Genomic DNA, 113842 nt, shown 5'->3' with positions numbered 1-113842 from the left:
GACGATCCCACCCGGCTATGCCGCTGAAATGGCGCCATATCTTGCCATGGTCGGTGAATTCCGGGTGCATTATGCCGGGTTCTTCGACCCCGGCTTTGGTCACGGCGCGGCGGGCGGTCAAGGCTCCCGTGGCGTGCTGGAGGTGCGGTGTCACGAGGCGCCCTTCGCACTGGAACACGGCCAGATCGTCGGGCGGCTGATCTATGAGGCGATGGCGGAGGCGCCAGAGCAGCTCTACGGCTCCGGCATTGCGTCAAACTACCAGGGACAGGGCCTGAAGCTGTCAAAGCACTTCCGGAACCCGTAACGGCGGTCAGCGCATAAAGCGCCCGCCCAGACGCAGGGATCGCGCGGCCGTTTTTCCCAGCTTTTTCGTGGCCTTGCCGTGCGATCCGCCTTTGGTTTCAGACCCGCCCTTCGGCGCAGTTCTGCGCGAGATGTAGGCTGCCGCACGATTGATTCCCTGAAACACCACCCGCCGCAGCATCATGTTGATCAATCGGTTCGTGTTCATCTCTGGCCTCCCGATAGCTCTTCAGAGGTAGGGGCATGGTGCGCCATCGCAAGCCGTATCACGCCTCGTCCTCGAACATTTCCGACTGATCCTCGTCATCCTCACCCTCGGATGCCTCATCTTCGAGCGCTGTGCCCGGCGGCGGTCGATTTTCCAGCAGACCCGCGGCCCGAAGCTCCTTAAGCCCCGGCAGATCACGCGCACTTTCAAGGCCGAAATGATCCAGGAAGCTCTCGGTTACAACGAACGTCACGGGCCGCCCCGGGGTCATCCGGCGGCGGCCGAACCGGATCCACTCCAGCTCGATCAACTGGTCGATCGTGCCGCGGCTGACGCTGACACCCCGGATCTCTTCGATCTCGGCGCGGGTGACTGGCTGGTGGTAGGCAACGATGGCCAGCGTCTCAATCGCGGCGCGGGACAGCTTGCGGGTCTCAACCGTCTCCTTCTGCATGAGAAATCCAAGATCCGGCGCCGTGCGGAACGCCCAGGCATCGTCGATCTTGCTCAGCGCGACACCCCGCCCCTCATACCGCTTGCGCAGGTGCTCGAGGGCCTTCGCCGGTTCCGAGCCGTGCGGCATCCGGCCCGTCAGCTCGCGGATCGACACAGGTTCGGCGGACGCGAAAAGAATCGCCTCCACCATCCGTTCCTGCTCACCCATGGGCGGGGCTTCGAACAGGCTTTCTTCCGTATCCTGCTGATCTTCAGGCATCTTTTCTCCGGATCTGGATCGGGGCGAAGGTGTCGCCCTGGCGGATCTCGATCTTGCCTTCCTTGGCAAGTTCAAGAGATGCCGCAAATGTCGCCGCCGTGGCAGAGCGCCGCTTTGCCGGGTCGGTCTCCCACCCCTCGGGCATGTAGGACGAGATGTCGGTCCACTCGCCAGCAAAGCCGATCAGCGGCCGCATCCGGGCCAGCGCCTCCTCCATCGTCAGCACCGCGTCACGGTCCATCACGAAGGGGCGGAACTCGTCCTTGGTGCGGATCCGGGCATAGCCCTGCATCAGATCGAGAAGCGTCGCGGTGTAGGTCACCCGACGGACCCGGGCCACGTCCTCGGTGATGCCACGGGCGAAGAAGTCACGGCCCAGTTGGTCGCGCGCCATCAGCTTGGCCGCATGTTCCCGCATCGCTTGGAGCCGTTCCAGCTGGAAAGCGAGATGGGCGGCCAATTCCTCCCCCGTCGGGCCTTCCTCGGCGGGATCGGGGGGCAGCAGCAGGCGAGATTTCAGAAAGGCAAGCCAGGCGGCCATCACGAGGTAGTCGGCAGCCAGCTCGATCCGCAGGTCGCGGGCCTTTTCGATAAAGGCAAGGTACTGTTCGGCCAGCGCCAGGATACTGATCTGGCGCAAGTCGACCTTCTGCGTCCGCCCCAGCGACAAAAGCAGGTCGAGCGGCCCCTCGAAGCCGTCGACGTCCACGATCAGCGCCTCGGCGGCAAGCCGGTCGCTGACGGAAATCACGTTGCTTTCAGAGCGCTCCGGCTCGGACATGGGTCAGGCCCCTTTCAACAGGGCCTCATACTCTGCCAAAAGCGCAGGGATGTCATCCTCGATGGGCGTGAGCGTCGCGGTAACGGCACGATCCGCGCGGGCCTGTGACGCCTCAGTCATCGCGCCGCAGGTTTCGGCGACGATCTGGATCTCGTCAAACGCGCCGTTGCAATGCAGGACGAGGTCGCACCCTGCGGCAAGCGATGCCCTCGACCGCTCCGTGATGCTGCCCGAAAGCGCCTCCATCGAGATATCGTCTGTCATCAAAAGGCCATCGAACCCGATCTGTTCCCGGATCAGGCGGATGCCGTCCGGGGACTGGGTGACGGGCCGGTCGGGATCGACATCGGTGAAAAGGATATGGGCCGTCATCCCCATTGCCTCGTCCGCGAAGGGCCGGAACGGCTCGAAATCGGTCTCGGTCAGCTCGGCCAGTGGCGTGTCGACGCGCGGCAGTGCTTTGTGGCTGTCGAGGCTGGCGCGGCCATAGCCCGGCAAGTGCTTGATGACCGACCGCACGCCACCGTCGCGGCCGCCATCGATGATCGCTTGGGCGAGGGGAACGATCTCGTCGGTTTCGGCGCCGAGAAGACGGTTGGCGAGCATCGGATGGGTTTCATCGGTCAGCAGGTCGAGGCACGGCACGCAGTTCACATCGATGCCAATATCATGCAACTCCGCGGAAATCAGGCGCTGGCGCAGATACATCGCCCGCACCGATCCGGCGGTCGCACGGACCTGATCAAGCGCCGGGGGGTAGGCCCGCCAGATCGGCGGTTTCAGGCGTTGAACCCGCCCACCCTCCTGGTCGATCAGGACGGGGGCATCACGCCCGACACTTTCCCGCAGATCGGCGACCAACCGGCGTGTCTGGGCAGGAGTCTCGATATTTCGGGCAAAGAGGATGAATCCCCAAGGATCGGCCTCGCGAAAGAGCGCCTTTTCCGCCTTGGTGACAGCGCGGCCTGCGCAGCCGGTGATAAAGGCGCCCTGCCCCATCCTAGCGGGCGGTCACCGGAATGCACTCTGCCCGCTTGGCGGTCAGCGCAGCGCAGAACCGGCGCGCGTCGCTCAGATCTTCGAAGCCATGGGCCCGCAGACGATAGAACGTGCGGCCGTTGCGCTCCGTCTGTTGGACGATGCGCGCCTTCTCTACGAAATAATCATCGAAGCTGCCGGTCAGGCGCGTCCATTCGGAACGGGCGATCTCCGGGCTGTCGAACGCGCCGAGTTGGACGAGCTGCGTTCCTTCTGCGATCTCGTCCGCGGCCAGCGTCGCCTGAAACGAAGCCGCCGGGATCGGCGCCACGAGGCCAGAGCCTTCGGGGCGCAGGCGCGGACGTTCGGACCGGATCACGCCGGGAACGCTCGCCGGGATGACCTCGAACTGCGGAATATCCGCTCCAGCGACGACGGCTTCCAGAACCGCCTGAACGGCGTCGACTTCGGGCGCAGCCTCTCGGACGGGGGTTTGCGGACCGGGCGCCGCGGCCAGAACAAGTTCGGCCTCACCTTCTTGGGCTGGTGCGTCGATACGGGCCAGACCTTCCGCCGCCATGATGGCGCGTTCGTAGGCGGGCGGCTCTTCGAACAGTTCAGCCGGGATCAGGGGGGCATCATCGCCCTCGACCAGAGCCAGTTCTCCACCGGCGAGCACGGGTTCGTCTTCGTCGGTCAAATCGATCTCCTGTGGCGCCAGTACAAGCCGGTCTTCCGGCCCGCCGGCCGTTCCAACCGCGGCCACCTCGTTGACCGCAAGCCCCTGATGAACCGCCACCACGCCGCCTGGATCCTCAGGTGCGGCGCGCATGGGCCCCTCAAGCGCACGCACCACAGGGATGCCGCTCACGTCACGCACGACCAGCTTGTAGCCCCAGACGCCGATGCCCGCCATCAGCGCCAGCGACATCGCCGCCCCTGCCAGATTGACCAAACGCCCTGTGCCCGCCGCACTGGTATGCGCCGGGGAGCTGTCCTCGAACCCGTTGACTGCCATATCGCCTCGCTGCGGCAGGTATATCCCGCCGTCTCTTTTCAATACTGCCCACCCCTGCGGGCCGCGTGCGCTTTAGCGCATCTCTTCCGCAGGAGTGACGCCGAGGATACCCAGACCGGTCGCCAAAACAACCGCAACCGCCCGGGCAAGGGCGATTTTCGACCGACTTGTGGCCTCATCGCCCTCCTGCAGGAACCTGAGCGACGGATCGTCGTTGCCGCGATTCCAGAGAGAATGGAAAACACTTGCCAAATCATAGAGATAGAAGGCGATCCTGTGCGGTTCGTTCGTGCGCGCCGCGATCTCGACCAGGCGTGGCCATTCGGCAATCTTCCGCGCGACATCGAGTTGCGCATCGTGGTCCAGCACCGAAAGGTCCGCCTCGGCCAGCGCCTCGTCGCTCACATCGATCTCTGCCTTCCGCAACACTGATTTGACCCGCGCATGGGCGTACTGGACATAGAAAACCGGGTTGTCCTTCGACTGCTCGACCACCTTGTCGAAGTCGAAATCGAGCGGCGCGTCGTTCTTGCGGGTCAGCATCGTGAACCGCGTCACGTCCGGACCGACCTCGTCGACGACATCGCGCAAGGTAATGAACGTCCCTGCCCGCTTCGACATCTTGAATGGCTCGCCTTTCTTGAAGAGCCGGACAAGCTGGCAGAGCTTGATATCGACCGGGACCTTGCCGTCCGACAAGGCCGAGACCGCCGCCTTCATCCGCTTGACATAACCGCCATGGTCGGCGCCGAAGACATCGATCAACTGATCGAAGCCCCGCTCGATCTTGTCGTAGTGATAGGCGATGTCGGGGGCAAAGTAGGTCCAGGAGCCGTCGGATTTCTGGATCGGCCGGTCCACGTCGTCGCCATGGGCGGTCGAGCGGAAAAGCGTCTGCTCCCGCGGCTCCCAATCCTCGGGTACCTTGCCCTTGGGCGGCTCCAGCGTACCGCGATAGATCAGATCCTTGTCGCGCAGGCTGTCGATCGCCGCCTCGATCCGGCCCGTGCCGTAGAGCGATTTCTCGGAGAAGAAGACATCCATCTCGACGCCGATTGCCGCCAGATCCTCGCGGATCAGGTCCATCATCGCATCCGACGCAAAATCCCGCACCTCGGCCAGCCAGTACTGTTCGCCCTTGCCGACGAACTGGTCGCCAACCTTCTCCTTCAGCGCCTCGCCGACCGCGACGAGGTAGTCGCCCGGATACGTCCCGTCCGGGAACTCGACATCCTCCCCATGCGCTTCGAGGTAGCGAAGGTAGACCGACCGGGCGAGCGTATCGACCTGCGCGCCGCCATCATTGATGTAGTATTCCCGGGTGACGTCGTAGCCTGCGAAACCCAGCAAAGAGGCCAGCGCATCCCCGAACACCGCCCCCCGCGTATGACCCACATGGAGCGGCCCGGTCGGATTGGCCGAGACGTATTCGACATTGACCTTCTGCCCGGCGCCCACCGCCGACTGGCCGTAACCTGGATCAGCCAGCGCAGACCGCACCACGGCCTGCCAGACGGCGGGCGTCAGCCTCATGTTGAGGAACCCCGGCCCCGCCACCTGTGCTTCGGCGATCCGGTCATCGCCCGTCAGCCGCTCCGCTAGTACCTCAGCGATGTCGCGCGGCTTCATGCCCGCAGGCTTGGCCAGCACCATCGCTGCGTTCGTCGCCATGTCGCCGTGTCCTGCATCACGCGGCGGCTCGACGGTGACGTTGTCGTAACTCAGCCCTTCGGGCAGCTTTCCGTCGGCTGCCAGGCTTTCAAGCGTCTCGACGACAAGGGCGCGGATATCGGCAAAGATGTTCATGGGCGTGCGCTTAGCGCGGCGGCGCGGCGGATGCCAGCGCCTATCCGATCAGCCTCTGATGGGTCTCTAGCGCGAAACGGTCCGTCATCCCGGCGATGTAGTCGGCGACGATCCGAGCCAGCGCCTCCTCATCCTCCGCCTCCAGCACATCGGTGCGCCAGTCGGAGGGCAATTGAGTGGGGTCGGACATAAAAAGCGGGAAGAGGTCCTCGACCACGCGCGTGACATCTGCGCGCATCCGCTTGACGTCGGGCGCGCGGTACATGCGCTCGAACAGGAAGGCTCGGATCCCCTGGATCTCAGCCCACATACCGTCGGAGAAACGGATCACCTGCCGCCCGAGGGTGCGGATATCGTCCGCGGTTTGCGCACCAGAGGTCTCAAGCGCCGCCCGTGAGACTTTGATCACATCGCTGACCATCGCGCCGAAGACACGCCTCAGCGCTTCATGCCGCCGCCTGCGGGGCTCCAGCCCCGGATAGGTGCGGTCGACCTCCGCATAAGCCGGACCGACGATGGGCAAGCCGCAGATATCGTCGTCGGTAAAGAGGCCCGCCCGAAGGCCGTCATGCAGGTCGTGATTGTTGTAAGCGACATCATCCGACAAGGCCGCGACCTGCGCCTCCGCGCTGGCATGGGTCGCCAGTTCCAGATCGTGCCGCGTCGCATATTCCGCCAGCGCAGCGGGCAGCGGCGGTTTGACCGGACCATTGTGTTTTGCAATCCCTTCAAGGGTTTCCCAGGTGAGATTCAACCCGTCAAACTCCGCGTAGTGCCGCTCCAGCGCGGTCACGATCCGGATCGCCTGCGCGTTATGGTCGAACCCGCCATAGGGCGCCATCAAGGCGTGCAGCGCGTCCTCACCCGTGTGGCCAAACGGGGTGTGACCAAGATCATGGGCCAGAGCCACCGCCTCGGTCAGTTCCTCGTTCAATCCCAAGGCGCCGGAAATCGTTCGCGCCACCTGAGCCACCTCGATCGAATGGGTCAAGCGGGTGCGGAAGTAGTCCCCCTCATGCTCTACGAAGACCTGCGTCTTGTGCTTGAGCCGCCGGAAGGCGCTCGAATGGATGATCCGGTCGCGATCCCGTTGAAAGCACGACCGAAAGCTGCTTTCGGGTTCGGGATAGAGCCGCCCCCGGCTCACGCTCGGATCGCAGGCATAGGGGGCTGGCATGGCGCGCCTCGTCTTGTGGGCCACTTCGGCTCCTCCTATATTGCAGCTCAGAGGAAATCCCAAGGTCCGACCCATGCTGACCCTGCCCCCGAAAGTGACCGATCGCGCCTTCGAACGCCTGTCCGAAATCGGCGCGTCCGCCGAAGGCAAGGCCTTGCGCGTTGCCGTGGAAGGCGGTGGATGCTCGGGCTTTCAATATGAGATCACGCTCGACGCACCGAAGGAGGATGATCTGATCCTTGAAGGCGCGGGCGAGAAGGTCGTGATCGACAGCGTCTCGCTGCCATTCCTTCAGGATGCTCAGATCGACTTCGCCGACGAACTGATTGGTGCTCGTTTCGTCATCGAAAATCCCAACGCCACCTCAAGCTGCGGCTGCGGAACCAGCTTTTCAATGTAAGATCTGGCCAGCCCTGCCCTTCTGGCGGTATGCTGACATATGTTCGAACTGAGAGACGTCGAAGACAACATTCTGACAGTTGATATCTCGGGCCGGGTCGAGACCGAAGAGATGGCTGGAGCGCTCGATGCGTTTATCGCCAAGGCTGAGACGCTAGAGGATGCCGGCCTTCTCCTGAGATATATCGACGTCGAAATGCCAAGCATGGGGGCCCTTGCCGCGGAACTGAACCGGGTGGTGCCTCTGCTCGGAACCCTCGACAACTTTGCCCGCATCGCTGTCGTTGCAAATCAGGACTGGCTTCTTGCGGCGGCACGCATCGAAGAGGCGATCGTTCCTGGCATCGACATGCGGGTGTTCTCGGCCGAAGAAGAGGATGACGCCCGCGCCTATCTGCGCCGCGATCCGTTCGAGAACATGCCAGTATGATCGCTGCTTGCGCCAGGCTTTCTGCTCGGGCAGGTAAAGGTGATGAAGATCGCGACATTCAACATCAACGGTGTGAAGGCTCGCCTGCCCGCTGTCCTTGACTGGCTGGATGAGAGCGCGCCGGACGTCGCCCTGCTACAGGAAATCAAGTCGGTCGACGAAGCGTTCCCCCGTGAGCCGTTCGAAGATCGCGGCTACAACGTCGAAACCCACGGGCAGAAAGGGTTCAACGGCGTCGCGATCCTCTCCAAGCTCCCGCTCGAAGATGTCGCGCGCGGTCTGCCAGGTGACGACAGCGACGAGCAGGCGCGCTGGATCGAGGCCACGGTCGTCGGCGAGGCGGCGATCCGCCTCTGCGGCCTCTATCTGCCCAACGGTAATCCATCGCCGGGGCCGAAATACGATTACAAGCTCGCCTGGATGGAACGTCTCCTCACCCGCGCGCAGGATCTCCTGTCTGATGAGACCCCGGCGCTGATGGCGGGTGACTACAATATCATCCCGCAGGCAGAGGATGCCGCACGTCCCGATGCCTGGCGCGATGACGCGCTCTTCCGGCTCGAAAGCCGAAACGCTTATCGTCGCATTGTGAACCTCGGTTTCACCGAGGCGATCCGCGCCCGCCATCCGCAGCCGGGCCTTTATTCGTTCTGGGATTATCAAGCGAATGCGTTCGATCGGAACGACGGGATCCGCATCGACCATGTGCTGATGACACCCCAATGTGCCGATTTGATGCGGGACTGTGGGATCGAGGCCGAAGTGCGCGCGAAAGAGAAACCGTCGGACCATGTGCCCGTCTGGGTCGACCTGGCGGCCTGACTTGCGTTAGTATCGGGTCAAGGAACTTCTGGCGCCACCGCACCGTTACCCGGATGTTGTCAGAGGAAGGAGACCCGATCATGCGCCTTGCCGCCATCGCTTTTGCCGGTATCGCTTCACTGGGAGGGCCGGCTGCCGCCACGCTTTGCTCCACGAATGCGACGGGCGCCGGGTGTGAGGTTGCGCAAAGCGCTTTGATCGATACTTCTGCCTCGATCGCTGCCGTTCCTGAGATTGATTTCGGCACGGGCTGCGCAACCCGCGCTGCCGGGGCTGCGTGTATGATGGCCCCGCGGACCCTTCAGCCCGTCGCATCAGAGCGTTTCGTCATCGATGAAGAAGAGGAAATGGCCTGCCTCACCAGCAGAACGGGCGCTGGTTGCGTGACTGTACCGGTCTCTAGCCGAAAGCCGCCGCTTGAAAACGGTCTCGTTCTGGAACGCGGCAAACATAACCTGCTGATGAACGTCGATTACTACGGGCTAGAGCCTGTGCGCGACGGTTGGGTCTACATGGAAATCGATGAAGAGATATACCGCGTCGATTGGTCGACCCATGCCATTGTCGGCCACGTCGGACACCGCCGCTCTCTCTTCTAAGCGACGGCATCTCCAAATCGAAAAGGGCGCCCGGAGGCGCCCTTTTGTTTAATCGTCGCGATGAACCTTTTCGCGCCGCTCATGACGCTCCTGGGCTTCCAGGCTCAGCGTCGCGATTGGACGCGCATCCAGCCGCTTAAGTGAAATCGGCTCTCCGGTCATGTCGCAATAGCCGTATTCGCCTTCCTCGATCCGGCGCAGGGCCGCATCGATCTTGGCAACCAACTTGCGCTGGCGATCCCGGGTCCGCAACTCGAGCGCGCGGTCGGTTTCTTCACTCGCACGGTCGGCGACGTCGGGAATGTTGCGTGTGCTCTCCTGCAATCCGCTGATCGTATCCCGGCTGTCTGACAGAAGTTCCGCCTTCCAATTCAGCAGCTTTCGGCGGAAGTATTCGAGCTGTCGCTCGTTCATGAACGGCTCGCTCTCGGCCGGACGATAGTCGTCCGGCAGAAACACCTCAGCTTTCATTCTCGATCCCTTGGCTGATGCGACGTCCGATCTTCTTGCAGTGTCAGACATTCGCTCCCCTTCCGAAACTGGCGCCCGTTTAGTCCCATTTCCAGGGCGTGTCACGCCCCCAAATCCTTAACGCTCGCGGGGAGTTGAAGCAGTGCCGCGCTCTGCTAGGGTGCCGCGAAAAGCTGCCCACCCGGAGCCTTCGATGACCTTCCGCTCAACTGATAAATATATTGCTACCGAGGACCTCTCCGTTGCTGTCAACGCTGCGGTGATGCTCGAACGTCCACTTCTCGTCAAAGGCGAGCCCGGCACTGGCAAGACCGAGCTTGCCCGGCAGGTCGCCGAGTCCCTGGGCCTTCCGATGATCGAGTGGCACATCAAGTCGACAACCAAGGCACAACAGGGCCTTTACGAATACGATGCCGTCAGCCGCCTGCGCGACAGCCAGCTTGGCGACCCGCGCGTGGAAGACGTGGCGAACTACATCAAACGCGGCAAGCTCTGGCAGGCCTTCGAGGCGGACACCAAGACCGTCTTGCTGATCGACGAGATCGACAAGGCTGATATCGAGTTCCCGAATGACCTCCTGCAGGAGCTCGACCGGATGGAGTTCCATGTCTACGAGACCGGCGAGACTGTTGCCGCGAAACATCGCCCGATCGTCATCATCACCTCGAACAACGAGAAGGAGCTGCCCGACGCGTTCCTGCGCAGCTGCTTCTTTCATTACATTCGCTTCCCCGAGATCGAGACGCTGAAGCGTATCGTCGAGGTCCACCATCCGGGGATCAAGGAAGCGTTGCTGACGACCGCGCTTACCCAGTTCTACGAGGTCCGCGAGACACCGGGCCTCAAGAAAAAACCCTCGACCTCCGAGGTTTTGGATTGGCTGAAGCTGCTCTTAGCCGAGGATCTCACACCAGCGGACCTCAAGGGCGACGCGGCCTCTGCCCTGCCGAAGCTCCATGGCGCGCTTCTGAAGAACGAGCAGGACGTTCACCTCTTCGAACGGCTCGCCTTCCTTGCCCGTCGCGGTGGCTAGAGCCCCGCAGCCCCCCGAACAAGCCTTATCCATTCCAGGGTCCGGCGCAGCCGGTCCCGGAAGTCCGGCGGCTCGTAGGGCCGCACAGCATGGACAACGACAAGCGTCCGCTCAGCCTCCTCAGACAGGGCGAAGACGACATCGAGGAGGCCGATCCGACGCACCCGGAAAGATCCGTCCGTGATGTCCTTCCGCCCGTGTGGCGAGAAGCTAAGTGCGTTGTGAATATAGCTGCGCTCCGTCGGCGTCGCATGCAGGGCGAGATCGGCACCCGCCCGTGGCAGATACCGGATCACGACGTCCCGTCGTTCCCCTCCCGTTTCTTCGATCTTGTCCACCTTCACCATCGAGACGACTCCTCCGCAACCGGTGCGGCATGCCCTTGCCGACCGGCGACTTGCAGGATGTTCTCTGCGAAAAGCTCACCTCCCCCGGGCGAGCGACCCAACCTAAAGTAGATCTAATTGACCTCTCATCCCGTCACATTTCCGAAATATCGTTTCGGCGGCGTGAACTCTTTGGGCGGGCTTCTGCCCGCTGATTCGTTTGCGCAACGATTTCGGCCGAAGCCGGAGACATCGACGGTTTTTTGCTCGCCAATCGGGACCATTCATGCGCTGATAGCTGCGCTGCCGGAAGGATGACGATTGAGGATAACTGCCTGCCATGCCGGTAGACATTCGCCCGTTGGAGGCCCGCGACCGATCTGATTGGGATCGGCTCTGGGGCGCCTATCTCGCGTTTTATGAGACGAGCTTGCCGTCGGAGATCTACGACACGACCTTCGCGCGGCTGATCGGTGATGACCCGCAAGACTATTCCGCCCTACTCGCGACCGCCGACGGTCGGCCGGTCGGTCTGGCGCATTATGTCTTTCACCGCCATTGCTGGCAGATCGAGAATGTCTGCTATCTGCAGGATCTCTACGCTGACCCCGACTATCGTGGTCAGGGCATTGGACGTGCCTTGATCGAGGACGTCTATGCCAGGGCGGACGCAGCAGGCGCGCCATCTGTCTACTGGACGACCCAATATTTCAACGAAACGGCCCGGCGCCTTTATGATCGGGTGGCCGAGCTGACCCCCTTCATCAAGTACCAGCGGGGCGGAGTATGAAGCGATCTGCCCTTGCCATCGCACTTCTGCTGGCCTCCTGCGCGCCGGTCAGTGCGCCACCTGACCGCGCGGCCGGTGTCGGCACAACGGATCTCCCAGCGATGAAAAGCTTTGCGACCGCGCCGGCAAGCCGCCCGATCAGGTCAAATGCCGAGATCGCACAGGACTTCCTCGACCTGTCTTTCGAGATGGAAAGCGGCCGCAAGATCCCAATCTTCAACCGCTTTGAAGGGCCCGTGACCGTGCGCGTTATCGGAAATGCCCCGGCCAGTCTCGTCCCCGACCTCGACCGGCTCCTCCGACGCCTCAGGAGCGAAGCCGGGATCGACATCAGTCGCGTAAACTCCGGCGATGCCTCGATCACGATCGAGGCCGTCCCACGCGGCCGCCTCCAGCGCGCTGTGCCCAACGCCGCCTGTTTCGTCGTCCCCCGCGTGTCGAGTTGGGAGAATTTCCGCGCCGTCCGTCGCACGCCCGCCGTGGATTGGACGACCCTGACCGAGCGGACCCGCGCCGCCGTCTTCCTGCCGTCCGACACCGCCCCGCAGGATGTCCGCGACTGCCTGCATGAGGAACTCGCGCAAGCTCTCGGCCCGCTTAACGACCTCTACCGACTGCCCGACAGCGTTTTCAACGACGACAACATCCACGCTGTCCTGACCGGCTTTGATATGCTGATCCTGCGCGCGACCTACGCACCTGAACTGCGCAGCGGCATGTCGCGTGAGCAGGTTGCGGCGCGCCTGCCTGCGCTTTTGAACCGCCTCAACCCGCGCGGCGCAAACGGCGGTCGCAGCTATCAGACCGTGACAACTGACCGGTGGACCAATGCGATCGAAACGGCCCTCAAGAACGGCTCGTCCTTCGACGCCCGCCGCCGTTCCGCCGCCCGCGCTGTCGACATCGCCCGCAGCTATGGCTGGACCGGCCCACGCCGCGGCTTCTCGCTCTATGTTCTGGGGCGGCTTCAGCTCATCACTCAGCCCGGGCGCGCCATCCTGTCGTTCCGCGAATCCTTTGACGTCTACAACGGGTCGTCGCTGACCAAGCTGCACGCCGCCCATGTCGCCGTTCAACTGGCGGCCTACGCGCTCAGTTCAGGCGACGGCGCCGCCACGCTCGCCATCACGGGCGAGGCCATCCCTGCCGCCCGGGACGCCGAAAACGCCGCTCTTCTCGCTACGCTCCTGATGTTCCGCGCCGAGGCACTCGACCTGACCGGCCAGGCGGAGGAAGCCCGCGCCGTCCGTCTGGACAGCCTCGCCTGGGCGCGATACGGCTTCGGCGACGCGCGGGAGGTGCGCGCCCGCCTGCAAGAAGTGCGCGACCTGAACCCCGCGCGAGAGATCCGGACGGCCCTATGATCTTTCCCTTATCCGGCCTTTTTCTAGGCGCCCTGGCAGGCGCATTCGTTGCGCGAAAGCGTGGCGGCAAAAGGGCTGACATCGCGCAATATGCACTCGTCTATGCCATCATCTTTGGCCTCGCGGGCCTCTTCCTCTTGATCTTGGTGGACCGCGTCTTCTACGTCTGAGGCGCGATGTTTCTGCCCTTCTTCCAGACCTTGCGGGACACCGGCGTCCCTGTCTCGCTGCGCGAGCACCTGACGTTCCTCGAAGCGATGTCGAGGGGGCTGGCCACATACGACATCGACGCTTTCTACCATCTCGCCCGGACCTGCCTCGTTAAGGACGAGCGCAATATCGACAAGTTCGACCGCGCTTTTGCCACCGCTTTCGAGGGCCTTGAGCAGATTACTGTCGATCAGGTCCTGAACGCTGTCGACCTGCCGAGAGATTGGCTGGAGAAGATGGCCGAGAAACACCTCAGCGACGCCGAAAAGGCCGAGATCGAAGCCCTAGGCGGCTTCGAAAAGTTGATGGAAACCCTGCACGAGCGCCTCAAGGAACAACAGGGCCGCCACCAAGGCGGCAGCAAGTGGATCGGCACCGCCGGAACCTCGCCTTTCGGTGCCTATGGCTTCAATCCCGAAGGCGTCCGCATAGGCCAGAAGGAAAGCCGCCACCAGCGCGCTGTGAAAGTTTGGGACAAACGCGAGTTCCGCAATCTCGACGACACGGTCGAACTTGGCACCCGCAACATCAAGGTGGCGCTCAAACGCCTCCGCCGTTGGGCGCGCGACGGCGCGAATGAAGAACTCGACCTCAACGGCACGATCCGTGCCACGGCCGAACACGGCTATCTGGACGTGCAGACCCGACCGGAACGGCGCAACGCAGTGAAGGTCCTTCTCTTCCTCGATGTCGGCGGCTCCATGGATCCCCACGCCAAGGTCGCCTCAGAGCTTTTCTCCGCCGCCAAGGCTGAATTCAAACACTTCGACCACTTCTACTTTCACAACTGTCTCTACGAAGGCGTCTGGCGCGATAACCGCCGGCGCTGGAACGCCCAGACACCGACAACCGAGATCCTTCGCACCTACGGTTCCGACTATAAATGCATCTTTGTCGGCGACGCTTCCATGTCACCTTATGAGATCGCGATGCCCGGCGGTGCCAATGAATACTGGAATGAAGAGGCGGGCCGCGTCTGGCTCGAACGCGCAGTCCAGAAATGGCCCGGTTGCCTCTGGATCAATCCGCTAGAAGAGCGCCATTGGCGCTACACACCCTCCATCGGGATGATCCAGGAGATCATTGGTGCGGATCGCATGGTGCCCATGACGCTGGAGGGCCTCGATCGGGGGATGCGGCTGCTCGGCCGGTAGTAGCGCAGCAACCAGCCAACTGAAGCCCGCGCCGCACGAGTACGGATCAAGCCGCCTCAGATGTCCTCTTCCGGCAGGCTTCCCGTGCCGCAAGCCGGATCATCAACCGCTCGATCTCACGATTCTTGTCCTCCGCGGCCGGGTAGGCCTGACGGAGAACATCATCGATATCCGATAGATCTGCTGCTTCTTTCATGCCGCTTGCCTCATCATTGGCGTCGAGCCTCTGACGTCTCGATCAGCCTCTCAACCAGGGGGAAAACCCCTGGTTCCGAAGAAAATGGTTTCAATTTTAAGTGTTTCCAATCCATCACGCCTCACGCACCACATCCTCCAGAAGAACCGCATCGATCTCACCGTCCCCTCGATGAAGGACACTCACATCGCCGGTCGCTTCGAACACCACCGCCTGCACCTGGCTCAACTGGGTGACATTCGCCTCCCGCAGCTTGCCCAGAAGGTCCGCCCGGCTGATCTTGGCCGCCTGCATGTTGCCCTCTAGCATGGTCGGCCCGTCCATGATCAGCAGCGGGGCATTATCCAGCACCTCCTGGGTTCTGGAGGAGGCCACTCGAGCCCGTGCCACCACGGCCTGCACCAGAAAGAGCGCGGTCAACGCAGACAGGCCCGCCAGGATGCCTGTATCGGGCGACACGACGACGCTTGCCAGAACCGATCCCATGGCAACTGTGATCGCGAAGTCGAAGCCCGACATCTTGGAAAACGATCGCAATCCGGCCAGCCGCGTGAGGACCACAAGCGCCGCAATAATGACGACCGCATCGACGAGGGCGCTGACAGGAACGGGCATGCAGGATCCTTTCTTCCGCCAAGCCCCGGGGCGCGGCGAAAGTTCCTCTTTCCGCAGAGGCCCTGCGAACCCATATCATCCTCATGATCAAGGTTCTGCCCATTCTCCTGGCCATCGGCTACGCGGTCGTCCTCTATCATTTCTCGGCCTGGCGCACCCGGCGTGAGCTCGACGAGAAATCAACGGAGCTCGCCGATCCCGGCCTCAAGCGCCTGACCGATCGCATGGCGGCCTCTCTCGACCTGTCGCGTATCCGTGTCCACATCTACGAGATCGATCCGGTCAACGGTCTTGCCGCGCCAGACGGCCGGATCTTCATTACTCGCGGCTTTTACCGGAAGTACCGTGACGGAGAGGTCTCGGCCGAAGAGATGGCCTCAGTCATCGCCCACGAACTCGGCCACGTCGCCCTCGGCCACGCCCGGCGGCGGATGATCGATTTTTCGGGCCAGAACGCACTGCGCACCGCACTCGCGATGCTGCTCTCCCGATTTCTGCCTGGCCTTGGCGTCTGGATCGCCAACGCGCTGACCTCCCTTCTTGCAGCCCGTCTTTCCCGATCCGACGAATATGAGGCCGACGCCTACGCTACTGCCCTTCTCATGAAGTCGGGGATCGGGTCGGAGCCACAAAAGACCCTCTTCCGCAAGCTCGAGACACTGACGGGCCACCGCGGCGCCATGCCCGCCTGGCTTCTGAGCCATCCTAAGACCGCGGACCGAATCGCGGCAATCGAAGCGAACGAGGCACGGTGGCTTCCGGCCTAAAGCTGCCGTCTGACACTCGACAACCGGGCCACATCGGGGCAGCAATTGTACGACCCTTGTCCGCGAGCCCCCATGTTTCAGACCTTCACGCCAAGCACCTCCCCCGACCAGTCCCCGCCGCGCCTTGCCGCACTTCGGGACGAGCTAAAGAAGGAAGGCGTTGATGCCTTTCTCGTTCCTCGCGCCGACCGGTTTCAGGGCGAATATGTCGCCCCGTGCGACGACCGGCTTGCCTGGCTCACAGGTTTCACAGGTTCCGCGGGGTTTGCCGTCGTCTCCGGCAAGGTCACGGCCCTCTTCGTCGACAGCCGCTACACGCTCCAAGCCGACGCACAGACCCCCGGTGAGATCACGATCCTGCCTTGGCCCAAGACCCAGCTATCAGATTGGCTGAAGGATGAGATCGGCCGCGGAAAGATCGCCTATGATCCATGGCTTCACACCGAAAGTCAGATAAGGAAGCTCAACGAAGCTTTTGAAGATACTGGCCTTTCTCTCCTCGAAATCGACAATCTGATCGACCGCATATGGCCTGATCAACCCGACGCTCCCGACGCCCGCTTCTCTGCCTACCCGGCCAATCTCGCGGGGAAGAGCCATGACGACAAACGTGCCGAGATCACCGAAGCTCTTCGAGACGCCGGACAAAAGCAGGCTCTTATCACGCTCCCGGACTCCATCGCCTGGCTTCTTAATATCCGTGGCAGCGACATCCCCCGCAATCCCGTTCCCCACGCGATGGCCATCCTGCATGACAACGGTGCCGTTGATCTCTTCGCAACCCATTCAAAGACGACGGAAATCGCCAGCCATCTGGGTCCGGACGTTGCCGTCCATGACCCGGGCGCCCTGATCAACCACCTCAAAACGCTCGACGGCCCTCTCCGCATCGATCCAGACAGCGCTCCGAAGATCCTCTTCCAATCCGTTGAAAAAGCGGGGGTTTCTATCGAAGAGGCGCCAGATCCTGTCCTCCTCCCCAAAGCAAAGAAGAACCCCACAGAACTCCAGAACACCCGCGAGGCCCATCTGCGCGACGCCGCAGCTGTCACCGCCTTCCTCGCCTGGCTCGACGCGCAACCCATCGGCAGCATCGACGAGATCACCGCCGTCAAAGAGCTCGAACAGCGCCGCCGCGCCTCAGGTCAGCTCCTCGATATCTCTTTCGAGACGATAGCCGGCACCGGCCCCAACGGCGCTATCGTCCATTATCGCGTGACGGAAGAGACCAACCGCCAGACGGCCGACGGCGACCTCCTGCTCGTGGATTCAGGCGGCCAGTACATCGACGGCACGACCGACATCACACGCACGATCCCCATCGGCGCCCCCTCCGACGACAAGCGAAAGACCTACACAGCCGTGCTCCAAGGCGTCATCGCGATCTCTCTCGCCCGCTTCCCGCAAGGAACTGCAGGCCGCGACCTCGACCCCCTCGCCCGCGCCGCGCTTCGCCGCATGGGCAAGGATTACGGCCACGGCACCGGCCACGGCGTCGGCGTATACCTCTCGGTCCACGAAGGCCCCCAACGTATCGCCAGTACCTCGGGCATCGCGCTGGAGAAGGGCATGATCCTCTCGAACGAACCGGGCTACTACGAGGAAGGCGCCTACGGCATCCGCCTTGAAAACCTTGTCGCCGTCACGCCGGACAGCCAGGACGACTGGCTCGCTTTCGAAACGCTCACCTTCGTCCCCTTCGACCGCCGCCTCATCGACACCGCCATCCTCGCCCCGTTCGAGCGAGACTGGATCGACGCGTACCACGCTGAAACCAAAGGAAAAGTTATGCCCCGCCTCGCCTCAGACGAGGCTCGCGCCTGGCTCGAAAAGGCGACCCGCCCTTTGACAGACCCCGCCTGAGCCGCCATCGTCCCTCCATCAGAGGGAGGACACCATGGCAGACCACATCAAGATCCGAAAAGCCGAAGGAACGTGGGCCGTTCGCGCGGGTGGGGCCGTCCTTGGTGAAAGTGCCAACGCCCTTGAACTGACAGAAGGCGACTATCCCCCAGTCATCTACTTCCCTCGCGACGACATCGCGATGACCTTCCTCGAACCCTCTGACAGAACGTCTTATTGTCCTCATAAGGGGGATGCGGCTTACTTCTCGATCGTAGCCAAATCCGGCACGATCCCCGATGCGGTGTGGACCTACGAAAACCCCAAGGACGGCGTGGCCCAGATCAAGGACCACCTGGCTTTTTACACCGACCGTGTCGCGGTCGAACAACTTTAGAAATCAATAGTTTCAGGAGTGTTCTTCAGCCGCCGTCGCTGCCAGCGCGCGGTTGAACGCCTTCAGCGCGTCCACTTGGAACAGCGCCCCCCACAATTCCGGGGGGCCCTCCCCGGCGGATTTCACGACCGGTATGAAAGCATAGTTCCCGGCCTCGAACATCGGCATCGCCTCTTCCAGCGTCGCATCGGCCTGCAACATGACGCCCTGCGCGATCATATCGCGACACTGCTCTTCGCTCGCTGCCCGGGGGTGGTCCGGTGCACGCATTACGCTTGCCACCCGAAAGACGGCCAGAAGGTAAGCCTGCGGTCCCGCCGCCAAGTGCACTCCGCGCCGCTCAAGCTGGGTCAGGAAGAACGACCGGTCCACCAGCTTCGAAGACAATGCGGTCGAAAGCGATACGCTCGTCATGACGGCTATCCCGGTTTGCCAATCTCCCGTCAGTTCGAACACGATCAGCGTGGTGGAGATCGGGGCACCCAGAACCGCCGCCGACACGGCCCCCATCCCGGCCAACGCGTAAAGCGTCACCGATCCCGACGTCTCCGGAAAGATGCCCGTTGCCACGATCCCGAAGGCCAGCCCAGTCAGCGCGCCCACCATCAGCGATGGTGAAAACACCCCTCCCCCCATCCGGCCCCCCATCGTGATCGCCACCGCGACCACTTTCAGAACGACAAAAACCACCGCCTCGTGAAAGACGACCCCGCCCATCAGCGCCAGCGTCGTGGTCTCGTAACCGACCCCGATGATATGCGGAAACCAGATCGCGAGGATCCCCAGAAGCACCCCGGCCCCGGCGGGCCTCAGCCAGCGCGGCAGCCCGGTCCTCCTCTGAACTCCATTGGCAAAGTCGTCAGCCCAGAAGATCGCCTTCATCTGCAGGGTCGCGACAACCCCGCAAAGCAGCCCAAGCAAGAGGAAGGCCGGAAGCTCGACATAGAAGACCAACTCATTGGGCTCGGGCAAGACGAACTCCGTCAGCCCCCCGAATTCCAGTCGGTTGATGACCGTTCCCGCAACCGACGCGATCACGATCGGCGCAAAGGCGTGGACAGCGAAGTGCCGCAGGATCACCTCCAGCGCAAACAAAGCTCCGGCGATCGGTGCGTTGAACGAGGCTGAGACCGCTGCCGCGACGGCACAGCCAAGAAGGTCCCGCCCGGTGATCCCGTCCGCCCGGATCGCGTTCGACACATAGGTGGATATGACCGCGGCAAGGTGAACCACCGGCCCCTCCCGCCCGGTCGAGCCCCCGGTCGACAGCGTGATGAAAGAAGCCAGCGTCGACACAAGCCCACGCCGCCGCTGCACCCGGCCGTCTTTCAAAGCGGCTCCCTCGATCACTTCTGCAATGCCGCGCACCCGTCCGTCATCGGTGAAGAAATGCAGCAACAGCCCGACAGTCAGCCCCCCAGCGATTGGGATCAGCAAGACCCAGTACCACGCCAGGGTCGCCGCGAAGCTCGCCAGCAGGTTCACATCGTCCGTGCCGTAGATAAACGCCTGCAGGCTCTCGATCCCCTTCCGGAACAAAAGCGCAGCGAACCCGGCCGCAATCCCGATCATCAAAGCGATGAACCAGAACTGGATCTGCGACGGCCCCTTGTGCCGGATTACGCGAATCCCGTTTTTGCAAACCTGAACGACCTGCAAAGCGCCTTCGCGCAGAGCCTTGGGAAGCGGCGTCGGATCCGGCTGCGTCACTGGTTCGCTCTTCTCGGCGGGCGCAGATCGCGCCCTGTCCGTCACGGCCGGCCCACCCGAACCGCCTTCACCGATGCTAGAACAAGGGCTTACGGCCTCCAAGGCATCATGGGCCGAAACCGAAATGCCCTGCACATTCAGTGTCACACTTTGATGACACGGCCACACTTTTCGCATCCCCCGGGGTGGGGGGGTTGAGATGACCCCTCACCTTTGGGTAGGCTTTTGCTTGTAGGGATGCTCCACACGCCTAGGGGATGTGACGTCCATCGAACATTTCAGACCATGCGCTTTGCACGGGTTGAGTGGCCTTAGCAACGCGCTTCATTTTTCTCATTCGGCGGGAGAGGCATTAGCGCCTGTCCCGCCTCTTCCTTTATAAGCCTAGGATTTTATGTGTTTTTGGCCGCTATCCGGCATGGATCAGCGCCCGTGCCGCATCTCGTGCCGCATCCGTCACCCGATCTCCGGAAATCATCCGCGCAATCTCATCCACCCGATCCGCATCCGCCAACGGAACAACCGTAGAGAGAGTGGTGTCCGCCTCCTGCCGTTTTTCAACCCGCCAGTGATGCGCCGCTTGCGCTGCAACCTGAGGGGAGTGGGTGACCACCAGAACCTGTCCGTCTCGCGCCAAGGCTGCCAAGCGGCGCCCCACCGCATCCGCCGTCGCGCCTCCGACGCCACGATCGATCTCGTCAAAGATCAGCGTGAGGCCGGACGATGTTCCGGTCAGACACACCTTCAGCGCCAGTAGAAAGCGCGACAGCTCTCCGCCCGAGGCGATCTTGGCCAAAGGGCCAGCAGGTGCGCCTGGGTTGGTCGCGACAACGAATGCCACCTCGTCTGCCCCATCCGGCCCCGGATCTGCAGGTCCGATCTCAGTTGAGAATGCAGCCCGCTCCATCTTCAGCGGCGCCAACTCCTCGGCCATCGCCTGATCAAGCCGCCCGGCAGCCGCCATCCGGGCTGTGCGCAGCGCTTCAGCAGCCGCCCGATAAGCGTTCTCGGCCTCCGCGACCTTCGCACGCAACGCCTCCACATCCTCCGCCCCGCCGTCGAGCGCTGCAACCTTCCGCGCAACCTCTTCGCCAAAGGCTCCCAGATCATCCGGCGCCACACCATGCTTCCGCGCAAGCCCCCGGATCGCGAAGAGCCGCTCTTCGACCCGCTCCAACTCTCCAGCATCGAAATCCAGCGCCTCGAGCGCCCCTTCGACGCCTTGCTGCGCCTCCCCAAGCTCAACCAGCGCGCGTTCCAAGGCCGTCAAAGCGCCGTCCAGCTGGCCTTCCGCCTTGTCGGCCACGCCGTCAAGCCAGCGCAGCCCGTCCGTCATCTGGCCTTCCGCGCCTTGCAGACCAAGCGCCGCCGCCGCGCGCGCAATGTCCTCCCGAATGCGCTCGGCCGCTTGCATCAACCGACGCCGCGCATCCAGCTCCGCCTCTTCACCCGCCTCCGGCGCCAATGCCTCGAGTTCCGATAGCGCGTGCCTCAGGAACTCCTCTTCCGCCTGAACCTCAGCAAGTGCGGCCGCCGCCGCCTGCAAAGCCTGCTCTGCCTGCCGCCACGCCCGCCAGGCCGACCGCACGGCGTCGACCTCCCCAGACACACCAGCAAACTGATCAAGCAACGCGCGATGTCCGCGCGGGTTCAGAAGACCCCGATCGTCATGCTGCCCATGCAACTCGACCAATCGCTCCGAAAGCGCGCGCAGCACCTCACCAGACACGCGGCGGTCATTCACCCATGCCGTCTTGCGCCCATCGGCCGAGTTCACGCGCCGCAGGATTAGTTCTCCCTCGAACGCGATCCCGGCCTCCTCGAGAACCGACCAAGCGGGATGATCGGGTGTCAGATCGAACCAGGCCGTCACTTCACCCTGCGCGGCACCGCTCCGCACCAGTTCTGCGCGCCCGCGCCAACCCAGCACAAATCCCAACGCATCAAGGAGGATGGACTTCCCTGCCCCCGTCTCTCCGGTCAGCACGTTCAGCCCGGGCTGAAACTCTAGTTCCAGCCGGTCGATGATCAGCATGTCCCGGATATCGAGCCCGCGTAGCATGTCAGCCGTAGGGTGCGTGCCCGCACGCACCTCCCGTCACAACCACTCGCCCCGCACCACCTGCCGGTAAACCTGCGCAAGCCAGCTGTTCCCGACAGGCTCGGGCCGCAGGCCCCGCCCCGTCAGAAGCGCATAGCTGTCTTCGTACCAATCGGTCCCCTGGTAGTTGTAGCCAAGGATCGCGCCTGCGGTCTGCGCTTCGGCATCAAGCCCCAGCGAGAGGTAGGACTCCACCAACCGATGCAAGGCTTCCGGTGTGTGCGACGTGGTCTGGAAATCCTCGACAACCACTCGGAACCGGTTGATCGCCGCAGCGTAGTGCCGATCGCGCAGATAGTAGCGCCCGATTTCCATCTCCTTGCCAGCGAGGTGATCGAAGGCGAGGTCGAATTTCAGGATCGACGACCGGGCATATTCGCTCTCCGGATAGCGCTCAATGACCGTCCGAAGCGCCTGCAGGGCCTGAAATGTCAGCCCCTGATCCCGACCCACTTCGTCAATCTGATCATAGTAAGAAAGCGCCAGCAGATATTGCGCATAGGCCGCATCTTCATCCGCCGGGTAGAAGTCGATAAACCGCTGCGCCGTGGCCCGGCTGTTTGGGTAGTCCCGGTCCTGATGATAAGCAAACGCCTGCATAATGAGCGCCCGCTTCGCCAGTTCGCTGTAGGGATAAAGTCGTTCGACCTCACCAAAGTAAAAGGCCGCGTCGTCAGGCTGACCATCGGCAAGCTCGAACTCACCTCGTTCGTAGATCTGTTGGGCAGAAAACGACTCAAGCTGATCCTGCGTCGCGTCAGGAGCTCGGCCGCCGCCACAGGCTGAGACTCCTGCAACAAGCGCCAGCATGGCCAAACCTCGTCCCCACGCACGTCGCGCTGTCATGCTTTGCCTCGTCCCCTGATCTTCACTGCAGCCTTTGCCGCCAGAAGCCGATCTAACATGAAAAAATCCGGGGCAAAATGCCTTTGCGCCCGGATTTCGAACAGTTCGGTTCAGGCAACGAGCCTCAGATCCTCGGCCACCAGCCCCGATCCGGGCAGGCGCCGCAACTGACCCGGCCCGCACTCGACCAGACGCACAGCGCCCGGCGTTGCGAAAAGCGCCCTAAGAAGCGCATTCGTCAGCGCATGCCCGGCCCGCACCCCTTCGTAGTGCCCAAGGATCGGCGCACCGGCCGTTGCCAGATCGCCCAATGCGTCAAGCATCTTGTGCCGCACCGCCTCATCCGCGTGCCGCAGGCCGCCGGGGCTCAGTACCCGCGCGCCATCGACGACCACCGCATTGTCCAGCGATCCGCCAAGGGCCAGTCCCTGCGCATGCATCGCCTCCACATCCGCCTTCCGGCAGAAGGTCCGGCTGTCGCAAAGCTCGCGCACAAAGGCACCATTGCGCATGTCGAGGACATGCCGCTGATGTCCGATCGCCGGATCCGGAAAATCGATCGCAAAGTCAATGATCAGCCCGTCAGCAGGGTAAATCGCCGCCCGGGCAAGACCTGCCTTGACCTCGACCTTCCGAAGAACCTCAAGCGCATAGGCGGGCGCATCCAGATGCGTCAGACCGGCGTCAAGGAACCCGCGTACGAACTCGGCCGCGCTGCCATCGAGGATCGGCACTTCCGGCCCATCCAACTCGATATCGACATTGCCGATCCCGCAGCCTGCCAAAGCCGCCATGATGTGCTCGATGGTCGAAACGGTTACGCCGTCCGGCCCGTCGAGCCGCGTGCAAAGCGGCACCTGCGCCACCGCATCCCACAATGCCGGGATCCGCACGTCCAGATCGGTCCGCACGAACCAGATCCCGTGATCGGCCGGCGCAGGTCGGACGACCATGCGAACGGGCCGCCCGCCGTGGAGGCCGACGCCCGTAAATGAAACCGATCTTGTGAGAGTGGTCTGCACCTGCTCGAAACCTGTTCTGCTTTAGTCGTAAATCGTTAATCGTGAGCTAATGAAGCCCATCGCGCAGCTCAATTCACTCTTTGCAACGACATGAAACACGACCTCAGCGAGCCTCAGCGGGTTTTCGCCGGGCCCATATCAACTCTCTGACACTAAACGAAAAAAGCCGCCTCGGGGGCGGCTTTTCCGTTGGATTTCGTGACCGGTCTAGTTGGCTTGCCGCCGCAAAAAGGCGGGGATTTCGATGCGTTCCTGCTCCGGATCAGGCTCCGGCTCGACGCTCCGCTGCGGCTCAAACCGGGCCACTGGCGGCTGCGCACGGGCCGGTGCGGCGCCCTCGCCCTGCTGTCCGGTCATGCGGTTGATCAGCGAATTGATCCCGAACCGCCCCTTCTCTGGCGCCTCTTCGGGCGCGGGTGGAACAGGGTTCTGAAGCCGCTGCATCGGTTGCTGTGCCGCGGGCGCCTGCGGGCGCGGCGCGACGAAGGTTTCGGGCGCCACCGTCTCTTCCGGTGCCGGGCGCGGGCGGTAGGCAGGCAGCGGCATGTCGTCCTCGGCGACCTCCGCCACCGGCTCGGGCTCTACCTCGGCAACCGGCTCGGGCGCGAAGCCCGGAAACAGTTCCGGCTCGTCCTCTTCGACCTCCGGCGCAACCTGGGCCACCACCGGCTCCGGCTCGGCAACCGGCTCGGGTGCCTCAGCCTCAAGCGAAACCCTCTCGGTCAGCGGCGGCCCCGAAAGGCTGCGGCGCGGCAGCGGCGTCTCGGCATGGCTCTCTGCGGCGTCGATCCCCGTGGCAACCACGCTCACCCGCATCTGGCCTTCCATCTTATCGTCGAGGGTCGAGCCGACGATGATGTTCGCGTCCGGATCGACCTTCTCGCGGATCTTGTTCGCCGCCTCGTCCAGCTCGAACAAGGTCAGATCGTAGCCGCCTGTGATGTTGATCAGCACACCCTTGGCGCCGTTCAGCGAAATCTCGTCGAGCAACGGGTTGGCGATCGCCTTCTCGGCGGCCTCGATGGCCCGGTTCTCGCCTTCGGCCTCTCCCGTGCCCATCATCGCCTTGCCCATCTCGTCCATCACCGCGCGGACGTCCGCGAAGTCGAGGTTGATCAGGCCGGGCCGGACCATCAGATCGGTCACGCCCTTCACGCCCTGATAAAGGACGTCATCCGCCATCGCGAAGGCTTCGGTGAAGGTCGTCCGCTCATTCGCGAGCCGGAACAGGTTCTGGTTCGGAATGATGATCAGCGTATCAACGACCTTCTGAAGCGCCTCGACGCCCTCCTCGGCCTGCCGCATCCGCTTGCCGCCCTCGAACTGGAACGGCTTGGTCACAACGCCAACCGTCAGAACGCCCAGCTCCCGCGCCGCCTGCGCGATGATCGGCGCGGCCCCGGTCCCGGTGCCGCCGCCCATCCCGGCGGTGATGAAGCACATATGTGCACCTGCCAGGTGATCGACGATCTGCTCGATGCTCTCCTCGGCCGCCGCCGCGCCCACGCTTGGCCGTGCCCCGGCACCCAGCCCTTCGGTGACCTTCGTCCCCAGCTGCACCCGGGCCGAGCTCTTGGCACTTTGCAGCGCCTGGGCATCGGTGTTCGCCACCACGAACTCCGTTCCTTCAAGCTGCTTTTCGATCATGTTGTTGACGGCATTGCCGCCCGCCCCGCCGACACCGAACACGGTGATCCGTGGCCGCAGGTCATCCTGCCCGGGCATGCTGAGATTCAGGGTCATGTCTGCTCCGCCTGTTTATTGTTCCCGCGGGGTCTTTGCGCCCCATCGGATCTGCCTGTTTTGCCTGACAATAACGCCCCAACCCCGAGTCGTCACGCCCAAACCGCAGATTCGCCACAAAATATTGCGGAAGCCTTGACAGGTTCCGGCGGCATGTCGCGCAAATCACTACATCTGGGAAACTACACGACAAGCGCACCTAACGGGTGCCCAAACGCCACCCGACACACCTTGTCCAAGGCCCAATCAATTTCATTTGGGGGCACTGCTCGCGCCACCATCTCGGCGTTATCGTCGCCGTTATCCACTGCTTATCCACAATCCACCAAGCCAGCAAGACCTGTCTCGGTCACCCGCCAGTCTCACGCACCACGTTCAAATGCCCGGCGACGTCGGTCAGCGTGACCACGCCAATCAGCTGCCGCCCCTCCATCACGAGGTACTTCCGCCGTCCGGTTCGTCCGATCCGGTCAAGCAGCGCCTTCGCCGGCATTTCCTCTGCCACCGTCATCTCATCACTCAGCGGCACGAAGACATCCCCCACCCGCGTCACCGGCCACTCGGCACGCGGGACCGACCGCAAGGCCGCCGTGTCGATCGCCCCCAGCACCATCCCGTCAGCGACCACTGGCACAAAGCTCACCGTATGGTGCAGAAAGACATCCTCGACGAGATCGCTCAGCGTCATCCCGGGATCCGCCGTGTGAACATCCCGGCTCATCAACGCCCCGACCGTCCGGCCTCCCAGAGCGGCCCCCGTCGCCAGCTGCTGATAGGCCGCCTGGGAGGTCGCAAGAATAAAAAAGCCAATCAGGATCGGCCACAGCCCGCTTGCCGCGTTCGCAGTAAAGAGCACAAGCAACCCAAAGCCGATCAGCATATAGGCGATGACGCCCGACACCGCCGCCGCTTTCCGCGTCGCCTCGACCATGTCGCCTGACCGCCGCCAGAGCATCGCCCGGAACACCCGTCCTCCATCAAGCGGAAAGGCCGGCAGCAGGTTGAAGACCGCAAGCACCAGGTTAATCGTGGCGAGATATCCCAGCACGGCCACCAACGGATCGCCCAACTGCATTCCCGCCGCAAAGCCGGCCAGGACCCAGAATCCGAAAGCCAGGGCAAAGCTCATCGCCGGCCCCGCAACTGCGATCCAGAATTCCGAGGTCGCGCTCTTCGGCTCACTCTCCAGCTCCGCGACGCCGCCGAAGATGAACAGCGTTATCCCCGTGATGCCGACGCCGTAGCGCCGTGCGACCAGTGAATGGGACAACTCGTGCAGGATGAGCGACCCAAACAGGCCAAGCATCGAGATGACTGAGAGCACCAGAAGCAAACCCAGTTCAGCCTCTGGAAAGAGCATCGGAAAGTAGCCCGTGGACAGGCTCCAGACGATCAGCCCCGCGATGAGCAACCAGCTGGCGCTGACCTTGATATCAAAGCCCGCAAGCGTCGCGATCTTGACTGAATTCCCAAACATCTTCCCCCGCGCGTCCTTGCCGTGTCGGACCACTCAAACGGGCGGACTCAGGGTCATTCACGATTGAGACAACGTTCCGTGCTTCAAGGCCACCCGTCGATCCCAAATCTCACATGGGATCAGGCAGCGCCTTGCGCGATATCAAGAACGCGGCGGGATCAGGCTACCAATTCTCCTTCAACCACCGCACCGCACGCCGCAACGACCGGGACGAGTATCCCTCCACCGGAATCTCAAAATCCCACCATTCGTCCTGCGGATGCGCCGCGAAAAGGCATAGGCCGACAGCGGATGCAAAGGCCGATCCCGTCGCGGCCTGCGGCAGCCCCTGCACTCGAAGAGGCCTCCCGAGACGCACCTGCTGGCCCAGGATCTTAGAGGCAAGCCCGTCCAGCCCCGGGATCTGGCTCCCCCCACCCGTCAGCACGATCGACTGCGACGGCAGGTGTTCGAACCCCGCCGCATCCAGCCGCGCGCGCACCTCTTCCAGGATTTCCTCGACCCGCGGCCGCATGATCCCGATCAGCTCAGACCGGGACACAGCCCGCCGGTCATGTTCCCAATCGCCGGTATTCCCGCCGATCTCGATCATCTCGCGGTCGTCCATGCCGGTCGCCACGACGCCGCCATAGAACGTCTTGATCCGCTCCGCCGTCGCCATCGGGACCTGCAGGCCCATCGAGATATCCGACGTCACATGTTCTCCACCCATGCGCACCGCATCGGCGTAGATCATGTGCTTCTTCACGAAGATCGACAGCCCCGTCGACCCGCCGCCCAGATCGATGCAGGCCGCCCCAAGCTCCTGTTCGTCCTCGACGAGCGACGACACGCCCGCCACATAGGCTGAAGACGCGACGCCCGCGAGCTCCAAATCACACCGCTTGATGCAGTGCAGGATGTTCCGCACCGCCGTCTCTTCGACCGTCAGCAGATGCATGTCGGTCGCCAGCACATTGCCCATCTGCCCGCGCGGATCGTTCAACCCGGTCCGGTGATCCAAGGCGAAGTTCACCGGCTGCGCGTGCAGCACCTCGCGCCCCTCGCCCACATCCGGCACCTCGCAGGAGGCGAGCACGCGCCCGATATCGGCCTCGCGAACCTCTCCTTCCTCGAGCTCCACATGACCGGCGAGCCCGTAGGACCGCGGCCTTGCCCCGGCGAGGCAGGCGATCACATGATCGACCCGTACGCCCGCCATCTTCTGCGCCGCCTGCACGGCCGTCCGGATCGCCCGCTCCGTCTCAACCATCGCGTCGATCTCGCCAAACCGCACGCCCCGCGACCGCGTCGTCGCCGCCCCGATCACCCGGAACGACGATTGCCCCGCCATCGAGCCCACGCCATCGCCGCGGAAGTTATCCGGCCCGTCGAACCGCAGGATCAGGCACGCGATCTTCGACGTGCCGATATCGAGGATCGCCACCAAACCCCGCTGCATCGCCGCCCGACGCATATGCCGCATCGCCCGCTGCGCATGATACAGCCCGCCCCTGACCTCCATCATCGCTCTGCTATCCTTTCCACTGCCCGCGTCTCCCTCAGCGTCTCGGCTGCCGCCGGGGACATCCGGATCGTCAGACGCCTGGGGTTTCTCAAATCCACTGCGATTACGTCTCTTTCGAGGACATCCTGCGCCTCGTGCAGGGCAATCACGCGCTCCAATGCGGCAAGCGCGCCATCGCTCGGCAGCATCACCCGCTGCCCGCGGTCGAGAACGAGGTCCCACCGCCGCTCACCCATCCGCACGAGGCCACGTACGCGTCCCGCGATGGGCCGCGCCGCGGCAAACAGTGCAAGCGCCTCCGGCAGGTGGTCCGCCGCGCCCTGCCCTGCGAGCAGCGGCAGATCCGGCCGTTCCATCCGGCTCTCCAGCGGACCCACGAAAGCGCTCTCCCCGTCGAGCAGGGCAAGCCCGTCCCGCGATCGCCAGACCGCGACCGGCACCCGGCGCGCGATATCGACCTGCAGAATCCCGCCCGGCCGCACGCGCAGTGACGCCTCCTTCACGGGGTCGAGCGCCACGACCGTCCGCCGCATCTCTTCCAGATCCAGATCGAAGGACGACACAGGAAAATCGACCGGCAGCACCGCGCGGATCTGATCCGCCAGAGTCCCTTCGGCCCCGTCGATCGCCATCAGCTTCACCTGAAATTCCGGCCGCCCCTCGATCTCGGCCCGCATCTCTGCAACCGCCTCGGCGACCATCGCGCGGTTGTCCTCCTGCCCGACCCAGGCCCCGACCATCCCGGCAACAAAGGCGAGCGGCAGCCCGCGACGCACCAGCATCCGAAAGAATGGCGTCAGCCACAACCGGTCCATCCGGTAGCTCAGCCGCGACGGCGCCGGATCGCGCTTCAGCGGCGGCTCCTGCCGCGCGCCGCGCACCGCGCCTCCGCGCGCCAGCGGAGGGATCGTCACCTCCCGCATGACGCATCCTCCACCAGCCATTTGCACAGCTCGGGGAAAGAGATCCCGCAGGCCTCCGCCTGCTCCGGCGTCAGCGATGTCGGCGTCATGCCCGGCTGCGTATTGGTCTCGAGCAGCACCAGCCCATCGAGGCTCCGCGCCTCATCCCACCGGAAATCCGTCCGCGAGATACCCCGGCACCCCAGCGCCTCATGCGCCCGCAGCGCATAGTCCATGCAGGCATCGAAGATCTCCGCGGGCACCTCCGCCGGCACGACGTGCCGCGAGCCGCCCTCGACATACTTCGCGTCATAGTCGTACCAGCCGTCCGTCAGGATATCGGTGACCGTCAGCGACCGGTCGCCCAGCACCGTCGTCGTCAGTTCGCGACCCGGCGCGAACGCCTCGACCATCACCGTCTCGGGCATCTCCGCCGACAATTCCGGCGGCCGGTTCGCGCCTTCAGGCACGATATAGACCCCGACCGAAGAGCCTTCGTTGTTCGGCTTGATGACGTAAGGCGGCTCCAACACATGCCGCCCAGCCGCCTCCGCTTTCGGCACCAGAACGCTTTCCACGACCGGCAACCTGGCGGCGCGATAAACGTCCTTCGTCTTCTGCTTGTCCAAAGCCAGGGCCGAGGCCAGCACACCGGAATGCGTGTACGGAAGACCCATCCACTCCAGCAGGCCCTGGACGCAGCCATCCTCACCCCACCGCCCGTGAAGCGCGTTGAACACCACATCCGGAGAAATCTCGGCAAGCACGCGCGGCAAGTCGCGGCCGGCATCGACCTCGACAACGTCGCATCCCGCTTCCACCAAGGCCGCCGCGCATCCACGCCCCGTGCTGAGCGACACCTCCCGCTCCGCGGAAAGTCCACCCAGTATCACAGCTACCTTGGGGTCTGTCCTGCTCGACATACCCAATCTGCCTCTATACGGGCCTGTTATCCGGCCCTTATGCCCTCTGACGGGGCTTTAATCGCGCGCTGGTTCTCCGACCCGCATGATTTCCCACTCTAAAGTCAATCCGCTGGAATCGTAAACCTTTTTCCGCACCTCTTCGCCCAATCCTTCCAGGTCTGCGGCGGTCGCGCCGCCCGCATTGGTCAGAAAGTTCGGATGCTTTTCATTCATCACGGCACCACCCCGCCGGGCGCCGCGCATCCCGGCGTCGTCAATGACCTTCCAGGCTTTCAGGTCATGGCTGTCATCCGCCTGCCCGGTCGAGGAAAACCCCGCCGGATTGCGAAACGTGCTGCCCGCGGTCCGATCCTTCGTCGGCTGCGTCGCATCCCGCTTCGCCAGTTGATCCTCCATCCGGGCGGCCAGCGCCTCGGGCTCACCCTCTGGCCCTTCGAACAGAGCCTCGACGACCACCGCCCCCTCCGGCAACACGCTCGACCGGTAGGCCAGCTGCAACGCCTCTGCCGGGATCACGGTGACCGAGCCGTCCCGCAGAACCGCCGTCACCTCGACCAGCCTGTCCTTCACATACGCGCCATAACATCCCGCGTTCATCCGCACCGCCCCGCCGATGCTCCCCGGAATGGTCCGCAGGAACGTCAGATCGACCCCCGCCTCCGCCGCCTTCCGCGCCACAAGCGCATCCAGCGCCGCCGCCCCCGCGCGCACCCGCCGACCCTCAATTGAAATCCCGTTGAATCCCCGACCCAGCCGGATCACCACGCCGCGCACCCCCCCGTCCCGAACGATCAGGTTCGACCCGACGCCCATCGGAAAGACGGAAGTCTCCGGATCCAGCCCCGCCAGAAACGCGCGCAGATCCTCCTGATCCGCAGGCTGGAAAAACCACTCCGCCGGTCCACCCACCCGTAGCCAGGTCAGATCGGCCAAGGGCCGTTTCGCCGTCAGCGCCCCCCGTGTCTCGATCCCGGAGATATTCAAATGCCCGCCCTCTCGCCTTTTGCGGGGCAGAGACTGCGCCCACCCCGAAAACGCAAGTCAAAATGGCCTTAAACTTGTTCCCGCCGCAGCCCCGTCTTCCGCAGCACCCACCGCACCAGATACCGTACCGGCCAGCGCAGGATCGACATCGCGCCCGCCAGCACCAGCAGTCCGAGCCAAAGCCCGTTCTCCCAAACGAACCACCCCAGCAACGGCAACCCAAGCCCGATCAGCCAATAGGCCAGCGTCCAATGGGCATCCTTCGTGGGCAGCATCGCCCCCACGATGGCGGTGATGAACCACAGGAAGACGAACCAGATCGACCAGCTCATTTTGGCACCTCCGGCCGCTGCCCCAGCGCGCGCTTTCCGAAGTAGATCAGGGGGTTTCGGAACATAGACACGAAGGCGAACAAGGCCGCTCCGCCGTAGAGCCAGCCATGGGTCGCCCAAACCCAGGCAATCAGCACCGGCGCCGCGATCAGCAGTATCACGCCCGGCACATATTGCCGCCGCATCGGCAGCATCGCGACCGCGGTCGCCGCCAGAACCCAAGCCGCCCCGACACCCAATGCCCAACTCATGTAATCCGGCCCCGCGCCATTGTCTCTATCCGCCGGACAATACCGGGAATTCGCGGCAAAACAGCGGCAGAGCATTGGCAATCCGCTGGCAGGTTACCCGGCCAGCCGCTCCGGCAGCGCGTTCGCCCAGGCCGAGATCGTGCCGGCCCCAAGGCAGACAACCATGTCTCCCGCCCGCGCCTGCTCCTTCACCAGCCGGACAAGGTCATCTTCCCCCGTGACGGCCCGTGCATGGCGATGCCCGTGGCGGATCATTCCGGCAACCAGGTCGTCCCGGCCGGCCCCTTCGATCGGCTCTTCCCCAGCGGCGAACACCTCGGCGATCCCGGCGACATCCGCGTCGTTGAAGCAGTTGCAGAACTCTTCGAACAGGGACGACAGCCGCGAATATCGATGCGGCTGATGCACCGCGATCACCCGTCCTTCCGTCGCCTGCCGTGCCGCCTTCAGGACGGCCGCAATCTCCACCGGGTGGTGCCCGTAATCATCGATGATCGTCACCCCGTTCACTTCGCCGACCTTGGTGAACCGCCGGTTCACCCCGCCGAAATTCGCCAGCGCCTCCCGGATCTGCTCGGCCTTCATCCCAAGATGCCGGGCCACCGCAATCGCCGACAGCGCGTTCGAGACATTGTGGTCCCCCGGCATCGGCAACCGGCACTCCTCGATCACGACACCGTCGCGCAGCTCCACGTCGAAACAGGCCACGCCCTTCTCGTAGGTCAGGTTGACCGCCCGCACATCCGCTTGCCGGTTGAAGCCGAACGTCACCACCCGCCGGTCCGTGATCTTGCCGACCAGGGCCTGCACTTCCGGATGATCCGTGCAGCAGACGGCCAGCCCGTAGAACGGGATATTCGACACGAAGTCATAGAACCCCTGCCGCAACGTGTCGAAATCGCCCCAGTGATCCATATGCTCGGGGTCGATATTCGTCACGATCGCGATCGTCGCCGGCAACCGGTTGAACGTCCCGTCGCTTTCGTCCGCCTCGACAACCATCCATTCCCCGCGCCCCACCCGCGCGTTCGAGCCATAGGCGTGGATGATGCCGCCATTGATGACCGTCGGGTCCAACCCGCCTGCGTCAAGCAAAGCCGACACCATCGTCGTCGTCGTCGTTTTCCCGTGCGTGCCCGCCACGGCGATATTCGACCGCAGCCGCATCAGTTCCGCCAGCATCTCCGCCCGACGTACGACGGGCAGCCCGCGCCTACGCGCCTCGTCCAGTTCCGCATTCCCCGGCTTGATCGCGGTCGACACCACGATCACTTCGGCGCCCTCGAGGTTTTCGGCCACCTGCCCCTCAAAGATGGTCGCCCCCAGCGAAGCCAGCCGCTCGGTGATCTTGGTCGATTTCAGGTCCGACCCCTGCACGGTATAGCCATGCTCCAGCAGCACCTCGGCAATCCCCGACATCCCGATGCCGCCGATCCCGACGAAGTGTATCGGCCCCACGTCGAGGGGAAGTTTCGTTGCGGCTGCCATCAGGGTTCCGTCCATCATCCGTTTCGCACTCCATAGGCTCCTGCGAGCTGTTCCACCAGATCCACCAGCCGCACCGTCGCGTCGGGCCGCCCGGCGGCCATCGCCGCATGGGCCATCTTCATAGCCCCGTCCGGGTTCGACAGCACCAACGCCATCTGATCCGATAACGTTTCCTCGCTCAGCTTCGATTCCGGGATCAGGATCGCCGCGCCGCCATCGACCAGCTGGCGCGCATTGGCCGTCTGCTCATCGCGGATCGCCGACGCGAGCGGTACCAGAACCGACGGCCGCCCGATCACGCCCAGATCGGCAATGGTCGAGGCCCCCGCCCGGCTCACCACCAGCTGAGCCTCCGCCATCCGCATCGGCACGTCGTCGAAGAAGGCCTTCACCTCCGCCTCGATCCCGGCCTCAGAGTAAAACGCCTCGACCCGCTCGATATCTTCGGGCCGCGCCTGATGGCTCACCCGCAGATGCCGCTTGATCCCGCCGGGCAACCGCGCAACCGCGCCCGGTACCACGTCCGACAGGATCCGCGCGCCCTGCGAGCCGCCAAGCACCAGAAACTGCATCGGATAATCGCCGGGCGGGATATACGGCGCGCCTTCCCGCGCCATGATCGCCGCGCGCACAGGGTTGCCCACATGGACGCCCTCGACGCCTTCGGGCAATTCCGTCGGCCACGTTCCACAGGCCACGACATCGACGCGCTTGGCGAACAGCTGGTTCACCCGTCCCAGCACACCGTTCTGTTCGTGGATCATCCGCGGCCGCTTCAGCATCACGGCCGCCGCCAGCGCGGGGATCGACGGATATCCCCCGAACCCCACGACGACAGCGGGCGGCTCCGCCTTCATCTCGCGCCAGGCCGCCAGAGAGCCGGAGGCGATCCGCCACGGTGCAATAGCCTTCTCGACTAGCCCACCCCGGGCAAAGGTCGCGCTCTTCACGACACCGATCTCAACCTCTTTCGGAAAGCCGCCCACATACCGCGCCCCGCGCGGATCGGTCGACAGCTTCACCCGCCAGCCCTTCGCCAGCAGCGCTTCGGCCAAGGCTTGCGCTGGGAACATATGCCCCCCGGTTCCGCCCGCCGCGATGACGGCCAGCGGTCTCACCGGCCCCGGCCCAATACGTCGGCGATCTCCCCCTGCGGCCGCGACCGCGTGAAGGCCAACAGCATCCCCATCGCGATCCCGCCCGCGATGATCGACGACCCGCCATAGCTCACGAACGGCAGCGTCATCCCCTTGGCAGGCAAGAGCCGCACAGCGACGCCCATATTGATCATCGCCTGCACGCCGAACGCACAAGCCAGCCCCGCGCCCGCCAGCCGGATGAACGGATCCCGCTCCTTCATCAGTCGCACCAGCGACCGCCCGACGATTGCCGCGTAAAGGACGATGATGACCAGCACGCAGACCAACCCGTATTCCTCGGCCGCCACAGCGATGATGAAATCCGTATGCGCATCGGGCAGCGACCATTTCACCTGCCCCTCGCCGACACCAACGCCAAAGTACCCGCCCTCGCGGATCGCGTTCGTCGCGTAGCCCAGCTGCGTCGTCGGATCGACATCCGGCGCCAAGAACCCATCGATCCGGCGCGCGAAATGCTCCGACCCGCCATAGGCGAACATGCCCGCCAGCACGACCAGGATTCCCACGCCCACAAGCAAAGCGATCGGCGCCCCCGCCACGAAATACATCACGCCCCAGGCAAACAGCACGAGGCACGCCTGTCCGAAATCCGGCTGCAGGGCGAGCAGGGTGCAAATGATAAGAGCCAACCCAAACGAATAGCTCTTGCCGGGCGGCCCGCCGATCTCGCTCGACGCCGCCATCAGCCAGCCCGTCACGACGATGAACCCGGGCTTCAGGAATTCCGAGGGCTGCACGCTGGCAAAGCCCAGCGAATACCACCGCGTCGCGCCCTTGCCGAAATCCGTCCCGAAGACGGGCAAGAAAGCCAGCGCCACGAAGGACACCAGGAAGCCCAGCACCGCCAGACGCCGCACCAGCACCGGCGACATCATCGACATCACCGCCATGACGACCAGCGCCATCATCCCGAATGCCGCCTGCCGGGTCACATAGTGAAATGGCCCCAGCCCGTTGCGCTCCGCGAGCGGCGGCGAGGCTGCGAACCCCAGCAGCAACCCGATCGCAAACAACGCCAGAACGAACCCGATCGACCACCGGTCGACAGTCCGCCACCATCTTGGGAGTACCGGATCACCGCTCGTATGCGGGACCGCCCCATAGACCATTTCCGTCATGGAGTACCGCTCATGCCTCGTTCCGCCCCTTTGCGGGGTCTATTCGTGTTGCATAGCCCATGAACCGCGCTCAGGCCAACGCTTATTTGCCCCCGCGCAAAGCTTCGCCGGTTCTACTGTGACCCCGGGCCGAAGGCCCTCACTCTTCTTGGCAGGTGACACAGTTCCCCCTACGCTTGCCTCAGCCCTGCAGGATCGACGCCATGCCTCTCACCCGCCGCACCCTCCTCCTCACAGCCGGAGCCACCCTTTTGCCCACCCCCAGCCTGACGCAGACCCTTGCCCCCGATGTCGCCGAGCGCCTGACGCTCGGCCATCAAGCCGGGCTCCTCGACGGCCTCCATTCCGTCCTTGTCCTCCAGAACGGCGAAACGGCGCTCGAAGCCTACTTCCCGGGTACCGACGAAAACTGGGGCCGCCCCCTCGGCACCGTCGATCATGGCCCGGAAACGCTCCACGACCTCCGCTCCGTCAGCAAGAGCATCACCAGCCTGCTCTACGGCATCGCCCTTGCAAACGGGGACGTCCCGCCACCCGAGGCCCCCCTCCTCGACGCCTTTCCGCAATACCCAGATCTCACTGAGGACCCCGCCCGGGCCAGCTGGACCATCGCCCACGCGCTCAACATGACCCTAGGGACCGAGTGGAACGAAGACCTGCCCTACACAGACCCCGCCAACAGCGAGATCGCGATGGAGCAGGCCCCCGACCGCTACCGCTTCATCCTCGACCGTCCCATTGTCACCGAGCCCGGCACCGCCTGGACCTACAACGGCGGCTGCACCGCCCTCCTCGGCTACCTGATCGAACAAGGCACCGGCCAAAGGCTGGACGCCTTCGCCCAGCAAGCCCTCTTCACTCCGCTCGGCATCGACACCTTCGACTGGAACGCCGGCCCGGACGGCACCATCTCCGCCGCCTCCGGCCTCCGCCTGACCGCTCCCGGCCTCGCCCGGATCGGGGAAGCTGTCCGCACCGGCAACGACATCCTCCCGCAAAGCTGGCTTGACCGCTGCATGACTCCGCAAACCCAAACCAGCTTCGGCCTCGGTTACAGCCACCAATGGTATCTCGGCCGCCAGCCGGTCCCGGCAACGGGCGACTGGAAACAAACGCTCTTCGCCCAGGGCAACGGAGGCCAACGCCTCTACGTCATCCCCGACCTGAACCTCACCGCCGTCACCTTCTCCGGCAACTACAACACCGACGACCAATGGCTGAACCCGACCCTCGTCCTGCGCAAGATCGTCCTCGCAGGGATAGAGGCCTAACGCCGTTCCCCAAAGAATTCCCGCAGCAACGCCGCCGCTTCCTCTTCCCCGACCCCATCAATCACCTCCGGCGCATGATGCGCCTGTGGATGCGAGAACACCCGCGCCCCGTGGGCCACACCGCCCGATTTCGGGTCCGCCGCGCCGTAGACCAGCCGCCCGATCCGGGCCGCCGCGATTGCGGCCGCGCACATCGCGCAGGGCTCCAGCGTCACCGTCAGGGTATACCCCGTCAGCCGCTCGCGCCCCGCCAAGGCACAGGCCTCCCGGATCACCAGCATCTCCGCATGGGCTGTCGGATCGTTCAACTCCCGCGTCCGGTTTCCCGCCCGCGCCACGACCCGCCCCGAAGCATCCGCGATCACCGCGCCCACGGGCACCTCACCCCGCGCCGCAGCCGCTCGCGCCTCCTCCAGCGCCAGATCCATATCGCTTCGAAACACCATGGCCCGCTTGGTGACCCCTCCGGCAAAGGCTGACAACCCCATTGCACCCGGCCGCGCCGCCCACTACCCCCGCCCCATGGCCGACCAGACCCCTCCCGGCGACCGCATCGCCAAGGTCCTCTCCCGCGCAGGCATCGCGTCCCGCCGCGAGGCCGAGCGCATGGTCGCGGGCGGCCGCGTCGCCGTGAACGGCAAGGTCATCGACAGCCCGGCGCTCAACGTGACCGACAAGGACAGGATCACCGTCGACGGCAAACCGATCGCAGCCCCCGAGCCACCCCGCCTCTGGCTCTTCCACAAGCCGCAAGGCCTGGTCACCACGGCGAAAGACGAACAGGGTCGCAAGACGATCTTCGACGCCCTCCCGGACGACATGCCCCGCGTCATGACGGTGGGCCGCCTCGACCTGAACTCCGAGGGTCTGCTGCTCCTCACCAACGACGGCGGCATCAAACGCCGCCTCGAACTGCCGTCCACCGGCTGGCTCCGCAAGTACCGCGTCCGCATCCACGGCGCCCTCAGCGAAGCCAAGCTCGATGAACTCCGCAAGGGCATCACCGTCGACGGCACCGCCTACCAGCCGATGCAGGCCGCTTTCGACCGCCAGCAAGGGGCCAATGCCTGGCTCACCATCGGCCTGCGCGAGGGGAAAAACCGCGAAATCCGCCGCGCGATGGAGGCGCTCGGCACCACCGTCAACCGCCTGATCCGCGTCAGCTATGGTCCGTTCCAACTCGGCACCCTGAAGCCGGGCGAAGTGATCGAGGTCCGCCCCAGTGTCCTCCGCGACCAGCTGGGCCTTGAAAAGCCCAAACCGGCGCCCGGCCAGCGCACCCCGCACCGCGCCCGCAAGCCACGCCGCTGACGCCGCATCGCAGAACCACTCGCAAACTGCGCCCGGGCGCCCTAAGTTGGGCGCAAAGGGGGGCCTTATGGCACGGCTAATCCTGCTTATCCTGGCGATCTGTCTTGTCGCCGTGACCGTTTTGATTATTTCCTCGGCCCTGCGCCCCGTCGCCCAGGCCGCACCAAAGGACGCGCCGATGTCGAGCCAGTTCCGCAAGATCGCCTATGTCGCTCTCCTCCTACTGATGCTTGGCGTCACGACCGGCCTGCTCGGGGGGCTCTAGATGGCCAAGCGCTTCGGCGGCAAATACTCGCCCGGCGCCGGCGGCGATCAAACGTCCTCTCCGCAATTCTCCCGCGGGGTCGATCCGGCAGGCGCGCGCGCCAACCTGATGTTCCTGCCGCCGGTGGCCGTTGTCTTCACCTCGCTCACCAGCGGCCCTGTCACCCTCGTCACGGGCCTTGCCGCGGGCGGCCTTCTCGCCCTCGGCGCGTATCTCATCCGGGACGGGCTCAGGGCCGAGGCCGAGTATAACGCACGCGCCGTCGCCCGCCGCCCTGCGATCCCGCGCAAGCTCTTCGCCTCGGCGCTCACCGCCGCAGGCATCGGCCTCGCCGCCTTCAGCAAGGATGCGGGCCTCATCGGCGCGATCCTCTACGGCCTCGCGGCCGGCGGCCTCCACATCGCGGCCTTCGGCATCGACCCGCTCCGCGACAAGCGCGTCGAAGGCGTCGACACCTTCCAGCAGGACCGCGTCGCCAAGGTCGTGGACGAGGCCGAGGCGCATCTCGCCCAGATGCAGGCCACGATCGACGCGCTCCGCGACCGCCGCCTGACCGAACGCGTCGCTGATTTCCAGGCCACCGCCCGCCGCATGATCCGCACGGTCGAGGAAGACCCCCGCGACCTGACCGGCGCGCGCAAGTTCCTGGGCGTCTACCTTCTGGGCGCCCGCGACGCGACGGCCAAGTTCGCCCAGCTCTACAGCCGCAAGAAAGACGAAGAGGCGCGCGCGGATTACGAAGCGCTCCTCGACGATCTTCAGGGCAACTTTGCCCAGAAAACCGAAACGCTGCTCTTGGACGATCGCAGCGACATGGATATCGAAATCAAAGTGCTGCGCGACCGGTTGCAGCGCGAAGGGGCGCTGGCCCAGAATCAGGAGAGTTCAGATGTCTGATACCGTCCGCCAACAGGCCGAAGCCGATACCGCCGAAGTGGTCAAGGTTGCCGCCGTGACGCTGCCCGAACCCGCTCAGGAGATTGTGCCCTTGGAACAGGCCGGCCCCGCCGAAAGCGCCGAGATCCGCAAACGGATGGACGAGATCAACATCACCGAGACGAACTCGATCGTCTCCTTCGGCTCCGCCGCCCAGGCCGAACTGCAGCAGATCAGCCAGGCCATGCTCGCCGACGTCAAGAACAAGGAGGTCGGCCCGGCGGGCAACTCCCTGCGCGATATCGTCACCACCATCCGCGGCTTCTCGGTCGAAGAGCTTGACCCCAACCGCAAACGCTCCTGGTGGGAACGCCTGATCGGCAAGGCCCGCCCCGTCGCCGAGTTCATGGCCAAATACGAAGACGTCCAGGGCCAGATCGACCGGATCACCGACGACCTGCTCAAGCACGAGCATGTGCTGCTCAAGGACATCGAAAGCCTCGACCAGCTCTACGAAAAAACCCTCGCCTTCTATGACGAACTCGCCCTCTACATCGCCGCGGGCGAAGCCAAGATCGGCAACCTCGACAGCGACACGATCCCCGCGAAAGAGAAAGAGGTGGAAGCCGCCCCCGAAGAGCAGGCCGTGATGGAAGCACAGGAACTGCGCGACCTCCGCTCCGCCCGCGACGACCTCGAACGGCGCGTCCACGACCTCAAGCTCACCCGCCAGGTCACGATGCAGTCGCTCCCCTCGATCCGGCTGGTGCAGGAGAACGACAAGTCGCTCGTTACCAAGATCAACTCGACCCTCGTCAACACCGTGCCGCTCTGGGAAACCCAGCTGGCCCAGGCCGTCACCATCCAGCGCTCGACCGAGGCCGCCAAGGCCGTCCGCGAGGCAACCGACCTCACCAATGAACTCCTGACCGCCAACGCTGAAAACCTGCGCGAAAGCAACCGCATGGTCCGCGAAGAGATGGAGCGCGGTGTCTTCGACATCGAGGCCGTCAAGGAAGCCAACCAGAACCTCATCGCCACCATCAACGAAAGCCTCGAGATCGCCGATCAAGGCAAGGCCCGACGCGCCGCCGCCGAGGAGGAACTGGTCAAGATGGAGACCGAACTGAAGAACACGCTCGCCTCCGCCAAGGCCCGCGCCTCAGACGGCACGACGGGGGCCACCTGATCCTTGGCCAAGCGCAGGACCCTTCTGGCGGCGGGCGGCCTTCTGGCGCTCGCCGCCTGTGAGTTTCCGGGGGAGCCGCTGCCGCCGCCCGACCCCGCCCCCATAACGCCTGCCCCGCCGCCGCCTCCGCCACCGCAGGCCAAGCTCGACCCGGCGACGCAAACCTATTACGCCCGCCTCCAGCAGGGCCTTCTGACGCAAGGCCTCCTCCGTCAGGATGGCGGCGGCCCCGACACGCCGTTCAATTCCCGCCAGCTGGCCCGCAACTTCATCCAGATCGCGCTCTTCGATGAATACAAGACCGAAGCCGACGCACTCATCCCTGAAGCCACCGAAAGCCGCCTGCGCCGCTGGGAGGAACCGGTGCGCTTCTCCGTCGATTTCGGCGCGGGCGTCCCCGCCGACCAGCGCGAAGCCGACCGCGCCTTCGTCTCGCGCTATGCGGCAAAACTCGAACGGCTGACGGGCCACCCCGTCTCGGTCGCGCCGGCGGCCGCCAATTTCAACATCCTCATACTCGACGAGGAAAGCCGCCAGAACGCGGCCCCCCGCCTCCGCCGCCTCGCGCCTGGCATCAGCGACAGCCTGATCCGCGAGGTCACGAACATGCCGCGCTCCACGCTCTGCATCCTCGTGGCCTTCACCGACCAGCCGGGTAAATCCACCTATTCCCGCGCCATCGCCGTGATCCGCGCCGAACATCCGACGCTGTTGAGGAATGGCTGCATCGAAGAGGAACTGGCCCAAGGCATGGGTCTCGCCAATGACAGCCCCCAGGCCCGCCCCTCGATCTTCAACGACGACGAGGAATTCGGCCGCCTGACGACCCACGATGAACTGCTCCTCCAGATGCTCTACGACCCCCGCCTCAAGCCCGGCATGACCGTGGCCGAGGCCGAACCCCTCGCCCGCATCATCGCGCGCGAGGTGATGGGCGAGGGAGAGAGCTAAAGGCGCCTCACGCTGCATTTACCTCCGCCGCCAATGCCTCCAGCATGAGGTCAGCGACCAGGGCAGAGGAGCTGGGATTCTGCCCTGTCACCAGCCGCCCGTCGCGCACGGCGTAGGGTGCGAAATTCTCCTCGGTCTTCTCGAAGATCGCCCCGCGCTCTTTGAGGCGCGTCTCCAGCAGGAACGGTACGACATCCGTCAGCCCGACCGCCGCCTCTTCCGCGTCGGTGAATCCGTTGACCCGCTTTCCGCTGACCAAAGGCGTCCCGTCCGACAGGCGCGCTTCAGTCAAACCGGCAGGCCCGTGGCAGACCGCGCCGACCACGGCACCGGCCTCGTAGGCCCGGGCGACTGCCTGACCCACGGCGGGCGTCTGTGCCAGATCCCACATCGTGCCATGCCCGCCGGGCAGGAAGACCGCGTCATAGCTGTCCGCCGCAATCCCGCTCACGGCCCGTGCTGACCGAAGCGCGGTCATCGCAGCCGCATCGTCCAGAAAACGCTGAACAGCTGCAGGGCGGCCCTCCGTCTTTTCCGACGACGGATCCGCAGGAGGCGCCCCGCCCGCGACGCTCGCGATATCGACGGCATAGCCTGCATCTCGCAACGCCCAATAGGGCACCGCCAACTCTTCCCAATAGAACCCCGTCGCCGTGCCGGTTTCACCGATCTGATCGTGCGACGTCAGTATGATAAGTGCGCTATTTGCCATCTTGCGGCCTCCTGATGCTGATGATGGCACTACAGATGGGGGACTTCTGATATAAACTGAAATAACCATTTCTCTCATCAGCCATAAATGATTTGATATACTGGATGCTCGCATTCCTGCGCACATTCCTCGAAGTCTATCGGACCGGCTCGGTATCCCGCGCCGCTACCGCGCTTGGCATGACCCAGCCTGCCGCCTCGGGCCATATCCGCAGCCTCGAAGATCAGATCGGCCGCCCCCTGTTCACCCGCCACTCCCGCGGCGTGCGGCCTACGCAGGCTGCGGATGAACTCGCCGCGCAGATCGGACCGAACCTCGACGCGCTGGATGCCGCCTTCTCCATGATCCGCAATCGCAGCAGCGCCGCTACCGGGACGATCCGGCTGGCCGGACCGCTCGAATTCATCGGCACATGCCTCGCAGCCCCGCTCGCCCGGCTGGCCGATCAGGGCCTCTTCGCGCATATCGTCCTCGGCGGGCGCAGCACGATCTACGAGGCGCTCGAAACCCGGATGGCCGACCTCGCCATCACCGCCTCCATGCCGCGGTCCAGGGAACTCGGCTGCAAACCCATCGGCAAAGAGCGTCTGGTGCCGGTCGCCTCCCCCGCATGGGCGGACAAGATCAGCCCGTCGGTCATCGATGTATTCGCCCACCCACCAGTCAGCTACGACGAAACGCTCTCGCTCTTCACCTCCGTCGCCGAAGCGCTCGGGATCGGTCTGGCAGATCTCCGCCCGGCCATCGTCGCGCCGGATCTTCGCCTTGTCCGGGACATCGTCGCGGAAGGCACCGGCTGGACCATCCTGCCCGACTATCTGGCAGAGGCGGATCTCGCCGCCGGACGATTGATCCGGCTGGCGGCGGCACCGGACATCTGGAACACGCTCTATCTGGTCTGGGTCCACGCTGCGATCCGCACCCCACGCATCGCACGCGCCCGCGAGGTGCTGCTGGACGCGCTGGAAAACCCGTCGGTGACCCGCCCGCGAGTATAGTTCAGCCCCTAAACCACTCCGACCAAATGCCGACCATTTGCCGCCCGGATGCCGCATGGCCATTTTCGGCCGAGGAAACCCCTTGCGGCCCCGGTCCTCCCGGCCCACCTTCCCTCAGTAAGACCGTCCCGCAGGAGACCCGTTTCATGCCGATTTTCGAATTTCTCAAAGGCCAGCTTATCGACGTCATCCACTGGACGGACGATACGCGGGACACAATGGTTTGGCGGTTCGAGCGTGAAGGCCACGAAATCAAGTATGGCGCCAAGCTGACCGTCCGCGAAGGCCAAGCCGCCGTTTTCGTCCATGAAGGCCAGCTGGCCGACGTCTTCACGCCGGGTCTCTACATGCTCGAAACCAACAACATGCCGATCATGACGTCCCTCCAGCATTGGGATCACGGCTTTAAATCTCCTTTCAAATCAGAGATTTACTTCGTCAACACGACCCGCTTCACCAATCTGAAATGGGGCACGAAGAACCCCATCATGGTCCGCGATTCCGAATTCGGCCCCACCCGCATCCGCGCCTTCGGCACCTACTCCGTCCGCGTGACGGACGCCGCGAAGTTCCTCGTGGAAATCGTTGGAACCGATGGCGAATTCACGATGGACGAGATCAGCTTCCAGCTCCGCAACATCATCGTCCAGGAATTCTCCCGCGCCATCGCCTCCTCGGGCATTCCCGTCCTCGACATGGCCGCCAACACCCGCGATCTGGGCAAGCTCATCGCCGAGGCGATCAGCCCGACCATCGAAGAATACGGCGTAACCCTTCCGGAATTGTACATAGAAAACATCAGCTTGCCGCCCGCAGTTGAGAAAGCGCTCGACACGCGCACCTCTCGCGGGATCACCGGCAACCTCGATGACCACCTGAAATATCAGTCCGCCGAAGCCCTCCGCGAACCCGGCTCCGCCGCTGGTTCGAGCATGGGCATGGGCTTTGGCGCCGGGCTTGGAATGCAGATGGGCAACATGGCGATGGCTCCCCAAAGACAGCCCGCCCCACCCCCGCCGCCGGTCGAACATGTCTGGCACATCGCCGAGGGCGGCCAGACCAAGGGCCCGTATTCTAAGGCGGATCTTGGCAAGATGGCCGCCGACGGCAGCCTCACGCGCGAAACCTTCGTCTGGACCCAGGGCCAGGACGGATGGATAAAAGCAGAAGACGTCCGCGAGCTTGCCCAGCTTTTCACCGTCATGGGGGGCGCCCCCGCCGCCGCGCCCGGGGGGCCTGCCTCTTGTTGCGCGCTGCCGGGGCGCCCCCACCCGGCGCCTAAGTCCTTTGTTGGAAACGGAAAGCTAGCCAGGCGATGTCCGACACGCTCACCGCGACGCCGCTCGAAGAGCATCGCTTTCCCTGCGATAATTGCGGCTCCGATTTCCGCTTCGACCCCGACCGTGGGCGCCTCGTCTGCGACCATTGCGGCAATACGGCCGAGGTCGAGGGGCTCGGCCGCACCACCCATGCATTGGCCGAACTCGACTTCCGCGCCGCCGTCGCCGACCAGCTTCCCGCCGCGGAAATCGAGGAAACCCGCGTCGCGAAATGCCCCAATTGCGGGGCCGAGGTCGAATTCGACTCCGCCGTCCACGCCACCGAATGCCCCTTCTGCGCCACGCCCGTCGTCACCGATACCGGCGCCCATCGCCACATCAAACCGCAAGGCCTTCTGCCCTTCGCGCTCGACGAAGCAACCGCCCGCAAGGCGATGACGGACTGGCTCGGCCGGCTCTGGTTCGCGCCGAACGGCCTGCAGGACTACGCCCGAAAAGGCCGTTCCATGTCAGGTATTTACGTGCCGTATTGGACGTTCGACGCGCAGACCCGCTCGTCCTATCACGGCGAGCGCGGAACCGATTACTACGTGACCAAGACGGTCATGCGCGACGGAAAGCGGCAGAACGTGCGCGTCCGGAAAACCCGCTGGCGGCGCGCCTCAGGCCGGGTCTCGCGGTTCTTCGACGATGTTCTTGTGCTCGCCTCTCACTCCCTCCCCAAGCGCTTCACCGACGCGCTCGAACCGTGGGATCTCTCCCTGCTCGAACCTTACCGCCCGGAATTCCTCGCGGGCTTCCGTGCCGAAGGCTACCAGGTCGACCTCGATCCCGCCTTCACCGAAGCTCGCGCCTATATGGACCGTATCATCGAGCGCGACGTGAAATTCGACATCGGCGGCGACCGCCAGCGCGTCCACGATGTCAACACGGCCGTCTCGGCGATCACCTTCAAGCACGTCCTCCTCCCGGTCTGGCTGGCCGCCTACAAGTATCGCGGCGAGACCTACCGCTTCGTCGTCAATGGTCAGACCGGCCGGGTACAGGGAGAGCGGCCCTGGTCGGCCTGGAAGATCGCCTTCGCAATCCTGCTGGCGCTTGTTGTCGGCGCCGCCGCAGCCGCCATCTACGGGGCAACGCAGTAGCCGTTGCCCCCTGCCGCTGCGGATCTGCGGCTGTGCGCATTGTGCGTTCCCTCCCTGTCGGTGAGATATCACTCTCTCGACTTCACACCGCCGGCCATTGCCGAGGTGAAGACCGACGCGCCAACGAGCTTTCTGACCATTGCCCTCCCAACCATCAAATCGCTCTCGAAAAGTCCCTGGGCAATCGCCTTCGCGCGAATTGCCGTCGCCCTGGCCGTGCACGAATGCAGTGTTGAGCACCACGACACCGCATCCTATTGAAAGCAAAACGCGAAGGGAGTGTGCGATGATCCTGTGTTGTGGCGAAGCGCTGATCGACATGCTGCCCCGGCAGACCGCAGACGGACAGGACGCTTTCGCGCCCCATGCGGGCGGCTCGGTCTTCAACACGGCCATCGCCTTGGGACGCCTCGGCGCGGATTGCGGCTTCTTCAGCGGGATCAGCACCGATTTCTTCGGTGATCTGCTGTTAGAGACCCTGGCCGCGTCAAAGGTCGATCACAGCCTCGCCGCGCGATCCGACCGCCCGACGACGCTCGCTTTCGTCCGCCTGGAAGATGGACAGGCCAGCTATGCCTTCTATGACGAGAACACGGCGGGCCGGATGCTGGATGTCGCCGACATACCAAAAGCCCAGGCAGAGGCGTTCTTCTTCGGTGGCATCAGCCTCGTCACTGAACCTTGCGGCAGCGCCTACGAGGCCATGATGCGTCGCGCCGCTGAAAGCGCCGTCACCATGATCGACCCGAACATCCGCCCCGGCTTCATCAAGGATGAGGCCAGCTATCGCGCCCGCCTCGCCCGGATGCTGGCGGCATCGGATATCGTGAAGGTCTCCGACGAAGACCTCCGCTGGATCGCCGGCCCTGGCGAGACCGCAGACCTGGCCGCAGCGCTGCTCGACCGCGGGCCGTCCCTGATCGCGGTGACGGAGGGGGCCAAAGGTGCAAGCGGCTACACGAAATCCTGCAGCGCCTCTGTCGAAGGCGTCCCGGTCACCGTCGCCGACACTGTCGGGGCCGGCGATACGTTCAACGCAGGCCTCCTCGCTGCCTTGGCCGAGGCTGATTGCCTGACTGAACCGGCTCTGGGAAATCTCACCGAAGAGACCCTGACAATGGCCCTGTCGCTCGGCGCCCGCGCGGCCGCTGTGACGGTCTCCCGCGCCGGGGCCAACCCGCCGTGGAGATCCGAGCTTTGAGGGCCCTGGTCCAACGGGTCAGCGAAGCATCCGTCGAGATTAGAGGGGCGGTCATCGGTGAGATCGGTCCAGGCCTTCTAATCCTCGTCTGCGCCATGGCAGACGATGGAGAGGCTGAGGCGGAAAAACTCGCCGCGAAGATCGCCAAGTTGCGCATCTTCCGCGATGACGACGGGCGGATGAACAGATCGCTTGTCGATACCGGTGGGGCCGCCCTGGTGGTCAGTCAGTTCACCCTTGCCGCCGACACCCAACGCGGCAATCGGCCCGGCTTCTCTGCGGCGGCTGATCCCGAGAAAGGCGAAGCCCTCTACCGCCACTTCACCCGCGCCATGGACAGGACAGGCTGCGAGGTCGCAACCGGACGTTTCGGCGCCGATATGAAGGTTGGCCTCACCAATGATGGGCCGGTCACGATCTGGTTTGATACTACAGACTGGAAAAAGCCGGACGCCTAAGCGCCCGGCCTCAACGACAGCAGCGTTACATACGCGCCATCCACTCGTCGACTTCGCGCTTGGCTTCCTCTTTGGTCTTGCCGTACCGCTCCTGAATCAGCCCTTCCATCTGTTCGCGATTGCCTTCGGCCTGGTCAAGCTCGTCGTCCGTCAACTCGCCCCAGCGCTCCTGCGCCTTGCCTTTCATCTGCTTCCACTGGCCTTGAATCTGGTCCCAGTTCATAACGTTGTCTCCTTGCTGTCTTGGTTTTGGTTTCCGGGAAAAGAACCCCTGGCAGGGACGGTTTGTTTCGAAAAAGGCGGAACTGGGCGGCAGAAGATCCAGTTATCGCGGCAAAGGACCAACCATGCCCTCGCGAGACCACGTACCGACGCTTCTGCTGATCCTGACGGCCATAGCTGTCGCTTCGGCATTCCGGATTGCGTCTGAAATCTTCGCACCGACAGTGCTCGCTCTCGTGGTCGGCGTCGTCATTGCCCCGCTCGCAGGCCGCATGACGCGCAGCGGTATTCCCGAAGCCGCAAGCGCCTTTCTGACACTTGTCCTCTTCCTCAGCCTGCTTGGCGGGCTCTTCGCAGCCCTCAGCCCGATTGCCCAGCTCGCGATCCAGAGCGCGCCGGATGTCTGGCGTGAAATGCAGACTTTCTTCGCGGAGTTTCAGCGCGCGGCACGGGGGCTGGATGAGGTTGCGGGAGACGTCGCCGCGGCTGTTGGCAGCGACGGCAGCAGTGACGAAGGCTCTTTGACAATCCCGACGCTGACCGATCTGGTCAGCTACGCGCCGACCATCGCCGGTCAGCTCCTCATCTTTGTTGGCACGCTCTATTTCTTCCTGCTCGGCCGTCGAAGCATCTACGGAAGCGCCTGCGCCATCTTCGCGTCGCTCGACAAGTCGATTCTCATCAACGCCGAGCGTGATGTCTCACGCTACTTTCTGACGATCACCATCATCTATGCCTGCTTTGCCACGATCGTGACCGGCTACTTACACCTCATCGGGATGCCCGCAGCCCTGCTCTGGGGCGGGCTTGCCTTCCTGCTGAACTTTATTCTCTATCTCGGGCCGATCGTTCTGGCCTGCAGCTTGCTGATTGCCGGGATCGTGGCATTCGACGGGTTTTACGCCATCCTTCCGGCCGCTGGATATCTTCTGATGAACATGACCGAGGGCCAGTTCGTCACACCGCAGCTCGTCGGCCGCAGCATGCAGATCAACCCGCTTCTGGTCTTCATGAGTCTCGTCTTCTGGCTTTGGCTGTGGGGACCGATTGGTGCGATCATCGCGATCCCCATCCTTGTCTGGACCCGGGCACTGCGCCAGGAAAGGGCCGAGAGGCCCGCCAAAGCTGTCGCAGAACCCGCGCAAAACGCGGCCTGACGTCAGACCATCGCCTCTGGCACGATCGGCAGCGGCCTTCCAAAGCGACGGGCCGGTTCCACCGGATGCGGTAGCAAAAACCCGGCACGCCGTTCCGGCTCCCGCTCGGCATTCTCCTCCGCCAGCCCCCTCCAGGTGTCGAGTGCCGTATCAAGCGCAAAGAAGTCGTCCCCTGCGCCGGGCGGCAGCCAATGGGCAAAGCACCGGCGACGCAGGAGCTCTACATCCGCGTGACGATCAAGCACGATCCCTGCCTCCGTATCCCAGCCGAGGCTACGGCCGTTAAGGTTGGCGGATGAGACGATGGCGGCCTGATCGTCAAAGATTGATACCTTCGCGTGAACATAGATGATCGGCGCTTCACCAAGCCGCCGGGTGCCTTCTTCGTCATCCTGGCGTTGTCGCCTTTGCGCCGGCGAGCCGATGAAAAACCGCGGGCCAAAAGCGTCCCGCAGGATATCCACGCAAACCGAATGAAGGTACTCGCCAAGGCGCTGATCGCTTGATGTCTGCCCCTCGAAAGCCACGTCTTCCGGTGCCGCAGGCACCATCGCAATCATCCTCAGCTCCGGATTGGCGCGCGCGGCCTCGGCCAGGCTCCGGGCAAGACGCCTGTCCCGAAGGAACTGGGTCTCCAGATAGATCAGTTTCTTAGCGTCCTGGATCAGCCGCTCATGGGCCTCCCGTATCTCGCCCAGAACCATCCTTGGCCCAACCGGCCAGATAGCGGCCGATCCGCGGCGCGACGACAGGGTCCGCACAATTCGGCCATGCTGCGACGGGCGGACACGTCCGGCCACAACGCCCAGAAACTCATCAAGGTGACGGGCCGCCGCGTCGGCGACCGGACCATCGACGATAAGCTGGATGTCGTGCCACGTCTCCGGTGCAGGCCGATTGTGAACCGGCGTATCATACCGCCGATCATCCAGATCCAGCCCGCCGATATAAAGCGTCCTCCGGTCGACAACGGCCAGCTTCTGATGATGGCTCGCCGGAAACAGCGGTGGCGGCGGCCATCGCCGCAGGCGGAGACCCTCATCTCTCGCAACCGTCAAAGCGGCGATATAGGGCATCTCGGCAAGCGCCCTGTCACGCTCAGCGTCGCCCATCGCCTCGATCTGCAGAACCGTCTTGCGCAATTCCGCGTGGGATTTGGGCCAAAAAAGGAAACGCGGCAGCCAGCCAACCTTCGCCGGGTGCAGTGCCACCCGCAATGTCAGCCCTTCCGGCCGCCCGGACGCTTCGGCAGCCGCAAAAAGCCGCCGGGCACTGCGCCACGCCTGCCGGTGAAGCGCTGGCCGACCCGCGGGATCGAAATCCGACAGGACGATGCGCAGGTCGACACCGCGCGCCAGGGTGTCCGCAACGAGGTCGAACCAATCGCTCCCGATTTCCCGCGCCCGCTCCGATTGCAGCTCGGTCGCCGGATCGAAGATCCGAAACGACATCGAGACCTCCTCGCGTGCGTCAAGCATCAGCGCCTCGAAAGCCGGGTAAGCCTCGGCTGCCGTCAACAGGACCTTCAGATCAGACGTCGTTTCGACTGTCATCAGGGGCTCTCGTGGTATTCCGGCTCGAACTCCTGCACGGCAAAGCGCGACCGCACGACGTAGCTGTCCTCCTGAGGAAGGATCTCGGTCCGCGCCCTCAATTGCATCGAGAATGCCTTGATCAGTTGGGAACCAAAGCCCGACATCTCTCCCCCCTCCGCCTGAGGCGGCGAAGCGGGGTCAAGCGAGTTGCTGATCTCGAAAACGACATGCTCCGGGCCATCGTCCTGAAACCGCACCTTGACCCAGGGGTCCTCTCCCTCAGGCGCCGAGACATATTTGAAGGCGTTGATGGCCGCCTCGGTCACGAAAAGCGACAGGGGAACGGCTTGATCGGGATACATCACTACGGGCCGCAGATCGAAAGACAGGTCGACATCATCGTCCGGCCGGCGGCTGAACCGCGCTGTCTGATGAACCAGATCCCGCACCAGCTGGGTTACATCCAGCTCACCCAGATCTTCCGTCTGGTAAAGCCGCCGGTGCACCGTTGCGAGGCTCTGCACCCGATCCTGAAGACGCGACAGGATCTGCTTGGTCTCGGGATTGGTCGTCTTTCGCAGATGCATGTTCATGATCGACGAAATCAGTTGAAGGTTGTTCTTCACCCGGTGATGAACCTCTTTCAGAAGAACATCCTTTTCCTTGATGGCTCCTTCCAGCTTCGCCTCGTCATAGATCACGTCCTCTGCCATCCGGCGGAAATCGCGCTCGATCGTTGCCAGCTCACCCGACTGGATCCGCCCCCCATTGGTGGACGGTGCCCGCCGATCAATTGCAAACGATTTGATCTCTCCACTAAGGCCCCGGATCTGGCGAACCACCAGGCGATTAAGCGCGAAGTAAGCCACGACCAGGCTCGCAATCCACATCATGATAGGAAAGAAACTGGGGGAGAACGGAAATACGATCTGGCTGGGCAACTCACCATCGGGGTCCCACACCCCCAACACATTGAGGACTTCGGACCCTTCCGGGGCAACGGCGTAGGTGAACTGATCTCCCGCACTCGATGCCGCGGTGAAAACCGCTCCCGGTCGATCCACGAGTTCGACAAGTGGTGTCGAAGCCGGAAGGAAACCTGCCTCGCCAGGAACCTCGCCATTCGCTGAAACGATCTCACCCTGATCGTTGAAAATGACGGTATAAAGAGGCTCGCGATCCAGGTCGCGCGGGCCTTCTTTCACAAAGCTTTCTTGCGGCAGTGAGATCGTAACGAAGCCAAGAAAATCGGTTTCCTGAAAAACCGGGTGAGAGATGATCAGAACGGCCGTGTCAGATTGATCCCCATGGGCAGAGCCAGACAGCGAAGGTCGCTGAAGCAGCATGGCCTGCTCGAATTCCGGATAGCGCGTCGCGTCGACAGTCTCACCGTTTGATGTGCAACTCATGAGCCCGTCCTCGGGGATGAATCCGATGAACGAATAGATGGGATTCACGTCGATCAGGCTTTCAAGATACTCTATGCACTCGCTCGGATCATCCCTCAGACGCTTGATCACCACGCCGATCGCTTCCGCAGCACCCAGAACTTCGTGGATCGTCTCGCGCTGTGTCGCGGCCACACGCCCGGTCTGCGCGGCGAGCGCGACCTTTGCCTGCGTTTCGGCCCGTTTGGTCACCTCGGCAGTCTGCACGACCGCAAGCAGCCCGATCGGCAGCAGGACAAGCGACAGCATGGCCAGAATGCGAAACCCGAGGCTTTCGTGCCAGGCCCAGTCGTACTGCCGCGAAAACATCAGCGCGTCAGGTTTGAATTCATCGCAACGACGGCCAGCGTCGCCTCATCGGTCATCTCAAAATCGGTCTCGTCCTTCAGTCCCAACAGGTCTGACAAATGGTTTCGCGCCCGATTGACCCGGCTTTTGATCGTCCCCACAGCAACGCCGCACGTCATCGCCGCTTCTTCGTAGGAAAAGCCCGATGCGCCGACAAGGATCAGAGCCTCGCGCTGCTCGATAGGCAGCGTCTGCAAGGCCTTCTCGAAATCCCGCAACTGAAGGCGCCCGTCATGGGTCGGCTTCTCCGACAACCGCCCCGAAAAGACGCCGTCCGTGTCGGCGACCTCGCGCTTCACCTTGCGATAACTCGAATAGAAGGTGTTCCGCAGGATGGTGAACAGCCAGGCCCGCATGTTGGTACCGGGTTCGAATTTGTCGATATTCGTCCAGGCCTTCACGATCGTGTCCTGCACGATATCGTCGGCCTTGGCCCAGTCCTTGGTAAGGCTCATAGCGAAGGCACGCATGGGCTTCAGATGCGTCACGATCTCCTCACGCGGATCAATGGAGGGGATCTTGGGCGCCGTCACAGCCGCTTTCGCGCTGGTCATTTGTCAGAATCCTCTTCCATACCGCGCTCTTTTTCGCGCAGCCGTTCCATCAGGCCGGAGAATCGATCCGGCATGTCCTGATCTACGTAGGACTCGTATACGCGCTTCAATCCCTCCGAGATCTGTGCACGGCTCGGCGGCGTGTTTTCTGACTCACTGCTCATGTAGTTTGGTTATCTCTTCAAAAGGATTGCATTGGGCTTGGAACAAACACCCGCAGAAAGCATTTTGGTTCCAAAGAACTTGTAAAAATGGGACGGGTAGGAATGAACGACCGAACCGAGGGCAGCTCTCTCACCACACGCATCGGGCAGGAACTGCCATTTCTTCGCAGGTATGGCCGCGCGCTCACAGGCAGCCAGACCAGCGGTGATGCCTATGCCGCCGCAACGCTCGAGGCGATCCTCGAAGACAGCTCCCTTTTCGATGGCGACGCCTCGACCAAAACGGCGCTCTTCAAGGTTTTTCACTCCATCTGGGACAGCTCCGGCGCCCAGATCGAGGTTGAGGCGGAAGGCCTCGAAGCCAAGGCCCAGGCTCATCTGAAGAACCTCACCAAGAACACGCGAGAGGCGCTTCTCCTCCGCTCGCTCGAGGATTTCTCGACCGACGAAATCAGCGAGATCATGATGATCGACCGCGGCGAGGTGTCTCACCTCCTCGACATCGCCGAACAGGAGATGTCGGACGCGATCCGCGGTCGCGTGCTGATCATCGAGGATGAGGCGATCATCGCCATGGATCTCGAAGCGCTCGTCAAAAGCATCGGACACGAGGTCGTCGGTCTTGCCCAGACCCGGGACGAGGCGGTCGAACTTGGCAAGCGCGAGAAACCCGATCTCATCCTTGCCGATATTCACCTGGCCGACAAATCCTCCGGGATCGATGCGGTCAACGATCTCCTTGCCCATTTCGGCGAGATCCCGGTGATCTTCATCACCGCCTATCCCGAGCGGCTGCTGACCGGCGAACGGCCCGAACCCGCATTCCTGATCTCAAAGCCATATGTCGAAGATCAGGTGCGCTCGGCCGTCAGCCAGGCGATGTTCTTCGCTTCGACCGAAACGCTCTCGGCCTGAGATTTTCATGAGGTAACGGCGGGCCGTTCAGGGTCCGCCGTGACACATGTCAGGCAATCGCGAAACGCCGGCCAAGCGCTCAGACCTCGCGCAGCGCCGCCTCTATCATCGCCGTCGTGAACGGCCGCGGCACGAAGATCCAATCGGTCGCCGCCTTTTCCTCAGCAGCTTCCGTCCCGTTGATGACGATGATCCGGCCACCGATTTCGGTCACCCGCATCGGCAGTTTCGTCTTCGAAATCTTGGCGATCGACGAACTCAGAAAAGCGACCTTCAGCCGCTCCACATCGCTCAGCTTGCTTTCCGCCTCTTCCAGGGAATGGCAGGTGATGATCGCCACATCATCATGGGACATTGCCAGCATCTCTGCCAAATCCTGACAGATCAGCGGATCTCTCTCTACGATAAGAAACTTCTGCGACACGTCCAAATCTCCGCTGCGACCGACTGTCCTAATGTGGAACGAACCGCGGCACTTTGCATTAAACCACGACATAGGCAGATAACAGGTGATTTGTGTCGACGAAGTGTAAGAACTGCCCTCTGCGACAACACGCTCTCTTCACGAAAATGACGTCGGACGAGGTCCGCTTCACCCAGAAATTCAAGAAGGGAGAGCTGACCATCGATGCCGGAACACCGCTGATGATGGAAGGCTCCAACAGCCCCCAACTCTACACCGCCCTGTCCGGAATGGGCATACGCTACAAGACGCTCGAGGATGGCAAAAGACATGTCGTGAACTTCGTTTTCCCGGGCGATTTCATCGGCTTGCAGGCCGGCGTGATGAACGAGATGTATCATTCGGTCGATGCGGTCACCCGCATGACGCTCTGTGTCTTCGACCGGAAGGAGCTCTGGTCGTTCTTCCGCAATCACCCCGAACGCGCCTTCGATCTCACCTGGCTTGCCGCCATCGAAGAGCACTTCCTGGGCGAAGCGCTCGCCGCGGTCGGCCAACGCAGCGCGACCGAGCGGATCATCTGGGCCTTCGTGCGCATCTTCCAACGCGGAACGGAACTGGGGCTGGTCGACCAGAACCGGATGCCGCTGCCCTACCGGCAACAGGATCTCGCGGACGCGCTCGGCCTGTCGCTTGTTCACACCAACAAGACCCTGGCCCGCCTGCGCGACCGCCAGCTCGCGGCGTGGAGCGATGGATATCTCACCATCAACGATCTCGGCCGTCTCGCTCAGGAAGGCGATATGACGCTCGAGCCCCTCCCCACCCGGCCGCTTTTCTGATGGCAGAGCGTGATCTGACCCAAGGCCCCGTCTGGCGGGCCCTCACGGCCGTCTCGGCGCCCATGTCACTCGGCATCCTCGCCGTTCTCAGTGTCGGCATCGTCGACGCGTATTTCCTCGGCCAGCTCGGCGGCGCGCCCCTCGCGGCGGTGGGCTTCCTCTATCCGGTGGCCACCGCGATCACCTCGCTGGCCATCGGTCTCTCGGCGGGCGCGAACACGGCCGTCTCGCAGGCCCTCGGGCGCAAGGACGACGCCGCTGTCCCCCGGCGGCTCGCTCTTCATGCCTTCGGTTTGGGCGGGATCCTCGGAACGCTCGTCGCGCTCATCTTCTGGATCGGCTATCCGGCCCTCTTCTCGGTAATGGGCGCGGGAGAGGAGGTTCTGGCAGAGATCTCGGAATACGCCCCCTGGTGGGCATTCTCCTTCCCCTTCCTCGTCGTCATGATGGTCACCAACGCCGTCTTCCGCGCCCATGGCGACGGAGCGACCTCCGCCATCATCATGGTCTTCTCAGCCGTCGTGAACATGGCACTGACGCCACTTCTCATCTTCGGCTGGTGGATCATCCCGGGGCTGGAAACCGAAGGCGCGGGCCTTGCCACCTTCATCGGTCGCGCCGTCGCGGCCGTGGCCGCTATCGCCTACGGCATCTGGAAAGGCTTCCTTCAGTTCCGCTGCGCCCCCTTCCAGAACATCCCGCGCTCGGTGCGCGAAATCGGCGGTGTCGGCCTGCCCGCCGCGTTCTCGAATGCGATCAATCCGGCTGGTATGGCCGCTGTCACCGCGGCTGTCGCAACCCTCGGCGAGGCGGCCGTGGGCGGCTTCGGCGCCGCAACCCGCGTGCAATCCCTCGCCCTCGTGGCCCTCTTGGCGCTGTCCTCGGGCATCGGCCCCGTCGTTGGCCAGAACTGGGGCGCCGACAAGCCCGACCGCGCCCGCAAGGCCGTTCGCCAGTCCTGGATCTTCTGCGCCCTCTACGGCGTCTCGATCGCCCTCCTGCTGACCCTCCTGGCCGGTCCGATCTCCTCGGCCATCGCCTCGGACGACGAAGCGGCGCGCTACACCTCCCTCTATCTCAGCGTCGTCAGCTGGAGCCTCGTGGGCTACGGCATCCTCGTCACCGCCAACGCGGCAATGAACGCGCGGTCCAAGGCGCTCTGGTCCATGGGGCTCAGCCTCAGCCGCATCTTCCTGATATACCTGCCCTTCGCCTGGCTCGGGGTCTGGCTTTTCGGCTACCCGGGCATCCTCGCCGCCGCTGTCGCCGCCAACATATTTGCGATCTGGGGGGCTTTCGTGACCGGCCGCGCGACGGGCCTCATCGAAACCGAGACCGGTATTGTCACCGGACCGGCCAAGGCCGCATCGGACTTGAAGGAGAGGGTTGCGGACTAACTCTGAAGATAGGCCAGAAGGGCGGCCTCGCCCGCCCGAAGCTCACTCTCATCCGCCGGATCAAGCGACGCCAACCGGGCCGCCCGATCCTTGGGCTCCAGCTCCGCCAGTCCGATCACGTCCGGATGGATATAGCTGTTCCGCGCCGTCGCGGCACGGTTGTGCAATCGCTCCGCCGCAGCTTCCGCCATCTCCTTGATGGTCACACGGTCCTCTTCGCCCGCGCCAAGGGCAAGCCGGAACGCCGCATGCGTCCCGTTCCAGGTCCGGAACGTCTTGGCCGTCGCCGTCTCTCCGCACAGCTCCCGCAGCAGGTCGTTCACCTGCTCCGACCGCACCATTCGCGTCGCGCCATTCTCGTCCGTCCACGAGATCATCTCGCCCCCCGGCAGATCCGAAATCCGCTGCAGCGCCCGGTTCAGCCCCGCGCCATGCAGCCGCTTCGACACGGACCGTCCGCCCTTGGCGATATAATCCAGCCGTATCTCGGCGCCGTCGAAACTCACATGCTTCCGCCTAAGCGTTGTCGCCCCAAAGGAGCCGTTCTGTGCCGTATAATCCGGATGCCCCAAACGCATGGACGCCCGGTCGAGCAGCGCGAGGATCGACGCAAGTGCCAGTTCCTCGGATCCCGCAGGCTCGGCCAGCCGCGTGGCGATCCAACGGCGCAACCGTGGCAGGGACGCCCCGAACTCCGCCAGCCCCTGGTACTTCAGCGCCGCCTGCGCCGCCGACCATTCTTCGTGATATCGGTATTGCTTGCGCTCCCGCTCGTCCCGCCCGGTCGCCTGCAGGTGCCCGTTCGCATGGGGCGAAATCCAGACCTTCTGATAGGCGGGCGGGACGGCCAAGGCTTCAATCCGCGCCCGCTCCCTGCGGTCGTCGATCCGCGTGCCATCCGGTGCGAGATAGGAAAATCCCCGTCCACGTCGCTGCCGGGCGATCCCCGGGCGGTCGTCGGGATAATAGACCAGACTGGATGGCGCGACGCCCCCCATCACGCCTTGGAGAGCTCGCTTCCGGACTTCAGCACCTCGTCGCCGTCGTCCTGCTTGATCTTGTAGGCCGGCTCATCCTCGCTCGCGTTCCGGGTCACTTCGGTCCCGTCGATCTTGAGCGTGATCTTCTGTGTGTACTTCTTCTCGACCTTGCCCGTCCCGGTGCCGTTGCCCCAGGACCATTCCACCTTGTCGCCTTCCTTGTAGTCACCCATGACACCACTCCGCTTTCCAAAGATGCGCTGCCCAATGCGCAAAGGCGCCTCGGGGTTCCTCAGACGCGGCTCACGCGGATGCGGATTTCGTCCTTGACCTGCCCCCAGGCGAGCATGGCGAAGATCGCCGTTCCACCCACGACGTTGCCCAGAAGAACGGGGATGAAGAACCCGAAGATCGCGCCGATCGCGCCAAGCTCCCCGATCCAGATCAGGAACGCCATCTCGACCGACCCGGCCACGATATGGGTGAAATCCCCCGCCGCGATCAGCCAGGTGAAGGCGAAGATGGTAAAGAACGCGTTGTCCGTCTGCGGCAGCATCCAGACGATCGCGGCCACCAGAATGCCCGCCGGAATGCCGCGCGCAAAGCCCTGCAAGGGGGGCATCCCTGTCGCGTGGTACGACAGTTCGGTGAAGGCCGGAATGATCTCGGGCGGAATGGCTGGCGTGAAGGCATAGACAGCCGCGATCGCAAAGGCCCCGACGACATTCGCCCCCAGAACGATCCCCCAAAGCCGCGCAATCCTGAGCAGCATCCGCGGCGTGAAATCGACCATCGCCGGCAGGACCGTCGTGATCGTGTTCTCGGTGAACAGCTGCATCCGCCCCAGGATGACCAGCAGGAAACCGAAGGTATATCCAATATTCTCAATCAGATAGCTCGACGGCGCCTCGGGCAGATAGGTCCGCAGGATCGCCTCGGCCAGAACGGAGAACGAAATCAGGATGCCCGCGCCGATCCCCGACCAGACAAGCGACCGCCAGGGCCGGGCAAGCTCTTCCTCGCCGTCCCGCCGGATCACCTCGTAAACCAGCTTGGAGCTTAGCTTCGCGGCTTCCTCGACTGATTTCTCTTCGGCTTTCTCTTCCAGCTCGACGGCCTCTTCCTCAGCCGACCTCTCCGGCGATTTGTCGTCGTCGCGCATCCAAGAAACTCCAGTCCAAAAAACCTTAACCGGCCGGGGGATGATCCGGTTCCCTAGGACGCGCCGCGCTGCAGCTTGACGGCCTCGCTCCGCGCCAGGCGGATCAGATGCGCCATGAAGGGCTTGCGGGTGTCTTCCGCCCGCGTCGCCGCGAAAAGCCGCCGGGTCACGCCGTCCCGCGTCAGGGGGCGCGTGATGTAATCGGTGCTCGTCCGCACCTCGCGCAGAACCCAGTCCGGCAGGACAGACACGCCCCGGCCAGAGGCGACCAGCAGCAGGATCACCGCCGTCAGCTCCACCTGCCTGACCGCCGCGGGTTCGACCCCTGCGGGCATGAGAAGCTCGATAAACACATCCAGCCGCGACCGTTCCACCGGATAGGTGATCAGCGTCTCGCCCCTGAAATCCGCCGCTTCGACGAACGCCTTCTCCTCCGTAGGGTGGCCCTTCGCGGCGATAAAAACCGGCTCGTAGTCGAAAAGCGGGGTGAAATCGACGCCCTCCAGATCCTCCGGGTCGGAGGAGACGACAAGATCCACCTCTTCCTTCCGCAAGGCCGGCAGCGCCCCGAAGGCAAGCCCGGGGCGGATGTCGATATCCACGTCGGGCCAGCTTTTCCGGAACGCCTCCAGCACCGGGAAAAGCCACTCGAAACAGGCATGGCACTCGATCGCGATATGCAGCCGCCCGGTCCGCCCAGCCTCGATGCCTGCGAATTCCGCCTCCAGGGCCGCAACCTGCGGCAGGATCTGCTCGGCCGCGGCCAGCAGCTTCATCCCCGCGGGCGACAGCTTCAACGGCTTCGACCGGCGCACGAACAACTCGACCCCGGTCTGGGCCTCGATATTCTTCACCTGGTGGGACAGGGCCGATTGCGTCAGGCCCAGCACATCCGCCGCCCGGGCCAGCCCGCCGGTGTCGTGGATGGCCTTGATCGTCCGCAGATGGCGAAACTCGATATGCAAGGGAACCTCATCTTCAAATTGAGGATTATGAGTTTGTCTCACGCGCGTCCGGATGAGACAAGAGCAAGCCTGCCAGAAAGCCGTGATCCCATGACCCGCTTCTCGTTCGAAATCTTTCCTCCGAAATCCGACGCCGCCCGCGCGACGCTCGGCACCTGCCTTGCCGATCTGCGCCCGCTAGACGCCGATTTCATCTCCGTCACCTATGGCGCGGGCGGTTCGACCCGCAGCGCCAGCCCGGAAACGGCCCGCCTCGCAAAGCAGGCGACCGGCGCGCCTGTCATCGGCCACCTGACCTGCGTCGGGCAAAGCCGGGAAGAGGTGCTCGACGCCGCCGGGGCCTATCGCGAAGCGGGCGTGCGCCGCATCCTCGCCCTGCGCGGCGACCCCGCGAAAGACAGCAAAGGCTTCGCGCCGCATCCGGACGGGTTCGCCGACAGCTGCGCGCTGGTCGCGGCACTGGCCGACCGCGGCTTTGACGTCACCGTCGCGGCCTACCCCGATCCCCATCCGGACGCCGCCGATCCCGGCGCCGCGCTCGACTGGCTCAAGCGCAAGCAGGATGCGGGCGCCTCGGCCGCGATCACCCAATTCGCCTTTACACCGGGCCGGTACCTGCGCCTGCGCGACGCGGCCGTGGCTGCAGGAGTGACGATCCCGATCATTGCCGGGATCCTGCCGGTCAAGGACTGGACATCGGCCCACCGCTTCGCCCGCAAATGCGGCGCCGAGATCCCGCTGGAGCTCGAACAGGCCTTCGACACGGCCGACCGGCACGACCGCGCCCGGCTCTTCGCGCTGACGCAGGCGACCGAACTGGCGACGGACCTGATCGCGGGCGGTATGGACCGGCTCCATTTCTACACGCTGAACAGCGCCGATCTGGTCTCCGACATCTGCGCCGCACTGGCCGGGCCCGGGGCCTTGTCAAACGCCGCCTGACGGGCAAGCCTCCACCGCGAAGGAGGCCCGCCCGATGTTTCACGCCCAAAGCCCCGCCGATCTACCCGACCTGGAACAGGTGCGGGCGATGACAGGTCTCCAGTTCATGGAAAGCATTCGCGACGGCCGCATGTCCGCCCCGCCGATCGCGAAGGTACTGAATTACGCGCTGGACGTGGTCGAGGATGGCCGGGTCGTCTTTCGCGGCACGCCGGGTTTTGAGGTCACCAACCCCCTGGGCACGGTGCATGGCGGCTGGTACGGCACGCTCCTCGACAGCTGCATGGCCTGCGCCGTGATGACGAAGATCCCGGCGGGCGCGACCTATACGACGCTCGAATACAAGATCAACATCACCCGCGGCATCCCCTTGGGGACGGAGATTTTCGCCGAAGGCAATGTCCAGCATGTGGGCCGCAGTACCGGCGTCGCCTCGGGCGAAATCCGGGACGCGGCCGGCAAGCTCTACGCGACGGGGTCCACGACCTGCATCATCATGCCCCTACCCAAAGCGGGGTGATCTCAAACGGAGCGCCTGCGGCGCATGTCATCTGCCCTTCGGGCCAGCCGGGGCGCTGCCCCGGACCCCGGAGTACTCTTGGCCAGATGAAGGATCAATCGGCCAGGACAAGGCCGATTTCCGGCGTGGCCAGCGCGGTTTCGTGCAGCCGCTCCGACGGGTCGCGGCCCACGACGCGGCGGCGCCGGAACAGGAACAGCTTCGACCAGCCCCGCCAGGCCCCGATCGAGGGCGCGTCGGCGTCCTGGGCGTAGCGCGCGCGCCAATTGTCCGGAAGGTCGAGCCCGCAAAGCTCCAGCCGCCCGACGATCCAGGCGAAGGGGATGTTCGACAGTGGCCGGGCCTCTTCGTGCCCGCCAAGCTGGCCGCCCACATCGCCATGGGTGCCGCGGAACCAGACCTGCTCCATCCGTCCGGCCCAGGCGGGATCGCAGCGCCAGAGGATGGGCGCGTAGGCCATCCGCCGCTCCTCCAGCGCCAAAGCGTGGAAGCCGTTGCGGATCGCGGGACCCAGTGCGTGGTTATGGAACTCGTGCTTCTGGGGCAGCAGCCGCCAGAGAAGCGGCAGGCGCAGCCCCAGCGCCTTGACCGTGTCCCAGACCGCGACAGCCTCGATCACGACTGCCGGGTGGCAGTGCCGCTCGGCAAAGACCTGTGCCGCCGCGCTGCCGGTGCCATAGCGATAATGGCGATAGACCTCGCGGATGTTCCGTTCGGTGGCATCGGTGTTCTTCAGAAGCCCGATCTGGTCGATCACCCCGGCCAACGACCGCGCCGCATAGGCCCCGCGGGAGAAGCCCACGAGGAAAATCCGGTCCCCCTCCCGATAGCGCGAGGCAAGCACGCCATAGGCGCGCTGGATCTGCCGGTTGATGCCGCGCCCGGTGATCACGTCCCAGGTCCGCGACCAGTCGCGCCACTGGATCCCCGCCTCGTAATACAGCGTCAGACCCTTCTTCGGCCCCTCCTCCGACAGAAGCTTGTAGAGCAGGCCCGCATTGCTTTCCTCCCCCTCGTCGAGGGACGACATCGTGCCGTCGAGGATGATGATATGGGTGTGGTGCCCGCGCGTGATGGTGGGCTTGCCGGTTTCCCGGCGCGGCGCCCGGCCGACGGCGCGGAGAAGCCAGTCACGCAGCGGCACTCTCACCCTCTTTCAGCATCTCCCAGACCCGCAGCGGCGTGAACGGCATGTCGACCTTCTTGATCCCCAGATCCCAGACCGCATCCTGCACCGCATTGGCCACCGCGGCGAGCGCGCCGACCGTCCCCGCCTCGCCGCAGCCCTTCATGCCCATCGGGTTGGCTGTCGACGGCACGGGTTCGGTGGTGAAGGCGATCATCGGCAGGTCGTTCGCCCGCGGCACACCGTAATCCATGAAGGTCGCGGTCAGAAGCTGGCCGTTCTCGTCATAGACCACCCGCTCGTTCCAGGCCTGGCCGATCCCCTGGGCCACGCCGCCATGGATCTGCCCTTCGACCAGCAGGGGGTTCAGCAGGTTGCCGAAATCATCGGTCACCGTGTAGCGCACGACGGCCATCCAGCCGGTCGCCGGATCGATCTCAACCTCGGCCACATGGGCGCCGTTCGGGTAGGAGCGGCCGGGCAGCGTCGCCTTGGCATGGTGGTTCAGCAGATCCTCCCGCCCCGCCGCGCGCGCCATCCCGGCCGCCTCCAGCATGGTCGGGGCCACGTTCGACCCAGCAATCCGGAACCGTTCGTCGTCGAAGCTGACCTCACCCGGATCAACCTCCTCCCGCTCGGCGAGGAAGGCGCCGAACGCCTCGACCATCTGGCTGACGACCGCGAGCGTGGCATTGGCCTGCGTCGTGGCCGACCGCGACCCGCCCGTGCCGCCGCCTTCGGCGATCACGTCACTGTCCCCCTGGATGACGGTGATCTTCTCCATCGGGATCCCGCTCTGATCGCTCAGGAACTTGGCGAAGGCCGTCTCGTGCCCCTGGCCGTTCGATTGGGTGCCCACATGGATCTCGGCGCCGTCTTCGGTGAAGACGACCCGCGCGCCTTCGGACGGATCGCCCAGGATCGACTCGATGTAATAGCACAGGCCCATGCCGCGCAGCTTCCCCTCCGCTTCCGACGCCGCCTTGCGCGCGGCGAACCCGCCCCGATCCGCCTCGTCGGCGACCCGGCCCAGCACGCGGGCGAAATCGCCCACATCATACATCTCGCCGGTCGCGCTCTTATAGGGAAACTGCTCGGCCCGGATGAAGTTCTTGCGCCGCAGCTCCCAGGCATCGACGCCCAGCTGCCGTGCGGCATGGTCCATGACCCGCTCCAGCACATAGATCGCCTCGGGCCGCCCGGCCCCGCGATAGGCGTCGACCGGCGTGGTGTTGGTGAACACGCCCTTCACGCCCAACCAGGTCGCCTGCACATCGTAGCAGCCCATCAGCACCTTCGCGAACAGCTCCGACTGGATGTATTGCGCCAGCTGCGAGTTATGCGCCCCGAGGTTGCACAACGTCTCGACCTTGTAGGCGACAATCCGGTGATCCGCGTCAAAGCCCAGCTCGGCTGTCGAGATCAGGTCCCGCCCCGCATTGTCCGACAGCATCGATTCCGTCCGCTCCGCCATCCAGCGCACCGGCTGGCCCAACGCGCGGGCCGCGATGGCCGTCAGGAACATCTCGGGATAGCTCATCGACTTCATGCCGAACCCGCCGCCGGTGTCAGGGTTGGTCACGCGGACCGCGTCTTCTTCCATCTCCAGCACCTTGGCCAGATCGCGCTTGGGGTCCCAGACCCCCTGCCCGTTATTGGCGACATGCAGCCGCCCGCCGTCGAGCATTTCGGCAAAACATCCCCGCGGCTCCATCGAGTTGACGATGATCCGGTTGTCCTCGACCTCCAGCCGCACCCGGTGCGCCGCGCCGTCCAAAGCCGCGTCCACCGCCGCCTTGTCGCCCTTGCCCCAGTCGAAGGCGAGGTTCCCCGGCACCTCGTCGTGAAGCAGTGGCCCGCCCTCGGCGAGCTCCACATGCGGGTCGAGACTGTCGATATCGACCATGATCGCCTCGGCCGCGTCCTTGGCCTCGGCCAGCGTGTCGGCGACGACGAAGGCCACCGCCTCGCCCACGAAGCGCACCCGATCCTCGGCCAGCAGGGGGCGCTTCGGCGTCGCCCCCTTCGATCCGTCGATATTCTTGACCGGCGAGGTCCCGATCCCGCGCGTCACCCCGTGCCCGGCCAGATCGGCGGCAGTCAGCACCAGATGCACGCCGGGCATCCCGCGGGCCTCCTCCGCATCGATGCTGGCGATCGTCCCATGCGCCTCGCTCGACCGCAGGACATAGGCAAACAGCGCCCCCTCCGGCGCGATATCATCCACATAGCCCCCCTGCCCGGTCAGAAACCGCAGATCCTCAACCCGTCTGATCGCCTGGCTCTTGCCGAACTTTTCCATGGCTTGCTGCCCCTTTGCGTCACGCTGTCCCGCGCAACCTATCCGCGGCGTCCGGCGTGTCCAGAGCAGGTTAGCCGCAGGGCCTTTCGATCCGGTGAACAGCGGCGGTCACCGACCCTGCGGGACCTCCGGAATATTGCTCTCATCCAGCCGCCGCGGCCCGACATCGCCTTCCCACCAGGTCTTCCGGCCAAGGCGGAACAATCGCAGCCGGTCACCCTTCTCGTAGCGGCCATAGACATAGTGCGGGATATTGCGGTGCGATCCATAGATCCCGTCCTCCGTCACCCAGCGGAACATGCCCCTGCCCGGAACGGATCGCCCGTTCTCGGTCCGCTCCGATATCTGCATGAAGACGATCCGCCCTTCGACCTCTTCCCCCAACCGGCGGGCCCGGATCGCGCGGATCACCGCGCTCCCCCGGACAAGGATCAGCGTCCCGATAAACAGCGACAAGCCGAACAACGTCCAGCCGAGAAACAGTTCGGCGGCGCGGGCGCTTCCGATGGAAACCTCGATACGTTCGGGCCTGCTCGCCAAGTATTGGATCTCGAACTGATCCCCCACACGCCGGGGCCACGGCGTCGACCGGGTCGACCGCTTGTCATAGCGCACCCCGTCGACCTCGTAGAAATACTCCATCACATAGGTGGTTTCCCACTCGCCCTCGCTATCCTGGCTCTCGAACCGCTCGAACCCGACAGCCTCCGCGACGGCGATGCGCCCCTCCCGCTCGAACTGGCTGGCGGTGCTATCCGCGAAAACCCAGATCGCGAGGCAGAAGAGGTAGATCAGGATCGGCACCGTAAAGAACGCCCCCCGCGGCGGCTGCTCCCGCCACAGTGCCCAGGCGCTTTTCGGGCGATCCACGCTGTGCTTTTCGGGCCCATCTCGCATGTCCTGCCCCTGTCTTGACCAGCAGCACCCTAAAGGGCCTCGGCGCGGGCTCCAACCTTCCCGCCTTGATCCAGATCAAGGATCGAACCGCCCCGGCCGGGCACAAACCAAGGCGTCCCACCCCCAGCAAGAAAAGGCTTGCCATGAAACCCCTCGGAGATCCCCGCGAACACCAACGCCTTGTTGCAGGAATGGCCCGCGCGAACGGCACAGACGTGATCGGTCTCTTCGCGGCGGGCAAGCTGTCCTCGCAGGACTGGGCCGGGATGGTCGAACGCTGCCGCGGCTGCATGTGGGCCGAGGGCTGCAAAGAGTGGCTGCCCGATCATCTGGACGGCGCCGCGGAAACCCCGTCCGCCTGCCTCAACTACACCGTCTTCGACGACCTCAAGAAGACCGCCTGACCCCAACCGGCAGCATCCCTCTTCCCCTCCCGGGCCGCCTTCGCTATGCGACCGAGCGACCCGGAGGACAGACATGCCGCTCGAAAAGACCTTCAACGCCGCAGAGGCCGAACCGCGCATCGCCGACGCCTGGGAGGCCGCCGGCGCCTTCAAGGCCGGTGCCAACGCCAAGCCCGGCGCCGATCCTTTCTGCATCCTCCTGCCGCCCCCCAACGTGACCGGCTTCCTCCACGCGGGCCACGCCTTCAACCACACGCTGATGGACATCCTCACCCGCTGGCACCGGATGCGCGGCGACAACACGCTCTGGCAGCCGGGGCTCGACCATGCGGGCATCGCCACCCAGCTGGTCGTCGAACGCCAGCTCAAGGAACAGGGCAACATCCGCCGCCAGGACATGAGCCGCGAGGATTTCCTCGCCAAGGTCTGGGAATGGAAGGCGACATCCGGCGGCGGCATCGTGGAACAGGACCGCCGCCTCGGCGCGTCGATGGACTGGTCGCGCGAGGCGTTCACCATGCGCGGCGCCCCCGGCGACCCCGAGCCCGATCACGGCCCCAACTTCCACGACGCGGTCATCAAGGTCTTCGTCGACATGTACGAAAAAGGCCTGATCTACCGCGGCAAGCGCCTCGTCAACTGGGACCCGCACTTCGAAACCGCGATCTCCGACCTCGAGGTCGAGAACAAGGAAGTCGCGGGCCATATGTGGCACTTCAAATACCCGCTCGCAGGCGGCGAGACCTACACCTATGTCGAGAAGGACGCGGACGGGAATACCCTCTTCGAGGAGGTCCGCGACTACATCTCCATCGCCACGACCCGGCCAGAGACGATGCTCGGCGACGGCGCCGTCGCCGTCCACCCGTCGGACGAGCGCTATGCCCCCATCGTCGGCAAGCTCTGCGAGATCCCGGTCGGGCCCAAGAAGCACCGCCGCCTGATCCCCATCATCACCGACGACTACCCCGACCCCGATTTCGGCTCGGGCGCCGTCAAGATCACCGGCGCCCACGACTTCAACGACTACGAGGTCGCCAAGCGCGGCGGCATCCCGATGTACCGCCTGATGGACACCAAGGGCCACATGCGCGACGACGGCGCCCCCTACGCCGAAGCCGCCGAAATCGCCCTCTCCGTCGCCCGCGGTGAACGTGACCTGACCGAGGCCGAGGCCGACACCCTCAACCTCGTCCCCGACGACCTCCGCGGCCTCGACCGCTTCGAAGCCCGCGAAAAGGTCGTCGACCAGATCACCTCCGAAGGCCTCGCCGTCATGGTCCCCGAAACCGATCCCCGCCTCGGGCGTAGGATGGGTGGTTCCGCGCAAGGCGCGGGTTCACCCATCGCCCCTGAGGAAGGCGGCGAGACCCGCGAGCTCCTCCCCCTCGTCGAGGCCAAACCGATCATGCAGCCCTTCGGCGACCGCTCCAAGGTCGTCATCGAGCCGATGCTGACCGACCAATGGTTCGTCGACACGAAAAAGATCGTCGGCCCCGCGCTCGACGCCGTCCGCGACGGCACGGTCAGGATCATCCCCGAAAGCGGAGAGAAGACCTATTACCACTGGCTGGAAAACATCGAGCCCTGGACCATCTCCCGCCAGCTCTGGTGGGGCCACCAGATCCCGGTTTGGTTTGGGCCTAACTTTGAGAGACAATCGGACGGCAACCTCAATCGAATGCCAGATCGAGAATTTTGTGCATCGCACTTTGAGAACGCGAAGCAAGAAGCGGCACAGTTTTATTCCGAACTTTTCCCAAACGCCGAGATCTTGGTAGAAGAGCTTCTTGATGATCCCGAACCAACTTGGCCAATCACGGAAGAGGATTACGCCAAGTTTAGAAAAATGATGCGCGGTACTAGCCTTGAGACGCTCTACGAGCACCAGCGGGTGGAGCAATCTCGCAAGTGGCAGTTGAAGGTCGACAACGATCCGACCAATGATGTGACGACGATCACTGTCCGAGTTCGGCGCGACCCCGACGTCCTCGATACCTGGTTCTCCTCGGGCCTCTGGCCCATCGGCACCCTCGGCTGGCCGGATACCGACGATCCCGCCTACAAGACCTACTTCCCGACCTCCGTCCTCATCACCGGCTCCGACATCCTTTTCTTCTGGGTCGCGCGGATGATGATGATGCAATACGCCGTCGTCGGCGAACGCCCCTTCGACACCGTCTACCTGCACGGCCTCGTCCGCGACGCCAAGGGGCAGAAGATGTCCAAGACCCTCGGCAACGTCGTCGACCCGATCGAGCTGATCGACAAATACGGCGCCGATGCCGTCCGCTTCAACAATGCGGCCATCGCCACCCAGACCGGCACCATCCGCCTCGATGAGAAACGGATCGAAGGCTACCGCAACTTCACCACCAAGATCTGGAACGCCTTCCGATTCGCCGAGATGAACGAGGTCTTCGCCGATCGTTCGGTCCCCTCCGACCAAATGCCGACCAAAAGCCGACCGGATGCCGCACCCTCGGAATCCGTCAATAAGTGGATTTTGGGAGAGCTCGACGAGGCCCGTGAAGAGGTCGACCGGTGCCTTAACGATTACCGCTTCAACGACGCTGCCAACCACCTCTACGGCTTCGTCTGGGGCCGCGTCTGCGACTGGTATATCGAGTTCTCCAAACCCCTCCTCCAGGGTGACGACCCGGCAAAACGCGAGGAAACCCAAAGAGTTATGGCCGAGGTTCTGGAAACCTGCCTGATTCTCCTCCACCCCTTCATGCCCTTCGTTACCGAAGAGCTCTGGGCCCAGACCGGCAACCGCGCCAAAATGCTCGCCACCACCGACTGGCCCCAACCGGCTGCAACCAAGGACGAAACGGCCGCGACCGAACTCTCCTGGGTCATCACCCTGATCGAAAACATCCGCTCCGCCCGCAAGCAGCTGAACGTCCCCGACCGGCTCGACGTGCCCCTCGTCCGGGTCGAAAGCGATCCGGCAGGCCAGGCCGCCTGGGCGCAAAACGAAAGCCTTATCAAGCGGATGGCCAAGATCGCCGACCTTACCGACGGCCCTGCACCGAAAGGCGCGATCACCATCCCGGCCCCCGGCGCCACCTTCGCGATGCCCGTCGCCGACCTGATCGACGTCGCCGCCGAGAAGGCCCGCCTCGACAAGGCGCTGCAAAAACTCGGCAAGGAAATCGGCGGCCTCGAAGGGCGCCTCAAGAACCCGAAATTCGCCGAAAGCGCGCCCCCGGAAGTCGTTGAGGAAACACAGGAAAACCTCCGCGCCCGGCAGGAGGAACAGGCCAAGCTCAAGGACGCCCGCGACCGCCTCGACGAAATCGAGTCGTCATAACAAGGGGGTGACGGCGGCAGATAAATTTCGCCCTGTCATCCGGCGATGCCGCCCGACCTACATTATGGGGGCGATTTCGCAGTGTTTCCAATGGCATGAATGTGCGGCCGCCCGCTCCGCCTCACGTAGCGCATCCCATTCAAAGCCCTCCAGATCGCGCGATCCCTTCCCGCAAGTCCGGCAAAACGCCCCGCTGTTGCACGAAAACCGGCGCATCCGTGCCGCGAACGGGATGCACACACAGAATTAGGATGTCCGCCGTAAAAAGCGCTCTATCCTGTTCCGCGCAGCCGCAGGGAACACACCCCATGCAACACCATCATCCCGGCGAAGCCCCGGATTACACCAATGCCTTTCTCGCCATGATGGGCCTCATCGTCTTCATGAGCCTCTTCGTGGTCGCCGCGCTCTTCGGGTTCCTCTGGGTCATCTTCAGTGCCGTAGGCTTCGATCGCGGGGCACATTTTGCGGCACGCCGCGTGGCGCGCCACAAGATCTAGACCAAGGCTTCCGCCGCCGCGTCCAGCGCCCCCCGCCCATGCGGGATCTGCAAGGCGCTCAATCCGGTCTCGATACAGCCCAGCAGCCCCATCACCATATGGGCATTCACATGCCCCATATGCCCGATGCGGAACCACGCGCTCGACGGATCGCGCCCCAGCCCGATCCCCAGCGTCACGCCCATCTCGTGCTCCATGAAGGCCCGCAGCCGGTCCCCGTTTCCTTCACCAATCCCAACGCTGGTGACAGCGCAGGACCGCTGGGAAATATCCTTTACGTTCAAGCGCATAGGCCCCTCTTGCGCCCACGTCTCCCCCGCCGCCCAGATCGCGCCCGCCAGCCGCCGGTGCCGGGCCCAGACCGCCTCCAGCCCCTCTTCAAAGATCATATCCAGCGCTTCCCGCAACCCGTACAGATGATGCGTCGGCGCCGTCCCGTCGAAGTACTGATAATACTCCTCCACTCCCGTCCGCCGCTGCCAATCCCAGTAATGGGTCACGTTCTGCGCACTCTCCCGGGCGGCCTCGGCCTTTTCGTTGAAGAAGACGAAACTCATCCCCGGCGGCGTCATCAGCCCCTTCTGGCAACCCGTCACGGTGACATCGACGCCCCAATCGTCCATCTCGAACCGGTCACAGCCCAGCGAGGCGATGCAATCGCACATCAGAAGCGCGGAATGGCCCGCATTATCAATCGCTTGCCGCACGGCACCCACATCGCTCAGCACGCTGGTCGAGGTGTCGACGAAGACCGACAGCACCGCCTTTATCCGGCCCTCGCGATCGGCCTTCAGAGCCTCTTCCACCCGCGCGGGATCGACATCGCTCTCCTCCCCGAAGTCGAGGATCTGAGGCTCCAGCCCCAGCGTCCTGGCCATCTCGGACCAGCCATGCCCGAACCGCCCCGTCGCCAGCACCAGAACCCGGTCGCCGGGCGATGTCACGTTGGCCAAAGCCGCCTCCCACGCCGCATGCCCGTTCCCGATATAAAGCGCCACCTGCGCCTCCGTCCGCGCCACCCGCTTGAGGTCGGGGATCACGCTGCGGGTGATCTCGTGCAGTTCGCCTTCGTAGATATTCGGCGACGCCCGATGCATCGCGCGCTGCACCCGGTCGGGGATCACCGACGGTCCGGGAATGGCGAGGTAATGGTGGCCATGGGCGAGGCTCATCGGGAAGGCTCCTTGACGTCGACAGCCTTTCCTAACCGCCCCAGAGACAACGTCAATCCGGCGCCTCTGCCGCGTCAGCTACCGCAATCGTCGGATCCCCTGCCTCCGCATCGCCACCCCCAGTGCATCTCCCGGACAAATCGCATTACCTTGCGGACAGGTAAGAGGAGTTCCATGGCAAACCCGCTCTACGACACGCTTTTCGGCCGGCACGAAACCAGCGACCGTCCATTCCTCCACCTGCCGGGCGGCACGACACTCACCTATCGGGCCTTCCTCGCCAGCGCTGCCCGCTACGCCGATGCGCTCATCCAGGCGGGCCTGACGGCAGGAGACCGCCTTGCTGTCCAGATCGAGAAATCCCCAGATGCGCTCGCCATCTACGCTGCCTGCGCCCGCACCGGCATCGTCTTCCTTCCACTCAACACCGCCTATACGGCGACCGAGATCGACTATTTCCTCGGCAATTCCGGCGCCAAGCTCCTGCTCTGCGGCCCGGCCAACCACGCCGCGCTCGCCCCCGTTGCAGCAAAGGCCCAGGCCCGGCAGGAAACGCTCGCCCCGGACGGCACCGGCACCTTCGCCGACCTCGCAAGGGACCAGTCCGGAACCACCCCAATCGCCGATCGCAGCGAAGCCGATCTCGCCGCCCTCCTCTACACGTCCGGCACGACGGGCCGGTCGAAGGGCGCCATGCTCAGCCAGCGCAACCTGCTCTCTAACGCCCGCACGCTGACCGATCTCTGGCACTTCACCGAAAGCGACACCCTCCTCCACGCCTTGCCCATCTTCCACACGCACGGCCTTTTCGTCGCCACTAACATCACGCTGATCGCAGGCGGCGCGATGATCTTCTTGCCGAAATTCGACACCGGCGCCGTTCTCGACGCCCTGCCCAAGGCCACCGCCATGATGGGCGTGCCGACCTTCTACACTCGCCTTCTCGACGCCCCGCGCTTCGACCGGGCCCTCACCCAAAACATGCGCCTCTTCGTTTCGGGCTCCGCCCCCCTCCTGGCCGAGACCCACCGCACCTTTGAGGACCGCACCGGCCACCGCATCCTCGAACGCTACGGGATGACGGAAACCAACATGAACACCTCGAACCCCTACGAGGGCGACAGGCGCGCCGGCACGGTCGGCCTCCCCCTGCCCGATGTCGAACTCCGCGTCACCGACGAGACCGGCACCCCCCTCTCGAAGGGAGAGATCGGCACGATCGAGGTCCGCGGCCCCAATGTTTTTCAGGGGTACTGGCAGATGCCCGAGAAGACGGCCGAAGAGATGCGGGAGGGCGGCTTCTTCATCACCGGCGACCTCGGCCGGATCGACGAAGACGGCTACGTCACCATCGTCGGCCGGGGCAAAGACCTCATCATTTCCGGTGGTTACAACATCTACCCGTCCGAGGTCGAAGCGGTGCTCGACGCCCAGCCGGGCATCCGTGAATCCGCGATCATCGGCGCCCCCCACCCCGATCTGGGCGAAGGCACGGTCGCGATCCTCGTCCCAGAGGGCGACGGTCAGCCGGATCTCGAGGCGATTCAGACAGCGATCGCCAAAGACCTCGCCCGGTTCAAGCAGCCCCGCCACTACGACATCGTCCCCGAACTGCCGCGCAACACGATGGGCAAGGTCCAGAAGGCCGCCCTCCGTGCCCGCTATGCAGAGGTCTTCACGCCAGAGGGCTGATCGTCACTGCTCGTGCTTGGCGAAACTCGTGTAAAGCCCGACCACCGCATTCATGTCCCGCAGGGCGGTGTTCAGATCTCCGAACAGGGCCGCTTTCCCGGCACCGTCCAACTGCGCTCCCGCCGCGACCTCCTCCAGTACCGCCTTGATGCCCGCCCAGTCCTCCAGAAGCGCCGTGAGCCCCGCCGCGATCTCCTCTGTCGGCGGCGGTATGATCCCCGCCGCAGGCATGCCCTGATCCAGCGCATTCAACGAGGTATCGAACAGGCCCATCGTCTTGCGCAGCATGTCCGGCGTTTCGGCACTGCCCGTCCCGCTCCAGATCTGGCAGGCCTCCTTCGACATCTTCTGGGTCAGCATCCGCTGCCGTCCGGAGATATCGATCACCATCGCGTCCGACTGCATCATCTCGGCGGGGTTCGAATACTCGCCCGAGATCTCGCTCACCAGCTTCACCGCCGCCTTAAGAAGGGGCAGGTTCCGCTCGGCCACGATGGCGTTCTGTTCCGCCACATCGCCGCCACCGAGCATCTCGTCGACCGCGGCCCGGATCGGCGCCCATTCCGCATCAAGCGTGTCGAGCGCGACCAGCGTCTTGCGCCGTTCCTCCGCCCCGATCATGTTGAGATCCGCATCACCGTTGCGCAGTCCGTTCGCGATCTTCTCGAACTCCGCAGCGGCGGCAGCCAGAACGTCGCGACTCAATTCCGGCTCGATCCCGGCCGTCATGATGCAGGAAGCCGCCGCGATCCGCTGCGACAGCATCCGCAGCTTGCCGGAATAGTTCACCCTCTCGCTGGCGCCGATATCCTCGACCAGCTGCGCCCGCACGACAAGATTATCAATCGTGCCATCATGCTGCCCGGCCTGCGCCGGACCAGACACGCCGACACTCATTGCCAGCGCTAATGGGAAAAGACGTAGCGGGGGCTTTACTTTGCCACTGCACATACCACTCACCTCACTCTTGATAGACCACTTACCACGATGCCCGCCCCGCAGAGGCATCGCCAAACTCACTCTCAGTATTTGTGCTTCGAGTATTCCGTGTAGAGATGCACGATCTCGTTCATATGGAACATCACGACATCCAGACCGCGCAGCAACTCGCCCCGCGCCTCGTTGTCGATGTCGCCGCCATCCGTCAGCACATCCAGATGCACCTTCATCGGCGCCCACTCGCCCGCGACCTTCGTCAACTCGGTCTCGATCTCGGGCGTCGGCGCGGCCTTTATCCCCGCCTGCTCCATCCCGAACAAAAGCGCGTTCTGGGACACATCGAACATCTGCACCGATCCGGCCAGCGTTTCCCGCAAGGTCGGGTCCGGATCGCCCATGGCAATCTGGCACGCCTCCTTGGCGATCTTCTGGGTCAGCATCGCCTGCCGCCCCGAAATGTCGATCATCAGAACGTCGGCCTGCAGCAATTCGGCGGGGTTGGAGTACTCGCCCGACAGCTCGCTCACCAGATGGGCCGCGGTGTCCAGAAGCGCCAGGTTCCCGTCAAGGATCACCCGCAGCGCCGCCGCATCCGACGGATCGGCCAGCATGGTCTCGGCCGCAGCCTTCATCGGCGCCCATTGCCCGGCCAGCTTATCCAGATCGGCAATCGTCTTGCGCCGGGTCTCGGCCCCGATGATGTTCATCGACACATTGCCGTTCCGCAGCGCATCGAGGACGACGTCAAACTTCTTCACCGAGTCGACCAGAAGCTGCGTCGCCTCCTCAACCTCGATCCCCTCATGCAGATGGCAAGCCGCAGAGGGCACCTCCTGCGATATCGTCCGCAAAAGATCCGCCGCATCGATCCGTTCGGCCGCGCCAATATCGTCGACAAGCTGCGCCGGCGTCACGCCTCCAGGAAATGCATTGAGGCTCTCGCTTGCCGCCTCGCTTCCGAAGAGCGAGCAGGTCAGGGCAATCATCGACGGCGCGACGAGACGTCTGTCTTTCTCTTTTTTCATAAGACATATCTCTACTGAAGCCCGTCCAGCGACGGACCGTTGAAAGGGCCAGGCGGACGGGCCGCCTGGGAATTCCGTAAATGACGGGCCCCGAAGGGCCCGCCGGCTCAGCCGTTCTGGCCGGCCTCGATCCACACTTCGACCCGGCGGTTGATCGACCGGCCAAACTCGGTCGTGTTGCAGGTCGACGGCGCAATCTCACCGAATCCGGTCGCCGCAAGGTCAAGCCCCGCAATCCGATCACCGCCGAAGTTGCGCAGTTCCGTCAGCACCTGCTGCGCCCGCCCAACGGACAGATCGCGGTTGCTGTCGAAGGCGCCCACATCGTCCGTGAAGCCCACGAACAGAACCTTGGTGCCTTCGGGCTGATCGCCCAAAAAGTCGACAAGGCGCTGCATGTCGATCAGGCCCCGCTCGTCCAGCCGCGCCGATCCGGTGCGGAAGCGGAAGGTCGTCGACAGCCGGTCGTATTCCAGCATCTCCGACAGCATCGCCCGCATGATACCGCCCTCATAGGCGTCGACATTCGGGTCAAGCAGCATCCGTGCCCGATCGCCGTCCATGCTCTGCGCCTTGCGCCGGATGCCCAGGTTGATGAAACCCGCCTTGGCAATCACGCCATCGGCATCTTCCGACAGGGCGTAGTCCAGGAAATCAGAGGTCGCCTGATCCAGGTTGTCCGCCCGATTATAGAGATACAGCCGCCGCTGCAGCGCATATTCCTCCGTCTTGGCGGAAAACGCGTCCGGCGTCATCGACAGGCCGCATTCGTTGATCAGCGTCAGCGGCTTGGCCCCGCGCTGGAAGGCGTAGCCGACGAAGCCGATCGCATTGGGGTCGTCGTTCACCGTCGAGGCCATGTTATTGTTGTCCTCGACGATTACCTCGCTCGGCGCTGACCCGGCCGCATCGTCACCAAAGATCCGGCCTTCGAAGACGGCTCGCGTGCCCGACCCTTGCTGGCGCGACACGACGGTGATCGGTGCGTTTTCCCCACCCACCTCGGCCCAGTCGGTGATCTGACCCGAATAGATCCCCCGCAGCTGGGCCACGGAAAGCTCGCGCACCGGGTTCGACGGGTGGACGATCACGACCAGACTGTCGACGGCAACGATATGCTCCTGCTGCGGGCTCACCATGTTGCCCGCGCCCGCATCGCGCAGGGCGCGCGCTTCCTGCGGCCGGATCCGGCGGGACGCCATCCCGACCTGCGCCGTCTGGTCAATCAATGCTCTGAACGCGTCGCCCGACGTAGTCGAATTCACCAGGAACGATCCCATCTCGTCCCCGAACCCGCCATCGCTGACGAAGTTGGCCAGGATCTCGCCTTCGGTGCTCGTCGCTTTGACCGAGGCTTCCGCTTCCAGATGCGAGGCATAGCCGGACAGCAGCAGGGGCATCATCCCCAGACCGACCGTATCGGAACCGGCGATCCTGACATCGGCCTCTTCCGTTTCAAAATCGGGGCAAGCGGCCCCTTCGCAGCGGACCCGCGCCGCGCTGATCCGCAGATCGCCCAGCGCCGTCCGGATCACATAATTATCGTCCGCGAATTCAATGAATTCACCCACGAGATTAACTGTTCCGTCCGCCGATTTCAGTGCAACTTCATCCGCCAAAACGGCGGATGGCAAAAGTCCCGCAGCCACCGTGACGATGGCGGAAAGCGTTCCTTTTTTCATGAGAGTGGTCGGGGTTTTCATAGAAGCCTCCTCGTCAAAACACAAACGGCTGCAACGCATCCACGCGAAAAACCCTAAAATTTCGCGCTTTTGCAGGCCCAGCTCGCTGACCTTGAAAGGAAGATGAAAGTCATTTGTGAAAAAATTCTGGCAAAGACGAGCCGAACTAGAGATTGTCGACTACTCGCGGACAAATTCGGCATTTTATATTAATGAAAAATGCACGTCAAAATTGTATGGGGAATTAATCAGCAACCAATTATAGAGACGAGGCTCAATTCATTAATGAAAAGACAAAACAAAGTGTAAAGGCGAATTTACACAAAAAATAAACCGAATTAACTGATTCTATCCGGCGGCTTTGCCCCAGGCGCTCAAAATGTCCGAAAGAGCATCCGGGCGAAACGCCAGCGCCGCCCGGTCGTCCCCGTCCTCGGCCAGGGCGACATACCCGCTCCCCCCGGCGGCGGCACCGGCAATACTCAACCGGACCTCCGGCGCATCGGGCCGCAGCGTCTGCAAGGCGGCGCCATAGCTCTTGGCCCGGTCCTTCAGCAAGGCATCAAGCTCGGTCAGGCGCGTCGTTTCTCCGATCTTGCCGACCTCTTCCTCGCCCGAGGTCTGTACGAAGGCGTCCAGCCTGGGCCGGCTCGCCTTCAGAAACCGTCCGATACGTGACGGCGGCGGTGCCCACATGTCGACCGCCCAGATCTCGGTCAGGCTGCTGACGGAAAGGCCGGCCTCCGCGGCACTGCCCAACCGCTCGGCCGGTTCGCTGGTGACAGACAGATCCTCTGCGCCCTCGGCGAACCGGCGCATCAGATCAGAGAAAGCCTCCAGCAGGAACGCATCGTCCTTCGTCAGCGCCCGCATCTTCAGGTCCGACACCGCACCGCCATCCAGATCGGCACTCAGATCGGCAACGCCCTGCATCCGGCGCCCGGCGATGACCATCGCAACCGAAGCGTCATTCGCCGCCTTGAAGGTCAGCTTGCGCTGCAGCACCGTCTCGTCAATCTCGCGCAGGATCGCCTGAAGCGGCTCCGGCGTACCCCCGCGCGAAATCACGCGCGCTCCGCCGGGCAGGTACTCCTCCTCCATCGAGGAGAGTGCGGCGAGCTTGCGTGCGATGTCGTCGGTGGTCTTCATGTCGGTGTCTTGATGCCTTGCGCGCGCGTCCCGACCGGCGGTCAGGACTCGGTGCCTCCACTTATCTTCTCCAGCTGTGCCCGCGCTTCGGTGACGAACGCCGCCACGTCGATATCGGCGCCGCACCGGCAACACAGAACATCCGTCGGTTCCGAAGCTGCGCGAAGGAATACATCCACACCGTCATGCGTCGCAAAGATCGCCGTATCGGCGCCATCCTCGCTGGAAAAGATCGGATCGCCGCCCTTCGGCCCCTCGAAGAGCAACCCGGCCTCTTCGCATAACGCGTCCAGCGCCTCTTGCCGCAGGGTCCGCTCGCTGCTCGTCACCAACACCATGCGCGACGACAGGTCTGCGAACGCAACGGTTTCGCAGGCCGCAAATGAGGCACGCAGGCTATCCAATTCGTCCGAAAGGCTCATTGTCTCCGCCGGGGGCGTTGGTCATCCAACCGAATACGTCATCTGCACACTCTTTGAAAGGCCAGTTGCACCGGCTGATCATCAATCAACCCCGAGGGGCGCTTGATGTGGCAATCAGCTCTCGGTTTCCTCGGTCGGCGTCGCGCCTTCCTCGGTAGACCTTGCCGCGACCGCCTGGATGTAGTTGCGCCGTCCCGACGCATCCTCGGCGGACAGCCGTTCCGTGCGCTCGCCTTGCGGCTCGACCCGTTTGGGGGCGATGCCCATGGCCGCGGGGCGGTGAAGCTTGACCTGGGACTTCGGCTTCGACGGTTGCGATGGTCCGCCGGCTTCGGCCCATTGATAGATGCTCTCGGGCTTGTCCTCGATGAAGGCGGCCAGTTCGACCACCATCTCGATCAGATGATCGGCAAACGCCGCCGCGCCGCTCGCCTCCCATTTCGCGTCGTCCTCGCCTGCGGCCAGGGCCTGGGTCAGCGAGATCGGGAACGTATGGGCGAACAGCCCCTCCGTCTCGCGCATCACACGGCTCAGAACGCGCTTGCGGTCGCGATCGGTGGTCAGTTTGTCGAACCGGGTGACCAGCAGAAGGCTGCGCTTGCGAACCTCTTCCGGGATGCCCGACCAGACGCCCGCCTCGCTTTGCCGCCAGGCCTGCGTCGCGTGGGTGCACCAGAGAACGGCATCCACCTCGCTCAGCATCCGCTGCCACACGTCGGACGACATATTGGGGTCGGAAATGCCGGGAAAGTCGATCAGGTCGCAGACATCAAGGATATCCGCCTCCAGGAAGATGCGGATCACCCGCGTCTCTTCCACCGGAATCCCTTCGAGATGGTCCAAGGACACATGCTCGAGCGACCCATCGGTCGTCTCGCGATAGGCCGGGTCGTCGCCCTTGGCCAGCCAGACCGGCGACAGGCGCGTCGCCGTCACCTTTTCCGGCAAGGGCCGCGCGCCCAAAAGAAGGTTCGACAGCGTGCTCTTGCCCGCGCTGAATTCGCCCATCAGCGCGATGCGCGGTTTGCGCGCCGCGCCGGATCCGTCGCCGATCCTGTGCATCGTTGCCCCACTCATGCGATTTACGCCTCGACGGGCTCCGGCATCTCTGCGCCGCCCAGTTCTTCGTAGATCAAGCGTAGCAGGCTGTCACGCTCTTGCTGGGCCGTCACACCAAAGAGCCCCTGAAGCTCCTCGACGCTGACATCGGCCTTGTCGCTGATGCCGGTCAGGATATCGCGCTGCTCCGCGACGAACTCGCCCAGAACCTGCATCGCGCTCGCCCGGATCGCTTCGGTCTGCTGGCCGCGCAGCTCTTCGATGATCGGCGCGGTCTCCGCCTCGATCAGCTCGTAAAAGCTGCTCGCGAAGGCGCGGTAGCCCTTGCGGCGCTGCCACCAGCCCTTCCACCAGGCGGTCTGCAGGTCCAAAGCGATGGTCTGGCCCAGCGACACCGGCGCCGGCACATTGGGCGCATCGGGCGGGGTGATCGAGAAGCCGTCGACGGACACGCCGCAGACATCCGTATAGGTTGCCGCAATATCCTCCGCCGCCTGAGCAAACGCCTGCTCGCAGGCCGTCGTGTAGTTCCGGCGCAGCACCTGATAGCTCGACCGCAGCAGCATCCGCAGCCCGTTCGGGCTGTACTGCCACATCTCGTTTTCGCCCTTGGTCTCCAGATGGGTGATCAGCGATTCCAGTGCCCGGTCCAGGAACCGGCGATGGGATTGCTCGATCCGGGTCGAAAACTGCGCCACCACCTTGTCCAGCCGCTGCGTCAAAGCCTCCTGGCTCGACGTTTCGATCCCCTTCAGCCGCTCTTCCAGAGCGCCCTTGTCGAGCGGGGCGATCTCACCGCTGTCAAGCCGCATGGACACGACCTGGCTCGTCGTCATCAGGCCGCCCACGAGGTTCAGGGCACTCTTCTTGATCCCGCTCAGCGCGTCGCCGCCATCGCCTTCGATGACCCGTTCGGCCAGCGCGCTCAACAGATGCGGCATGCCGGACAATTGCCAGACCAACTCGGCCGGGGACAGCGTATCGGCATCCTCGCCCAGGGCCACCTCGGCCCAGTTGAACATCGCACCCGCGCTGTCCTCGACGATCTCGTGCAGGTCGCCGGTCATCGCCATGTTGGCCCAATAGGCGCTGCCGAAGATGATCTCGGGGTTTTCCGGGCCATCGTTCGACGCCAGCGTCTCAAGGATGCTCTGGCGGATCTCCTCGACCTGCGTCGCCGGTTCGGACAATTCGTCGATCCGGTTGACGAAGATCAGAACCTCGCGCGACTTCACGTTCGCGATCAGCCGGATCAGCGCCATATCCATCGAGGTCAGCGCCTGGTGCGCCGACAGGACGACCACGCAGATGCGGCTTTCGCGCAGCGCGTTGATCGTGATCTGCTCGCGGATCATGAACGTGTCGTTCACACCGGGCGTATCCCGGATGCAGAGCGACATCGGATATTCCGGGCGCTCCATATAGAGGTCGGCCGATTTGGTGATATCGGCAAAGCGGCCCTGCTGCTCCGCGCCCTCTTCGGGCTCGCCGAAATCGTCGCCGAGGCAGACATAGCGCTCGACCAGTTCCTTATCGACATGGCCGTAATCGTGCTTCTGGCCGAGAAGCAGTTCGAACTTGCGCCCAAGACGCTCCTTCGTCTTCTCGCGCATCATTGCGATCTGCTCGCGCACCTTCTCAAGCTCGTCATCGGCGCCGGCCCGGCTCGACAATTCGCCGATCCGCCCGCCATTCGAGACGAGGTGATCCCATTCGTTCTGGTCGAAGAAGCGGAACGACGCCATCGGCGCCTCGTCGGCGTCGGGCGCGTTGATATGCAGCGAGGTGACGACCGAGGTCCACGGGTTGACGTCGGCAGGCAGGAATTCCGGCTTCCCGATCATCGCGTTCACGAGCGACGTCTTACCGGCCTTGATCTGGCCGATCATCGCGATGCTGGGCTTCATCGTCCGCAGCTGGCGCGACAGCTTGCGCGTCTTCTTCTCGATATCGGCCCCGCCAATATCGGCAATCGTGTTCAGCGAATCCTCGACGTCTTCGATCTCGCTCACGAAAGCGTCGAGCCGTTCCATTCCGATCCGCAGCAGGTTCGTTTGGGCAGCTGGCTTACCGATGACGTCCTGGTCCTTCAGATCTCTCATCCCTTGGCTCATCCTCGATCAGTCTCTCCGGGGCTCGTCCGGCATGCGAAACGGTCGACAAACCTCACCCCCGAACTGGCTTTGTCGACAGTCGATAAAGCGAAAAGAGGGCGCAATTGTGTCCCTCGATTGGCGATCATTTAAGATCGCGCAATAATTCTATGCAGCGAGCTGGGACTGTAAATCCCGTTTCAACTGCAAAAGCACCGTCAACGCTTCGGACGCTGCGTCGCCCCCATCTTCCAGCTGCATCAACTGCAAAAGGTCCGCTGCGTCAAGGGCCATGTCGGTCGCGCTGTCGACCACATCGTCGCCCATCCCGCTCTGCTCGCTCAGACAGTCGGCCAGCCATTGGGCGATCTCGATCGCCTCGTTCAGCAAAGTCTCGCCTGCCGCATCGCCCAGATCAGGCACGTCCGCGCTCAATTCCGCGCCGCGCTCGGCGACATGAGACACCACATTCTGGAACAGCTCGCGCGTCTCGGGCCGCAGCTTGTCCTCTCTCGGCGCGTCGGGGGCGGTCGGCTCGGCGGCCGGCGCGTCCTCGGTGGCAACGATCTTCGCCTTGGGCAGCTTCGGCGCATCCTCGCCGCGCGCCGCCGCTTCCGCCGCCTCGCGCTCCGCCCGCTTGCGCTTCGACGTGGCGGCGATCAACTCTTTCAATTCCTTCGGCAATTCGGTCGGCGGCGTCGTCTTCTCGACCGATTGCCGCAGAAGCATCTCTGCCTTGTCGAACGCCGATTGGCGCCCAAGCTCCACCACCTTCAGGATGGCCGAGATCAGCGGCAGCCCCCCGCTCGACACCATCCGCGCCTTGTCGATCGACCCGTCGGGCGCCCGCGCGTCGAGGGCCTGCAAGGTCGCGATCGGGAAAATGCCGTGGAAATCGTCGCTTGCGACATCCGCCATCCGGCCCAGCCGCTCTTCCAAGGACCCGTCACCCGCAAAAAGGTCCGCCTTGGTGACGACGAGGAAAGCATGGTCCTTGATCCGGTCCGGCATCCCGGTCCACAGACCGAACTCGTCCTCGTCGAAGTCCTGGGAACACCAAAGCGCAATATCCGCGCGCCGCGCCGCCCAGGCCATCGCCCGGCGCCGATGCGCCACTTCCGGCCCCATCACGACTTCCAGCACCGAGATCTTTTCAAGCGCCGGCAGATCCATCTCGAACGAGATGTAGACCGGCCCCTCGGCCATGATCTCGGGGATGTCGATCGTCTCGAACACCTTCTCCGACCCGTCGCGCAGGGTGCAGACAGCCCGCTCCGTCTCACCACGACTGATCGTGTAGCTCGGCAACTCGGCCTCGATCGGGATCACGGTATCGCCGACCAGCAGGTTGAGCAGTGTCGTCTTGCCGCTCTTGGGCAAGCCCATCACGGCAATGCGCACCGGTTGCGTGATCCGGTTATAGGCCTGCTGCGACTGCTCTTTCAGCTTGGCCGGCAGCGTTCCTGATTTGAGGGATGTTTCAAGGGCGATGCGGATTTCGTCATCCGATCGCCTCTGCATTAACTTGCGCCTCCCGCGACTTTCAACGCAGGTGCATCTTCCTCCACTTCGCTCGTCTCTTCAACCGCCTCTTCTGTCGCGGCAACCTCTTCGGCCTCGTCCTCCGGGCCCGGCGTTTCGGCCTGGGCCGAGGCGAAGACCGGCGGTGCCTGGACAACGGCCGCCTCTGCGGGGGCCGCCTCGCCCGGTTCGACCGCGGCGCCGATATCGCCGGTGACAAGCCGCGTGGCCGCAGGCATCGATTCCACGTAATCCGCAGGCTTGCGGGTGATCGGGCGCTGGATCGCCTTCATGTGGTTCATCTTGATGACCGAGAACGACACGTTGTCCTGATCCGGATCGGCCAGCTCCTCGATCGCTTCCAGAAGATAACCCGCGATCTCCGCACTCCGGCGGCGGCGGTATTTGTGCAGGATCTTCCGGATCCGCTCTTCTTCGAGGTATTGCAGCCCGTCGCTCGACACGACGACGATATCGCCCAGCTTCAGCTCGAACGGCTTGCCCGGGCAATCGCTCCGCGCGATCCGGTCACCCAGGATCACCGAGGTCAGGCAGTTGCGGTCGGGGTGGTTGCGGGCCGCTTCGGCGTCCAGCAATCCGGCCTGCACCATGTAATCGATCTGCGGCGCCATCGAATGGTCTTCGTTCAGCTGATGCAGCTTGCCGCTCCGGTAATGGTAAAGCGGCGAGTCGCCGATCGACATCCAGAACAGGCGGTTCTCGATCAGGACCAGCGCGACCATCGTCGCCCCCATCCCGCGCGTGTCGGGGTTGTCCATCACATGCGACCGGACGACGTCATTGGCCACCATCGCGGCCCGCGCCATCACGTCGGGGATGATGCGCTCATCCTCCATCATCTCCGTGCTCTGGAACTTCAGTTCGCTGAAGACCTCGGTCACGACGATCTTGCTCGCCACGTCGCCCGCGGCATGGCCACCCATGCCGTCGGCCAGAACCGCGACGCCGCTTTCGGCCCCGAACGGGAAGTCGGTGATAATCGCGTCTTCCTGGTAGTCGCGACCGCCCTGGGCGATCGCCGAGGCGACGTCAAAGCGGGGTTCAGGCGATCGCCACATCGTCGCTCTCCTTCGAGTTCGGTTTGTCCGACCAGTTGAATGTCTCATCGCACAGCCGGGCGAACCGCAGGGTGGTTTCCCCGATGCGGATCATGTCGCCGTTCTTGAGCTCTTCGGTCGAGATCACCGGGCTGTCGTTCAGGCGCACGATGTTCGACTTGCCGCCATGGCCCAGCAGGAACTTGTGGGTCTCCGGATCGTAGGCGATCGCGGCGTGGTTGGTGCGCGAGATCGCCATGTCGCCGAAATCCAGCTGCACGGTCTGATCTTCGCCGCGGCCGATCTGGGACATGCCCGCCTTCAGGGCAAATGCCTCGCCCCGGCCCGGGCCGTCGGTGACGACGATCCAGCCGACCGGAAACTGCGACCGGCCGCTGGTGACGACCGTCGCGGTCGGGTCGAACAGGTCGACGACGGTGCCTTCCGACTTCTCAAACCCGATCAGGCGGGTCTTCGTCCGGCCAGGCCGGCGCTGGCTGCGCCCCGCGACGGGCTTCGGCACGCTCACGACGGGCTGTTCGGCCTTCGCCTCGCCAGCGTCCAGGTCATCGCCTTCCAGATCCCAGATATTCATCGGCGCGCTCTTGGCCGCCGGCTTGGCCGGTTTCGCCGCTGGCCGGGCCGACGGAGCTGCCGCTTTGGGCGGTGACGCCTTCGCTGCCGTCTTCTGCTCGATTTCCGTGCTCAGCTTGTTCAGCAGATCGCTCGACCGCTCTTCCTGAACCGGCGGCGTGTCCGACGTCTTCAGGGCATCGGCGACGGGCCGCTGGCTGCCCACCGAGATCGTGCTGGGCTTGTCGGTCAGCTTCGGCTCGGCTGCGCCAACGAGGCCGTTTTTCCGCCCCTTGTCGAAGTCAGAGCTGTTGCTCTTCCGTGAGATGAGTTGGCGAATGAACTTCATAACGTCGGTCCTTCTGCTATCCGGTCAGGTCCGCGTCCCCCCGCGGCCAGTTTCGTATCAGTTCTCGAGGCTCTCTGTCGGCAGGTCGAGGGAAACGACCCACATCGAACCCTCTCTCATGACCGCGAAAGGCACCTGGCGGATGCCCGCCGCGATCTCGCGATCCAGTATTTCGGCGATGCTGTCGCTCTCCGCGATCCGCTCGCTTGTCGGCATGTATACCATGAGAACGTCACCAACCTTAATGTCAGTTCGCGCATCCTCCGGCAGCGCGACGAGGCGCGTCACCCAGGTCTCGCCGCCATAGCGCGTCTCAAACCGTGTCCCGTTGGACAGTGACGTCTCGCGAACCACCTGGAATACTGCACTTTCCACGACCGGCGCCGCGGCACCCCCGGCGCCCAGATCGAAGGCAACCTCGACCTCGGCCTGACCGTCAAGGTTCAGCGTATCGACCGCCACGCGGCTCAGCGGCTCCGCACCGGTGAACGACACGCCGTTCACCGCCACGATATCGGTCCCGCGCGCCGCCCAGTCGGGCGCACCGGCATCCACGGCGCTGATCTCGCCCTCTGCCGAAACGGTGAAGGGCAGATCGATCAGCCAGGTCGACATCACGGAAGATGACCTTGCCTCGTCCGCGGGATCGGGCAGCATCTCCAGCGCCGTTTCGACCACACCGCCCTGGCGCAGGGCCTCGGCCACGGCCGCGTCCACCGCGTCGATCTCTGCCTCGGGGGCCGGTTCTTCCAGCTCGAACGATACCGATGGCGTGCTCGACACCGCGGCGATGTTCGATGCCACGAATGCGTCCGGCGCGTCCGCGGGCGCCTCGCTCGTCGTTGCCGCGACCTGCTCCGGGGCAGACAGCGCCACCTCGTTTTGCGCCGACAGGTCGTCGTCGCCGCCGCGCAACAGGGTGGACACCCCAAGAACCGCCACCAGCGCCGCTGCGGCAACCGATCCGTAAAGCACCAGCTTCCGCCCACCTGATGGGGTCGCCTGCATCTCGCCGTCGGGATACCGCGCGGCCTGCGCGACTTTGACGGCTTCCGCGGCGTCGTCGAAATCCTCGGCCAGCCGGTCGAAATCGGGATCGGCCTCCGAAATCGCCTTCAGCTTGCGGCTGATCGGCCTGTCCTCGTCCTCGGCCCTCTTGGCGGCCCGCTCGAGGGCCTTCACCTCGGCCTCTGCTGCCATGGCGGCCTCTTCCGCCATCCGCGCGGCCTGCGCTTCCGCCTCGGCCTCCGCCGCCTGTTCGCTGATCATCGACAGGATCACGGCAGAGGTGCCGTCGACCCCGTCCGTGCGGTCCATCATCGCAAGCCAGTCCCGCCCGGACTTCAGGCGGTCTTTCGGCAGCACCGACATCGCCGTGTCGATCGCGGCCAGGAAACCGTCCTTGTAATCCGGGAACCGCCCCAGAAGCGGCGTATACGGATCTTTCGCCCCGGATGCGATCGCCGCCAGGCGCGCCTGGCTGTTCGGCGGCACGTCGCCGGTGATGACGTGGTGAAAGGTCGCCGCGAGCGAATACAGATCGCTCGACGGTCCCTGCTCGCTGCCCTGGATGTAGAACTCTTGGGGAGAGTATCCGTCCTTCACCACGCGCATCGCCGACAGCACCCGGCTGGCCCGGGTCGCCTGCTCGCGCGCGGCGCCGAAATCGATCAGAACCGGGTTGCCCTTCTTGTTCAGCAGGATGTTGTCGGGCGAGATGTCCCGGTGCAGCATCCCCTGCCGGTGGATGAACCCGATCGCATCCAGAAGCTTGCGCACCATCTCCTCGATGACGGCAGGCTCCAGGGGCTCGCCCTCGCCTTCCAGCCGGTCGAGAAGGTCCGCGCCTTCGACGAAGTCGAGCGCCATGTAGGCGGTGTTGTTGTCCTCAAAGACCTGGTGAACGCCCACGATGCTCGGATGGGCCAGCTTGGCCAGGCTCCGCGCCTCCTGCACGAAAAGATCGACGATCGATTTCAGCTCCGCCTGGTGGGCGCGCGACCGCGCCTGCACGATCGTCCGACTGCGGCGGCAGAACGTGCTGGGGAAGCATTCCTTGATCACGATCTTCCGGTCGAGGCTGTCCTTGGCGAGGTAGGTAATCCCGAAGCCGCCAGCGTTCAGAAAATGCTCAATCGTATACTGCCCATGCATCAACGTGGTGCCGGGGGGCAGCTCATCGGCAAATCCGTCTTTGCCGTCGCTTCTATCGATTCTTTCTGCGCTCACCATTCCAGTTCCGAAATCATATCACCGCTAAACTAGACGCACTCGTGCCATCTCATGGTTTGTTCCAACCGAATCTGGCCAAAACGTGATGCTAATCTGTTATTTCAACGTCTTAAATCACGCTTACTGCCTGTTATTGTTGAAACTTCCGGCACCCTGCAAGCCAGAGCGGCGATCCGCCGACGCGACCATTTGCGGGCCCATTGTGTCTCCCGCGCACCAGAATTTTCCGGCTTCATCCGTGGGTTGATGAAACCGCCAACATCTCTACCGCGCCCACAGCTTGCCTTCCCGCGGCCCCCGCGCGACCATGGTGCAGGAGGATTGCCGATGAACGCGCCCGACCCGATCCTGCCGCAATTCGATGCCCCGTTTGCGCCGCCCGACGAGACCCTCGTCCCCGACCTCCTCGCCCGCGTCAAGCGCGACGATCAGGCAGAGGCGCGGATCGACCGCGACGCCCGCGCCCTCATCGAAGGCATCCGCGCCCGCGCGGGCCGCATCGGAGGCTTGGAGGATTTCCTGCGCGACCACGGCCTCTCCACCAAGGAAGGCCTTGCGCTCATGGTCATGGCCGAAGCGCTCCTGCGCGTGCCCGACGCCGCCACCCAGGACGCGCTCATCGCCGACAAGATCGGCGCGGGCGACTGGACCCATGCTGACCACGCCGACACGCTCTTCGTCAACGCCGCCACCTGGGGCCTCGGCCTCTCCACCCGCATCGTCCGGCCCGGCGAAACGCCCGAAGGCATCCTCTCCAGCACCGTCCGCCGCATCGGCGGCCCCGCCGTCCGCCAGGGCGTGCGCCAGGCGATGCGCTATCTCGGCCACCAATTCGTCCTCGGCCGCACCATCGAAGAGGCGCTGAAACGCGCCCGTCCCCTCCAGGCCGAAGGCTACCGCTTCTCCTACGATATGCTCGGCGAAGGCGCCCGCACGCGGGCCGACGCCGACCGCTACGCCCAGTCCTATGCCGACGCCATCGACCATATCGGCGCCTCCGCCAGGGGCGCCCTGCCCGACCGCCCGGGCATCTCGGTCAAGCTCTCCGCCCTCCACCCGCGCTACGAGCCCCGCAACCGCGACGCCGTCCTGGCCGAGCTTGTCCCGACCGTCCTGCACCTCGCCCGCGCCGCAAAATCCCACGACCTGAACTTCACCGTCGATGCCGAGGAACAGGACCGCCTCGAGCTTTCCCTCGACGTCATCGCCGCCGTCTTCTCCGACCCGACCCTGCGCGGCTGGGACGGCTTCGGCCTCGCCATCCAGGCCTATGCGAAACGTGCCCTACACGTGGTGAACTGGTGCGCCGATCTCGCCGCCGCCAAGGGCGCCCGCATGATGATCCGCCTCGTCAAGGGCGCCTACTGGGATACCGAGGTCAAGCGCGCCCAGGTCGAAGGCGCCCACGACTTCCCCGTCTTCACCCGCAAACCCGCGACCGATGTCAGCTACCTCGCCTGCGCCGATGCGCTTCTCGACCGGCGCGACGTGATCTACCCGCAATTCGCGACCCACAACGCGCTGACCGTCGCCACGATCCTCGACATGGCCAAGGCCCGCCCGGGCGACAACCGCGGCGGGTTCGAATTCCAGCGCCTCCACGGCATGGGCGAAGACCTCTACCACCAGATCTCCGAAGGCGCGGGCGTGGGCGAGGCGGGCCCCATCCCCTGCCGGATCTACGCCCCGGTCGGCGGCCACCGCGACCTTCTCGCCTATCTCGTCCGGCGCCTCCTCGAAAACGGCGCCAACTCCTCCTTCGTGGCCCAGGCGGGCGACCGCGCCATCCCCGTTTCCGAACTCCTCGAACGTCCCTCCGACGCGCTCCGCGACCACGCCCCGCGCCACCCGCAGATCCCGCTGCCGAAGGACATCTTCCGCCCCCGCAAGAACTCCGCGGGCATCGAATTCGGCCACCGGGCCGAGCTTGACCCCATCACCGCCGCCATGCAGGCCGCCCCCGCCCCGCAGGCGCCGCCGGAGGCCACCCCCGCCGACGCCAACCGCGCAATGGAAACGCTCGCCAAGGCCTTCCCCGCCTGGCGCGACACCCCCGTCGAAGACCGTGCCGCGATCCTCGAAACAGCCGCCGACGCGCTTGAGGACGACCGCGCGCAACTCATGTCCATTCTCGCCCGCGAGGCCGGCAAGACCATCGACGACGGCATCGCCGAAATCCGCGAGGCCGCCGATTTCCTGCGCTACTACGCGGCCGAGGCGCGCCGGATCATGGTCACCACCCCCCTCCCCGGCCCCGCCGGAGAGGAAAACGTCCACACCCTCACCGGCCGCGGCCCCTTCGTGGCCATCGCCCCCTGGAACTTCCCGCTGGCGATCTTCCTGGGCCAGGTCGCCGCCGCGCTCGCCACCGGCAACACCGTCGCCGCCAAACCGGCGCCCCAGACCCCCGCCATCGCGAAAGCCGCGATCGACATCCTGCACAAGGCAGGCGTCCCGAAAGACGCCCTCCACCTCGTCCCCGGCGGCACGGAAACCGGCGCCGCCCTTACCAGCCACCCCGACACCGCAGGCGTCGTCTTCACCGGCTCCACCGCCACCGCAAAGGCGATCCAGCGGGCGCTCGCCGCCTCCGACGGCCCCATCGTCCCGCTCATCGCCGAAACCGGCGGCGTCAACGCGATGATCGCCGACGCGACGGCGCTGCCCGAACAGGTGGCCGACGACGTCACCGCATCCGCCTTCCGCTCCGCCGGGCAGCGCTGCTCGGCCTGCCGCATCCTTTACGTGCAAGAGGACGTGGCCGACCGCATCCTCACCATGATCACCGGCGCCGCCGCGACGCTGCGCATGGGCGACCCGCTCGACCCGGCCACCGATATCGGCCCGGTCATCGACCAGCCCGCCCTCGACCGTCTCAAGGCCCATGTCGCGCATTGGCAGGACCGCCTGCACTGGCAGGCCGACGCGCCGGGCGGCCTCTTCATGCCGCCCACCATCCTCGACCTGCGGCCAGACGACCGCCTGACGGAGGAGATCTTCGGCCCCATCCTCCACGTCAAACGCTATGCCGCCGCCGACCTCGACAAGGTCATCGAAGAGATCAACGCCACCGGCTACGGCCTCACCTTCGCGATCCACAGCCGGATCGAGGCCAAGATCGCCAAAGTCCTCGGCCGGATCGAAGCCGGAAACCTCTACGTCAACCGCAACCAGATCGGCGCCATCGTCGGCAGCCAGCCCTTCGGCGGCCGCGGCCTCTCCGGCACCGGCCCCAAGGCAGGCGGGCCGCTCTACCTCACCCGCTTCGTCGAGGAACGCGTGACCTCCACCGACACCACCGCCGCCGGCGGCAACGCCTCCCTCATCGCGCTATCGGACGACGGATAGCGCCAGAAACAATCCGCCCCAGATCAGCGCATTGTCAACGCGTGTTGCGGGCGAAAAACCCACCGGACGGTCCGTTACCCCGCCCAAGTCGGACGAGATGTCCGACAAAAAGCCGACGCGATGCCGACCGGATGCCGACACGCCATTTCCGTGATTTTGCAGGCGTTAACCCCTGATTCGCGGCCCGTCGCGCAAGCCCACCGATAAGCAGGCGCTAATAGGTCAGGACGTCAGGCAGGCCGCGACCTGCTCCGCGAAATCCTCGCCCCGCCGCTCAAAGCTGTCATACTGATCGAAACTCGCCGCCGCTGGCGCCAAAAGCACTGTTTCCCCCGGTTCCGCCTCCTCGACCGCCCGAGCGACGGCCACCGCCATTGTCCCGCAAACCTCTGATTCACAAGACAATTGCCGCGCGAACGCCTCCGCCTCCCGCCCGATCACATAGGCCTTCAGAACGTGATCCGAGGCGAGCCCGTCCAGACCCCCTTCCTTCTGTAACCCCCCGCAGATCCAGCGAATTTTCGGAAACGCCGCCAGCGCCTTCGCCGCCGCATCCACGTTGGTCGCCTTGCTGTCATTGACGAAGACAACGCCGTCTTTCTCGGCGATCCGCTGGGACCGGTGCGGCAGCCCGGCAAAGCTCGCAAACCCCCGCTCGATCGCCTTCGGCCCCAGCCCGATGGCCCTCAAGGCACCATAGGCCGCGCACGCATTCTGATGATTATGAGCGCCCGGCAAGCCCTTGATATCCCTCAAATCAATCGACCCGGCCTGCCGTCCCCCGCGCCACTCCGCCAGAAACCCTTTCCTGGCAAAGACCGCCCATCCGGGCCCGTCCAGCTTGCGCTCGGCCGACACGCGGATCACCCGCATCTCCGCCCCGTCCTCGGCCAGCTGATTGGCCAAATACCGCCCCTCGACCTCGTCCACCCCGATCACCGCCCGATCCGGGCCGCCCTCGGCGAAAAGCCTTCTTTTTGCGGCGAAATATCCGCCCATCCCGCCATGCCGGTCCAGATGATCCGGCGTCAGATTGGTGAAGACGGCGATGTCCGGCGTCAGCGCCCGGGCAAGGTCGGTCTGGTAAGACGACAGCTCCAGCACCACCACCTCCCCGTCCCGGGCGGGCTCGATATCCAGCACCCCGCGCCCGATATTCCCCGCCAGCTGCGCCGGTCGCCCGGCCTCTTCCAGCACATGATGTATCAGGGCCGAAGTCGTTGATTTTCCATTCGAACCCGTCACGGCAATCACCCGGGGCGTGGTGTCGAACTTGTCCCAATCGCCGTTCCCGAACGACCGGAAGAACAACCCGATATCGTTGTCGACCGGCACCCCCGCCTCCCAGGCCGCAGCGATCACCGGATGCGGCGTGGGATACAGATGCGGAATGCCGGGGCTCACGATCAGCGCCGAAACTCCGTCGAACGCCCCGCCCTGCGTCAGATCCCGAAGAACGATCCCCTCGCCCTCCGCCCGGTCCCTTGCCGCGGCCCCGTCGTCCCAGGCCACGGCCTCAGCGCCACCCGCCTCAAGCGCCCGCGCCGCCGTCAGCCCGGACCGCCCAAGTCCAAGCACCGCAACGGTTTTCCCGCCATATCCACGAACCGGGATCATGACGCGCGTCCCTCCGCAGCCGCCCGCTCCCGCAGCAGAGCCACGGCCTCCTGCGCCCGGTCCTTCGGCACGAAAAGATGGTCGTGATGCCGCCCCGCGACGACATTGCAGGCGATGCCGGCCTCAGCCAGAACCGTCGACACCGCGGCCGTCAGCCCGACCCCGTCAAGGGCCGAAACGACACGCAGCGTGATCCACGCCATAGGCAGATCGCACGGCAAACCGGCCTGACGGGCGATCCCTTCCGGCAGGATCAGGCTTTGTCCCTCATCCTCTCGGAAACTCGCGATCGCGTGCTGGCAAAGCGCGGGATCGTCCGATGTCACGAACACAAAGGCGTCCGGCCGCAAGACCGGATCCATGCCCGAAATCATGGCATGGGGCTCCCGTACAGGCGTCATCTCACCTTCAACGTCGCCAGCCCGATCATCGCGAGGATCAGCGCGATAATCCAGAACCGGATCACGATGGTCGATTCCGCCCAACCCTTCTTTTCATAATGATGGTGGATCGGCGCCATGAGGAAAACCCGCTTCCCCGTCCGCTTGAAATAGAACACCTGAATCATCACCGACAGTGCCTCGACCACGAAGATCCCGCCGACGATAGCGAAAACAATCTCGTGCTTCGTTGCTACAGCAATGGCCCCTAAAGCGCCCCCAAGGGCGAGCGATCCCGTATCGCCCATGAACACCGCAGCCGGTGGAGCGTTGTACCAAAGAAACCCGAGCCCCCCACCGATCAGCGCGGCACAGAAAATCAGGATCTCCCCCGTCCCAGCCACGTAATGCACGTCAAGATACTCGGTGAAATCCGTCCGGCCGACCGCGTAGGCGATGATCCCGAGCGTCCCGGAGGCGATCATCACCGGCATGATCGCGAGGCCGTCCAGCCCGTCGGTGAGGTTGACGGCATTTGCCGCGCCGACAATGACGATCATCGCGAAGGGCACGAACAGAAAACCGAGATTTATCAGCGTATCCTTGAAGATGGGCAAGGCAAGCTGGTTGGTCAGCTCATCGGGATGCACGATCGCCGCCCAACTCCCCGCCAGCGCCGCAACGCCAAAGCCGACGGCAAGCCGCAGCTTCCCCGACACCCCCTCGCTCGATTGCTTGGCCACCTTGGCGTAGTCGTCCGCGAACCCGATCATCGCGAAGGCCAGCGTCACGAGGATCACCATCCAGACGAACGGATTGTCCAGCCGCGCCCAGAGCAGCGTCGACGTCAGAAGTGCCCCCACGATCAGGAGCCCCCCCATCGTCGGCGTCCCCGCCTTCACGAAATGCCCCTCCGGCCCGTCGTCTCGGATCGGCTGGCCCTTGCCCTGCCGCTGCCTGAGCACGTTGATCAGCGGCGGCCCGAACATGAACCCGAAGGTCAGCGCCGTCAGAAACGCACCGCCCGCCCGAAACGTGATGTAGCGGAAAAGATTGAATACATCGCCGCCATCGGACAGCGCGGTCAGCCAGTAGAGCATGCGCGTGCCCCTTTCGCCCCTCGGTTATCGTTCTTCGTTTTGCGGGCCCGGATGCCCGAGTTTCCGCAACGCGTCAACGACGCGGGGCAGCTTGATACTCTTGGAACCCTTGACCAGAACAACATCCCCTGCATCAACCAGCGTCCTCGCAACCGTGGCCAACTCCTCCGACGTCTCGCACCAGCGCCCCCGCTTCACCTCTGGCAGCGTGGCGTGCAGCGCCTTCATCAGCGGTCCCACGCAGTGGATCAGGTCGATCTGCGCGACCGATGGCAACGCTGCGATATCGCGGTGAAGCGCCTCCTCCGTCTGTCCAAGCTCCAGCATATCGCCCAGAATCGCGATCCGCCGCCCCCGGCCGATCCGCCCGATCCCGTCCCGCGGGCTTGCGGCGGCAAGCACGGCAAGTCCCGCCTCGACCGAGGCCGGGTTGGCGTTGAACGCGTCATCGATCAGATCGAAGCTGAGCCCCTCTTCGGCGTCGTCGAGGATCAGCGTCTCCCGTGTCCCGCGCCCCTCATAGGGCTGCCACCGGGCCAGGTCCTGCGCCGCACGCCCCGCATCGGCCCCCAAGGCCTCGACCGCGGCCAGCGCGCCCAGAGCATTCATGGCAAAATGCGGTCCCGGCACGCTGAGCTTGAAGAGCCAATCCTCGCCTCCATGCTCGGCCTGCAAGACCGTTGCAGCATCGCTCAACCGCAGATCGGTCAGCCGCCAATCCCGCCCTGTCTCGCCAAAGAAGATGGCCTCCGCACCCGCCGCCTTAGCGGCCTCCACGAGGATCGGGGTGGTCTCGATATCGGCGTTGACGATCGCGCGGCCACCGGCCCGAAGCCCTTCAAAGATCGAGGCTTTCTCTCGCGCGATCCCCTCGACACTCTCGAACGCCGCCAAATGGGCGGGCGCCACCGTGGTGATCAGCGCCACATCCAGATCCGACATCCTCGACAGAGGGGCGATCTCTCCCGGATTGTTCATCCCGATCTCTATTACCGCATAGTCGGTCTCGACCGGCATCCGCGCCAGCGTCAGCGGCACGCCCCACTGATTGTTGTAAGAGGCTTCGGGCACGTGGACCCGCCCCTGCCGCTCTAAAACCGTCCGCAGCATCTCCTTGGTCGAGGTCTTCCCGACCGATCCTGTGATCCCCAGCACTTTCGCTTGCGTCCGCGTCCGCCCCGCCCGTCCCAGAGCTTCCAGCGCGGCTTGCACGTCCTCGACTAAGACAAGGGGAAAGTCGTCGGCCAGGCCCTCGGGGCGGTGCGTGACCAGCGCTCCCGCCGCGCCACCTTCAAAGGCAGCTGCGAGAAAGTCATGCCCGTCCCGCGCAACCTTCAGGGCAATGAACAGGTCGCCGGGCACCAGTGTTCGCGTGTCGATCGAAAGCCCGTCCGCCTCGAACGGATGGCTGGCCACACCGCCCGTCGCGGTCTCGATATCGGAAGAGGTCCAGAGCGTGCTCAAGGTCGGAAGCCTTCGGCTATGGGTTTCTCGCACAACGCCGACCAAATTCCTCGCCCGGTCACGCGCGCGCCTCCTCAAGCGCGGCGACGGCCACGCTCGCCTGCTCCGCATCGTCAAAAGGCAGGACCGTATCGCCCACGATCTGCCCGGTCTCATGGCCTTTCCCGGCGATCAGAAGGGCATCCCCCGGCCCCAGGGCATCGACGCCGCGCAAGATCGCCTCGGCCCGGTCGCCAATCTCGACGGCCTCAGGCGCGCCCTCCATCACGGCGGCGCGGATCAGGGCCGGATCTTCGCTGCGGGGATTGTCGTCCGTCACGATCACCTGATCCGCATAATCCGCGGCGGCCGTCCCCATCAAAGGCCGTTTGCCCCGGTCCCGGTCCCCGCCTGCACCGACGATGCAGACGATCCGTCCCATGACATGCGGCCTCAGCGCCTGCAACGCCGTCGCCACCGCATCCGGCGTATGGGCGTAATCGACAAAGACGGCCCCACCATTCCCCCGCTGCGCCGCAAGCTGCATCCGCCCGCGCACGGTCCTCAACGCCTCGAGCGCGTCGAACACGTCCTCCGCCTCGCTGCCCGAAGCGATGGCGAGCCCTGCCGCCACTAGGGCATTCTCGGCCTGAAACCCGCCGATCAGGGGCAGATGCACCTGATGGCTCTGCCCCTCCCATTGAAAACGCAGTTCCTGACCCGTCGCGTTGAACCGCAAGGCTTCGATCCGCAGATCCGCTGCAGGCCGCCGCCCGACGCCAAGCACCGGATGCCCCGCCTCCCGCGCCAGCGTTGCCATGTCCGACCCCCGCCCGTCATCGAGGTTGATGACCGCAGGCGCCCCTTCGCTCAACACTCGCGAAAACAGGGCCGCCTTTGCGGCGAAGTAAGCCGCGAAGCTCTCGTGATAATCCAGATGATCCTGGCTGAAATTCGTGAACCCAGCTGCAGCCAGTCGCACCCCGTCCAACCGGTATTGCGCCAAACCGTGCGACGATGCTTCCATCGCACCGTGGGTGATCCCCGCCTCCGCCGCTTCGGCCAAGACGCGATGCAGTGTCACCGGCTCGGGCGTCGTGTGCGCCAGCGGCGCGGTCCAGGCGCCTTCGACGCCCGTCGTCCCGAGGTTGATTGCCGCGAGCCCCATCGCCTCCCAGATCTGGCGTGTGAAGGTGGCGACACTGGTCTTCCCGTTCGTCCCGGTCACGCCGACCATCGTTTCGGGCTGCGCACCATAGAAAAGCGCGGCCGCGTAGGAGAGCGCCTGCCGCGGCGATTCCACAACGACCAGCGCCGCCTCTGATCCCGCCAGCGCATCCGCGGCCAAAGACGCTCCGTCCGCATCGGTCAGAACCGCCACTGCCCCTTTCTCCAGAGCTGTCGCGATGAAGCTGCCTCCATGGACCTTCACTCCGGGTAGCGCGGCGAACAAGGCGCCAGGCTGTACCTTGCGGCTATCGACCTCCAGCGAGGTGACGGTCGCCTCCATCGCCCCCTTTGCAGTCAGTCCCAGCGCGCTCAGGCTTGCCGTCCGGCCCATATCCATCCCCACTCAGTTCGAAGTCAGGGTTATATCCTCTGTGGCACCGGGTTCAATCTGAGGCGGCAACCCCAGAAGCGGCGCCGTCCGCCGGATGATCTCCGCCGCGATCGGAACCGCCGTCCACCCTGCGGTCCGCCGCGGTTCGTCGCCCGACGTCTCGACCGGCTCGTCCAGCGAGACGACGATCACATATTTCGGATCATGCGCCGGGAAGATCCCAGCAAAAGTCGCGATCACCTTGTCATCATAGTACCCGCCGCCCCGCGTCAGCGGCTTGTCCGCAGTGCCCGTCTTGCCGCCCACCGCATAGCCTGGCACGTCGGCGAAGCTCGCCGTCCCCTCCGCCACGACAGCGCGCAGCATCTCGCGCACCGCCTGCGAGGTCGCCTCGCTCACCACCCGATCCCCAACCACCGGAGCATCCCGCTTCAGCAGCGTGGGCTGCACCCGCGTCCCGCCATTGACCAGCGACGCATAGGCCGCCGCCAGATGCACCGGCGACGACGACAGCCCATGCCCATAGCTGATCGTCATCGTCGAAATCTCCGTCCACCGCCGCGGCAGCAACGGCCGCCCCGAAGGCGCCTCGACCATCTCGACCGCCGTCGGCTCGAAGAGGCCCAGCGACTTAAGGAAATCCTGCTGCCGCTCGATCCCGATCTCTAGCGCCATCCGTGCCGTGCCGATGTTCGAAGATTTCACCATCACATCCGTCACGCTCAGATGCGGCCCGTAATCCTTGTTGCGGAACTCCCGGATCCGGTGACGGCCCCAGGTCATCGGCCCCTGCGTGTCGATCAGCGTGTGCCGATCCGCCAGCCCCAGCTCAACCATCTGCGCCGCCGTGAAGATCTTGAAGACCGATCCCAGCTCATAGACCCCCTGCAAGGCGCGATTGAACAGCGGACTGTCCGACGCATCCCCTTCGACCGGCGGGCGCGGGCGCGTGTTCGGATCGAAATCCGGCAGGCTCGCCATCGTCACGATCTCGCCGGTATGCACGTCCATCAGCACCGCCGCCGCACCCCTGGCGTTCATCAGCGTCATCCCGCCGTGCAGCACCCGCTCCACCGTCGCCTGGATCCCCAGATCGATCGACAGCTGCAACGCCGCCCCGTCCCGCGCCGGATCCCGCAAGGGTCCGTCGAACCGCTTTTCAACGCCCGCAACGCCGATCACCTCGGCCGACGCCACGCCTTCCCGCCCGAACGACGACCCGCCAAGAACATGGGCCGCGATCGGCCCGTTCGGATAAAGCCGCATCTCCCGCGGCCCGAAGAGCAACCCGGGATCTCCGATCTCATGCACCGCCTGCATCTGCTCAGGGCTGATCCGCCGCTTGATCCAGAGGAACTTCCGCGTGCCGGTGAAATCCTCGTAAAGCTCATCCGCCTCCAGATCGTCAAAGATCGCGGCCAGCCCATCGGCCGCCGCCCGCTTGTCCACCATCTGCGGCGGCTGTGCATACAAGCTGTGGGTCTCAAGATTCGTCGCCAGCACCCGACCGTTGCGGTCGATGATGTCGGCCCGCTGGGCAACGATCGCGCTGCCCGGCGCTGCCGCCCGGGGTTCCCGCGGCTCGGACGCCGCCAAGACACCCATCCGGAACCCGATCACCGCAAAGGCGCAGACGAAAAGCGCCCCCAGAACCAGCAGCCTCCCCTCGGCGACCTGCCGCTCCCGGTCGCGCATCTGTTCGTGGCGGATCCGGCGGTTCTCCCGCTCGATGATATCCGGGTTCTCTCCCCGTTCCCGCGCACGCAGGATCCGGGCAAGCGGCCTCAAAGGCGTGCGGATCATGGCCAGGTTCCCCCGTCGCTGGAAATCTCGACGGCCTGCGTGACCGCCTCGAAATCGATCTCTTTCGGCGGATACGCCACCTGGTCGACCCGCCCGAACGCCTCCGGCGCCAGCGGCAACAGCTCCAGCCGGTCGTAGTTCAGCTCTACAAGATCGCGCAGCCTGTCGGGCCGGTTCAGATAGGCCCACTCCGCGTTCAACACGGCAAGCCGTGTCCGCGCCGCGCCGATCTCCTCATGCAAGGCGCGCACATCGCGCAGGCTTTGCTGGGTCGCGTAATTCTCGCGATAGGCCCAGAAGGCGAGGCCCACGATGGCCAAAGCCGACACCGCAAACAAGAACGACCGCATCAGACCTCTCCCACCTGCGGCATACCCAACATCTTCCGATCCACCGGCCGCGCCTCGGCGACGGTTCGCCGCGCCACACGCAACTTGGCCGACCGGGCGCGCGGATTGGCGGCGATCTCATCCGCATCCGGCGCAACGGCCCGCTTGGTTAGGATCTCGAAACCCGGCGCCTCTATTTCTCTGGCTGGCGCGTAACGGCTCGGATTGCCCCCACCACCGGATCGCGCCTGCAGAAACCGCTTCACCATCCGGTCCTCGATAGAATGAAACGTCACAACCGCCAGCTTGCCGCCCGGCTTCAGCGCGATCTCCGCGGCCTCCAGCCCATCGGCAAGTTCCGCGTATTCGTCGTTGACCGCGATGCGCAGCGCCTGGAAGGATCGCGTCGCCGGATGGCTCTGCCCGGGGCGCGCCTTTGGCAGGCAGCCTTCGATGACCTCGACCAGCTGCAGCGTCGTCTCGATCGGCCGCGCCTTCACGATCGCACGCGCAATCCGGCGCGACGCGCGTTCTTCCCCGTAGTGGTAAAGAATGTCGGCCAGGTCCCCTTCATCGAGAGTGTTCACCAGATCAGCCGCCGTCGGCCCTTCCTGGCTCATCCGCATGTCGAGAGGTCCGTCCTTCTGAAACGAAAACCCCCGCTCTGCCCGGTCGAGCTGCATGGAGCTCACGCCAAGGTCCAGCACCACCCCGTCGACAAGCCCATGCTCAGACATTCCCGAAAACGTGCCACGCACCGGTGTCACCCGGTCATCGATCCAATCCTCGGCCATCTCGAACGCCAGCGGATCCCGGTCGATCGCGATCACGTGCTCGGCGCCAGCCTCAAGCAGCCCACGCGTATAACCACCCGCCCCGAAGGTCCCGTCGATCCAGGTGCCCGCAATGGGAGAAACGGCCTCGATCAGAGGCCCAAGCAGGACCGGCACGTGTGGTGCGCCGCTCACCCCCGCCCCTGCAACAGCGCCAATGGATCGAACCCGGATTCCTGCCGGTCCAGGAAGTCACGCGCGAACGCCCCCTCTTCCTTCTCGAAGGCCTCGGCCGGCCAGATCTCGAAATGATCGCCCATCCCGATAAAGACGGTGTCGCCGGACAAACCGTACTTGTCCCGCTGCTCTTTCGGGATCACGACCCGCCCGTCCTTGTCGACCTCTGCGTCAAGCGACTGGCCGAGGATCAATCGCGACAGGATCCGCCGCTCTTCCGATCCGCGCGGCATCGCCAGGATTTCGTCCTCGATATCGCGAAACGCCTCGACCGTGTAGGCGTGCATGCAATCGGTCAGGTGGTCGCCATAAAGAAGGACCAGCGACGCCTGGGAGTTGATGTCCGGATAGTCGGGATCGCCAGTTTCGAGGACACGGCGAAACCGGGCCGGAATCGACATCCGCCCCTTGCTGTCAACCTTCTGGTTGAACTCGCCTCTGAACCTCAGTGCCACTGCCCGCGGCCCCTTCGTTTCCCCCGGATCTTGAATTGAAAACGGCGGATCGAGCTGCTGCCACTGCTCGATCCGCCGCGCCCCTGGAGAGGGGAAGGCCGACTGCGCGCGCCACCTGGGGGGATGTCTGCTCGCTCGCGCGCCGGATCTGTCGTTCACGAAATCGGGGTGCCTGTATGAAACCTTAGGTCGCCTCGTCGGGGTCTTGCTGCCCCTTGGTCCGTTTCGTGTGAGAACTTTATGTCCCGGGAATTTGTGGGAAACAAGGGAAAAGATGGGAATAGCTGGATCGCCTCGCGATCGAGATTGAGCTAGACCTTAACTAAAGCTGATCTAGGGTATTAAGGCGATTGAATATACAACATATGGATTGAGCGACTCGGCTCAAAGCGTTATTTTTACAACATGCAACATATTAATGAGGAAATCTAACCTGCAGATCGCAGCATATCGCACCAAATTCCACGCGAATCCCAAGAAATCCCAATTAGAAACTGAAGCATTGGTTCGTTCCCACAGTTTCCCGGGACTCACCCTACCCCATTCCGCCAGCGATCAGCCCTTTTGCCAGCGCGATATAGGCCGCTGCCAGGGCCCCTTCGCCCAAAGCGACAGGCCGCCCCGCATCCCCGGATATCCTGACATCCAGATGCAGCGGCAGCTCTCCCAGAAACGGCACGCCCAGCCGTTCTGCCTCCGCCTTCACTCCGCCATGCCCAAAGAGATGCGCCTCATGCCCGCATTCGGGACATATATAGAGCGACACGTTCTCGATGAGCCCCAGCACGGGCGTCTTCAGCGTCGCGAACATGTCGATCGCTTTCCGCGCATCCAGAAGCGCCACGTCCTGCGGCGTCGATACGACAATCGCCCCCGTCACCTCCGCCTTCTGGCACAGAGTCAGCTGCACATCCCCGGTCCCCGGCGGCAGATCGACGATCAGCGTATCCAGCTCTCCCCAGGCCACCTGCCCCAGCATCTGCTGGAGCGCGCCCATCAGCATCGGCCCTCGCCAGACAACCGCCTTGGCCGGATCGACCATCAGCCCGATCGACATGAAGGTCACGCCATGGGCCATCAGCGGCAGGATCGTCTTTCCGTCCGGAGAAGCCGGCCGATCCGACACCCCCATCATCCGCGGCTGCGACGGACCGTATATATCTGCATCCAGCAGCCCAACCCGCCGCCCCTCCCGTGCCAAGGCGACCGCCAAGTTGGCGGACACAGTGGATTTACCCACGCCCCCCCTTGCCACTGCCCACCGCAATGATCCGATCCACCCCCGCCGGTTTGATCGGGCCGGCCTGCGCCTTCGGATGCCCCCCGATCTTGAGCGGCGGCGGCTTTTTCGCCGGGCCATGCGCTGTCAACGCCACTGACACCGCCTCCACGCCCTCCAACTGACGAACGAGATCCTCTGCGGCAGCCCGAACCGGCTCCATCCGCGCGGCCATCTCGGGATCCGGCGCCTCAATGACGAAGCGCACCGCCCCGGCCTCCACGGTCAAAGCCCGAATCAGATCGCGGCTCACAAGGTCGCCCCCATTCGGCAACCCAACCCTCGACAAAGCTTCAAGAACAGCATCGCGCGAAACAGCCATCGGTCACTCCTTCAGCGTCCTTGCTCATAGGTTGGGCGGCCGAAAGGCCCCTGCAAGGTTAGCGCTGCCATCTGCATGCGCATGCGGCGTCATGCCTTAAAATAGGGCAGCAACACTTATGCATTTGCCGCATGGCAGCATTGCGAACTCAAAGGATTGTGCAGCTGCAGCAAACCCCTATCTTCAGTCCTGTCAGCGCAATCCGGCGCGACCAAAGACCCTGCAAGGGCAAGAGCAGTTAAGGAACACACAATGGCATACGCACACACTTCGCGCGGCGCTTCGCACGGCTTTGCCGCCCGCTTTGCGGCCGCCAAGACCGATCTTCGTGCGCGCTGGGACGCCTACCGCATCTACCGCCGCACCTTTGACGAGCTTGCACGGCTCAACGACCGCGACCTGGCCGATCTCGGTCTACATCGCTCGGCCATTAAGGCCATCGCGCTCGAAGCCGCCTACGGCGACGCGCGCTAACAGATAGATTTCGGGACGCGCCCTTCCTCCTCCCTGGGTGCGACCGAACAGCCGGAGCTGGTCTTCCTCCTCCCTGACCGGCCCGGCCCAAAGAAGAGCGGCGGCACCTCCTCCCGGTGTCGTCGCTTTTTTCTTTAGCCCCGTTCGTCCTTCGTCGTCCCCATCACCATGTAACTCGTGATCGATCGGACATGGGCCACAGTGCCAAGCCTGTCAGTATGGAATGCCTTGTAGGCGCGCAGATCCCCGGTCTCGACCCGTAGGAGATATTCGAAGGCACCCGCGATATTGTGGCACTCACGCACTTCCTCGAAGCGGCCCATCGCGCGTTCGAACCCTTCCTGCGCCTCCTTCGAATGGACCGATAGCCCGACCGCGACATAGACGACATATCCCCGGCCGACCTGTTCAGGATCGAGCCGCGCCCGATAGCCCTTGATCACGCCCGAGCGCTCCAGCGCATTGACCCGGCGCAGGCAGGCTGAAGGCGACAAGCCTACCCGTTCAGCCAGGTCGAGATTGCTGATCCGCCCATCCTGTTCAAGCGTGCGCAATATCCGCGCGCTGATCTGATCCACTTCGCTCATGAATTGCAGAATGTGATGTCGATCCGGCGATTTTGCAATTTCATTTCGTCGAAAACCCTTCAGATCTGGCGCCCATGTCGCCAGATCTCTTCATAGCCCTCGCAACCTTCGCCTTCGTAAGTTCTATCACGCCGGGGCCGAACAACCTGATGCTGATGGCATCTGGCGCCAACTTTGGCCTGCAAAGGACGATCCCCCATATGCTGGGCATCAGCCTCGGCCACGGCTTCATGGTCTTCCTTATCGGGCTGGGCCTGGCCGAGCTATTCGAGCGCTTCCCCCTCGTGCGCACGATCCTGTTCGGAGTCTGCACGATCTACCTGCTCTACCTCGCCTGGAAGATCGCAAACGCCGCGGCCCCCGGCGAAGGTTCAGCCGACGGGCGGCCCTTCACTTTCCTGCAGGCGGCGGCGTTCCAGTGGGTGAATCCCAAGGCGATCTACATGGCGATCACCGCCCAGACCTACTACGCGCCGCCGGGCGAAGGGGCGATTGGCGCAGTCGCAGTCGCTGTGATCTTTTCCCTGATCAACTTGCCGTCTGTCGGTGTCTGGGCTTGGGCAGGGACGAAGATCCGCCTGATCCTCTCGACCAAGCGCAGACTCTTGATCTTCAACTGGACAATGGCCCTCCTGCTCGTCTTCAGCCTTTGGCCGCTTCTAACCGGTTAAGGCCTTCACGGGAGTGTGAGCCAACCTGATTTGACCTTGCGTCGGCGGAAAAATAGCTGACCTAAGAGACTGAGCAGGAGAACAGGCATGAAGACCAAGATGTCCAACCGTCGAACCGTTCTTCTGGGAGCGACGGCTCTTCTGGCATCCCCCGCAATTGTGCGGGCTGAAGCACTTAGCGGAAGACCGCGGCGCAATGCGTCGAGCTTCAATGTCCGCGATTGGAGGAACCATTTCGACACGCTCGGCGCCGCAACCATTCTATGCGATGTGCAGTCCCGCGCGCTTTTCTACTGGAACGAGGACGGCAGCGACCACCGTGTTTTCCCGACCTCTGTCCCACTGACCGAGGATTTGACGCGCCGCGGATATACCAGCATCGTCCGCAAGAAGGTCGGGCCCAGCTGGACGCCGACCGCGTCGATGCGTGAACGGGATCCGTCACTGCCGGCGTTTATGCCGCCAGGCCCGGACAATCCGCTCGGCACCCATGCGATGTACCTGACCTGGCCCGCCTATCTGATCCATGGCACCCACGACACGCGCAAAATCGGGCGGCAATCGTCCTCGGGCTGCTTCGGCCTCTTCAACGAGCAGATCGCGGAACTGTTCGAGATTACACCGATCGGCACCCAGGTGCGCGTCTTCTAGACGTCAGAACGGCACATCCCCTGCGGTATCGGCAGCCACGATAAAGCGGGCGACAACTTTCTTTGAGCCCGCCTTGTCGAACTCGATGTTGAGCTTGTCACCTTCGATCGCGATCACCTCGCCGTAGCCGAACTTCTGATGAAAAACCCGGTCACCCTCTGAAAAAGCCGAAACCGCGTCGAGGTCGATCACCATGTTCTTTGCTTCCTGCGGCTGGCGCATCGGTCGCTCCCCTGAGCGCGCCTGCAGCCGCCGCCATCCAGGCGAGTTGTAGACATTTGCCTCCGCCGCCCTGTCGTGCAGATCCGATCCCTGCATCCCGCTCAAGACAGGCGAGGCCGTCGCCGCCATACCCGCAGCGCCGTAGCCCCCGCCATAGAGCCCCGGCGGCGTCAATACCTCAACATGATTGGCGAGCAGTTCGTCGATGAACCGCGATGGCATCGCCGATTGCCACTGCCCGTAGACCCGCCGGTTTGCCGCAAAGGATATCGTGCAAAGCCGCTCCGCCCTTGTAATCCCCACATAGGCCAACCGCCGCTCCTCCTCGAGGCCCTTCAGCCCGTTCTCATCCATTGACCGTTGCGAGGGAAACAGCCCGTCCTCCCACCCGGGGAGGAACACGGCCGGAAACTCCAACCCCTTCGCAGCGTGAAGTGTCATGATCGATACTTTCTCGCCGTCGCCGTCGCTCTCATTGTCCATGATGAGCGAGACGTGTTCTAGAAAGCCTTGAAGATTCTCGAACTCCTCCAGCGCCTTTACGAGCTCCTTGAGGTTCTCAAGACGCCCGGGCGCCTCGGGCGTCTTGTCGTTCTGCCACATGCCCGTGTAGCCCGACTCGTCGAGGATCATCTCGGCGAGTTCGACATGGGTATCAGCCTCGGCCCGCACCTGCCCATGCCAGCGGTCGATCCCCTCAACCAACTCCTTCAGCGCGGCGAGCCCCTTTCCGGTGATCCCCTTCATCGCGACGACAAGCCGTGCACCCTCATGCAGTGACACGCCATTTGTCCGCGCCGCAATCTGGATCTTCTGCTGCGCCTTATCGCCCAAGCCCCGCTTCGGCGTATTCACAACACGCTCGAACGCAAGATCATCGTCGGGCGAGACCGCCAACCGAAAGTAGGCCATCGCATCCCGGATCTCCATCCGTTCGTAGAACCGCGGTCCGCCGATCACGCGATAAGGCAGCCCGATCGTCAGGAACCGATCCTCGAAGGCACGCATCTGGTGGGAGGCACGCACCAGGATAGCAATGTGATCGAGGGACACCGGCTCCATCCCGCGCGTGCCACCCTGCATCGCCTCGATCTCATCACCGATCCAGCGGGCCTCCTCCTCGCCATCCCAATGGCCGATCAGCCGAACCTTCTCGCCATCTTCACCGTCGGTCCAAAGCGTCTTGCCAAGTCGTCCCTTGTTCGCGGCAATCACCCCGGAAGCGGCGCCCAGGATATGTCCGGTCGACCGGTAGTTCTGCTCAAGCCGAATGACCTTGGCACCGGGGAAGTCCTGCTCGAACCGCAGGATGTTGCCGACCTCGGCCCCGCGCCAGCCGTAGATCGACTGGTCGTCGTCGCCCACGCAGCAGATGTTCCGGTGCCCGCCCGCCAGCAGCCGCAGCCACAGATACTGGGCGACGTTCGTATCCTGATATTCGTCGACAAGGATGTAGCGGAACCAACGCCGGTACTGCTCAAGCACATCCTCATGCTCTTGGAAGATCTTAATGACATGCAGCAAAAGGTCGCCAAAATCGACCGCATTCAATGTTCGCAGCCGCGCCTGATACTCTGCGTAGAGTTCCACGCCCTTATGATCATAGGCCCCATGATCGGAGGTCGGCACCGTCTCCGGCGTTAGCGCCCGGTTCTTCCAGCCATCGATGATCGAGGCGAGCATCCGCGGCGGCCAGCGTTTCTCATCTATATTGTGGGCCAGCACTACCTGCCGTAGCAGCCTTAGCTGATCGTCCGTATCGAGGATCGTGAAATTCGTCTTGAGTCCGGCCAGTTCGGCATGCCGTCGCAGGAGCCGCACGCAAATCGCATGGAACGTGCCGAGCCACGGCATCCCTTCGACGGCCTGTCCCAGCAGCCGACCGACCCGGTCCTTCATCTCCCGCGCGGCTTTGTTGGTGAACGTCACGGCCAGGATCTCGTTCGGCCGCGCCTTCCCCGTCGCGAGCAGATGCACGATCCGCGTCGTCAACGCCTTTGTCTTTCCCGTCCCGGCACCCGCGAGCATGAGAACCGAACCATCCAGCGCTTCAACTGCCTCTCGCTGGGCGGGATTCAGCCCGGCGAGATAAGGTGCCGCTGTGGCTGCCATAGCCTGCTTCGAAAGTGGGGCAGCCGCCTCTAACGGATCATCATCGGAAAAGGTGCTCATAGCGCGATATCTAGCGCAAAGGTCACAATGGGGAAACCCCGTGTTCTATGGATGTTCCCAGTCCAGCGGAGTGAACCTCCCGCCTCTCCAGACCTGTGCGGCAGCTCTGACTCGGGTCTCGCACATGCAAGACCCGAAGCCTTGCTGAGCGCCCGAGATGAGCAGCCGTTTTCCGTAAGATTGCCCTTTGCCGAAGCTGTCGGCACTGATTCAAACGCCGAATGGAACGCCTGTCGCACCAGAGCGGCTGCAAATCGAACATGACGCTGATCTCGCCTTTCCCTCGGCCGCAGGGCGAGCTAGCGAAACGTCATGGATTTTCACAGCCGTTACCCCTCTCTTGCTGACCTCCGGCTGCAGGCGCGACGGCGGCTTCCGCGATTTGTCTGGGACTATCTCGATAGCGCAACTGGAACAGAAGCAACGGCCCGTACCAATCGTGCAGCACTTGATCAGGTGCGTTTCACACCATCCATACTGCACGGAGAGATCAGCCCGGATCTTTCGATCGAGTTGCTCGGCCAGAGCTACCCGCTGCCGTTCGGTTTTGCCCCGGTCGGCATGTCCGGGCTGATCTGGCCAGGAGCGGAACGATATCTCGCTCAAACAGCGGCTGATGCGAGGATCCCCTACACGCTTTCGACAGTTGCGAGTCTCGCGCCCGAAGACCTCAAAGGCGACATTGGCCCGCATGCCTGGTTTCAGCTTTATCCGCCGCGCGATCCGGAGATCCTTTCGGACTTGCTTGGTCGCGCCCGCGCAACTGGCTTCAAAACGCTCGTTCTGACAGTCGACGTGCCTGCGCCGTCGCAGCGTGAACGGCAAACCAGGGGCGGTTTAACCAATCCGCCTCAACTCACACCACGCATTCTGTGGCAGATCATGCGCCGCCCTGCCTGGGCAATCGCCGTGCTACGCAACGGCCTGCCCCGAATGCGCACACTTGACCCTTATACGACAAGCAATCGCGCCGCCCTGCCTTCGAACGCCCATGCAGGTTATCTGCTGAGGACCTCGCCTGATTGGGACTATCTCGCCCGCCTGCGCGATGCCTGGACGGGACCGCTTATCGTCAAGGGTGTACTGAATGAGGAAGACGCGCCGCGTTTGGAAAGGGCGGGCGTCGACGCGATCTGGATCTCGAACCATGCCGGCCGTCAATTCGACGCCGCGCCTGCGACCATAGAGGTTCTCCCTGCAATCCGCGCAAATACGAGATTGCCTTTGCTTCTGGATGGTGGCCTGTCCTCAGGCCTTGATATTCTTCGGGCCTTTTCTCTGGGGGCCGATTTCACCATGCTCGGGCGCGCACCACATGACGCCGTGGCCGCGCTCGGACCAGCTGGACCGGCTCACCTCGTGGAGATCCTGACGAGAGATCTAACCGCAAACATGCATCAGCTGGGCGTCCGCAGCTATGCCGAGCTCTCCGCGAGACTCTTGTGAAACGCGTTATGATCACCGGAGGGCCAGGCTCGGGAAAGAGCACTCTCGCCCGCTCTCTTGGAGAGCGGACCGGGCTGCCGATCTTCCACATGGACCAGATCCATTGGAAACCCGGATGGATCGAACGTGACCCAGACGAAAAAAGCGCCATGACCCATGCCATCCACATCCAAGATCGCTGGATCCTCGAAGGTGGACATTCTCGCACCTATCCCGAGCGGGTTGCCCGTGCCGATACGTTTATCTGGCTCGATCTGCCAGTCGGCCTACGAGTCGCTCGGGTGCTATATCGATCAGCTCGTTACTATGGTCAGACCCGACCGGACCTTCCGGACGGATGTCCCGAGCAATTGAACCGATCCACCATCGAGTTTTTGGCCTTCATCTGGCGAACCCGCCGCACAGCTCGGGCGAAGCTTGAGGCGATTGCCTCCGCCGCACGGCCAGACCTCACAATCATCCATTTGAAGACACCCCGCGACGTCGCGCGTTGGTTGGCAACGGTTAAGCGATAGACCCGGCGTTGGTCGTAAGTCGGCGCGCCTCGGTGAGCTCATTCGCAACTGCGCTCACATTTGCGCCGCGCCCATCCTCATCTTGATCGAGAGACTCCCGCCGACAAACAGGTGCCGGCAGCCGCCGCCATTGCCGCGCTGCCGCATACCCCGTAGAACACGCTGCACGTGCAAAGCCCCGGAGGCCCCATGCCTGAGTTTCAGAAGATCCTGATCGCCAATCGCGGGGAAATCGCCATCCGGGTCATGCGCGCCGCCAACGAGCTCGGCAAGAAAACCGTTGCCGTTTATGCAGAAGAGGACAAACTCGGCCTTCACCGCTTCAAAGCCGATGAAGCCTACAAGATCGGCGAAGGCCTCGGCCCCGTCGCCGCCTATCTCTCGATCGACGAAGTTATCCGCGTCGCCAAGCTCTCTGGTGCCGATGCGATCCATCCCGGTTATGGTCTTTTGTCCGAAAACCCGGATCTCGTCGACGCCTGCACGGCGAACGGCATCGCATTCATCGGTCCAAAAGCGGAAACCATGCGCAAGCTGGGCGACAAGGCCTCTGCCCGACAGGTCGCCATCGCAGCAGGTGTTCCGGTGATCCCCGCGACAGATGTGCTCGGCGACGACATGAAGAAAACTGCCAAGGACGCTGACGAGATTGGCTATCCCCTCATGCTTAAAGCCAGCTGGGGCGGCGGCGGCCGGGGGATGCGACCGATCCTGGGGCCTGAGGAGTTAGAAGAGAAGGTTCGCGAAGGGCGCCGCGAGGCTGAAGCTGCCTTCGGCAACGGCGAAGGCTACCTCGAAAAAATGATCGAAAAGGCTCGACATGTGGAAGTTCAGATTCTTGGCGACAGCCAGGGCGAGATCTACCACCTTTACGAACGCGACTGCTCGATTCAACGCCGAAACCAAAAGGTTGTCGAACGTGCACCTGCCCCGTACTTGTCCCCCACCCAGCGCGAACATCTTTGCAACCTCGGCAAGAAGATATGCCAGCATGTGAACTACGAATGCGCGGGCACCGTCGAGTTCCTGATGGATATGGCGACGGGCGAGTTCTACTTCATTGAAGTCAATCCTCGCGTCCAAGTCGAGCACACCGTCACCGAAGAGGTGACGGGCATTGACATCGTCCGCGCCCAGATCCTCATCGCCGAAGGAAAAAGTCTAATCGAGGCGACGGGAGTGGCCTCGCAGTACGACGTCAAGCTCGATGGTCACGCGATCCAATGCCGGATCACGACCGAGGATCCTACGAACAACTTCATCCCTGATTACGGTCGCATCACTGCCTATCGCGGCGCGACGGGCATGGGCATCCGGCTGGACGGCGGCACCGCCTATTCCGGTGCGGTCATCACCCGTTTCTACGACTCTCTCCTCGAAAAGGTCACTGCCTGGGCTCCAACACCCGAAGCCGCCATTGCTCGCATGGACCGCGCGTTGCGCGAGTTCCGGATCCGCGGCGTGTCCACCAACATCGCGTTCGTCGAGAACCTTCTCAAGCACCCGACATTTCTGAACTACGACTATCACACCAAATTCATCGACGAGACGCCGGAACTGTTTGAGTTTGCCCCTCGGCGCGATAGGGCGACGAAAATCCTGCGCTATGTCGCCGACATCACGGTAAACGGCCATCCTGAAACTGCCGGGCGCCCCGAACCATATGCCGAGGCGCGAAAGCCTGTCCCGCCGGTGACGCCGATCGAAAAGCCGCCACGCGGAACTGCTGACATCCTCAAGGACAAGGGCGCCAAAGGACTGATCGCCCATATCGAAGGATCCCAAAACCTCCTCCTTACGGACACGACGATGCGCGATGGCCACCAGTCACTGCTCGCCACCCGGATGCGCAGCTTTGACATGATCGCAATTGCGCCCGCCTATGCGCATCAGCTCCCACAACTCTTTTCTGTCGAGTGCTGGGGCGGCGCTACCTTCGACGTGGCATATCGGTTCCTGCAGGAATGTCCTTGGCAGCGCTTGCGCGACATCAAGGCCCGGATGCCGAATATCCTGACCCAGATGCTCCTGCGGGGCTCGAACGGCGTCGGCTACACGAACTATCCAGACAATGTTGTCCAATTCTTCGTCAAGACCGCTGCTGAAGCTGGTATCGACGTCTTCCGCGTTTTCGACAGCCTCAACTGGGTCGAGAACATGCGCATCGCGATGGATGCGGTTCTTGATACCGGCAAGGTCTGTGAAGGCACGGTCTGCTACACTGGCGACCTCCTCGATCCCGACCGCGCGAAATATGACCTCAAGTACTATGTCGGCATGGCAAAGGAACTCGAGGCTGCCGGTGCCCACATCCTTGGCGTCAAGGATATGGCTGGCCTCCTCAAACCGGCTGCCGCGACCCGCCTCTTCACCGCGTTGAAAGAAGAAGTCAGCCTACCGATCCATTTCCATACTCACGACACGGCAGGCGCCGCTGTCGCGACGCTTCTTGCTGCGTCCGAGGCAGGTGTCTCGATCGTCGATTGTGCCATGGACGCACTTTCGGGCAACACTTCACAGCCAACCCTCGGCACCCTCGTCGAAGCCCTGAAAGGCACCGACCGGGACACCGGGCTCGACCCGGATACAATCCGTGAGATCTCGAACTATTGGGAAGCAGTCCGCGGCCACTACGCGGCCTTCGAATCCGGCCTCCAGGCTCCGGCTTCCGAGGTCTATCTTCACGAAATGCCTGGCGGTCAGTTCACCAACCTCAAGGCCCAGGCTCGCTCCCTCGGCCTTGAGGAACGCTGGCATGAGGTCGCCAAGACCTATGCGGAGGTCAATCGGATGTTCGGCGACATCGTGAAGGTCACGCCTTCATCCAAGGTCGTCGGCGACATGGCCCTCATGATGGTCTCTCAAAACCTTACCCGGGCGCAGGTCGAAGATCCGAGCACGGATGTCGTCTTCCCCGATAGCGTGATTGACATGATGCGCGGCGCTTTGGGTCAACCACCCGGTGGATGGCCTGACAAGATTCAGACAAAGATCCTCAAAGGTGAAGCGCCTCAGACTGAGCGTCCTGGCAAGCGCCTGGCGTCCGTCAACCTCGACGACACGCGCCAGAGTCTCGCCGATCAGACGGGGACGGAGATCGACGACGAGGATCTCGCAGGATACCTTATGTATCCCAAGGTCTTCACTGATTACGCAGCGCGTCACGCTGAATATGGACCGGTCCGAACACTGCCGACACAGACTTTTTTCTACGGGATGGCGCCCGGAAACGAAATCGAGGTCGAGATCGACGCCGGCAAAACGCTCGTGGTGCGTCTACAGGCCATCGGTGAGACCGATGACAAAGGTGAAGTTAGGGTCTTCTTTGAACTCAACGGTCAGCCCCGCGTTGTCCGTGTTCCGAACCGCGCGGTTCAGTCTGCAAGCCCGAGACGGCCGAAGGCAGATCAGGCCAATCCCAACCATATCGGTGCTCCAATGCCTGGGATCGTTGCAACAGTCGCTGTGAGGATGGGTCAGAAGGTCAAGTCAGGCGATCTTCTGCTCACGATTGAAGCCATGAAGATGGAAACAGGCCTTCACGCAGAGCGTGATGCGGTCGTGAAAGAGATCCATGTCACGCCAAGCGCACAGATCGACGCAAAGGACTTACTGGTGGAGTTAGAGTAAACTCAACTGGCACCATCAATGAGAGATACCTCTGTTCCAGCAGCGAGCGTTGTTCGTCTGGCTAGCATCGAAAACGGCCAAGAGAGATATGCGATCGATACAGGTCGGATCACCTTAGATCTACACCCGGCCTGCGCGGTGGAAGGAACTTTTTGCTGCCTGTCTCTAAGGTGCAAACAATAGCTTCACCTCGCCCGCCGTCGCGAAGACTCTTGCCGCTCGGTAAGCGGTACGTCCTTTTAGAGTGGCTAAGCGCGGGAACACCGCAAAGAGGCCCTCGAAGAGTTCTCCACTCTCTTCCTCCAGACAACGGAGGTCAGGCTGGAAACTCTCCATCCAGAGGCCATTTGCCCGGATGATCTCGTGTGCATCAAACATCAGAAAGAAGTAGGTAACCGCAGCAACTTCATATCGATCCACCCCGGGCACGCCCAACAAGTCTTCCGATCGAACGAGCGCCTCGTTGGTTCCAAGGACAAGTTCTACCTGGGGCGAGGCATAGAGGACCGCTTGACCGGGAGAGACGATGATCTGTTGGTCCGGCCCGTCCAGCCCCAAGGCACCTGCCGCGATCGAGATCGGATAGAGATGCGGTGCGGCAGTCAGTTCACCCGTCTCGATTGTTCTTTCGCCGATCCAGCGGATCTCCTTCAGACCGTTATCTTTTGTCCTCAGCAGATCGCCTGGCCGCAGATATTCCACGGCAACTTCTCCATGATCGACAGACATGCGCGTCCCGGGGGTGAGAGCGGGCAACATCGCACCGACCGGGCGATCAGGATCGAACCGGTCGATATCCCGCAGCGCATCCGTCTCGGCCGTTTCCCCGACACCCTCCTCGGTCGCGGCGAGAAGCTTCGCAGATTCAGAGTTCTCAAAAATATTCATCGTGCGTCATCTGAGTCGGCTCCGCACATCGGCATGTAAAGCGCTCCACCGGCTTTCTCGCTGAAAAACGGCGGAAATGCGACAAGATCTGCAACCCGCACCCGGTTACCAACCGATCTCAACACGAACGTATCACGAACGCGGCTGTCCTCTGGTGGCTTTGAGAACAGGTCCTTCGCCGGCGTAGTGGCGCAACAACAAACTACGCATTTTCCCCTTGCGGATATCCGTATGGGTTTGTATCTGACGGCTCACCCACGGACGCGGGCGTAGCTCAGGGGTAGAGCATTACCTTGCCAAGGTAAGGGTCGTGAGTTCGAATCTCATCGCCCGCTCCATTTTCAAGCGCCGTAGAGGCATTGGTTCCATCCAGCGTCTCTTGGTCGCTAGGGTTCGCCTGACACGTCTTCTAAGTGTAAACAATCGTCCAGTTTTAGGCTATCTTGGTCGTGCAGTGGCAACAACGCACCAATCCTGACCGATTAAGACATATTGTCAACAAATGGGCCGCTTCACGCGCAGATTTCGACGCATTTGCCAGTCAGAAGGGTCTGGTCAGGGCCGGAGCGCCTACCTTTTTTGCTGCATTCAATTCCGTGGAGGTTCGACTGATGCAGAGCAGAACGCTGAAAACCCTATTGGCAAGCACAGGCCTCTGCGCCGCTGCGCTTGCCGCGTCGGCCCAAACCGCGCCGATTACGCTCGAGACAAAGGACAAGTCCGTTTCGATCGCAGGCGAGTTGGTTGAATTCGACGGCAGCACGTACATTATTCGTACAGCGATCGGTACAGTTTCGATCTCGAACGAGTTTGTGACGTGTGTCGGCGAAGCTTGCCCAGATCTCGGGCCGTCGCGGTCCGAGTTCGCGATCGCCGGTTCCCGCGCCCTTTCCGATGGTCTGATCCCGACTTTGGTTGCCGGCTACAGCGCGAAACTCGACGGCACCACCGAGCTTGATCCCAGCAATGCGGGAGGCATCGTCTACAAGGTTTCGGCCAGCGACGAAAGCGGCGCGGACATTCAGATCAAGCCGTCCAACACCAGTGCGGGCCTCGAGGCTCTGCTCTCGGACGACGCCACCTTCGCACTCGCCACGCGCCCGGCGCGCAACCGCGAAGTCGAAACCTTCGCGCAGCGCAACCTCGGTCAGCTTCGCTCGCCCGATCAAGAGCATATCGTGGCGCTTGACGGTCTGCTTCTCGTCACGCACCCGGAAAATCCGGTCCGCGCGATCTCCGAGATCAA

The 113842-nt window shown here is 63.8% G+C and carries 105 protein-coding genes, 1 tRNA gene and 2 pseudogenes (2 of these 108 cut by a window edge); 43 read left to right on the top strand and 65 right to left on the bottom strand.

Annotated elements, in window-relative coordinates:
• On the top strand, positions 1-307 hold the final stretch of the coding sequence (locus tag AADZ90_RS16690; RefSeq protein WP_367312638.1) for a 2'-deoxycytidine 5'-triphosphate deaminase. 764 nt of this gene lie to the left of the window's left edge; 307 of the gene's 1071 nt are visible here — the last part of the coding sequence; the start codon falls outside the window, past its left edge; the stop codon is at positions 305-307.
• Positions 308-313: 6 nt separating this feature from the next.
• Here AADZ90_RS16690 and AADZ90_RS16685 read toward each other — a convergent pair whose 3' ends face one another.
• The 7 genes from AADZ90_RS16685 to AADZ90_RS16655 all read right to left on the bottom strand — a co-directional run bounded on the left by AADZ90_RS16685 (position 314) and on the right by AADZ90_RS16655 (position 6989).
• Positions 314-499 carry a hypothetical protein gene (locus AADZ90_RS16685; protein WP_367312639.1) on the bottom strand — a complete coding sequence of 62 codons (186 nt, stop codon included), beginning with the start codon at positions 497-499 and terminating at the stop codon, positions 314-316.
• A 73-nt stretch (positions 500-572) separates the two neighbouring features.
• Positions 573-1229: an SMC-Scp complex subunit ScpB gene (gene scpB, locus AADZ90_RS16680; RefSeq protein WP_367312640.1), complete on the bottom strand. Its 657-nt coding sequence runs from the start codon at positions 1227-1229 to the stop codon at positions 573-575.
• The gene (locus AADZ90_RS16675) at positions 1222-2010 is read right to left on the bottom strand and encodes a segregation and condensation protein A (protein WP_367312641.1); all 789 of its coding nucleotides are present in this window, start codon (positions 2008-2010) and stop codon (positions 1222-1224) included. The genes scpB and AADZ90_RS16675 overlap by 8 nt, the downstream gene beginning before the upstream one ends.
• A 3-nt stretch (positions 2011-2013) precedes the next feature.
• Entirely contained in the window at positions 2014-3009 is a 996-nt protein-coding gene (locus AADZ90_RS16670) for a glycoside hydrolase family 3 N-terminal domain-containing protein (protein ID WP_367312642.1), read from the bottom strand.
• A gap of 1 nt (position 3010) precedes the next feature.
• Entirely contained in the window at positions 3011-4006 is a 996-nt protein-coding gene (locus tag AADZ90_RS16665) for an SPOR domain-containing protein (protein WP_367312643.1), read from the bottom strand.
• Positions 4007-4078: 72 nt separating this feature from the next.
• Positions 4079-5812, bottom strand: coding sequence for an arginine--tRNA ligase (gene argS, locus AADZ90_RS16660; RefSeq protein WP_367312644.1), 1734 nt, complete (start codon positions 5810-5812; stop codon positions 4079-4081).
• A 40-nt stretch (positions 5813-5852) separates the two neighbouring features.
• Positions 5853-6989, bottom strand: coding sequence for a deoxyguanosinetriphosphate triphosphohydrolase (locus AADZ90_RS16655; RefSeq protein ID WP_367312645.1), 1137 nt, complete (start codon positions 6987-6989; stop codon positions 5853-5855).
• A gap of 76 nt (positions 6990-7065) precedes the next feature.
• On the opposite strand from AADZ90_RS16655, the gene AADZ90_RS16650 reads away from it, so the two are divergent.
• The 4 genes from AADZ90_RS16650 (at position 7066) to AADZ90_RS16635 (ending at position 9239) form a co-directional block, all read left to right on the top strand.
• Positions 7066-7389 (top strand): HesB/IscA family protein, encoded by a 324-nt coding sequence (locus AADZ90_RS16650; protein WP_367312661.1) that lies wholly within the window; start codon positions 7066-7068, stop codon positions 7387-7389.
• A 39-nt stretch (positions 7390-7428) separates the two neighbouring features.
• Complete coding sequence (locus AADZ90_RS16645; RefSeq protein ID WP_367312646.1) at positions 7429-7818, top strand: SpoIIAA family protein; 390 nt, start codon at positions 7429-7431, stop codon at positions 7816-7818.
• A 42-nt stretch (positions 7819-7860) separates the two neighbouring features.
• Entirely contained in the window at positions 7861-8640 is a 780-nt protein-coding gene (gene xth, locus AADZ90_RS16640) for an exodeoxyribonuclease III (protein WP_367312647.1), read from the top strand.
• An 80-nt stretch (positions 8641-8720) separates the two neighbouring features.
• Positions 8721-9239: a hypothetical protein gene (locus tag AADZ90_RS16635; RefSeq protein WP_367312648.1), complete on the top strand. Its 519-nt coding sequence runs from the start codon at positions 8721-8723 to the stop codon at positions 9237-9239.
• Positions 9240-9287: 48 nt separating this feature from the next.
• On the opposite strand, the gene dksA is transcribed toward AADZ90_RS16635, so the two are convergent.
• Positions 9288-9710, bottom strand: coding sequence for an RNA polymerase-binding protein DksA (gene dksA / locus AADZ90_RS16630; protein ID WP_367312649.1), 423 nt, complete (start codon positions 9708-9710; stop codon positions 9288-9290).
• Between the two features lie 193 nt (positions 9711-9903).
• Between dksA and AADZ90_RS16625 the strand changes: the two genes are divergently transcribed.
• The gene (locus tag AADZ90_RS16625) at positions 9904-10743 is read left to right on the top strand and encodes an AAA family ATPase (RefSeq protein ID WP_367312650.1); all 840 of its coding nucleotides are present in this window, start codon (positions 9904-9906) and stop codon (positions 10741-10743) included.
• Here AADZ90_RS16625 and AADZ90_RS16620 read toward each other — a convergent pair.
• On the bottom strand, positions 10740-11090 hold the full coding sequence (locus AADZ90_RS16620; protein ID WP_367312651.1) for a hypothetical protein: 351 nt from the start codon (positions 11088-11090) through the stop codon (positions 10740-10742). The genes AADZ90_RS16625 and AADZ90_RS16620 overlap by 4 nt on opposite strands.
• Positions 11091-11409: 319 nt before the next feature.
• On the opposite strand from AADZ90_RS16620, the gene AADZ90_RS16615 reads away from it, so the two are divergent.
• The 4 genes from AADZ90_RS16615 to AADZ90_RS16600 are packed head-to-tail and all read left to right on the top strand — an operon-like array spanning position 11410 to position 14587.
• Positions 11410-11859 (top strand): GNAT family N-acetyltransferase, encoded by a 450-nt coding sequence (locus AADZ90_RS16615; RefSeq protein WP_367312652.1) that lies wholly within the window; start codon positions 11410-11412, stop codon positions 11857-11859.
• Positions 11856-13223 (top strand): DUF2927 domain-containing protein, encoded by a 1368-nt coding sequence (locus AADZ90_RS16610; RefSeq protein WP_367312653.1) that lies wholly within the window; start codon positions 11856-11858, stop codon positions 13221-13223. Before AADZ90_RS16615 ends, AADZ90_RS16610 begins: the two co-directional genes overlap by 4 nt.
• Complete coding sequence (locus tag AADZ90_RS16605) at positions 13220-13393, top strand: hypothetical protein (RefSeq protein WP_367312654.1); 174 nt, start codon at positions 13220-13222, stop codon at positions 13391-13393. Before AADZ90_RS16610 ends, AADZ90_RS16605 begins: the two co-directional genes overlap by 4 nt.
• A gap of 6 nt (positions 13394-13399) precedes the next feature.
• Positions 13400-14587: a vWA domain-containing protein gene (locus tag AADZ90_RS16600; protein ID WP_367312655.1), complete on the top strand. Its 1188-nt coding sequence runs from the start codon at positions 13400-13402 to the stop codon at positions 14585-14587.
• A gap of 310 nt (positions 14588-14897) precedes the next feature.
• Here the strand turns inward: AADZ90_RS16600 and AADZ90_RS16595 are convergent, their stop codons facing one another.
• Entirely contained in the window at positions 14898-15398 is a 501-nt protein-coding gene (locus tag AADZ90_RS16595; protein WP_367312656.1) for a DUF421 domain-containing protein, read from the bottom strand.
• An 83-nt stretch (positions 15399-15481) separates the two neighbouring features.
• Here AADZ90_RS16595 and AADZ90_RS16590 point away from each other — a divergent pair, with 83 nt between their 5' ends.
• From AADZ90_RS16590 to AADZ90_RS16580, 3 genes are all read left to right on the top strand, one after another.
• On the top strand, positions 15482-16165 hold the full coding sequence (locus tag AADZ90_RS16590; protein ID WP_367312657.1) for a M48 family metallopeptidase: 684 nt from the start codon (positions 15482-15484) through the stop codon (positions 16163-16165).
• Between the two features lie 72 nt (positions 16166-16237).
• Positions 16238-18028, top strand: coding sequence for a M24 family metallopeptidase (locus AADZ90_RS16585; RefSeq protein ID WP_367312658.1), 1791 nt, complete (start codon positions 16238-16240; stop codon positions 18026-18028).
• A gap of 34 nt (positions 18029-18062) precedes the next feature.
• Positions 18063-18404: a DUF427 domain-containing protein gene (locus AADZ90_RS16580; RefSeq protein WP_367312659.1), complete on the top strand. Its 342-nt coding sequence runs from the start codon at positions 18063-18065 to the stop codon at positions 18402-18404.
• 12 nt (positions 18405-18416) lie between these two features.
• Here AADZ90_RS16580 and AADZ90_RS16575 read toward each other — a convergent pair whose 3' ends face one another.
• The 15 genes from AADZ90_RS16575 to AADZ90_RS16505 form a co-directional block, all read right to left on the bottom strand.
• On the bottom strand, positions 18417-19976 hold the full coding sequence (locus AADZ90_RS16575) for a chloride channel protein (protein WP_411997070.1): 1560 nt from the start codon (positions 19974-19976) through the stop codon (positions 18417-18419).
• A gap of 547 nt (positions 19977-20523) precedes the next feature.
• Positions 20524-22176, bottom strand: coding sequence for a DNA repair protein RecN (gene recN / locus AADZ90_RS16570; RefSeq protein ID WP_367312691.1), 1653 nt, complete (start codon positions 22174-22176; stop codon positions 20524-20526).
• Between the two features lie 36 nt (positions 22177-22212).
• Entirely contained in the window at positions 22213-23061 is an 849-nt protein-coding gene (locus AADZ90_RS16565; RefSeq protein ID WP_367312692.1) for an outer membrane protein assembly factor BamD, read from the bottom strand.
• Positions 23062-23171: 110 nt separating this feature from the next.
• On the bottom strand, positions 23172-24083 hold the full coding sequence (gene lpxC / locus AADZ90_RS16560) for a UDP-3-O-acyl-N-acetylglucosamine deacetylase (RefSeq protein ID WP_367312693.1): 912 nt from the start codon (positions 24081-24083) through the stop codon (positions 23172-23174).
• Between the two features lie 207 nt (positions 24084-24290).
• The gene (ftsZ, locus tag AADZ90_RS16555; protein ID WP_367312694.1) at positions 24291-25826 is read right to left on the bottom strand and encodes a cell division protein FtsZ; all 1536 of its coding nucleotides are present in this window, start codon (positions 25824-25826) and stop codon (positions 24291-24293) included.
• Positions 25827-26175: 349 nt separating this feature from the next.
• A complete protein-coding gene (locus AADZ90_RS16550) occupies positions 26176-27303 on the bottom strand; it encodes a site-2 protease family protein (RefSeq protein ID WP_367312695.1) in 1128 nt (375 codons plus the stop codon).
• Between the two features lie 163 nt (positions 27304-27466).
• Positions 27467-28810, bottom strand: a complete 1344-nt coding sequence (gene ftsA / locus AADZ90_RS16545) for a cell division protein FtsA (RefSeq protein ID WP_367312696.1) — start codon at positions 28808-28810, stop codon at positions 27467-27469.
• Positions 28807-29733 (bottom strand): cell division protein FtsQ/DivIB, encoded by a 927-nt coding sequence (locus tag AADZ90_RS16540; protein ID WP_367312697.1) that lies wholly within the window; start codon positions 29731-29733, stop codon positions 28807-28809. Before AADZ90_RS16540 ends, ftsA begins: the two co-directional genes overlap by 4 nt.
• On the bottom strand, positions 29721-30635 hold the full coding sequence (locus AADZ90_RS16535) for a D-alanine--D-alanine ligase (RefSeq protein ID WP_367312698.1): 915 nt from the start codon (positions 30633-30635) through the stop codon (positions 29721-29723). Before AADZ90_RS16535 ends, AADZ90_RS16540 begins: the two co-directional genes overlap by 13 nt.
• Before the next feature lie 57 nt (positions 30636-30692).
• The gene (murB, locus tag AADZ90_RS16530) at positions 30693-31622 is read right to left on the bottom strand and encodes a UDP-N-acetylmuramate dehydrogenase (RefSeq protein WP_411997067.1); all 930 of its coding nucleotides are present in this window, start codon (positions 31620-31622) and stop codon (positions 30693-30695) included.
• A 68-nt stretch (positions 31623-31690) separates the two neighbouring features.
• On the bottom strand, positions 31691-31954 hold the full coding sequence (locus AADZ90_RS16525) for a DUF2484 family protein (RefSeq protein WP_367312699.1): 264 nt from the start codon (positions 31952-31954) through the stop codon (positions 31691-31693).
• Positions 31951-32205: a DUF2484 family protein gene (locus AADZ90_RS16520; protein ID WP_367312700.1), complete on the bottom strand. Its 255-nt coding sequence runs from the start codon at positions 32203-32205 to the stop codon at positions 31951-31953. The genes AADZ90_RS16525 and AADZ90_RS16520 overlap by 4 nt, the downstream gene beginning before the upstream one ends.
• Before the next feature lie 93 nt (positions 32206-32298).
• Positions 32299-33693, bottom strand: coding sequence for a UDP-N-acetylmuramate--L-alanine ligase (gene murC / locus AADZ90_RS16515; RefSeq protein ID WP_367312715.1), 1395 nt, complete (start codon positions 33691-33693; stop codon positions 32299-32301).
• A gap of 14 nt (positions 33694-33707) precedes the next feature.
• Positions 33708-34766 carry a UDP-N-acetylglucosamine--N-acetylmuramyl-(pentapeptide) pyrophosphoryl-undecaprenol N-acetylglucosamine transferase gene (locus AADZ90_RS16510; RefSeq protein WP_411997069.1) on the bottom strand — a complete coding sequence of 353 codons (1059 nt, stop codon included), beginning with the start codon at positions 34764-34766 and terminating at the stop codon, positions 33708-33710.
• 41 nt (positions 34767-34807) lie between these two features.
• On the bottom strand, positions 34808-35971 hold the full coding sequence (locus AADZ90_RS16505) for a peptidoglycan glycosyltransferase FtsW (RefSeq protein WP_367312702.1): 1164 nt from the start codon (positions 35969-35971) through the stop codon (positions 34808-34810).
• Positions 35972-36174: 203 nt separating this feature from the next.
• Here AADZ90_RS16505 and AADZ90_RS16500 point away from each other — a divergent pair, with 203 nt between their 5' ends.
• Complete coding sequence (locus tag AADZ90_RS16500; RefSeq protein ID WP_367312703.1) at positions 36175-37242, top strand: serine hydrolase domain-containing protein; 1068 nt, start codon at positions 36175-36177, stop codon at positions 37240-37242.
• On the opposite strand, the gene AADZ90_RS16495 is transcribed toward AADZ90_RS16500, so the two are convergent.
• Positions 37239-37688, bottom strand: a complete 450-nt coding sequence (locus AADZ90_RS16495) for a nucleoside deaminase (protein WP_367312704.1) — start codon at positions 37686-37688, stop codon at positions 37239-37241. The two genes, AADZ90_RS16500 and AADZ90_RS16495, sit on opposite strands and share 4 nt — an antisense overlap.
• 76 nt (positions 37689-37764) lie before the next feature.
• Between AADZ90_RS16495 and AADZ90_RS16490 the strand changes: the two genes are divergently transcribed.
• The 5 genes from AADZ90_RS16490 (at position 37765) to AADZ90_RS16470 (ending at position 41834) form a co-directional block, all read left to right on the top strand.
• Complete coding sequence (locus AADZ90_RS16490) at positions 37765-38553, top strand: pseudouridine synthase (RefSeq protein ID WP_367312705.1); 789 nt, start codon at positions 37765-37767, stop codon at positions 38551-38553.
• A 67-nt stretch (positions 38554-38620) separates the two neighbouring features.
• Entirely contained in the window at positions 38621-38818 is a 198-nt protein-coding gene (locus tag AADZ90_RS16485) for a hypothetical protein (RefSeq protein WP_367312706.1), read from the top strand.
• Positions 38819-39715, top strand: a complete 897-nt coding sequence (locus AADZ90_RS16480) for a 5-bromo-4-chloroindolyl phosphate hydrolysis family protein (protein ID WP_367312707.1) — start codon at positions 38819-38821, stop codon at positions 39713-39715. It begins immediately after the preceding gene.
• The gene (locus tag AADZ90_RS16475) at positions 39708-40883 is read left to right on the top strand and encodes a toxic anion resistance protein (protein WP_367312708.1); all 1176 of its coding nucleotides are present in this window, start codon (positions 39708-39710) and stop codon (positions 40881-40883) included. The genes AADZ90_RS16480 and AADZ90_RS16475 overlap by 8 nt, the downstream gene beginning before the upstream one ends.
• 3 nt (positions 40884-40886) lie before the next feature.
• Positions 40887-41834 carry a DUF2927 domain-containing protein gene (locus AADZ90_RS16470; RefSeq protein WP_367312709.1) on the top strand — a complete coding sequence of 316 codons (948 nt, stop codon included), beginning with the start codon at positions 40887-40889 and terminating at the stop codon, positions 41832-41834.
• A 7-nt stretch (positions 41835-41841) separates the two neighbouring features.
• On the opposite strand, the gene AADZ90_RS16465 is transcribed toward AADZ90_RS16470, so the two are convergent.
• The gene (locus AADZ90_RS16465; protein ID WP_367312710.1) at positions 41842-42546 is read right to left on the bottom strand and encodes a type 1 glutamine amidotransferase domain-containing protein; all 705 of its coding nucleotides are present in this window, start codon (positions 42544-42546) and stop codon (positions 41842-41844) included.
• Between the two features lie 104 nt (positions 42547-42650).
• Between AADZ90_RS16465 and AADZ90_RS16460 the strand changes: the two genes are divergently transcribed.
• The 5 genes and pseudogenes from AADZ90_RS16460 to dtd all read left to right on the top strand — a co-directional run bounded on the left by AADZ90_RS16460 (position 42651) and on the right by dtd (position 47628).
• Positions 42651-43544 carry a LysR family transcriptional regulator gene (locus AADZ90_RS16460; protein WP_367312711.1) on the top strand — a complete coding sequence of 298 codons (894 nt, stop codon included), beginning with the start codon at positions 42651-42653 and terminating at the stop codon, positions 43542-43544.
• Between the two features lie 146 nt (positions 43545-43690).
• Positions 43691-44770 (top strand): annotated as a pseudogene (locus tag AADZ90_RS16455) (SPFH domain-containing protein); the annotation flags it as partial.
• Positions 44771-44859: 89 nt separating this feature from the next.
• Positions 44860-45969 (top strand): TFIIB-type zinc finger domain-containing protein, encoded by a 1110-nt coding sequence (locus tag AADZ90_RS16450; protein ID WP_367311755.1) that lies wholly within the window; start codon positions 44860-44862, stop codon positions 45967-45969.
• Between the two features lie 286 nt (positions 45970-46255).
• A complete protein-coding gene (locus AADZ90_RS16445) occupies positions 46256-47170 on the top strand; it encodes a carbohydrate kinase family protein (RefSeq protein ID WP_367311754.1) in 915 nt (304 codons plus the stop codon).
• Positions 47167-47628, top strand: coding sequence for a D-aminoacyl-tRNA deacylase (gene dtd / locus AADZ90_RS16440; protein WP_367311753.1), 462 nt, complete (start codon positions 47167-47169; stop codon positions 47626-47628). The genes AADZ90_RS16445 and dtd overlap by 4 nt, the downstream gene beginning before the upstream one ends.
• Before the next feature lie 25 nt (positions 47629-47653).
• On the opposite strand, the gene AADZ90_RS16435 is transcribed toward dtd, so the two are convergent.
• On the bottom strand, positions 47654-47851 hold the full coding sequence (locus tag AADZ90_RS16435) for a CsbD family protein (protein ID WP_367311752.1): 198 nt from the start codon (positions 47849-47851) through the stop codon (positions 47654-47656).
• 124 nt (positions 47852-47975) lie between these two features.
• On the opposite strand from AADZ90_RS16435, the gene AADZ90_RS16430 reads away from it, so the two are divergent.
• Entirely contained in the window at positions 47976-49007 is a 1032-nt protein-coding gene (locus tag AADZ90_RS16430; protein WP_367311751.1) for an AI-2E family transporter, read from the top strand.
• Positions 49008-49009: 2 nt separating this feature from the next.
• Here AADZ90_RS16430 and AADZ90_RS16425 read toward each other — a convergent pair whose 3' ends face one another.
• Genes AADZ90_RS16425 through AADZ90_RS16410 form a run of 4 tightly spaced genes read right to left on the bottom strand, consistent with a single transcriptional unit; the run spans position 49010 to position 53056 of the window.
• The gene (locus AADZ90_RS16425; protein ID WP_367311750.1) at positions 49010-50560 is read right to left on the bottom strand and encodes a phospholipase D-like domain-containing protein; all 1551 of its coding nucleotides are present in this window, start codon (positions 50558-50560) and stop codon (positions 49010-49012) included.
• Entirely contained in the window at positions 50560-52299 is a 1740-nt protein-coding gene (locus AADZ90_RS16420) for a sensor histidine kinase (protein ID WP_367311749.1), read from the bottom strand. The genes AADZ90_RS16425 and AADZ90_RS16420 overlap by 1 nt, the downstream gene beginning before the upstream one ends.
• On the bottom strand, positions 52299-52892 hold the full coding sequence (locus tag AADZ90_RS16415) for an RNA polymerase sigma factor (protein ID WP_367311748.1): 594 nt from the start codon (positions 52890-52892) through the stop codon (positions 52299-52301). Before AADZ90_RS16415 ends, AADZ90_RS16420 begins: the two co-directional genes overlap by 1 nt.
• Positions 52889-53056 (bottom strand): NepR family anti-sigma factor, encoded by a 168-nt coding sequence (locus AADZ90_RS16410; RefSeq protein WP_367311747.1) that lies wholly within the window; start codon positions 53054-53056, stop codon positions 52889-52891. Before AADZ90_RS16410 ends, AADZ90_RS16415 begins: the two co-directional genes overlap by 4 nt.
• A 102-nt stretch (positions 53057-53158) precedes the next feature.
• Here AADZ90_RS16410 and AADZ90_RS16405 point away from each other — a divergent pair, with 102 nt between their 5' ends.
• Positions 53159-53971 (top strand): response regulator, encoded by an 813-nt coding sequence (locus AADZ90_RS16405; protein ID WP_367311746.1) that lies wholly within the window; start codon positions 53159-53161, stop codon positions 53969-53971.
• 79 nt (positions 53972-54050) lie between these two features.
• On the opposite strand, the gene AADZ90_RS16400 is transcribed toward AADZ90_RS16405, so the two are convergent.
• The gene (locus AADZ90_RS16400) at positions 54051-54395 is read right to left on the bottom strand and encodes a hypothetical protein (protein WP_367311745.1); all 345 of its coding nucleotides are present in this window, start codon (positions 54393-54395) and stop codon (positions 54051-54053) included.
• A gap of 92 nt (positions 54396-54487) precedes the next feature.
• Here AADZ90_RS16400 and AADZ90_RS16395 point away from each other — a divergent pair, with 92 nt between their 5' ends.
• Together AADZ90_RS16395 and AADZ90_RS16390 are read left to right on the top strand one after the other, a co-directional pair.
• Positions 54488-55216: a Crp/Fnr family transcriptional regulator gene (locus tag AADZ90_RS16395; protein ID WP_367311744.1), complete on the top strand. Its 729-nt coding sequence runs from the start codon at positions 54488-54490 to the stop codon at positions 55214-55216.
• Positions 55216-56613 (top strand): MATE family efflux transporter, encoded by a 1398-nt coding sequence (locus AADZ90_RS16390; protein WP_367311743.1) that lies wholly within the window; start codon positions 55216-55218, stop codon positions 56611-56613. Before AADZ90_RS16395 ends, AADZ90_RS16390 begins: the two co-directional genes overlap by 1 nt.
• On the opposite strand, the gene AADZ90_RS16385 is transcribed toward AADZ90_RS16390, so the two are convergent.
• From AADZ90_RS16385 to AADZ90_RS16370, 4 genes are read right to left on the bottom strand one after another with little or no spacing between them, the layout of a single operon-like run.
• Positions 56610-57611, bottom strand: a complete 1002-nt coding sequence (locus AADZ90_RS16385; RefSeq protein WP_367311742.1) for a DNA topoisomerase IB — start codon at positions 57609-57611, stop codon at positions 56610-56612. The two genes, AADZ90_RS16390 and AADZ90_RS16385, sit on opposite strands and share 4 nt — an antisense overlap.
• Positions 57611-57826, bottom strand: a complete 216-nt coding sequence (locus AADZ90_RS16380) for a hypervirulence associated TUDOR domain-containing protein (protein ID WP_367311741.1) — start codon at positions 57824-57826, stop codon at positions 57611-57613. Before AADZ90_RS16380 ends, AADZ90_RS16385 begins: the two co-directional genes overlap by 1 nt.
• A 59-nt stretch (positions 57827-57885) precedes the next feature.
• Positions 57886-58755 (bottom strand): formate/nitrite transporter family protein, encoded by an 870-nt coding sequence (locus tag AADZ90_RS16375; RefSeq protein ID WP_367311740.1) that lies wholly within the window; start codon positions 58753-58755, stop codon positions 57886-57888.
• A gap of 53 nt (positions 58756-58808) precedes the next feature.
• The gene (locus AADZ90_RS16370; protein ID WP_367311739.1) at positions 58809-59720 is read right to left on the bottom strand and encodes a LysR family transcriptional regulator; all 912 of its coding nucleotides are present in this window, start codon (positions 59718-59720) and stop codon (positions 58809-58811) included.
• 90 nt (positions 59721-59810) lie between these two features.
• On the opposite strand from AADZ90_RS16370, the gene AADZ90_RS16365 reads away from it, so the two are divergent.
• On the top strand, positions 59811-60662 hold the full coding sequence (locus tag AADZ90_RS16365; RefSeq protein WP_367311738.1) for a methylenetetrahydrofolate reductase: 852 nt from the start codon (positions 59811-59813) through the stop codon (positions 60660-60662).
• 34 nt (positions 60663-60696) lie between these two features.
• On the top strand, positions 60697-61182 hold the full coding sequence (locus tag AADZ90_RS16360; RefSeq protein WP_367311737.1) for a PaaI family thioesterase: 486 nt from the start codon (positions 60697-60699) through the stop codon (positions 61180-61182).
• Between the two features lie 94 nt (positions 61183-61276).
• Here the strand turns inward: AADZ90_RS16360 and AADZ90_RS16355 are convergent, their stop codons facing one another.
• The 3 genes from AADZ90_RS16355 to AADZ90_RS16345 form a co-directional block, all read right to left on the bottom strand.
• Positions 61277-62326: a T6SS phospholipase effector Tle1-like catalytic domain-containing protein gene (locus AADZ90_RS16355; protein WP_411997066.1), complete on the bottom strand. Its 1050-nt coding sequence runs from the start codon at positions 62324-62326 to the stop codon at positions 61277-61279.
• Positions 62313-64610: a xanthine dehydrogenase family protein molybdopterin-binding subunit gene (locus AADZ90_RS16350; RefSeq protein WP_367311736.1), complete on the bottom strand. Its 2298-nt coding sequence runs from the start codon at positions 64608-64610 to the stop codon at positions 62313-62315. Before AADZ90_RS16350 ends, AADZ90_RS16355 begins: the two co-directional genes overlap by 14 nt.
• 108 nt (positions 64611-64718) lie before the next feature.
• On the bottom strand, positions 64719-65507 hold the full coding sequence (locus AADZ90_RS16345) for a DUF3592 domain-containing protein (protein WP_367311735.1): 789 nt from the start codon (positions 65505-65507) through the stop codon (positions 64719-64721).
• A 143-nt stretch (positions 65508-65650) separates the two neighbouring features.
• On the opposite strand from AADZ90_RS16345, the gene AADZ90_RS16340 reads away from it, so the two are divergent.
• From AADZ90_RS16340 to AADZ90_RS16330, 3 genes are all read left to right on the top strand, one after another.
• Positions 65651-65911: a DUF6455 family protein gene (locus tag AADZ90_RS16340; protein WP_367311734.1), complete on the top strand. Its 261-nt coding sequence runs from the start codon at positions 65651-65653 to the stop codon at positions 65909-65911.
• A gap of 73 nt (positions 65912-65984) precedes the next feature.
• Positions 65985-69227 carry a valine--tRNA ligase gene (locus AADZ90_RS16335; protein WP_367311733.1) on the top strand — a complete coding sequence of 1081 codons (3243 nt, stop codon included), beginning with the start codon at positions 65985-65987 and terminating at the stop codon, positions 69225-69227.
• Between the two features lie 308 nt (positions 69228-69535).
• Positions 69536-69727, top strand: a complete 192-nt coding sequence (locus AADZ90_RS16330) for a hypothetical protein (RefSeq protein WP_367311732.1) — start codon at positions 69536-69538, stop codon at positions 69725-69727.
• Here AADZ90_RS16330 and AADZ90_RS16325 read toward each other — a convergent pair.
• The gene (locus tag AADZ90_RS16325; RefSeq protein ID WP_367311731.1) at positions 69724-70899 is read right to left on the bottom strand and encodes a pyridoxal-phosphate-dependent aminotransferase family protein; all 1176 of its coding nucleotides are present in this window, start codon (positions 70897-70899) and stop codon (positions 69724-69726) included. The genes AADZ90_RS16330 and AADZ90_RS16325 overlap by 4 nt on opposite strands.
• A 174-nt stretch (positions 70900-71073) precedes the next feature.
• Here AADZ90_RS16325 and AADZ90_RS16320 point away from each other — a divergent pair, with 174 nt between their 5' ends.
• The gene (locus AADZ90_RS16320) at positions 71074-72591 is read left to right on the top strand and encodes a malonate--CoA ligase (protein ID WP_367311730.1); all 1518 of its coding nucleotides are present in this window, start codon (positions 71074-71076) and stop codon (positions 72589-72591) included.
• 3 nt (positions 72592-72594) lie between these two features.
• Here AADZ90_RS16320 and AADZ90_RS16315 read toward each other — a convergent pair whose 3' ends face one another.
• The 11 genes from AADZ90_RS16315 to AADZ90_RS16265 form a co-directional block, all read right to left on the bottom strand.
• A complete protein-coding gene (locus AADZ90_RS16315; protein WP_411997065.1) occupies positions 72595-73476 on the bottom strand; it encodes a type IV pili methyl-accepting chemotaxis transducer N-terminal domain-containing protein in 882 nt (293 codons plus the stop codon).
• Between the two features lie 137 nt (positions 73477-73613).
• On the bottom strand, positions 73614-74555 hold the full coding sequence (locus tag AADZ90_RS16310) for a type IV pili methyl-accepting chemotaxis transducer N-terminal domain-containing protein (RefSeq protein ID WP_367311728.1): 942 nt from the start codon (positions 74553-74555) through the stop codon (positions 73614-73616).
• A gap of 107 nt (positions 74556-74662) precedes the next feature.
• Positions 74663-76258, bottom strand: coding sequence for a substrate-binding domain-containing protein (locus AADZ90_RS16305; RefSeq protein WP_367311727.1), 1596 nt, complete (start codon positions 76256-76258; stop codon positions 74663-74665).
• A 327-nt stretch (positions 76259-76585) separates the two neighbouring features.
• The gene (locus tag AADZ90_RS16300; protein WP_367311726.1) at positions 76586-77386 is read right to left on the bottom strand and encodes a hypothetical protein; all 801 of its coding nucleotides are present in this window, start codon (positions 77384-77386) and stop codon (positions 76586-76588) included.
• Positions 77387-77427: 41 nt separating this feature from the next.
• The gene (locus AADZ90_RS16295) at positions 77428-77808 is read right to left on the bottom strand and encodes a hypothetical protein (protein WP_367311725.1); all 381 of its coding nucleotides are present in this window, start codon (positions 77806-77808) and stop codon (positions 77428-77430) included.
• Positions 77809-77922: 114 nt separating this feature from the next.
• Positions 77923-78885 carry a dynamin family protein gene (locus AADZ90_RS16290; RefSeq protein WP_367311724.1) on the bottom strand — a complete coding sequence of 321 codons (963 nt, stop codon included), beginning with the start codon at positions 78883-78885 and terminating at the stop codon, positions 77923-77925.
• 5 nt (positions 78886-78890) lie between these two features.
• Positions 78891-80969, bottom strand: a complete 2079-nt coding sequence (locus tag AADZ90_RS16285; RefSeq protein WP_367311723.1) for a dynamin family protein — start codon at positions 80967-80969, stop codon at positions 78891-78893.
• A gap of 159 nt (positions 80970-81128) precedes the next feature.
• Positions 81129-82481, bottom strand: coding sequence for a hypothetical protein (locus tag AADZ90_RS16280; protein WP_367311722.1), 1353 nt, complete (start codon positions 82479-82481; stop codon positions 81129-81131).
• Complete coding sequence (locus AADZ90_RS16275) at positions 82481-83560, bottom strand: PP2C family protein-serine/threonine phosphatase (RefSeq protein ID WP_367311721.1); 1080 nt, start codon at positions 83558-83560, stop codon at positions 82481-82483. The genes AADZ90_RS16280 and AADZ90_RS16275 overlap by 1 nt, the downstream gene beginning before the upstream one ends.
• The gene (locus tag AADZ90_RS16270; RefSeq protein WP_367311720.1) at positions 83544-84461 is read right to left on the bottom strand and encodes an FHA domain-containing protein; all 918 of its coding nucleotides are present in this window, start codon (positions 84459-84461) and stop codon (positions 83544-83546) included. Before AADZ90_RS16270 ends, AADZ90_RS16275 begins: the two co-directional genes overlap by 17 nt.
• 57 nt (positions 84462-84518) lie before the next feature.
• Positions 84519-86690: a serine/threonine-protein kinase gene (locus tag AADZ90_RS16265; RefSeq protein ID WP_367311719.1), complete on the bottom strand. Its 2172-nt coding sequence runs from the start codon at positions 86688-86690 to the stop codon at positions 84519-84521.
• Positions 86691-87020: 330 nt separating this feature from the next.
• Here AADZ90_RS16265 and AADZ90_RS16260 point away from each other — a divergent pair, with 330 nt between their 5' ends.
• Positions 87021-90041 carry an L-glutamate gamma-semialdehyde dehydrogenase gene (locus AADZ90_RS16260; RefSeq protein ID WP_367311718.1) on the top strand — a complete coding sequence of 1007 codons (3021 nt, stop codon included), beginning with the start codon at positions 87021-87023 and terminating at the stop codon, positions 90039-90041.
• A 222-nt stretch (positions 90042-90263) separates the two neighbouring features.
• On the opposite strand, the gene murD is transcribed toward AADZ90_RS16260, so the two are convergent.
• The 10 genes and pseudogenes from murD to AADZ90_RS16210 form a co-directional block, all read right to left on the bottom strand.
• Positions 90264-91658 (bottom strand): UDP-N-acetylmuramoyl-L-alanine--D-glutamate ligase, encoded by a 1395-nt coding sequence (gene murD, locus AADZ90_RS16255; protein ID WP_367311717.1) that lies wholly within the window; start codon positions 91656-91658, stop codon positions 90264-90266.
• Complete coding sequence (locus tag AADZ90_RS16250; protein WP_367311716.1) at positions 91655-92059, bottom strand: ACT domain-containing protein; 405 nt, start codon at positions 92057-92059, stop codon at positions 91655-91657. Before AADZ90_RS16250 ends, murD begins: the two co-directional genes overlap by 4 nt.
• A complete protein-coding gene (gene mraY / locus AADZ90_RS16245; protein WP_367311715.1) occupies positions 92056-93138 on the bottom strand; it encodes a phospho-N-acetylmuramoyl-pentapeptide-transferase in 1083 nt (360 codons plus the stop codon). Before mraY ends, AADZ90_RS16250 begins: the two co-directional genes overlap by 4 nt.
• Before the next feature lie 24 nt (positions 93139-93162).
• The gene (locus AADZ90_RS16240) at positions 93163-94602 is read right to left on the bottom strand and encodes a UDP-N-acetylmuramoyl-tripeptide--D-alanyl-D-alanine ligase (protein WP_367311714.1); all 1440 of its coding nucleotides are present in this window, start codon (positions 94600-94602) and stop codon (positions 93163-93165) included.
• A gap of 58 nt (positions 94603-94660) precedes the next feature.
• On the bottom strand, positions 94661-96142 hold the full coding sequence (locus AADZ90_RS16235; protein WP_367311767.1) for a UDP-N-acetylmuramoyl-L-alanyl-D-glutamate--2,6-diaminopimelate ligase: 1482 nt from the start codon (positions 96140-96142) through the stop codon (positions 94661-94663).
• 12 nt (positions 96143-96154) lie between these two features.
• Positions 96155-97945, bottom strand: a complete 1791-nt coding sequence (locus AADZ90_RS16230) for a peptidoglycan D,D-transpeptidase FtsI family protein (RefSeq protein ID WP_367311713.1) — start codon at positions 97943-97945, stop codon at positions 96155-96157.
• Entirely contained in the window at positions 97942-98295 is a 354-nt protein-coding gene (gene ftsL / locus AADZ90_RS16225) for a cell division protein FtsL (RefSeq protein ID WP_367311712.1), read from the bottom strand. Before ftsL ends, AADZ90_RS16230 begins: the two co-directional genes overlap by 4 nt.
• Positions 98295-99242 (bottom strand): 16S rRNA (cytosine(1402)-N(4))-methyltransferase RsmH, encoded by a 948-nt coding sequence (gene rsmH, locus AADZ90_RS16220; protein WP_367311711.1) that lies wholly within the window; start codon positions 99240-99242, stop codon positions 98295-98297. Before rsmH ends, ftsL begins: the two co-directional genes overlap by 1 nt.
• The gene (gene mraZ, locus AADZ90_RS16215; protein WP_367311710.1) at positions 99239-99739 is read right to left on the bottom strand and encodes a division/cell wall cluster transcriptional repressor MraZ; all 501 of its coding nucleotides are present in this window, start codon (positions 99737-99739) and stop codon (positions 99239-99241) included. Before mraZ ends, rsmH begins: the two co-directional genes overlap by 4 nt.
• A gap of 535 nt (positions 99740-100274) precedes the next feature.
• Positions 100275-101340 (bottom strand): annotated as a pseudogene (locus AADZ90_RS16210) (Mrp/NBP35 family ATP-binding protein).
• Between the two features lie 252 nt (positions 101341-101592).
• On the opposite strand from AADZ90_RS16210, the gene AADZ90_RS16205 reads away from it, so the two are divergent.
• Positions 101593-101814, top strand: a complete 222-nt coding sequence (locus AADZ90_RS16205) for a DUF1127 domain-containing protein (protein WP_367311709.1) — start codon at positions 101593-101595, stop codon at positions 101812-101814.
• Positions 101815-101948: 134 nt separating this feature from the next.
• Here AADZ90_RS16205 and AADZ90_RS16200 read toward each other — a convergent pair whose 3' ends face one another.
• Positions 101949-102401, bottom strand: coding sequence for an Lrp/AsnC family transcriptional regulator (locus tag AADZ90_RS16200; protein ID WP_367311708.1), 453 nt, complete (start codon positions 102399-102401; stop codon positions 101949-101951).
• A gap of 74 nt (positions 102402-102475) precedes the next feature.
• Between AADZ90_RS16200 and AADZ90_RS16195 the strand changes: the two genes are divergently transcribed.
• Positions 102476-103072 (top strand): LysE family translocator, encoded by a 597-nt coding sequence (locus AADZ90_RS16195; RefSeq protein WP_367311707.1) that lies wholly within the window; start codon positions 102476-102478, stop codon positions 103070-103072.
• Positions 103073-103159: 87 nt separating this feature from the next.
• Positions 103160-103723 carry a L,D-transpeptidase gene (locus tag AADZ90_RS16190; RefSeq protein WP_367311706.1) on the top strand — a complete coding sequence of 188 codons (564 nt, stop codon included), beginning with the start codon at positions 103160-103162 and terminating at the stop codon, positions 103721-103723.
• 3 nt (positions 103724-103726) lie between these two features.
• On the opposite strand, the gene AADZ90_RS16185 is transcribed toward AADZ90_RS16190, so the two are convergent.
• Entirely contained in the window at positions 103727-106117 is a 2391-nt protein-coding gene (locus AADZ90_RS16185; RefSeq protein ID WP_367311705.1) for an ATP-dependent helicase, read from the bottom strand.
• Positions 106118-106429: 312 nt separating this feature from the next.
• Between AADZ90_RS16185 and AADZ90_RS16180 the strand changes: the two genes are divergently transcribed.
• The 3 genes from AADZ90_RS16180 to AADZ90_RS16170 all read left to right on the top strand — a co-directional run bounded on the left by AADZ90_RS16180 (position 106430) and on the right by AADZ90_RS16170 (position 111708).
• A complete protein-coding gene (locus AADZ90_RS16180) occupies positions 106430-107563 on the top strand; it encodes an alpha-hydroxy acid oxidase (protein WP_367311704.1) in 1134 nt (377 codons plus the stop codon).
• A gap of 89 nt (positions 107564-107652) precedes the next feature.
• A complete protein-coding gene (locus AADZ90_RS16175) occupies positions 107653-108078 on the top strand; it encodes a P-loop NTPase family protein (protein WP_411997064.1) in 426 nt (141 codons plus the stop codon).
• A gap of 189 nt (positions 108079-108267) precedes the next feature.
• Positions 108268-111708 (top strand): pyruvate carboxylase, encoded by a 3441-nt coding sequence (locus AADZ90_RS16170; protein WP_367311702.1) that lies wholly within the window; start codon positions 108268-108270, stop codon positions 111706-111708.
• A gap of 165 nt (positions 111709-111873) precedes the next feature.
• Here the strand turns inward: AADZ90_RS16170 and AADZ90_RS16165 are convergent, their stop codons facing one another.
• Complete coding sequence (locus AADZ90_RS16165) at positions 111874-112596, bottom strand: Hint domain-containing protein (RefSeq protein ID WP_367311701.1); 723 nt, start codon at positions 112594-112596, stop codon at positions 111874-111876.
• Between the two features lie 263 nt (positions 112597-112859).
• Between AADZ90_RS16165 and AADZ90_RS16160 the strand changes: the two genes are divergently transcribed.
• Positions 112860-112934 (top strand) — tRNA-Gly (locus tag AADZ90_RS16160).
• A 273-nt stretch (positions 112935-113207) separates the two neighbouring features.
• Positions 113208-113842, top strand: partial view of a phosphate ABC transporter substrate-binding/OmpA family protein gene (locus AADZ90_RS16155; protein WP_367311700.1) — the beginning only. The gene runs 949 nt beyond the window's last position; 635 of the gene's 1584 nt are visible here — the first part of the coding sequence; it begins with the start codon at positions 113208-113210; its stop codon lies off the right edge, out of view.

It is taken from the genome of Aestuariibius violaceus (genome assembly GCF_040779325.2).
Lineage (GTDB): Bacteria > Pseudomonadota > Alphaproteobacteria > Rhodobacterales > Rhodobacteraceae > Aestuariibius > Aestuariibius violaceus.
This window is presented reverse-complemented; position numbering and strand designations above follow the sequence as displayed.

Excerpts from the sequence above, each read along its gene's own strand:
- AADZ90_RS16165 (WP_367311701.1), bottom strand. The coding sequence starts at position 112,596 with ATGAATATTTTTGAGAACTCTGAATCTGCGAAGCTTCTCGCCGCGACC.
- dksA (WP_367312649.1), bottom strand. The coding sequence starts at position 9,710 with ATGAAAGCTGAGGTGTTTCTGCCGGACGACTATCGTCCGGCCGAGAGC.
- AADZ90_RS16285 (WP_367311723.1), bottom strand. The coding sequence starts at position 80,969 with ATGAGAGATCTGAAGGACCAGGACGTCATCGGTAAGCCAGCTGCCCAA.
- AADZ90_RS16675 (WP_367312641.1), bottom strand. The coding sequence starts at position 2,010 with ATGTCCGAGCCGGAGCGCTCTGAAAGCAACGTGATTTCCGTCAGCGAC.
- AADZ90_RS16645 (WP_367312646.1), top strand. The coding sequence starts at position 7,429 with ATGTTCGAACTGAGAGACGTCGAAGACAACATTCTGACAGTTGATATC.
- AADZ90_RS16250 (WP_367311716.1), bottom strand. The coding sequence starts at position 92,059 with ATGACGCCTGTACGGGAGCCCCATGCCATGATTTCGGGCATGGATCCG.
- AADZ90_RS16535 (WP_367312698.1), bottom strand. The coding sequence starts at position 30,635 with ATGTCGAGCAGGACAGACCCCAAGGTAGCTGTGATACTGGGTGGACTT.
- AADZ90_RS16340 (WP_367311734.1), top strand. The coding sequence starts at position 65,651 with ATGAAACCCCTCGGAGATCCCCGCGAACACCAACGCCTTGTTGCAGGA.
- ftsZ (WP_367312694.1), bottom strand. The coding sequence starts at position 25,826 with ATGACCCTGAATCTCAGCATGCCCGGGCAGGATGACCTGCGGCCACGG.
- AADZ90_RS16375 (WP_367311740.1), bottom strand. The coding sequence starts at position 58,755 with ATGCGCGACGACGACAAATCGCCGGAGAGGTCGGCTGAGGAAGAGGCC.
- AADZ90_RS16655 (WP_367312645.1), bottom strand. The coding sequence starts at position 6,989 with ATGCCAGCCCCCTATGCCTGCGATCCGAGCGTGAGCCGGGGGCGGCTC.
- AADZ90_RS16195 (WP_367311707.1), top strand. The coding sequence starts at position 102,476 with ATGTCGCCAGATCTCTTCATAGCCCTCGCAACCTTCGCCTTCGTAAGT.
- ftsL (WP_367311712.1), bottom strand. The coding sequence starts at position 98,295 with ATGCGGTCGTTCTTGTTTGCGGTGTCGGCTTTGGCCATCGTGGGCCTC.
- AADZ90_RS16360 (WP_367311737.1), top strand. The coding sequence starts at position 60,697 with ATGTTTCACGCCCAAAGCCCCGCCGATCTACCCGACCTGGAACAGGTG.
- AADZ90_RS16620 (WP_367312651.1), bottom strand. The coding sequence starts at position 11,090 with ATGGTGAAGGTGGACAAGATCGAAGAAACGGGAGGGGAACGACGGGAC.
- AADZ90_RS16425 (WP_367311750.1), bottom strand. The coding sequence starts at position 50,560 with ATGACAGTCGAAACGACGTCTGATCTGAAGGTCCTGTTGACGGCAGCC.
- AADZ90_RS16480 (WP_367312707.1), top strand. The coding sequence starts at position 38,819 with ATGGCCAAGCGCTTCGGCGGCAAATACTCGCCCGGCGCCGGCGGCGAT.
- AADZ90_RS16410 (WP_367311747.1), bottom strand. The coding sequence starts at position 53,056 with ATGAGCAGTGAGTCAGAAAACACGCCGCCGAGCCGTGCACAGATCTCG.
- AADZ90_RS16345 (WP_367311735.1), bottom strand. The coding sequence starts at position 65,507 with ATGCGAGATGGGCCCGAAAAGCACAGCGTGGATCGCCCGAAAAGCGCC.
- AADZ90_RS16590 (WP_367312657.1), top strand. The coding sequence starts at position 15,482 with ATGATCAAGGTTCTGCCCATTCTCCTGGCCATCGGCTACGCGGTCGTC.
- AADZ90_RS16525 (WP_367312699.1), bottom strand. The coding sequence starts at position 31,954 with ATGAGCTGGTCGATCTGGTTCGTCTTCCTGTGGTTCATCACCGCCATC.
- AADZ90_RS16280 (WP_367311722.1), bottom strand. The coding sequence starts at position 82,481 with ATGCAGAGGCGATCGGATGACGAAATCCGCATCGCCCTTGAAACATCC.
- AADZ90_RS16290 (WP_367311724.1), bottom strand. The coding sequence starts at position 78,885 with ATGAGTGGGGCAACGATGCACAGGATCGGCGACGGATCCGGCGCGGCG.
- AADZ90_RS16310 (WP_367311728.1), bottom strand. The coding sequence starts at position 74,555 with ATGAAAAAAGAGAAAGACAGACGTCTCGTCGCGCCGTCGATGATTGCC.
- AADZ90_RS16175 (WP_411997064.1), top strand. The coding sequence starts at position 107,653 with ATGGACCAGATCCATTGGAAACCCGGATGGATCGAACGTGACCCAGAC.
- argS (WP_367312644.1), bottom strand. The coding sequence starts at position 5,812 with ATGAACATCTTTGCCGATATCCGCGCCCTTGTCGTCGAGACGCTTGAA.
- AADZ90_RS16380 (WP_367311741.1), bottom strand. The coding sequence starts at position 57,826 with ATGGGTGACTACAAGGAAGGCGACAAGGTGGAATGGTCCTGGGGCAAC.
- AADZ90_RS16475 (WP_367312708.1), top strand. The coding sequence starts at position 39,708 with ATGTCTGATACCGTCCGCCAACAGGCCGAAGCCGATACCGCCGAAGTG.
- AADZ90_RS16170 (WP_367311702.1), top strand. The coding sequence starts at position 108,268 with ATGCCTGAGTTTCAGAAGATCCTGATCGCCAATCGCGGGGAAATCGCC.
- AADZ90_RS16320 (WP_367311730.1), top strand. The coding sequence starts at position 71,074 with ATGGCAAACCCGCTCTACGACACGCTTTTCGGCCGGCACGAAACCAGC.
- AADZ90_RS16600 (WP_367312655.1), top strand. The coding sequence starts at position 13,400 with ATGTTTCTGCCCTTCTTCCAGACCTTGCGGGACACCGGCGTCCCTGTC.
- AADZ90_RS16495 (WP_367312704.1), bottom strand. The coding sequence starts at position 37,688 with ATGGTGTTTCGAAGCGATATGGATCTGGCGCTGGAGGAGGCGCGAGCG.
- AADZ90_RS16610 (WP_367312653.1), top strand. The coding sequence starts at position 11,856 with ATGAAGCGATCTGCCCTTGCCATCGCACTTCTGCTGGCCTCCTGCGCG.
- scpB (WP_367312640.1), bottom strand. The coding sequence starts at position 1,229 with ATGCCTGAAGATCAGCAGGATACGGAAGAAAGCCTGTTCGAAGCCCCG.
- AADZ90_RS16180 (WP_367311704.1), top strand. The coding sequence starts at position 106,430 with ATGGATTTTCACAGCCGTTACCCCTCTCTTGCTGACCTCCGGCTGCAG.
- murC (WP_367312715.1), bottom strand. The coding sequence starts at position 33,693 with ATGGCAGCCGCAACGAAACTTCCCCTCGACGTGGGGCCGATACACTTC.
- AADZ90_RS16200 (WP_367311708.1), bottom strand. The coding sequence starts at position 102,401 with ATGAGCGAAGTGGATCAGATCAGCGCGCGGATATTGCGCACGCTTGAA.
- AADZ90_RS16520 (WP_367312700.1), bottom strand. The coding sequence starts at position 32,205 with ATGAGTTGGGCATTGGGTGTCGGGGCGGCTTGGGTTCTGGCGGCGACC.
- AADZ90_RS16575 (WP_411997070.1), bottom strand. The coding sequence starts at position 19,976 with ATGATCGGGATTGCGGCCGGGTTCGCTGCGCTTTTGTTCCGGAAGGGG.
- AADZ90_RS16415 (WP_367311748.1), bottom strand. The coding sequence starts at position 52,892 with ATGACCAGCGCGAAAGCGGCTGTGACGGCGCCCAAGATCCCCTCCATT.
- AADZ90_RS16550 (WP_367312695.1), bottom strand. The coding sequence starts at position 27,303 with ATGTTTGGGAATTCAGTCAAGATCGCGACGCTTGCGGGCTTTGATATC.
- AADZ90_RS16385 (WP_367311742.1), bottom strand. The coding sequence starts at position 57,611 with ATGGGGGGCGTCGCGCCATCCAGTCTGGTCTATTATCCCGACGACCGC.
- AADZ90_RS16405 (WP_367311746.1), top strand. The coding sequence starts at position 53,159 with ATGAACGACCGAACCGAGGGCAGCTCTCTCACCACACGCATCGGGCAG.
- AADZ90_RS16445 (WP_367311754.1), top strand. The coding sequence starts at position 46,256 with ATGATCCTGTGTTGTGGCGAAGCGCTGATCGACATGCTGCCCCGGCAG.
- AADZ90_RS16435 (WP_367311752.1), bottom strand. The coding sequence starts at position 47,851 with ATGAACTGGGACCAGATTCAAGGCCAGTGGAAGCAGATGAAAGGCAAG.
- AADZ90_RS16230 (WP_367311713.1), bottom strand. The coding sequence starts at position 97,945 with ATGATCCGCACGCCTTTGAGGCCGCTTGCCCGGATCCTGCGTGCGCGG.
- AADZ90_RS16365 (WP_367311738.1), top strand. The coding sequence starts at position 59,811 with ATGACCCGCTTCTCGTTCGAAATCTTTCCTCCGAAATCCGACGCCGCC.
- AADZ90_RS16505 (WP_367312702.1), bottom strand. The coding sequence starts at position 35,971 with ATGACGGAAATGGTCTATGGGGCGGTCCCGCATACGAGCGGTGATCCG.
- AADZ90_RS16625 (WP_367312650.1), top strand. The coding sequence starts at position 9,904 with ATGACCTTCCGCTCAACTGATAAATATATTGCTACCGAGGACCTCTCC.
- AADZ90_RS16420 (WP_367311749.1), bottom strand. The coding sequence starts at position 52,299 with ATGTTTTCGCGGCAGTACGACTGGGCCTGGCACGAAAGCCTCGGGTTT.
- AADZ90_RS16295 (WP_367311725.1), bottom strand. The coding sequence starts at position 77,808 with ATGAGCCTTTCGGACGAATTGGATAGCCTGCGTGCCTCATTTGCGGCC.
- AADZ90_RS16460 (WP_367312711.1), top strand. The coding sequence starts at position 42,651 with ATGCTCGCATTCCTGCGCACATTCCTCGAAGTCTATCGGACCGGCTCG.
- AADZ90_RS16450 (WP_367311755.1), top strand. The coding sequence starts at position 44,860 with ATGTCCGACACGCTCACCGCGACGCCGCTCGAAGAGCATCGCTTTCCC.
- AADZ90_RS16465 (WP_367312710.1), bottom strand. The coding sequence starts at position 42,546 with ATGGCAAATAGCGCACTTATCATACTGACGTCGCACGATCAGATCGGT.
- AADZ90_RS16585 (WP_367312658.1), top strand. The coding sequence starts at position 16,238 with ATGTTTCAGACCTTCACGCCAAGCACCTCCCCCGACCAGTCCCCGCCG.
- AADZ90_RS16350 (WP_367311736.1), bottom strand. The coding sequence starts at position 64,610 with ATGGAAAAGTTCGGCAAGAGCCAGGCGATCAGACGGGTTGAGGATCTG.
- AADZ90_RS16190 (WP_367311706.1), top strand. The coding sequence starts at position 103,160 with ATGAAGACCAAGATGTCCAACCGTCGAACCGTTCTTCTGGGAGCGACG.
- xth (WP_367312647.1), top strand. The coding sequence starts at position 7,861 with ATGAAGATCGCGACATTCAACATCAACGGTGTGAAGGCTCGCCTGCCC.
- AADZ90_RS16565 (WP_367312692.1), bottom strand. The coding sequence starts at position 23,061 with ATGACAGCGCGACGTGCGTGGGGACGAGGTTTGGCCATGCTGGCGCTT.
- AADZ90_RS16390 (WP_367311743.1), top strand. The coding sequence starts at position 55,216 with ATGGCAGAGCGTGATCTGACCCAAGGCCCCGTCTGGCGGGCCCTCACG.
- AADZ90_RS16580 (WP_367312659.1), top strand. The coding sequence starts at position 18,063 with ATGGCAGACCACATCAAGATCCGAAAAGCCGAAGGAACGTGGGCCGTT.
- mraY (WP_367311715.1), bottom strand. The coding sequence starts at position 93,138 with ATGCTCTACTGGCTGACCGCGCTGTCCGATGGCGGCGATGTATTCAAT.
- AADZ90_RS16205 (WP_367311709.1), top strand. The coding sequence starts at position 101,593 with ATGGCATACGCACACACTTCGCGCGGCGCTTCGCACGGCTTTGCCGCC.
- AADZ90_RS16615 (WP_367312652.1), top strand. The coding sequence starts at position 11,410 with ATGCCGGTAGACATTCGCCCGTTGGAGGCCCGCGACCGATCTGATTGG.
- AADZ90_RS16335 (WP_367311733.1), top strand. The coding sequence starts at position 65,985 with ATGCCGCTCGAAAAGACCTTCAACGCCGCAGAGGCCGAACCGCGCATC.
- AADZ90_RS16325 (WP_367311731.1), bottom strand. The coding sequence starts at position 70,899 with ATGAGCCTCGCCCATGGCCACCATTACCTCGCCATTCCCGGACCGTCG.
- AADZ90_RS16500 (WP_367312703.1), top strand. The coding sequence starts at position 36,175 with ATGCCTCTCACCCGCCGCACCCTCCTCCTCACAGCCGGAGCCACCCTT.
- AADZ90_RS16185 (WP_367311705.1), bottom strand. The coding sequence starts at position 106,117 with ATGAGCACCTTTTCCGATGATGATCCGTTAGAGGCGGCTGCCCCACTT.
- AADZ90_RS16485 (WP_367312706.1), top strand. The coding sequence starts at position 38,621 with ATGGCACGGCTAATCCTGCTTATCCTGGCGATCTGTCTTGTCGCCGTG.
- recN (WP_367312691.1), bottom strand. The coding sequence starts at position 22,176 with ATGCTACGCGGGCTCGATATCCGGGACATGCTGATCATCGACCGGCTG.
- AADZ90_RS16635 (WP_367312648.1), top strand. The coding sequence starts at position 8,721 with ATGCGCCTTGCCGCCATCGCTTTTGCCGGTATCGCTTCACTGGGAGGG.
- AADZ90_RS16540 (WP_367312697.1), bottom strand. The coding sequence starts at position 29,733 with ATGCGGGAGGTGACGATCCCTCCGCTGGCGCGCGGAGGCGCGGTGCGC.
- AADZ90_RS16490 (WP_367312705.1), top strand. The coding sequence starts at position 37,765 with ATGGCCGACCAGACCCCTCCCGGCGACCGCATCGCCAAGGTCCTCTCC.
- murD (WP_367311717.1), bottom strand. The coding sequence starts at position 91,658 with ATGATCCCGGTTCGTGGATATGGCGGGAAAACCGTTGCGGTGCTTGGA.
- AADZ90_RS16665 (WP_367312643.1), bottom strand. The coding sequence starts at position 4,006 with ATGGCAGTCAACGGGTTCGAGGACAGCTCCCCGGCGCATACCAGTGCG.
- AADZ90_RS16330 (WP_367311732.1), top strand. The coding sequence starts at position 69,536 with ATGCAACACCATCATCCCGGCGAAGCCCCGGATTACACCAATGCCTTT.
- AADZ90_RS16275 (WP_367311721.1), bottom strand. The coding sequence starts at position 83,560 with ATGTGGCGATCGCCTGAACCCCGCTTTGACGTCGCCTCGGCGATCGCC.
- AADZ90_RS16260 (WP_367311718.1), top strand. The coding sequence starts at position 87,021 with ATGAACGCGCCCGACCCGATCCTGCCGCAATTCGATGCCCCGTTTGCG.
- ftsA (WP_367312696.1), bottom strand. The coding sequence starts at position 28,810 with ATGATGGAGGTCAGGGGCGGGCTGTATCATGCGCAGCGGGCGATGCGG.
- AADZ90_RS16305 (WP_367311727.1), bottom strand. The coding sequence starts at position 76,258 with ATGAAAACCCCGACCACTCTCATGAAAAAAGGAACGCTTTCCGCCATC.
- AADZ90_RS16235 (WP_367311767.1), bottom strand. The coding sequence starts at position 96,142 with ATGGGCCGGACGGCAAGCCTGAGCGCGCTGGGACTGACTGCAAAGGGG.
- AADZ90_RS16605 (WP_367312654.1), top strand. The coding sequence starts at position 13,220 with ATGATCTTTCCCTTATCCGGCCTTTTTCTAGGCGCCCTGGCAGGCGCA.
- AADZ90_RS16595 (WP_367312656.1), bottom strand. The coding sequence starts at position 15,398 with ATGCCCGTTCCTGTCAGCGCCCTCGTCGATGCGGTCGTCATTATTGCG.
- AADZ90_RS16510 (WP_411997069.1), bottom strand. The coding sequence starts at position 34,766 with ATGTTCCCAGCGCAAGCCTTGGCCGAAGCGCTGCTGGCGAAGGGCTGG.
- AADZ90_RS16270 (WP_367311720.1), bottom strand. The coding sequence starts at position 84,461 with ATGAAGTTCATTCGCCAACTCATCTCACGGAAGAGCAACAGCTCTGAC.
- AADZ90_RS16430 (WP_367311751.1), top strand. The coding sequence starts at position 47,976 with ATGCCCTCGCGAGACCACGTACCGACGCTTCTGCTGATCCTGACGGCC.
- AADZ90_RS16670 (WP_367312642.1), bottom strand. The coding sequence starts at position 3,009 with ATGGGGCAGGGCGCCTTTATCACCGGCTGCGCAGGCCGCGCTGTCACC.
- AADZ90_RS16300 (WP_367311726.1), bottom strand. The coding sequence starts at position 77,386 with ATGAAGACCACCGACGACATCGCACGCAAGCTCGCCGCACTCTCCTCG.